This is a genomic window from Arthrobacter bambusae (assembly GCF_030812595.1).
In the GTDB taxonomy this organism is placed as follows: Bacteria; Actinomycetota; Actinomycetes; order Actinomycetales; family Micrococcaceae; genus Arthrobacter; species Arthrobacter bambusae_B.
In genome coordinates, this window is record NZ_JAUSSZ010000008.1 from 55,111 (window position 1) to 170,453 (window position 115,343).

Annotated in this window: 100 protein-coding genes, 1 tRNA gene and 1 pseudogene (2 of these 102 only partly in view); 44 read left to right on the plus strand and 58 right to left on the minus strand. The window is 63.6% G+C overall.

Annotated elements, in window-relative coordinates; genetic code table 11:
* Positions 1–101, plus strand: partial view of a hypothetical protein gene (locus tag J2S96_RS12095; RefSeq protein ID WP_306863558.1) — the 3' end only. The gene continues 115 nt to the left of window position 1, outside the view; only the last 101 of its 216 coding nucleotides appear in the window; the start codon falls outside the window, past its left edge; the stop codon is at positions 99–101.
* A 16-nt stretch (positions 102–117) separates the two neighbouring features.
* On the opposite strand, the gene J2S96_RS12100 is transcribed toward J2S96_RS12095, so the two are convergent.
* Positions 118–282: a hypothetical protein gene (locus J2S96_RS12100; protein ID WP_306863561.1), complete on the minus strand. Its 165-nt coding sequence runs from the start codon at positions 280–282 to the stop codon at positions 118–120.
* A gap of 34 nt (positions 283–316) precedes the next feature.
* Positions 317–790, minus strand: a complete 474-nt coding sequence (locus J2S96_RS12105; RefSeq protein ID WP_306863564.1) for a carbohydrate ABC transporter permease — start codon at positions 788–790, stop codon at positions 317–319.
* A gap of 67 nt (positions 791–857) precedes the next feature.
* On the opposite strand from J2S96_RS12105, the gene J2S96_RS12110 reads away from it, so the two are divergent.
* A complete protein-coding gene (locus J2S96_RS12110) occupies positions 858–1,346 on the plus strand; it encodes a substrate-binding domain-containing protein (RefSeq protein ID WP_306863567.1) in 489 nt (162 codons plus the stop codon).
* A 91-nt stretch (positions 1,347–1,437) separates the two neighbouring features.
* On the opposite strand, the gene J2S96_RS12115 is transcribed toward J2S96_RS12110, so the two are convergent.
* The 9 genes from J2S96_RS12115 to J2S96_RS12155 all read right to left on the minus strand — a co-directional run bounded on the left by J2S96_RS12115 (position 1,438) and on the right by J2S96_RS12155 (position 9,709).
* Complete coding sequence (locus J2S96_RS12115) at positions 1,438–1,767, minus strand: hypothetical protein (protein ID WP_306863570.1); 330 nt, start codon at positions 1,765–1,767, stop codon at positions 1,438–1,440.
* A 530-nt stretch (positions 1,768–2,297) separates the two neighbouring features.
* Entirely contained in the window at positions 2,298–2,906 is a 609-nt protein-coding gene (locus J2S96_RS12120; protein WP_306863573.1) for a hypothetical protein, read from the minus strand.
* 662 nt (positions 2,907–3,568) lie between these two features.
* On the minus strand, positions 3,569–4,204 hold the full coding sequence (locus tag J2S96_RS12125; protein ID WP_306863576.1) for a gluconokinase: 636 nt from the start codon (positions 4,202–4,204) through the stop codon (positions 3,569–3,571).
* Positions 4,201–5,277, minus strand: coding sequence for an L-idonate 5-dehydrogenase (locus J2S96_RS12130; RefSeq protein WP_306863579.1), 1,077 nt, complete (start codon positions 5,275–5,277; stop codon positions 4,201–4,203). Before J2S96_RS12130 ends, J2S96_RS12125 begins: the two co-directional genes overlap by 4 nt.
* Before the next feature lie 88 nt (positions 5,278–5,365).
* Positions 5,366–6,307, minus strand: a complete 942-nt coding sequence (locus J2S96_RS12135) for a 2-hydroxyacid dehydrogenase (protein WP_306863581.1) — start codon at positions 6,305–6,307, stop codon at positions 5,366–5,368.
* A 64-nt stretch (positions 6,308–6,371) separates the two neighbouring features.
* Positions 6,372–7,133, minus strand: coding sequence for an SDR family oxidoreductase (locus tag J2S96_RS12140; protein ID WP_306863582.1), 762 nt, complete (start codon positions 7,131–7,133; stop codon positions 6,372–6,374).
* 46 nt (positions 7,134–7,179) lie between these two features.
* Positions 7,180–8,193, minus strand: coding sequence for a biotin-dependent carboxyltransferase family protein (locus J2S96_RS12145; protein WP_306863584.1), 1,014 nt, complete (start codon positions 8,191–8,193; stop codon positions 7,180–7,182).
* On the minus strand, positions 8,190–8,921 hold the full coding sequence (locus J2S96_RS12150; RefSeq protein ID WP_306863587.1) for a 5-oxoprolinase subunit B family protein: 732 nt from the start codon (positions 8,919–8,921) through the stop codon (positions 8,190–8,192). The genes J2S96_RS12145 and J2S96_RS12150 overlap by 4 nt, the downstream gene beginning before the upstream one ends.
* Positions 8,922–8,923: 2 nt before the next feature.
* Entirely contained in the window at positions 8,924–9,709 is a 786-nt protein-coding gene (locus tag J2S96_RS12155; protein ID WP_306863589.1) for a LamB/YcsF family protein, read from the minus strand.
* Between the two features lie 388 nt (positions 9,710–10,097).
* On the opposite strand from J2S96_RS12155, the gene nac reads away from it, so the two are divergent.
* Both nac and J2S96_RS12165 read left to right on the plus strand, forming a co-directional pair.
* A complete protein-coding gene (gene nac, locus J2S96_RS12160) occupies positions 10,098–11,048 on the plus strand; it encodes a nitrogen assimilation transcriptional regulator NAC (RefSeq protein ID WP_306863591.1) in 951 nt (316 codons plus the stop codon).
* A 122-nt stretch (positions 11,049–11,170) separates the two neighbouring features.
* Positions 11,171–11,413 carry a hypothetical protein gene (locus tag J2S96_RS12165; protein ID WP_306863593.1) on the plus strand — a complete coding sequence of 81 codons (243 nt, stop codon included), beginning with the start codon at positions 11,171–11,173 and terminating at the stop codon, positions 11,411–11,413.
* Positions 11,414–11,554: 141 nt separating this feature from the next.
* On the opposite strand, the gene J2S96_RS12170 is transcribed toward J2S96_RS12165, so the two are convergent.
* Both J2S96_RS12170 and J2S96_RS12175 read right to left on the minus strand, forming a co-directional pair.
* Positions 11,555–12,250, minus strand: a complete 696-nt coding sequence (locus J2S96_RS12170) for a 4-carboxy-4-hydroxy-2-oxoadipate aldolase/oxaloacetate decarboxylase (protein ID WP_306863596.1) — start codon at positions 12,248–12,250, stop codon at positions 11,555–11,557.
* 45 nt (positions 12,251–12,295) lie between these two features.
* Positions 12,296–13,504 carry an aspartate transaminase gene (locus J2S96_RS12175; protein ID WP_306863599.1) on the minus strand — a complete coding sequence of 403 codons (1,209 nt, stop codon included), beginning with the start codon at positions 13,502–13,504 and terminating at the stop codon, positions 12,296–12,298.
* A gap of 135 nt (positions 13,505–13,639) precedes the next feature.
* Here J2S96_RS12175 and J2S96_RS12180 point away from each other — a divergent pair, with 135 nt between their 5' ends.
* The 4 genes from J2S96_RS12180 to J2S96_RS20215 all read left to right on the plus strand — a co-directional run bounded on the left by J2S96_RS12180 (position 13,640) and on the right by J2S96_RS20215 (position 19,119).
* Positions 13,640–14,401, plus strand: a complete 762-nt coding sequence (locus tag J2S96_RS12180) for a hypothetical protein (protein WP_306863603.1) — start codon at positions 13,640–13,642, stop codon at positions 14,399–14,401.
* A gap of 146 nt (positions 14,402–14,547) precedes the next feature.
* The gene (locus J2S96_RS12185) at positions 14,548–16,728 is read left to right on the plus strand and encodes an amylo-alpha-1,6-glucosidase (protein ID WP_306863606.1); all 2,181 of its coding nucleotides are present in this window, start codon (positions 14,548–14,550) and stop codon (positions 16,726–16,728) included.
* Between the two features lie 215 nt (positions 16,729–16,943).
* Positions 16,944–18,323, plus strand: coding sequence for an MFS transporter (locus J2S96_RS12190; RefSeq protein WP_306863608.1), 1,380 nt, complete (start codon positions 16,944–16,946; stop codon positions 18,321–18,323).
* 640 nt (positions 18,324–18,963) lie between these two features.
* On the plus strand, positions 18,964–19,119 hold the full coding sequence (locus J2S96_RS20215) for a GNAT family N-acetyltransferase (protein ID WP_370873101.1): 156 nt from the start codon (positions 18,964–18,966) through the stop codon (positions 19,117–19,119).
* On the opposite strand, the gene J2S96_RS12195 is transcribed toward J2S96_RS20215, so the two are convergent.
* Positions 19,109–19,393, minus strand: coding sequence for a sigma factor-like helix-turn-helix DNA-binding protein (locus J2S96_RS12195; protein ID WP_306863610.1), 285 nt, complete (start codon positions 19,391–19,393; stop codon positions 19,109–19,111). The genes J2S96_RS20215 and J2S96_RS12195 overlap by 11 nt on opposite strands.
* 133 nt (positions 19,394–19,526) lie before the next feature.
* Here J2S96_RS12195 and J2S96_RS12200 point away from each other — a divergent pair, with 133 nt between their 5' ends.
* The 4 genes from J2S96_RS12200 to J2S96_RS12215 all read left to right on the plus strand — a co-directional run bounded on the left by J2S96_RS12200 (position 19,527) and on the right by J2S96_RS12215 (position 28,907).
* A complete protein-coding gene (locus J2S96_RS12200) occupies positions 19,527–20,561 on the plus strand; it encodes a LacI family DNA-binding transcriptional regulator (protein ID WP_306863611.1) in 1,035 nt (344 codons plus the stop codon).
* Positions 20,562–21,089: 528 nt separating this feature from the next.
* Positions 21,090–26,384 (plus strand): beta strand repeat-containing protein, encoded by a 5,295-nt coding sequence (locus J2S96_RS12205; protein ID WP_306863614.1) that lies wholly within the window; start codon positions 21,090–21,092, stop codon positions 26,382–26,384.
* Positions 26,385–26,471: 87 nt separating this feature from the next.
* The gene (locus J2S96_RS12210; protein ID WP_306863617.1) at positions 26,472–26,918 is read left to right on the plus strand and encodes a hypothetical protein; all 447 of its coding nucleotides are present in this window, start codon (positions 26,472–26,474) and stop codon (positions 26,916–26,918) included.
* Between the two features lie 750 nt (positions 26,919–27,668).
* Complete coding sequence (locus J2S96_RS12215; protein WP_306863620.1) at positions 27,669–28,907, plus strand: hypothetical protein; 1,239 nt, start codon at positions 27,669–27,671, stop codon at positions 28,905–28,907.
* 661 nt (positions 28,908–29,568) lie between these two features.
* Here J2S96_RS12215 and J2S96_RS12220 read toward each other — a convergent pair.
* From J2S96_RS12220 to J2S96_RS12245, 6 genes are all read right to left on the minus strand, one after another.
* Complete coding sequence (locus tag J2S96_RS12220; protein WP_306863622.1) at positions 29,569–29,790, minus strand: hypothetical protein; 222 nt, start codon at positions 29,788–29,790, stop codon at positions 29,569–29,571.
* Positions 29,787–30,419, minus strand: coding sequence for an RNA polymerase sigma factor (locus J2S96_RS12225; protein WP_306863624.1), 633 nt, complete (start codon positions 30,417–30,419; stop codon positions 29,787–29,789). The genes J2S96_RS12220 and J2S96_RS12225 overlap by 4 nt, the downstream gene beginning before the upstream one ends.
* Positions 30,420–31,026: 607 nt before the next feature.
* On the minus strand, positions 31,027–31,227 hold the full coding sequence (locus J2S96_RS12230; RefSeq protein ID WP_306863626.1) for a YegP family protein: 201 nt from the start codon (positions 31,225–31,227) through the stop codon (positions 31,027–31,029).
* A gap of 350 nt (positions 31,228–31,577) precedes the next feature.
* A complete protein-coding gene (locus tag J2S96_RS12235; protein WP_306863629.1) occupies positions 31,578–31,973 on the minus strand; it encodes a DNA-directed RNA polymerase subunit alpha C-terminal domain-containing protein in 396 nt (131 codons plus the stop codon).
* A 561-nt stretch (positions 31,974–32,534) separates the two neighbouring features.
* Entirely contained in the window at positions 32,535–32,720 is a 186-nt protein-coding gene (locus tag J2S96_RS12240; protein WP_306863633.1) for a hypothetical protein, read from the minus strand.
* A 39-nt stretch (positions 32,721–32,759) separates the two neighbouring features.
* Positions 32,760–34,289 (minus strand): collagen-binding domain-containing protein, encoded by a 1,530-nt coding sequence (locus J2S96_RS12245; protein ID WP_306863635.1) that lies wholly within the window; start codon positions 34,287–34,289, stop codon positions 32,760–32,762.
* Between the two features lie 754 nt (positions 34,290–35,043).
* Between J2S96_RS12245 and J2S96_RS12250 the strand changes: the two genes are divergently transcribed.
* From J2S96_RS12250 to J2S96_RS12300, 11 genes and pseudogenes are all read left to right on the plus strand, one after another.
* Positions 35,044–35,274: a hypothetical protein gene (locus tag J2S96_RS12250; RefSeq protein WP_306863639.1), complete on the plus strand. Its 231-nt coding sequence runs from the start codon at positions 35,044–35,046 to the stop codon at positions 35,272–35,274.
* A 635-nt stretch (positions 35,275–35,909) separates the two neighbouring features.
* Entirely contained in the window at positions 35,910–37,265 is a 1,356-nt protein-coding gene (locus J2S96_RS12255) for an RNA polymerase sigma factor (RefSeq protein ID WP_306863956.1), read from the plus strand.
* A gap of 149 nt (positions 37,266–37,414) precedes the next feature.
* Positions 37,415–37,669, plus strand: coding sequence for a hypothetical protein (locus tag J2S96_RS12260; RefSeq protein WP_306863641.1), 255 nt, complete (start codon positions 37,415–37,417; stop codon positions 37,667–37,669).
* 197 nt (positions 37,670–37,866) lie between these two features.
* On the plus strand, positions 37,867–38,976 hold the full coding sequence (locus tag J2S96_RS12265) for a sigma factor (RefSeq protein WP_306863644.1): 1,110 nt from the start codon (positions 37,867–37,869) through the stop codon (positions 38,974–38,976).
* 248 nt (positions 38,977–39,224) lie between these two features.
* Positions 39,225–39,624 (plus strand): annotated as a pseudogene (locus J2S96_RS12270) (IS21 family transposase); the annotation flags it as partial.
* Positions 39,625–39,910: 286 nt separating this feature from the next.
* Positions 39,911–40,297: an Ig-like domain-containing protein gene (locus J2S96_RS12275; protein WP_306863647.1), complete on the plus strand. Its 387-nt coding sequence runs from the start codon at positions 39,911–39,913 to the stop codon at positions 40,295–40,297.
* A gap of 174 nt (positions 40,298–40,471) precedes the next feature.
* Positions 40,472–46,969 (plus strand): DUF7507 domain-containing protein, encoded by a 6,498-nt coding sequence (locus tag J2S96_RS12280; protein ID WP_306863652.1) that lies wholly within the window; start codon positions 40,472–40,474, stop codon positions 46,967–46,969.
* Entirely contained in the window at positions 46,966–47,637 is a 672-nt protein-coding gene (locus J2S96_RS12285) for a class F sortase (protein WP_306863654.1), read from the plus strand. Before J2S96_RS12280 ends, J2S96_RS12285 begins: the two co-directional genes overlap by 4 nt.
* A 26-nt stretch (positions 47,638–47,663) precedes the next feature.
* A complete protein-coding gene (locus tag J2S96_RS12290) occupies positions 47,664–48,173 on the plus strand; it encodes a hypothetical protein (protein WP_306863657.1) in 510 nt (169 codons plus the stop codon).
* A 195-nt stretch (positions 48,174–48,368) separates the two neighbouring features.
* Positions 48,369–48,593, plus strand: a complete 225-nt coding sequence (locus J2S96_RS12295) for a hypothetical protein (protein ID WP_306863659.1) — start codon at positions 48,369–48,371, stop codon at positions 48,591–48,593.
* A gap of 222 nt (positions 48,594–48,815) precedes the next feature.
* On the plus strand, positions 48,816–49,076 hold the full coding sequence (locus J2S96_RS12300; RefSeq protein WP_306863662.1) for a hypothetical protein: 261 nt from the start codon (positions 48,816–48,818) through the stop codon (positions 49,074–49,076).
* A gap of 804 nt (positions 49,077–49,880) precedes the next feature.
* Here the strand turns inward: J2S96_RS12300 and J2S96_RS12305 are convergent.
* The 5 genes from J2S96_RS12305 to galU form a co-directional block, all read right to left on the minus strand.
* Positions 49,881–49,953 (minus strand) — tRNA-Ala (locus J2S96_RS12305).
* A gap of 29 nt (positions 49,954–49,982) precedes the next feature.
* A complete protein-coding gene (locus J2S96_RS12310) occupies positions 49,983–50,783 on the minus strand; it encodes an SDR family oxidoreductase (RefSeq protein WP_306863665.1) in 801 nt (266 codons plus the stop codon).
* A 6-nt stretch (positions 50,784–50,789) separates the two neighbouring features.
* A complete protein-coding gene (locus J2S96_RS12315; RefSeq protein WP_306863668.1) occupies positions 50,790–51,527 on the minus strand; it encodes a hypothetical protein in 738 nt (245 codons plus the stop codon).
* A gap of 308 nt (positions 51,528–51,835) precedes the next feature.
* Positions 51,836–52,456 carry a GNAT family N-acetyltransferase gene (locus tag J2S96_RS12320; RefSeq protein WP_306863671.1) on the minus strand — a complete coding sequence of 207 codons (621 nt, stop codon included), beginning with the start codon at positions 52,454–52,456 and terminating at the stop codon, positions 51,836–51,838.
* Between the two features lie 6 nt (positions 52,457–52,462).
* Complete coding sequence (gene galU / locus J2S96_RS12325; RefSeq protein ID WP_306863674.1) at positions 52,463–53,368, minus strand: UTP--glucose-1-phosphate uridylyltransferase GalU; 906 nt, start codon at positions 53,366–53,368, stop codon at positions 52,463–52,465.
* 117 nt (positions 53,369–53,485) lie between these two features.
* On the opposite strand from galU, the gene J2S96_RS12330 reads away from it, so the two are divergent.
* From J2S96_RS12330 to cpaB (J2S96_RS12340), 3 genes are all read left to right on the plus strand, one after another.
* Positions 53,486–54,091, plus strand: a complete 606-nt coding sequence (locus J2S96_RS12330) for a 5-formyltetrahydrofolate cyclo-ligase (RefSeq protein ID WP_306863677.1) — start codon at positions 53,486–53,488, stop codon at positions 54,089–54,091.
* 154 nt (positions 54,092–54,245) lie between these two features.
* A complete protein-coding gene (locus J2S96_RS12335) occupies positions 54,246–54,509 on the plus strand; it encodes an FmdB family zinc ribbon protein (protein WP_306863680.1) in 264 nt (87 codons plus the stop codon).
* Positions 54,510–54,642: 133 nt separating this feature from the next.
* Positions 54,643–55,458: a Flp pilus assembly protein CpaB gene (gene cpaB, locus J2S96_RS12340; protein WP_306863683.1), complete on the plus strand. Its 816-nt coding sequence runs from the start codon at positions 54,643–54,645 to the stop codon at positions 55,456–55,458.
* A 39-nt stretch (positions 55,459–55,497) separates the two neighbouring features.
* Here cpaB (J2S96_RS12340) and J2S96_RS20220 read toward each other — a convergent pair whose 3' ends face one another.
* The 13 genes from J2S96_RS20220 to J2S96_RS12400 all read right to left on the minus strand — a co-directional run bounded on the left by J2S96_RS20220 (position 55,498) and on the right by J2S96_RS12400 (position 73,328).
* Positions 55,498–55,746, minus strand: a complete 249-nt coding sequence (locus J2S96_RS20220) for a hypothetical protein (RefSeq protein ID WP_370873103.1) — start codon at positions 55,744–55,746, stop codon at positions 55,498–55,500.
* Between the two features lie 9 nt (positions 55,747–55,755).
* Positions 55,756–59,652, minus strand: a complete 3,897-nt coding sequence (locus J2S96_RS12345) for an AAA family ATPase (protein WP_370873095.1) — start codon at positions 59,650–59,652, stop codon at positions 55,756–55,758.
* A gap of 128 nt (positions 59,653–59,780) precedes the next feature.
* Entirely contained in the window at positions 59,781–61,385 is a 1,605-nt protein-coding gene (gene guaA, locus J2S96_RS12350; protein WP_306863686.1) for a glutamine-hydrolyzing GMP synthase, read from the minus strand.
* A 121-nt stretch (positions 61,386–61,506) separates the two neighbouring features.
* On the minus strand, positions 61,507–62,034 hold the full coding sequence (locus J2S96_RS12355; protein WP_306863689.1) for a DUF3817 domain-containing protein: 528 nt from the start codon (positions 62,032–62,034) through the stop codon (positions 61,507–61,509).
* The gene (locus J2S96_RS12360) at positions 62,031–62,876 is read right to left on the minus strand and encodes an SURF1 family protein (protein ID WP_306863691.1); all 846 of its coding nucleotides are present in this window, start codon (positions 62,874–62,876) and stop codon (positions 62,031–62,033) included. Before J2S96_RS12360 ends, J2S96_RS12355 begins: the two co-directional genes overlap by 4 nt.
* Before the next feature lie 76 nt (positions 62,877–62,952).
* Positions 62,953–63,441 (minus strand): PTS sugar transporter subunit IIA, encoded by a 489-nt coding sequence (locus tag J2S96_RS12365; protein ID WP_306863694.1) that lies wholly within the window; start codon positions 63,439–63,441, stop codon positions 62,953–62,955.
* 39 nt (positions 63,442–63,480) lie between these two features.
* A complete protein-coding gene (locus J2S96_RS12370; RefSeq protein ID WP_306863697.1) occupies positions 63,481–65,241 on the minus strand; it encodes a glycerol-3-phosphate dehydrogenase/oxidase in 1,761 nt (586 codons plus the stop codon).
* A 103-nt stretch (positions 65,242–65,344) separates the two neighbouring features.
* Entirely contained in the window at positions 65,345–66,481 is a 1,137-nt protein-coding gene (locus J2S96_RS12375; RefSeq protein ID WP_306863700.1) for a GuaB3 family IMP dehydrogenase-related protein, read from the minus strand.
* Between the two features lie 166 nt (positions 66,482–66,647).
* Positions 66,648–68,159: an IMP dehydrogenase gene (gene guaB, locus J2S96_RS12380; RefSeq protein ID WP_306863703.1), complete on the minus strand. Its 1,512-nt coding sequence runs from the start codon at positions 68,157–68,159 to the stop codon at positions 66,648–66,650.
* A 197-nt stretch (positions 68,160–68,356) separates the two neighbouring features.
* Positions 68,357–70,417, minus strand: coding sequence for an acyltransferase family protein (locus J2S96_RS12385; protein WP_306863706.1), 2,061 nt, complete (start codon positions 70,415–70,417; stop codon positions 68,357–68,359).
* Positions 70,418–70,701: 284 nt separating this feature from the next.
* Entirely contained in the window at positions 70,702–72,312 is a 1,611-nt protein-coding gene (groL, locus tag J2S96_RS12390) for a chaperonin GroEL (protein ID WP_306863710.1), read from the minus strand.
* Between the two features lie 86 nt (positions 72,313–72,398).
* Positions 72,399–72,695 carry a co-chaperone GroES gene (gene groES / locus J2S96_RS12395; RefSeq protein WP_133202308.1) on the minus strand — a complete coding sequence of 99 codons (297 nt, stop codon included), beginning with the start codon at positions 72,693–72,695 and terminating at the stop codon, positions 72,399–72,401.
* A gap of 222 nt (positions 72,696–72,917) precedes the next feature.
* Positions 72,918–73,328 (minus strand): hypothetical protein, encoded by a 411-nt coding sequence (locus J2S96_RS12400; RefSeq protein ID WP_306863714.1) that lies wholly within the window; start codon positions 73,326–73,328, stop codon positions 72,918–72,920.
* Positions 73,329–73,404: 76 nt separating this feature from the next.
* Here J2S96_RS12400 and J2S96_RS12405 point away from each other — a divergent pair, with 76 nt between their 5' ends.
* Positions 73,405–74,643 carry a class I SAM-dependent methyltransferase gene (locus tag J2S96_RS12405; protein ID WP_306863717.1) on the plus strand — a complete coding sequence of 413 codons (1,239 nt, stop codon included), beginning with the start codon at positions 73,405–73,407 and terminating at the stop codon, positions 74,641–74,643.
* Positions 74,644–74,668: 25 nt separating this feature from the next.
* On the opposite strand, the gene J2S96_RS12410 is transcribed toward J2S96_RS12405, so the two are convergent.
* Both J2S96_RS12410 and ykgO read right to left on the minus strand, forming a co-directional pair.
* A complete protein-coding gene (locus tag J2S96_RS12410) occupies positions 74,669–75,487 on the minus strand; it encodes a shikimate 5-dehydrogenase (protein ID WP_306863719.1) in 819 nt (272 codons plus the stop codon).
* Positions 75,488–75,537: 50 nt separating this feature from the next.
* Positions 75,538–75,660 (minus strand): type B 50S ribosomal protein L36, encoded by a 123-nt coding sequence (gene ykgO, locus J2S96_RS12415; RefSeq protein ID WP_306863722.1) that lies wholly within the window; start codon positions 75,658–75,660, stop codon positions 75,538–75,540.
* A gap of 281 nt (positions 75,661–75,941) precedes the next feature.
* Between ykgO and J2S96_RS12420 the strand changes: the two genes are divergently transcribed.
* A complete protein-coding gene (locus J2S96_RS12420) occupies positions 75,942–77,093 on the plus strand; it encodes a glutamate--cysteine ligase (protein ID WP_306863725.1) in 1,152 nt (383 codons plus the stop codon).
* A gap of 40 nt (positions 77,094–77,133) precedes the next feature.
* Here the strand turns inward: J2S96_RS12420 and tsaD are convergent, their stop codons facing one another.
* From tsaD to J2S96_RS12455, 7 genes are all read right to left on the minus strand, one after another.
* A complete protein-coding gene (gene tsaD, locus J2S96_RS12425; RefSeq protein WP_306863727.1) occupies positions 77,134–78,261 on the minus strand; it encodes a tRNA (adenosine(37)-N6)-threonylcarbamoyltransferase complex transferase subunit TsaD in 1,128 nt (375 codons plus the stop codon).
* Positions 78,258–78,698: a ribosomal protein S18-alanine N-acetyltransferase gene (gene rimI, locus J2S96_RS12430; RefSeq protein ID WP_306863959.1), complete on the minus strand. Its 441-nt coding sequence runs from the start codon at positions 78,696–78,698 to the stop codon at positions 78,258–78,260. Before rimI ends, tsaD begins: the two co-directional genes overlap by 4 nt.
* A 44-nt stretch (positions 78,699–78,742) precedes the next feature.
* On the minus strand, positions 78,743–79,414 hold the full coding sequence (gene tsaB, locus J2S96_RS12435; protein ID WP_306863729.1) for a tRNA (adenosine(37)-N6)-threonylcarbamoyltransferase complex dimerization subunit type 1 TsaB: 672 nt from the start codon (positions 79,412–79,414) through the stop codon (positions 78,743–78,745).
* Positions 79,414–80,019 carry a tRNA (adenosine(37)-N6)-threonylcarbamoyltransferase complex ATPase subunit type 1 TsaE gene (gene tsaE / locus J2S96_RS12440; protein WP_370873096.1) on the minus strand — a complete coding sequence of 202 codons (606 nt, stop codon included), beginning with the start codon at positions 80,017–80,019 and terminating at the stop codon, positions 79,414–79,416. The genes tsaB and tsaE overlap by 1 nt, the downstream gene beginning before the upstream one ends.
* Positions 80,016–81,221, minus strand: coding sequence for an alanine racemase (alr, locus tag J2S96_RS12445; RefSeq protein WP_370873097.1), 1,206 nt, complete (start codon positions 81,219–81,221; stop codon positions 80,016–80,018). The genes tsaE and alr overlap by 4 nt, the downstream gene beginning before the upstream one ends.
* A 93-nt stretch (positions 81,222–81,314) precedes the next feature.
* The gene (locus tag J2S96_RS12450) at positions 81,315–82,421 is read right to left on the minus strand and encodes a PfkB family carbohydrate kinase (RefSeq protein WP_306863733.1); all 1,107 of its coding nucleotides are present in this window, start codon (positions 82,419–82,421) and stop codon (positions 81,315–81,317) included.
* Positions 82,422–82,541: 120 nt separating this feature from the next.
* On the minus strand, positions 82,542–83,072 hold the full coding sequence (locus tag J2S96_RS12455; RefSeq protein ID WP_370873098.1) for a GNAT family N-acetyltransferase: 531 nt from the start codon (positions 83,070–83,072) through the stop codon (positions 82,542–82,544).
* A gap of 148 nt (positions 83,073–83,220) precedes the next feature.
* On the opposite strand from J2S96_RS12455, the gene mshA reads away from it, so the two are divergent.
* The 3 genes from mshA to J2S96_RS12470 all read left to right on the plus strand — a co-directional run bounded on the left by mshA (position 83,221) and on the right by J2S96_RS12470 (position 87,832).
* Complete coding sequence (mshA, locus tag J2S96_RS12460) at positions 83,221–84,465, plus strand: D-inositol-3-phosphate glycosyltransferase (RefSeq protein ID WP_306863736.1); 1,245 nt, start codon at positions 83,221–83,223, stop codon at positions 84,463–84,465.
* A 512-nt stretch (positions 84,466–84,977) separates the two neighbouring features.
* Positions 84,978–86,672 carry a formate--tetrahydrofolate ligase gene (locus J2S96_RS12465; RefSeq protein ID WP_306863738.1) on the plus strand — a complete coding sequence of 565 codons (1,695 nt, stop codon included), beginning with the start codon at positions 84,978–84,980 and terminating at the stop codon, positions 86,670–86,672.
* Between the two features lie 200 nt (positions 86,673–86,872).
* Positions 86,873–87,832, plus strand: a complete 960-nt coding sequence (locus tag J2S96_RS12470) for an endonuclease domain-containing protein (RefSeq protein ID WP_306863740.1) — start codon at positions 86,873–86,875, stop codon at positions 87,830–87,832.
* 198 nt (positions 87,833–88,030) lie between these two features.
* Here the strand turns inward: J2S96_RS12470 and J2S96_RS12475 are convergent, their stop codons facing one another.
* The 8 genes from J2S96_RS12475 to glmS all read right to left on the minus strand — a co-directional run bounded on the left by J2S96_RS12475 (position 88,031) and on the right by glmS (position 100,744).
* On the minus strand, positions 88,031–89,116 hold the full coding sequence (locus tag J2S96_RS12475) for an inositol-3-phosphate synthase (protein ID WP_306863742.1): 1,086 nt from the start codon (positions 89,114–89,116) through the stop codon (positions 88,031–88,033).
* A gap of 165 nt (positions 89,117–89,281) precedes the next feature.
* Positions 89,282–90,319 carry an L-glyceraldehyde 3-phosphate reductase gene (mgrA, locus tag J2S96_RS12480; protein WP_306863744.1) on the minus strand — a complete coding sequence of 346 codons (1,038 nt, stop codon included), beginning with the start codon at positions 90,317–90,319 and terminating at the stop codon, positions 89,282–89,284.
* Between the two features lie 63 nt (positions 90,320–90,382).
* A complete protein-coding gene (treZ, locus tag J2S96_RS12485) occupies positions 90,383–92,140 on the minus strand; it encodes a malto-oligosyltrehalose trehalohydrolase (RefSeq protein WP_306863746.1) in 1,758 nt (585 codons plus the stop codon).
* 58 nt (positions 92,141–92,198) lie between these two features.
* Positions 92,199–94,511, minus strand: coding sequence for a malto-oligosyltrehalose synthase (gene treY / locus J2S96_RS12490; RefSeq protein ID WP_306863749.1), 2,313 nt, complete (start codon positions 94,509–94,511; stop codon positions 92,199–92,201).
* Positions 94,508–96,868, minus strand: coding sequence for a glycogen debranching protein GlgX (glgX, locus tag J2S96_RS12495; protein ID WP_306863751.1), 2,361 nt, complete (start codon positions 96,866–96,868; stop codon positions 94,508–94,510). The genes treY and glgX overlap by 4 nt, the downstream gene beginning before the upstream one ends.
* Before the next feature lie 74 nt (positions 96,869–96,942).
* Positions 96,943–98,487 (minus strand): NAD(P)H-hydrate epimerase, encoded by a 1,545-nt coding sequence (locus J2S96_RS12500; RefSeq protein WP_306863753.1) that lies wholly within the window; start codon positions 98,485–98,487, stop codon positions 96,943–96,945.
* Between the two features lie 12 nt (positions 98,488–98,499).
* Positions 98,500–98,847 carry a holo-ACP synthase gene (locus J2S96_RS12505; protein WP_306863755.1) on the minus strand — a complete coding sequence of 116 codons (348 nt, stop codon included), beginning with the start codon at positions 98,845–98,847 and terminating at the stop codon, positions 98,500–98,502.
* A 4-nt stretch (positions 98,848–98,851) separates the two neighbouring features.
* Positions 98,852–100,744, minus strand: a complete 1,893-nt coding sequence (glmS, locus tag J2S96_RS12510; protein WP_306863757.1) for a glutamine--fructose-6-phosphate transaminase (isomerizing) — start codon at positions 100,742–100,744, stop codon at positions 98,852–98,854.
* Between the two features lie 133 nt (positions 100,745–100,877).
* Here glmS and coaA point away from each other — a divergent pair, with 133 nt between their 5' ends.
* Both coaA and J2S96_RS12520 read left to right on the plus strand, forming a co-directional pair.
* Positions 100,878–101,888 (plus strand): type I pantothenate kinase, encoded by a 1,011-nt coding sequence (gene coaA / locus J2S96_RS12515; RefSeq protein WP_306863759.1) that lies wholly within the window; start codon positions 100,878–100,880, stop codon positions 101,886–101,888.
* A 5-nt stretch (positions 101,889–101,893) separates the two neighbouring features.
* Positions 101,894–102,748, plus strand: a complete 855-nt coding sequence (locus tag J2S96_RS12520) for a M15 family metallopeptidase (RefSeq protein WP_306863762.1) — start codon at positions 101,894–101,896, stop codon at positions 102,746–102,748.
* Between the two features lie 102 nt (positions 102,749–102,850).
* Here the strand turns inward: J2S96_RS12520 and glmM are convergent, their stop codons facing one another.
* Complete coding sequence (gene glmM / locus J2S96_RS12525) at positions 102,851–104,215, minus strand: phosphoglucosamine mutase (RefSeq protein ID WP_306863765.1); 1,365 nt, start codon at positions 104,213–104,215, stop codon at positions 102,851–102,853.
* 181 nt (positions 104,216–104,396) lie between these two features.
* On the opposite strand from glmM, the gene J2S96_RS12530 reads away from it, so the two are divergent.
* The gene (locus J2S96_RS12530) at positions 104,397–105,605 is read left to right on the plus strand and encodes a glycosyltransferase (protein WP_306863768.1); all 1,209 of its coding nucleotides are present in this window, start codon (positions 104,397–104,399) and stop codon (positions 105,603–105,605) included.
* Complete coding sequence (locus tag J2S96_RS12535; protein WP_306863770.1) at positions 105,602–107,530, plus strand: glycosyltransferase family 39 protein; 1,929 nt, start codon at positions 105,602–105,604, stop codon at positions 107,528–107,530. Before J2S96_RS12530 ends, J2S96_RS12535 begins: the two co-directional genes overlap by 4 nt.
* Before the next feature lie 121 nt (positions 107,531–107,651).
* Here the strand turns inward: J2S96_RS12535 and rpsI are convergent, their stop codons facing one another.
* Together rpsI and rplM are read right to left on the minus strand one after the other, a co-directional pair.
* Positions 107,652–108,161 carry a 30S ribosomal protein S9 gene (rpsI, locus tag J2S96_RS12540; protein WP_306863772.1) on the minus strand — a complete coding sequence of 170 codons (510 nt, stop codon included), beginning with the start codon at positions 108,159–108,161 and terminating at the stop codon, positions 107,652–107,654.
* A 36-nt stretch (positions 108,162–108,197) separates the two neighbouring features.
* Positions 108,198–108,641 (minus strand): 50S ribosomal protein L13, encoded by a 444-nt coding sequence (rplM, locus tag J2S96_RS12545; RefSeq protein ID WP_306863775.1) that lies wholly within the window; start codon positions 108,639–108,641, stop codon positions 108,198–108,200.
* A 284-nt stretch (positions 108,642–108,925) separates the two neighbouring features.
* On the opposite strand from rplM, the gene J2S96_RS12550 reads away from it, so the two are divergent.
* The 9 genes from J2S96_RS12550 to J2S96_RS12590 all read left to right on the plus strand — a co-directional run.
* Complete coding sequence (locus J2S96_RS12550) at positions 108,926–109,579, plus strand: prepilin peptidase (RefSeq protein WP_306863778.1); 654 nt, start codon at positions 108,926–108,928, stop codon at positions 109,577–109,579.
* 270 nt (positions 109,580–109,849) lie between these two features.
* Positions 109,850–110,044: a Flp family type IVb pilin gene (locus J2S96_RS12555; RefSeq protein ID WP_306863782.1), complete on the plus strand. Its 195-nt coding sequence runs from the start codon at positions 109,850–109,852 to the stop codon at positions 110,042–110,044.
* A gap of 88 nt (positions 110,045–110,132) precedes the next feature.
* Complete coding sequence (locus J2S96_RS12560; protein ID WP_306863785.1) at positions 110,133–110,294, plus strand: Flp family type IVb pilin; 162 nt, start codon at positions 110,133–110,135, stop codon at positions 110,292–110,294.
* Positions 110,295–110,305: 11 nt separating this feature from the next.
* Positions 110,306–110,719 (plus strand): TadE/TadG family type IV pilus assembly protein, encoded by a 414-nt coding sequence (locus J2S96_RS12565; RefSeq protein WP_306863788.1) that lies wholly within the window; start codon positions 110,306–110,308, stop codon positions 110,717–110,719.
* Between the two features lie 26 nt (positions 110,720–110,745).
* Entirely contained in the window at positions 110,746–111,726 is a 981-nt protein-coding gene (locus tag J2S96_RS12570; RefSeq protein ID WP_306863792.1) for a Tad domain-containing protein, read from the plus strand.
* A gap of 51 nt (positions 111,727–111,777) precedes the next feature.
* The gene (cpaB, locus tag J2S96_RS12575; protein WP_306863794.1) at positions 111,778–112,533 is read left to right on the plus strand and encodes a Flp pilus assembly protein CpaB; all 756 of its coding nucleotides are present in this window, start codon (positions 111,778–111,780) and stop codon (positions 112,531–112,533) included.
* Positions 112,530–113,726: an AAA family ATPase gene (locus tag J2S96_RS12580; RefSeq protein WP_306863798.1), complete on the plus strand. Its 1,197-nt coding sequence runs from the start codon at positions 112,530–112,532 to the stop codon at positions 113,724–113,726. The genes cpaB (J2S96_RS12575) and J2S96_RS12580 overlap by 4 nt, the downstream gene beginning before the upstream one ends.
* Positions 113,723–115,165, plus strand: coding sequence for a CpaF family protein (locus J2S96_RS12585; protein ID WP_306863801.1), 1,443 nt, complete (start codon positions 113,723–113,725; stop codon positions 115,163–115,165). Before J2S96_RS12580 ends, J2S96_RS12585 begins: the two co-directional genes overlap by 4 nt.
* On the plus strand, positions 115,162–115,343 hold the start of the coding sequence (locus J2S96_RS12590) for a type II secretion system F family protein (RefSeq protein ID WP_306863804.1). The gene runs 766 nt beyond the window's last position; 182 of the gene's 948 nt are visible here — the first part of the coding sequence; the start codon lies at positions 115,162–115,164; its stop codon lies off the right edge, out of view. Before J2S96_RS12585 ends, J2S96_RS12590 begins: the two co-directional genes overlap by 4 nt.

Below are 115,343 nucleotides of genomic sequence, written 5' to 3' on the forward strand. Positions count from 1 at the left end.
CGCCCAAAATGGCGCGGGCGCTGAACCCAGTCCTGAACCTCGACCTGGCGGAAGACGCACGCCGCCTCATCGCGGCGGAAATCCGCGAAGCCCTCCGCTGAGAGGGGGTTATGCGCTTCAGGAGCGCTTGGGCGGTTCGGCATCAATATATGAACCTGCCACCTGCACACGTTGATTTGCACACGTGCAGGAGGTTTCGATTTCCAGCCGGACTGTTACCGTCTGCTGATTCTCCGGCACATGGATAATGAGGTTCTTTTCGAGCACCGTTGGGCTGTTCATTTTGGTCCTTTAAAGTTAGTTTCATTCTGTTCGGTTACTTGATGCCCGTGTTGGCAATGCCGGTGACGATTTGCCGTTGGAAGAACAGGAAGAGAATGATCACGGGCAGAACCGTCACCACGCTCATGGCGATGATGAGGTTGAAAGGAACGGTTTCCTCGGCTGTGAACCGGGCGAGGGCAACCGGCAGGGTGTAGACAGACTCGCTTTGGGCGACCACCAGGGGCCACAGGAAATCGTTCCAGCGCCACATGATGGACAGGATGGCGACGACGGCAAGCGCCGGCCGGCACATCGGAAGCACGATCCGGACAAAGACGCGGAACTCCCCTGCCCCGTCCACCCGTGCTGCTTCTATGAGTTCGTCGGGAATCGAGAGCATGTACTGCCGCAGTATGAATACTCCGGTTGGCGTGGCTGCTGCGGGGATGATGAGGCCCCAGAGTCTATTGACCAGGCCCAGGGACGCCACAACCTGGTACACAGGGTGGGCCTGCCCATCAGCCACAAGGTCAGGTCAATGTGGTGGATGGCATGGTTGAGCGTGCACCCGCCGCCCTCGGATTCCCACGTTTTTGCGGTTCCTCCATATCACCGGAGCGTTGGACTACCGTTCGACCAGGGCGCGCCGGGATGCTTACCTCGTGACCATCGAAAAACTCGGGCTCCAATCCCTGGGTGTCATCGAAGGAGATTGGACAGGAGAGTCAGGGCTCAACGCAATTCGCAATCTTCCCGAGGGTGCCGCTCCCCTGGCAGTCATAGCGTCCAACGATTTGGTCGCCACCGGGGTCGTTCGTGGCGCGCTGGAGCGGGGATGGACTGTACCTGGCGATCTTTACGTCACAGGGTGGGACGACTTGGATTCCAGCGCACTCCAAGTGCCGTCAATTACTACTGTCTCCTTGGACTACCAGAGGCTTGGTTCCCGATCAGTTCAGCGACTAGTTGCCGCCCTGCGGGGTGAGCCCGCACCCGCTCCCGAAGGAGGACTGCAACGCATCATCTGGCGTGAGTCCACTGGCGACTTCCTTAGTGCTAAGACGCCTCAAGGGAAAGACTGACGATTGTCCCAGCCCCGCGGCGAGGCTTCGACGTCTGGAACCGGGACCGAGAAGGAGACGGGTCACCTGGCAGTTGGGTCAGCCCGGATCCTTAGCCAGCCACCTCGGGGAGCTGGGAAGGGTCTGTACACATGGGTGCACTGGGTGCGGGCCGGTCCAGGAAGTGGAGTGAGTCCATGAAGGCTTTTTGTCCGGCATCAAGGAAGGCGTCAGGGGATGAGCCTGATATGGCGACGGCTTGGATGATGGTTGAGCCGTGCATGACGGTAAGGATTTGAACGTTGAGTCTTCGGCCATCGGCGTCGGTGTAGGTGAACTTCCCACGGATCGCAGGAAACGACTCCAACGTTGTCGGATCACTGCTTTGAACGACCGGTGCGGCGGAGTTGGATCTTCCGTAATTGTTCACGGTTGAATCCATGAAGCCTTGCAGTATCTCAGCTGTGTGAGCAGGGTTCATGCACGGCAACGGGAGCGCTAAAACGGATTGTCCGTGGTACTGGGCATTGAATACGTCCGCGGTTGCTGTCGTATCGGATGTTAGGGGAATTGCGACCTTGGTGTGCGTGGGTGGGCTGAGCAATTTCACTGCGAAGCCGTGGGTCGGGTCGGTGTAGTCGGTCAGCCGCAAGATTTGCGTTGGCTGTGCGGTCGTGGTTGGCGAGGGGGCCTGCGGCGTCGCAAAGGCCACTGCCTGATGTTGGCCCTCCGTCAGCATCTGGGGAATCGTTGCCCAAGCCCCGACACCGCAAAGTACGACCAGGGCGGCGACGCCGATGAGGATGTTTCTTCTGCCTGGCTTGTGTGGTTTGGACAGGGATAGGCCGGCGCCGGAGATACTCTCCTCCGATTGGGCAGGAGTGTGAGCGTCCGTTTCTCGATTCATATCGTCCTTGCTTGAAGGTTGGCAGTGGGGGTCAAGGGGAAAGGCGGTGGCATCCTGCGCAGGACCTATGCGCCGACCCCTGTAGTCGGGGCGGAGGCGGCTGCTTTGCCTGCGCCATCGATGACGGTATTGATATAGCCGCTCAACTCTTTGACTTCGGCGGCCGTCGGCTGCACGGCGGGGATTTTCTTACTTCCTGTAACAAAAAGGGTTCCGTCCATGGCCACCATGCTCAGCGTGTGATGTGCTCCTGTTTGGTCGGTGATGGTCTGAACGTTGGCTGTTGACTTCTGTCCGTGCAGGTCTGCAAGGACGGGTGAAAGCTCGTACTGGGCAGTCTGGCCGTCGAGGGTCAGGGTTGATGGTGAGCAGTGGGTCCGGGCCTTTTCGAGACTGTAGATGCCCTGCCAGAACAGCCCGGAATTATCAGAGGATGCGGTAATTGTTGACTGGCTCGCGGGCGGGCCGATGAGGGCCGCGGCTGTCTGTATCCGGTCATCGGAGAGGCTTCCGTCGTGCAGCAGGCTCAGGCATTCAGCGGGGTCGGTTCTCAGCCAGGCTGAACCCAGTGATTGGATGCCTTGGATCTTTTTCAGCTGGGCGTCGTCCATTACCACGGCAGCGGGGCCGTCGACGGCGCGGACGCTTCCGACCATTGCGCGCAGCTGAGCCATTGAATACATCTGAGCCGGGGCAGCACTCGACGGGGGGCCGGGGCTGATCCTCCAGACATCTGTCGGTGCCGCAGTGGCCGCACTTGGTATCGAACCGCTCACGCAACCGGATATCGGCAGGATCATCACGCCGGCAAGCAGTGAAAAGAGAATGCGCGGAAACCTCAATGCAACCGACCCCCAAAATAGATCACCGAGGTGAACGCGAGCCGACGTTGCACGGCATTTGCGGTACCTTCAAGACCCCATGCCTTCAAGCATGACGCTTGGACAAGATTAGCTTCTCATCTCCATCCCCGAACGCAATTGTGGGCGACATGTCTCGACCATGTCCGCTCAGACCCCGTATCGGGGCCCCGAATGGCACAAGACATCGGGCTGTCAGCGTCATGGAACCAATGACTCGCGTCACGATTCCGTTTGAAACCACACATTCCAGTATGTAGAGGTATCTGGATGCGGTGGCGCATGTCCTTTCTGTCCGAAGTCATCGTGTCAAGGGTGGTTGCGGGGCCCGTTTTCCCGGTATCGCCGGCGGAGCTTACAGGCGTTTTCTGAACACCTCGCGCAGTGGAATCATGTGTGGCCTGGCCGGGACGGTCCCGACATCGAGCCCACTTTATACCTCAAGGAACTGGCTGGCAGGAGCAAGTTCCATGGCTTCAGCAAAGCGGTTGTGCGCCGCAGCGCCCCTCACCGGAGGCGGGAAAACAACGATCACCCAATACATCTCCAGCGGCTTTGACTACGTTTACTCCTGCATCTGACGCGTCTCGTGCGGCAGCGTGCTTCAGCTTCAGTTCGAGCGATTCCACCAGAAGGTCCAGCGGCTGCGTGATGTCGCCCAGCACGTGGGTCTCGTCCGCTTTCAGGTCCTCAAGTGCGGCGAACTGGGAGTCCAGCAGTGTGCGCGGCATGAACTCGTGGGACCGGGCATCCATCCGGGCGCCGATTGTTGCCGCAGTTCCAGCCAAGTGGACGAAGACAATGTCCGGTGCATAACTGCGCAGGAGGTCCCGGTACCGCCGCTTCAGCGCGGAGCAGGCAACAATCGGTGGGACTCCCACGCCGCCGTCGTCCTTTCCTGCAAGCAGCTCCCCCAGCCGGGCAAGCCACGGCTCCCGGTCACTGTCCGTCAGTGGAACCCCGGCGGTCATCTTTTGCTTGTTGGCTGCTGGATGGAAATCATCCCCGTCAAAGAACGGCATGAGGAGCCGCTGCCCCAGGAGGGCGCCGACGGTGGACTTGCCGCAGCCCGAGACTCCCATCACCACCAGCGGAGGCAGGTGCGCCCTCACTGGACATGCCCCGCGTCGCGGAAGGAGAGGAGCACCTTGCCGGAGCTGGTGGAGTCCTTGGCCACCTCGAAGGCGCGGAGGGCTTCGGCCAGCGGGAATTCGTGCGTGATGACGGGCTCGATGTGAAGGGAGCCGTCAGCGAGGGCCGCGATCACGTCGTCGATCTCGTCGTTGAAGCGGAACGAGCCCAGCAGTTGCAGTTCGCGGGTGATCGCAAGCGCGATGGGCACCGGCTGCATGCCGGTGGGCAGCAGCCCAACCATCACCACGGTGCCGCCGCGCACCGCGCCGCGGATGGCCGAGGCCAGCCCGTGGTGGTTGCCGGAGGATTCGATCACGACGTCGGCCTCCACGGCGGCGATGGCTTCGGCGTCCGCGGCGTTGATCACGTCATCCGCGCCGACGTCCGTGGCGATTTCCAACGGCTTGGGATGGAGGTCGACGGCGGTGATGCGGGCGGCGCCGGCGCGTTTGAGGACGGCGACGGCGAGGGCGCCGATGGGGCCGGAGCCGATGACCAGCGCGGTCTTCCCGCGGACGTCCCCGGCCCTGGACACGGCATGCCACGCGACGGACGCGGGTTCTATCAGTGCCGCGGTGCGCAGGTAGATGCTGTCCGGGAGCGGGCGGAGCATCCGGACGGGCAGCGTGACATAGCGACTGAAGGCACCGTTCGTGTGCGGGTAGCGGGCGGCGCTGCCCAGATAGGTGCAGCCAGGAGACAAGTTGGGCCGGTCCTCCGGATAGCGCCCGGCGCCGGGGCCCGGGGTGGCGGGGTGGACGGTGACGGCAGTTCCGGCCTCCGGTCCGGACCCGTTGGCCGCGGCGAGGACCACCGTGCCGGAGATCTCATGGCCCAGGACCAGCGGGGTCTTCAGGATGGACTCCCCCGCTGCGCCGTGCAGCCAGTAGTGCAGATCCGAGCCGCAGATGCCGCCGTAGCGGACCTCGATCACTGCTTCGTCGGCTGCGGGCGAGGGCAACGGGACCTCGTCGATCCGCAGGTCGCCGGCGGCGTGGGCCACCAGCGCAGGACCCGTGGCGGGCAATGCGATATCAAGGGGCGTTGCCATCAGACCACCACCGCCGTTCCGCCATCGATGAAGATGGTTTGTCCGTTCACGAAGTTGGAAACGCGGCCCGTGAGGTCGAACAACGCGCTCATGCGAAAGGACCCTCCTGGACGAGGTTGGCCGGGATGTGGCCGGCGGCCAGCGCCTCGAGCTGCTGTTTCAGGAGCTTGAGGATCCGGGGCTCGAAGGCCGAGGCGTTGCCGCCCACGTGTGGGGTGATCAGCGCGTTCTCCGCGGACCACAGCGGGTGCCCGGCGGGCAGCGGTTCGGGATCGACGACGTCGATGGCGCATTGCAGTCGCCCGGACACCACTTCCCGGGTCAGGGCATCGGTGTCCACCACGGCTCCGCGGCCCACGTTCACCACCAGGGCACCGTCGGGCATGGCGGCAAGGACGTCCCGGCCCACCAGGTGGTGGGTGTCATCATTCAGGGGCAGGACGGAGACCAGGATGTCGTGGCCAGCCGCGAGGGCCACCAGTTCGTCCGGGCCGTGGACCTGCCCGGCCGCGTCGGTGCGGGCCGTGCTTCCCACCCGTGTGATGGTGACTTCGAACGGTTCCAGGCGGCGGCCGAGTTCCTTGCCGATCCCGCCGATGCCCAGCAGCAGGACCTTGCGGTCGGCCAGCGACTGGCGACGCTGCGGCTTCCAGCTTTCAACCTGCTGGTCCTTGACGGCCTGGTCGATGCCGCGCAGCTTGGCGAGGATGAGGCCAACGGCCAGTTCCGCGGTGGCAGCCGCATGGACTCCCGAGGCGTTTGCTACTGCGGCGCGCGGACCGGCAGCCTCGCGGACGCCGTCGTACCCTGTTGACTGCGTCTGAACGAACTTGAGGTCCGGGACCTTGCCCAGAGAACCCAGCACTGTCCCGGCGTCCAGGTACGGGAGGATGACACCGTCGATGCCGCCCATATCCTCCCCCGGCTCCTCCTTCATGTCCCAGACCACCCCGCGCAGGCTGCCGGGAAGCGGCGACAGGTCAGCGAGGAGCTGGGGATCGGGGAAACTGACGGTTCGTACTAACTGCATCTGGAGGGCCTATCGATTGAACGGTGGGAAGGTAGTTCGCCGGGCTTGGGTTTAGCGGTGAGCTTTAGTCAGAGTCCCCCCGGCGGTCGAAGGTCAGGCCGCCGGGGACCTGGAACGTGGGCATGAGTTCCAGCATGCCCACGTTGACGTGCCGCGGGGTTTCGATGGCGTAGTCCAGGGCGTTAACGATGTCATCGGTGGTCAGCGACTCGTAGCCTTCGTAGTACGTTTGCCAGGCTTCTTCCATGGCTTCCGGGCTGCCGCCCATATTCCGGCCGAAAATCTCGGTTTCCACCCGGCCGGGGCAGATTTCGGTGACGCGGATGCGCTTGCCCACGGTGTCGTTGCGCAGTTGGCGGGAGATCTGGTGCACCGCCGCCTTGGTGGCGTGATAGACAGTGTGGCCGTAGAAGTTGTAGGTGCCTGCGATGGAGCTGATGTTGACCACGTGGCCAAGGTCCCGCTCCACCATGCCGGGCAGGACCAGCCGGGTCAGCTGCAGCAACCCGCGGAGGTTCACGTCCACCAGTTCGTCGATGTCTTGCTCGGAGGAGTCCAGGATGTTTCCGGGACGGGACACCCCGGCACAGTTCACCAGGACGTCCACCTTGAGGTCGCGGACGACGGCGGCCAGGGCGGTGGTGTCAGTCAGGTCCACCACGTGCGGGACTGCTCCCGTACGGTCCGCCAGTTCAGCGAGACGTTCCTCGTTGCGGGCCACCGCGTGGACGATCAGGCCGCGCTTGGCCAGCCGTTCGGCGATGGCGGCGCCCATGCCGGTGGATGCGCCGGTGACGAGGGCGGTGGTGTAGTCGGAAAAAGGCATTGGTACTCCAAAAAGTGGGAATGGTGGGCTAAAACATTCATGGTGTTCAGGCTCCGGACGCTGGGCTGAGTTCGTACCAGCGCTGGCCGGCACCGATCCCGAGGAGACCGAAGACTGTGTTGATGGTGTTCCGTAATCTGTCGAGTTCCAGGCAGGCTGTGCGGTGCATGGCTGTTGCTTCAGCCACCGTTGTTTTTCTAAAGGTGACGGTGTGTCCGGGCCTGGCTTGTGCCAAGAGGTCAAGGGAACGGCTGGTGACCACTGCCAGGACCGGATAGCCCGCCGTAACGCCGCGTCCCCGGTGCAGTACCAGCAGCTCATCCCGGGACGGGACCTCGATGGCCCCGACCGGAACGCCGCGGGAGAGCACTTCTGACGTGAGCTGACGCTCGGGAAGGGCACCACCGAGGCGCAGTCCGATGTGGTTGCTGCGCGGGCTCACGGTGTACTGCGTGGTGAACAGCAGCTCGGCCGTGTCCCCGAATTCCGTTACGTCCGGCCCGTCGGTGACATCGATGACCGGGTTAGTGGTGAAGACAGGTTTGGTGATGCCCAGCCGGAACAGCGGCAAGCCAAAGTGTGGCTGGGTGATGGGCGCGGTGGTCTTCCGTGTTTCCAGGCGGAAGCCCTCCACGAGCTTCAACCCGAAGCCCACAACCGTGTCCGGGGCGCAGCTGCCCAGCAGGCTGGGGACCGTGAAGGATCCGTGGACGGCGATGTAGGCCCGCAGTCCGGTCCGGATGCCGCGGACGGCCACGACTTCGCCGGCCCGTACGGACACCGGTTCCCATTGCGGGCATTCGCGGCCGCCCACCATGAGGTCCAGGGGTGCACCGGTGACGGCGATCAGCAGGTCGGTGGTGGCCCGCATCCGGAAGTCCAGCGCAGTGAGTTCGAACAGGGGATCGTTGTCTTCGTTGCCGGCAAGGATGTTGGCCGCCCTGGCTGAATACTGGTCCAGGGCGCCGTTGACGGGAAGTCCGAATGCAGGGCCCTTCGTCCGGCCGAGGTCGGTGACCACGGAATGGCCCGGCTGCAGGATGACCAAAGAACCGGTCATGGCCGTGCCTCCAGGAACTGTCCTGCGAAGTTTCCGAAGTCATCGGCCGGAATCCGGTAGAAGCGCAGTTCATCGCCGGGGACGTAGGGCACCAGGGGTTCGCGGGTGGCGTCAAGGACCGTCAGCGGCGTCTGGCCGATGACGCACCAGCCACCTGGTGCCACTGCGGGCGCGATCACGGCCTGGCGTCCGGCCACGGATACGGCACCGGCGGGAACTGACAGCCGCGGGTCCTTGAGCCTGGGGACAGGGACGGGGAAGTCCGGTCCGTCCATCATCGGAGAACCTGCCGGCGCACCCAGGCAACGGATGACGTAAGTCTTTGCCGTGTGCCGGGCGATGACGTCCTCAACGTCCAGGCCCTGGTGTTCCGCCACGCGGCCGAGGTCTGGCCCGTAGTCGCCGCCGTACACCACGGGGACTTCGAAGCGGCGCGGCTCCCGCGGGGCCGTGCCAACGTAGTCCAGTTGGCGCATTCCGAGGAGGACGAACGCCCTGACCTGGCGCGCGGAGGTGAGGTAGGGGTCGAATTCGACCAGGACGGAGTCGTAGGTGGGAACGGCGCCATGGATGCCTTCGACGCCGGCGGCCGCCAGCCAGCCAGCGAGGGAGTGGACCGTGGCCCAGTTGGTTTCTGCGTCACCGGACCGTGCCACCACGCGCAGGGCAGCGTCGCCCGACTCGTAGATGTCCAGCGTTGTCTGGCTGGTCGTCGTTGTGGTTGCCATGGTCAGGAAACCTTTTGCTTTGCCGCGAGGACCTGTGCCAGCGGGGCGATGGTGACACCGGCGGCGATCAGTTCACGGCGGATCAGGCGGGCAAGTTCGACGGCGCCCGGGTTGTCGCCGTGGAGCAGTACCGTGTCTGCCTGGATAGCGATGTCCCTGCCGGAGGCAGTGTCTATGAGTCCTTCGCAGACCATCCGTACCGTGCGCTGGACGATGACGGAGGGGTCGTGGATCACGGCACCGGGCTGGCTGCGCGGCACCAGTGTGCCGTCATCCTGGTAGGCGCGGTCCGCGATGCCAACGATGGCCACCCGCAGGCCGCGCTCCGCCGCCGCGGTGGCGAGTTCACCGTCCTGGGCCAAGATGATCAGCTTCGGGTCCACCCTGGCCGCGGCATCCGCCACAGCTCCGGCATAGTCCGCCCGGGTGGCCACCAGGTTGCCCAGGCGGCCGTGCGGTGCCAGGTGGGAGACGGAACCGCCATGGTAGGCGGCAAACGCTGACAGGGCTCCCAGCTGGTAGATGACGTCGGTGCGGACTTCGTCAGCTGTGAGGTCCATGGCCCGGCGGCCGAAGCCTCGGAGATCCGGGAAGCTCGGATGGGCGCCGATGCCGACTCCCGTCCTGACACATTCAGCCACGGTGGCGTCCATGATGTCAGGGTCCCCTGCGTGGAAGCCGCAGGCGATATTGGCGCTGGACACGATTTCCAGCAGGGCATTGTCGTCACCAATCGAGTAGGCGCCAAAACCTTCACCAAGATCCGCTACGAGATCGACTGTGGGCATTACGGGCCTTCCTCTGCTGGTACTGCCGGTATAAATCAGTGTGGCACCGGGATGTTGGCCACACAAAGACGAATGCGGTATCACGCTATAGGGAACAGTTATGACCTTCGCCAGCGCTATTCGCGGTCCAAAGAATGTATGCGGCCCTTGTTTCAAGACTATAAAAATGATGCTTCCAATAAACTGTTGCCCTGCTTATGCATAAAAGATATGCCGCCATCAAAATCGGCGATGGCTCGACGGGGATAGAATGTTCTGGTCATTGGAAAGTCATCTGCAATTAACCTATGCCCGAGACTCGGATCACACAAAGACGTAATGCCTGTCCCGCCATAGCGCCAACGTATGACCCCGCATGCTTTGCCGTCCCCGCTGAAAGAGGAGCGCTATGGACACCCGGAAGCTGGCGTACTTCGTCAAGATCGTCGACTCAGGAAGCATCACCAAGGCCGCCGCCGCCCTCCACGTGGCCCAGCCGGCGCTGAGCCAGCAGGTGTCCGCGCTCGAAACCGAGTTGAAGCAACGACTCCTGATCCGGAGCAAGCAGGGCGTGGAGCCCACGGCGGCCGGCCATACCCTGTACCGGCATGCGCAGACCATCCTGCGGCTCGTGGAGCAGGCCAGGATCGACGTGGCAGCTTCAGGAGCGGCGCCTTCCGGCCGCGTCTCCATAGCAATCGCCCCCTACAGCATGGCATCAAGCCTCACACCGCGGATCATCAGCGAGGTAGGCCAGCGTTACCCCGATATCGTGCTGCACCTGACCGAGATCTACGGCGGCGTCCTCAGCGAGGCCATCAAAAACGGGCGGCTCGACATGGCACTCATCTATGAACCGGGGCCCATCCGTGGGGTGCAGTTCACCACCCTCATCCTCGAGGACCTGTACCTGATCGTGAACTCCCGGCGGGAACTTCCGGTAGCGGCGGAGGCCGGCATCATCACCCTGGACGAAGTGGCTAACATCGGACTCTTCCTGCCGGAACAGATCCACACCCTTCGGCAAGTGGTTCAGGCGGGCATCGAAAACAAGGGCCTGAAGCTGAAGCTGGTAGGCGAAGTGGAATCGGTCCCCTCCCTCACCAGGCTGCTGCGTACGGACCTCGGGGCGACCATCCTCCCAAAGTCGGCCGCGGACGCCCTGTTCCACGAGGAGGACTTCCGGGTCCTGCGGATCGTCGAGCCGGCACTGCAGTGCAAAATCGCGCTGTGCACCCCCGACCACGAGCCCCTATCCGAAGCCGCGTCCGCCGTCCTGCTGGTGCTCAAGGAAATGTTGCAGGAAATACTTCGGACTAAATATTCCCCGCTCCCCGCCACACCGCCCGCGGAATCATAAGCAGGCCTTATCAGGTCACGCCGCTTTAGTCTTATTCAGGGAATCGCGTAAGTTCTAGGATAAAAACCATAAAGATTTCGCCAAACGCGATAGCACGGCAACAAATCCCCTGGAGCCCAGCCATGAAGAAAATCACCAGCCCGCGGTACCGGAATGCAGCCGAAAGAAGAATCCCGCTGAAAGCCAGCACCGGCTCGCACTGCCCCGCCAACGGTTTTTGGCGTCCCGAGGACGGGCCCGCCACCGAGCCCGTCTTCGTGTTCGAGGGAAGCATAATGCCCTCGGGCAAGCGCGGCTCCACCATGTGGTACCTGGACGACACCCAGGTGGGACCGCCCGTCCACGTGCTGCCCGGCATGAACTGATCGGCTCATCGACTTAAGACCGGCAAGAGGCAAGGCCCGGAGTTCCGCAAGGAACCCCGGGCCTCTTCGCTTAAGCGTCGAATGGCTTGAGCCTGGAATGCTGGGCACTTGTCGGTGCCGGCAATCGTTGGGAATGGGTGGCTACAGGGCTGGCTCCAGTTCGGCATCCTCCACCAGCAGGCCTTTGGCCTTCAAGACGTCGGTCAGCTTGCACAATTCGATGGTGGTGCCGCCTTCCTTGTAGCGGCGGATGAGGTCGTCCTCAGCGTCGACGCGTGCCTGCGACAGCTTAATGACTTCCTCGATCTCATCCTTGCGGACCACCACCACACCGTCGGCATCACCCAGCAGGACATCGCCCGGGTAGACAATCTCGTCGCCGAACACCAGGGGATGGTTGATGGGACCAATGGTTTCTTTGACCGTCCCCTTGATGCAGACGCTGCCGGAGAACACCGGCAACCCGAGTTCAATCAGGTCCTTGGTGTCGCGGACGCCGGAGTCGGTGACCATACCGGCCAGGCCTTTCGCCTTCATGGCGTTGCCCAGGACGTCGCCGAACGTCCCGGCTTCCTCGTACTCACCGGCCGCCACCAGGACAACGTCGCCCTTCTGGGCGTAATGGATGGCCACCTGAAGCATCAGATTGTCCCGGGGCGCACAGACCACGGTGACGGCGGGGCCGCAGAAGGACATGCTGCGGTCGATCGGCTTGATCTTCGAACTCAGTGCACCTTTGCGGCCCTGTGCTTCATGCACCGTGGCCGAGGAGAACTTGGAAAGCCGCTGAACGGCATCTTCGGAGGGCCGGTCGAATTTCGTTTTGACGTGGATCATGGGGTGCTCCTGTTATTGGAAAGCGTGGGCAAAGTAGTGGTTGGGTCAGGCCAGCGCCGTGACGGCCTTTTCGATGGCGGCGATGGATTCCTCGATCACCGGGAGCCCGGTGGCATAGGAAATCCGGAAGTAGGGGCTCATCCCGTACGCCGAACCCTGGATGACGGCAACAGACGCCGCTTCCAGCAGGTACAGCGTGAAGTCCTCGTCGTTGGTGATCTCCCTGCCATCGGGCGTCGTCTTGCCGATGACCCCGGCGCAGTTGACGTACGCGTAGAAGGCGCCTTCCGGCGTCGCGCACTGCAGGCCCTCGACCGCGTTCAGCCCGGAGACTGCCGCATCACGCCGTTCGCGGTACACCTCCACGCTTTCGCGCACGAAGTCCTGGTCTCCCGTGAGTGCCGCGGCGGCAGCTGCCTGGCTGACCGACGACGGACAGGAGGACATTTGGGATTGCAGCTTGTTGATGGCAGCCACCAGGGGCGCCGGTCCGCCGGCGTAACCCAGCCGCCATCCAGTCATCGCGTAGGCCTTGGAGACCCCGTTGGTGACCAGCACCCGGTTCTTAAGCTCAGGGGCAACGGCCACGAGACTGGTGATGGGCCCGTCGCCGAAGTGGATCTCGTCGTAGATCTCATCTGTGAGGACGTAGACGGCAGGGTGGTCCTTGAGGACGGCAGCCAGGTCTGCCAGTTCTTCGCGGGAGTACACCGCTCCTGTGGGGTTGGAGGGCGTGTTGAGGATGACCCACTTGGTGCGCTCCGTCAGTGCCCCGGCCAAGACCTCAGGGGTGAGTTTGAAACCGGTGTCCCCACCACAGGAAACGATGACGGGGGTGCCTTCGTTGGCGAGCACCATGTCCGGGTAGGAGACCCAGTACGGTGCGGGGATGACCACCTCGTCGCCTGCATCGAGGGTGGCCATGAATGCGGTGAAGATGACCTGCTTCCCACCCCCTCCGATGGTGATCTCGCCGGGCGCGTACTGCTGGCCGGTTTTGCGCTGCAGCGTCTCCAGGATGGCCTTTTGCAGTTCAGGCGTCCCGGTGACTGACGTGTACTTGGTTTCACCGCGGCCGATGGCTGCGATGGCAGCGTCCTTGATGTGCTGAGGCGTGTCGAAATCCGGCTCGCCGACCGTCAGGTCCAGGATCCGGCGGCCCTCGGCTTTGAGCTCCCGGACACGGGCCGCCGCGGCAACGCTGGGTGAGGATTTGATACGGGTTACGCGCGAAGCGGGCACGAATTCAGGCATGGTCTCTTCCAGGCTTCCGGTACGGGTGAGGTTGGTTCATTCGAGCCTAGGGAAGGAGCCACCCTCTTGGATAAGACCTAAAGTGCGTGGGCAGATAAGCAGCCCTTATGACGGAGCATCCAGAACTTTCACCTATTGCTCCACGCACTTTCGGTATTGCCTTCCGGGCGTACCGGCGGCGTAACCTGCAAGGTGGATAACGGGCCCAATGAAGGCACCCCGCTGCGCGACGTCTTCCAGGCCGGCGGGGCAGACCGTGGGAGAGGTACCCCTGCCGCCCGGAAGCGCTGGCACGGAAACATCAACGGAGACGGAAACACCAACGAAAGACAAGGAGCAGTGGTGCGCGGTAGAGAGATTCGCGAACGGATACCTCCGCGTACGGCCGGCACCCGGACGGGCGGGCACGGCGCGGCGGCGTCCCGGTACCGGGGCGTCCCGACGCCGGACACCGCAACAGCCCGCGCCCAACAAGCCCTGGCCACGCTGGCCCAGCTGCGGACGACCATCGCACTTCGGTCCAGCAGGGTGCGTGCCCTCACCACCGAGCTGGGTGACTGCATAGCCCAGGCACTGCGCGACGGCGTGAACGTTGCCGCCCTCGCAGAGGCCGCCGGCCAGCCTGCCGGCAGTATCCGGTCTGCCGCCGTGGCACGCGGTGAGCTGTATCCGTCGGGCCAAACCCGCAACGGGCATGTTCACATCATCAAAGAGTTGGCCACGGAGCTGGCGGCAGCCGAAGGCGCCCGGAGCGCCGCAAAAGAAGAACGCACGCAGGTACTGGCCCTGGCCAGGAAATCCCGACTCCTTGATGACTACCAACTTGCCGGGGCAAGCGGCCTGAAGTCCGACGAGATCCGCAAGATGACCAGAGGCGTCGGATTGCGTGTGGCCTAGCTAGGACTAGTGGGCTGTGTGTCTTTAGCTTCGTGTCTGCGCTCTGGCGGCGGCCGGCAAGCAAGCGTAGCGTCTTTTTCGAAGAGGCCGCTGCAAGCACGGTGTCTGCTTTTCGGCGCTTCGGTAAGTCGCGGAGGAGGCCAGAAATGGCGGGGTGGAATGCGGATACCGCTGCCGGTCCGATAGGGGCTGGCTCCGTGACGTTGGTCGAGGGCTCATCCTTCTGCATTTCGGCATCCAACGGGGATATTCAGGCCGACCGTCCGCACGGCCTCTTCGTGGCCGACGTCAGGATCCTTTCAATCTTGCGACTGACAGTGGATGGACAGGCGCTTGAACCACTCACCGCGGAGATAAAGGAGCCGTACCGTGCCACGTTTGTAGCTCGGATTCCCCGGTCCGACGGCTACGCGGACAGCCCACTTATCGTGGAACGGCTGCGGGAGGTCGGGGCCGGCCTCCAAGAACAGCTCACCGTCCACAACTACTCCCAGGAACCGGCCGAGTGCCTCATCGTCCTGGAAATAGGTGCCGACTATGCGGACCTCTTCGAGGTGAAGGAGGCACGCATCCGGCGACAGTGGGAGGAAAGACGAGAAGCCGACGACGGCATGCTCACCATTCGGGGCAGTTGGCAGGACGTCCGAAAAGGCACCGTTATCCACCTACCTGGCGCCGACATTTCCGGTAACACCATCCAATATCGGGTGTCGGTACCCGCTCATGGGCAATGGCGCACAGTCCTGACCGTTCTGCCCACCGGCGATGGAGTCCAGGCACCGGCCTTCGCCCATTCCGAGGGGGCTAGCCTGTCTCCCCGAGACCGCCGCCACCGGGAGTGGGTGGCGAAGATCCCCGTGCTGCAGGTGGCCAACCGCTCGGTGGAACGGACCCTGCGCCGCAGTTATGACGACTTGGGCGCTCTTCGAATCGAGGACCCCGACCATCCGGAGCGCGTTGTCGTAGCCGCCGGGGCACCCTGGTTCATGACCCTGTTCGGAAGGGACTCCTTGTGGGCCTCGGTGATGGCCATGCCGGTGGACCCATCCCTGGCGTTGGGCACGCTCCAGACCCTCGCCGACCGCCAGGGCACGGTGGTGGACCCCATGACGGAAGAGGAACCCGGCAAGATCCTCCACGAGGTCCGGCTTGATGTCTCCAGCGGCCTGTCTCTGGGCGGCAAGTCGAACTACTACGGCAGTGTGGACGCCACTCCCCTGTTTCTGATGGTGCTTGGGGCCGTGAGCCGTTGGGGGTTCGCTGCGGACACCATCAAGGCCCTCTTGCCCCACGCCGACCGCGCGCTGGACTGGATCGTGAACTACGGCGACAAGGACGGCGACGGCTTCGTTGAGTATCAGCGGCTCAATGACCAGGGACTGATCAACCAAGGATGGAAAGACTCCTGGGACGGCATCAACTTTGCCGACGGCAGTCTGGCCGAGCCTCCAATCGCGCTCTGCGAAGTCCAGGCCTACGTATACGTCGCCTACCTATCACGGGCATGGCTGGCCTACGACGCCGGTGACATGGCCTTGGGCGACAGCCTCACCGATCGCGCGGCGCGGCTAAAGAAGCAGTTCAACGAGCAGTTCTGGATCCCCGAGCGCGGGTACTACGCCATCGCCCTCGACGGCAGGAAACGGCAGGTAGATGCCTGCGCCTCCAACATGGGGCACTGCCTGCTCCAAGGCCTGATAGACGAGGACAAAGCCCCGCAGGTCGCCGCGCATCTGATGTCCCCGGAAATGTTCAGCGGCTGGGGCGTACGCACCTTGGCCAGCAACATGGGAGCCTACAACCCGGCCAGCTACCACAACGGGTCCGTCTGGCCCCACGACAACGCCATCATCGTCGCCGGGCTCCTCCGGTACGGTTTCGTCGCAGAAGCGCAGCGAATCGCCACCGGGATGATGGACGCGGCAGAGTTCTCCGACGGCCGCCTCCCGGAATTGTTCTGCGGCTTCAGCCGTGACCATCTGGCCACTCCGGTCCCGTACCCGACGGCATGCTCGCCGCAAGCGTGGGCAGCCACGGCACCCATCCAGATCGTGTCCAGCCTGATGCGTTATGACCCTGTCGTGTCAGCCGGTGGAGTCTGGCTGGATCCCGTCCTTCCCGAGTCCTTCGGGGACTTGCACATCTCCAACGCCCCGCTTGGCAACGGCCGCATCACCATCGACATTGCCGACTCCGTCCCGTCCGTCGAGGGACTGCCCACGGGAATGGCGCTTCACCGGGGACACCGACCGTGGATGTCCGAACTGGTTGAGGAAGCGGTTCGGCGTCGTGGAAATAGTCGCCCCGCATCAAACCCTCACCGTTAAAGGTCCATAACGAATCGCTATGTAGGTACATAAAAGCGGACTTTGTGTGACGCACACCGCAAACGTTAACTTGATGTTTGGGGCCGGTCCGCAAAGCCGTAAACGACTTGCGAGAGAGCTCACAGCAGGACCAACCGGATATTCCACTTGAGATCTATTTCCGAGAGCCCAGGTGTAGCGGCAACCGGTGTTCACCCATCACCAATGGAGACGAAATGACAGAAACCACACTTCCCAGGAAGACCCCGGTCAGGGCCGCCGTCGCGGCCTGGATCGGCACGACGTTGGAGTACTACGACTTCGCGGTGTACGGCACCTCGTCGGCGTTGGTCCTGAACGTCCTCTTCTTCTCCCCCGAGCTGCCCCAGGGCATCAGCGTGCTGCTCGCCATGATCACCTTCGCGGTCGGCTACGCGGTACGCCCCCTCGGCTCCCTCATCCTGGGGCCGCTGGGCGATCGCCGGGGGCGCAAGTTCGTCATGATGATCACACTGTTCGGCATCGGCGGCTGTACGTTCCTCATCGGCTGCCTGCCGACGTACGCCCAAATCGGTCCTCTTGCTCCGATCCTGCTCGTGCTGATCCGCGTCATCCAAGGACTGTGCCTTTCCGGCGAGCAACCCAGCGCCATCACCATGAGCCTGGAGCACGCTTCCGAGGGCCGTCGCGGTTTCCTCGCAAGCTTCACCACGTTGGGCTCCTCCTCAGGAACGCTGCTCACCCTGCTGGTCTTCATCCCGATCGCCGCTATGCCCTCGTCGCAGTTGCTGTCCTGGGGTTGGCGGCTTCCGTTCTGGGCCTCCGCCGTCGTCGTCGTTGCTGCATACCTGATCCGCCGCCACATCCAGGAGCCACCCGAGTTCGTAAAGCTCGAGGCCGCCAAGGTGAACGTTGCCCCCCTCAGGCATCTTCTGCGCTTCCACTGGCGCGCGGTGCTCCGGATCGTATTCTGCGCGCTCATCGCCGGTACGAGCTACATGATGCAAACCTTCTCGGTAGCATTCGGGACCGCCGGATACAAGCTGGATAAGCCGACCATGCTCCTGACGACCACCGTCTCGGCAGTGATCGCCCTCGGAATCACGCCCCTGGCAGGATTCCTTGTGGACAAGATCGGCCGCAAAACGATGTTCCTCATCGCCACGGGCGGCGTAGGCATCACAATGGTGCCCTACCTGTGGTCAATCACGACCGGCAACTGGCCGCTGATCTTCCTGTTTGGCATCATCAACTACTCCCTCTTCTACTCAATGGTTAACGCGTCCTGGCCCTCGTTCTTCGCAGAGATGTTCCCCGGCCGGCTGCGCGTCTCCGGACTCGCCCTCGGCACCCAGATCGGCTTCGCCATCTCGGGCGTGATCGGCCCCGTTCTCTCGACAGCACTCGCTGGCCCCGATCTGAAAGATTGGGTTGGGCCGTCAATGGTCGCGCTCGGGTTCATGGTCCTGGCAGGAATCTCAGCCCTCACCGCCAAAGAGACCAAAACGTACACCCTCAAGGAGCTCGACGAGGTGCAGCAGGGCGAGCGGGAGACTGCCGTCCTCACTGCCGCGACCGTGTCCCCAAGCACAGCTAGCCAAGGCCTCGCTGGTTAGCCTGGAATGCAGAAGTGACGGGTGATCGCATCTGAGCTGATCGACAACTAGCTACGGGAAGACCTCTTAGTTTGGTGGGTACCACCGAACTAAGAGGTCTTGCCGTGCCGCCGGTAATGCCCGCGTGGCACAGGTTCCTCCACGTCCAGGGGGAGGTGCGCAAGCCAGACGTACACCCCAACCTGACGTCAAAACCGTCTGACAAGGGAAAACACGGAATGTGGACGGGGCTCCCACTGGTCTCCGCGCCCCGATCCAGGCACCATATGGGACATAGCCGCCCACGGCTACAAGCGGACCCCATCAAGTCCAGATCCTTTCGACTATTACAGGGCTTCCGCAGTCCGATTTCCTTCCCCTCCGACCGCCATGATGGGATCTGAGAACGTCATGAGCCACTGTCCGTGTCACCGCGCCTTCTTTGTGAGTCGAATCCCAACCAGGCCCACGTCGACTTCGCCAAACGCCACTCAAGCACCCATACGACTGAGCTGCGGGGTCACCCGTCGGACGCATCCGCCCGTTTTTCGGGATTGCGGTAGGACGAACCCTGCACCGGCGGACTGCGCGTTCACCCCGGCATCGGCTTCATCCTCGCTGAAATCGGCGGATCGCCGATCGGCTGCTGCGCCATCCACCACTGCCCGACGGAGCCGCCGAACTCAAACGCATGGCCGTCGCACCACAGGCACGCGGCCGCGGGATCGCCGCCACCCTGCTTGAGCACGCCGAAAAACCGCCACGGCTCTCGGGCGTCTCCGGTGCGCGTTGCGCAAGTTTGGTGATCAGCTCATGAATGCCCCGGTGACGGGTTCGGAGATGGCGGCGTGTGCTTCGCGCAGGCTCGTCCGGGCACGGACGAGGAGGGCCGAGACGGATTGGGGTGGCAGGCCTGTCAGTGCGCCGATCCTGGAAGGGGATTCACCCATCACCTCGGCATGCCAAAGGACGGTGCGCCAGAGCTCCGGAAGAACCTCCATCGCAGAGGCGAGGTTTTCGTGCTGGTCTGCGATCTCCCCTTCGGGGTTACGGAGGGCACCGTCGACAAGTCCTTGGTCCAGGGCCTCCACTGCATCCTCCCCAGATCCACGACCGACGATGTGGCTGCAGGTTTTCCAGCCCGGCCCCCATTTCGGAAGCGCTTCCGAAATTCTGATCGGAAGCGCTTCCGATGTCAAGGGGATACAGCTGTATGCTCGCTGAGTGACTATTCATGCGGCGGCGAGCCTCGCCGATGTTGCTCGGCGCGCGGGGGTCTCCCTCTCAACTGCCTCCCGGGCCCTGAACAACGCTTACGGGGTGTCCGTGGGTACCAGGGCACGCGTCCTCGAATCCGCCCACGCCCTCGATTTCGTTGTTTCTCCGGACGCGCGGCGGCTGGCCACGGGGACCACTGGCCGGGTAGCCTTGGTCGTTCCGCACCTCGATCGCTGGTTTTTCGGCCAGATCACTTCCGGAATCGAGCGCGTTCTCTCCCAGGCCAACCTTGATGTGCTTCTTTACCACGTTGACGATGAGCAGCACCGACGCGAGTTCCTAACCAAGCTCCCGGCGCGACGGAAGGTGGACGCCGTTGTTATCGTGGCGTTCCCCGTGACCGAGGAGGACCAGACCAGGCTCGAGAAGATCGGCGCTAAGATCGTCGCAGCCGGATCCCGTTCGAATGCCTACCCCAGTGTGGGGATCGACGACTACGCTGCCGGACGGTTGGCCATGGACCATCTGCTCTCCCTCGGACACACCAGGATTGCCATGATCGCCCTGCGCAACCCGGACCAGCCGGACTGGTCCACAGACCGCGACCGCGCCCAGGCCTACCGGGACGCACTCAACGAACATGGCCTTCCAATGGACCCGGATCTCGTCCGGGAAGTCGAACTGGTACCCGCCGACGCAGCCGAGGCCATCGGGGACATCCTCGACACTGCAGCCGAACCGCCCACCGCTGTGTACACTCATGCCGACGAACTTGCCTTCGGCGTGCTGCGCATCCTGCGCAACCGCGGGCACCGCGTACCAGAGGACATCTCCGTCATCGGGATCGACGACCACCCCATGGCCGAACTCCTCGACCTGACCACCATCGCTCAGGACGTGAGGGCACAGGGAGCCACTGCAGGCAGGCTCGTCCTCCAGGCACTCGGACTTGAACCCGCCGACCCGGGCATAGCAACCACGTATCCGATTAGCCTCATCCTGCGTTCAAGCACCGGCAGAGCCAGAACCACCGCCTTATAGGAACAAGGGAACGCTCGATTCCCTGAGGCGGGAACCGCACCCCAACCGGCATCCCGATCGGGCCCGCGGGTCGGGACGCAGAAAGGCGGTACCCGGCTGAACGCACTTTCCGCCAGGTACCGCCTCTTTGGGGGAGCTTCGCGGGTGTATCACGTCCGCTTACGCTATGCGGGGCGCCCGTCCTTTGGCCTGGGGGTGGCCGCCGGACGCTGGCCTGGAGAACCAAGCTTGCCTGCACACACATCCAACCGGCCGTCGGCCGTTTCGTGACGCGAGGGCTTAGAGCGTAAATGTCCGCGCCGGCGCTTAGCTGTGCCGGATCAACTCCCCGGCCGGTCCCGGCCCTGCCCAGATTTCCGCGTCACGATTCCGGTTACGGGCCGTTTATTGCATGTACTGACCGAATTTTCACCGCCCGGCGTGCATCCTTGCCGGTGTGCTGGTTCGGCATGTGGCCGCAGGCTCCTTACAGAGCTACCGCAGCTGACCGGTCCGAAAAATGCGTGGGAGCAGACGAGGGGAACTAGCATGGGCACCGAATCCAACGAGTTGCGTGGGCGGCGGGGACACCGCCGCACTGGTATCAAGAGCCTTTTGCGACGTTTCATCGCACCGGCCAGAGGGCTACGGGTTCTCGCGGGAGTTCTTGCAACGGCCCTTGTCGCCTCGATCCTTGGTCTGGGGGCGGCGATCCCAGCGAAAGCCGCTTCGGTTGCGGTGCATGAGATCGCCGCGAACTGGGTGGGGAATCCGACGACGGCGCCGTTCGGGTCAGCTGTGATGTCGGAATGGCACATCAGCACCAACGACGCCACGAATCCGCAGGCCAACAATCCGGTCAATAATGTGCGGGTTACCCTCACTGCGACCAATGGCGTTTTTGCCAGCATCCCTGCCGCCTGCAAGACGAGCGGCGTCACCCCGGTCTCCTCGATCTCCGCCAACGGTTCGACCCTGGTCTGCAACATCGGGACCGTGAAGGAGGGTACGGCTTCGGTGATTCAGGCGCCCGTGCGCGCCACCGGTCCGGTCGGCTCGAAGGTGTCCGTGTCGGGAACCGCCACCTCGGACTCGGCCACCGCCCCGACGGCGCCCGCGACGACCCCCGGGCTGCCGATCACCGGCGGCCACGGTATGGATCTGGTGATTAGTGCCGCCAGCGACCAGCAGATCACCATGGCCAGTCGCTCCGGCGGCAACCGTCAGACCATCGCCGTCGACTACGGCATCGCTATGACAGCTGGCAGTATCCCCGGCCCGTCGACGTATACCTTCAGCGTTGACATCGCTGTCTCACCTGCCAACCAGCTGCCCGGTTTGCAGTGGGAGGGCTGCACCCCGGTCGACAACTCGGGGACGGCGCTCGGGATCCCCTACTCCGCCTCGACCTTCGCCGACCGCACAAACGCGCCGACATGCACGATCAGCGGCAGCGGCACTCATTACACGATCACCGTGAGCGGTCTGGACTACTCGATGCAGCACGTGCCGGCCAAAGACAGCCTCGGCAACGCGATCCCGTCCACGACGGAATTCATCGCCTCCGGCAAGCTCAGCTTCAGCTATACCGCGCCGGTCACGCAGAATACCGGAGTGACCTTCACGGGGACCCCGACCCCGTTCACGTTCGTTGACGGGGTCACGCAGCCGGAAACCAATGCCAGCAACGACGTCTCGAGCACGACCCTCATTGTTCCGGGGATTTTCTCGGACAGTTGGCAGGGCGGCCCGACGGTCGGCCGTTCACCGTGGGATGCGAACCTATTCGCTGCTCCGGGCTCGGCCCAGAACAAGACCCTCCCTTGGCCCGCCGCGGGAACGTCGACCAATCCGGGCCCATACTCGATCAACGACCAGCCGCTAGCCAGCCTGGCCGACAGCGTTGCCTGGTCTTGGTCCGGCTACACCGGCCCGGGCGGCGCGGATCTGGCCGGATCGTGCAGCATGGTTCAGAACCCTACCGCGTTCACCGCGAGGTACGTGGACGTTCTCGCGGCCGATGGCGGAGCCAACTATTCCAAGATGACAACGGCGCACGTCTGGTACCGCACGGACGCCCTCAACACCAAGACGGAGACCTGCGGCGAGCCTGTCGGCGTCGCCGGCAGCCCTTGGATCGCTGCACCCTTTCCCGCTGGCTGCGCCAGCCTAACGGCGCTGGTTTCCCCGGCATATTCCGATGATCAGTGCCTCATTACCCTCCCCGCTGGTGTGACGGCGGTGAAGATGACGTGGAACCCGGCCGTGGACAAGCAGGTGCATCACTTTCTACGAGTGTGGGGCTATGTGCCCCCAACGGCGCCGATCGGTGCGGAGTCGTGGACCGTCGGCGCCTTCAACATGCCCTCCGACCCCGCGCTCGTGTTCGGGCCGACCTGGCCGAAGCTGAACAACTACATCAACGTCAGCACCAGCCCCGCTGTCACGGCCGTCATCCCGGGCAGCGTCTATGGACCGAACACCAACGGCTTCCGCGACGCGATGCGTATTCAGGGCCCGACCGGCGTGATCACGAAGTCGACGCCGAGCACGACGGCGCAGCCGGGCGCGCCAGTGACCTACAACCTGACGGCCGAGGCAGATCTTGCCGTGCAGAGCCCGCCGAACCAGACCTTCACCGTCACGGACACCCTCCCGGCCGGCATGAGCTACGTGGCCGGATCCGGCACGCCCACGCCAGTCATCTCGACGAACAGTTCCGGCCTGCAGATACTCAGCTACACCTTCACGAACGTGACCGCGAACACCCCTCAGCCGATCACATACCAGGCCCAGATCCCCGCGAACAGTTCGGTCGCGCCCGGCACGGTGCTGACAAACACTGCACAGGTCGACGTACCCGGCGATAACCGCCCGGTCTCTGCCCGGCAGGCGACGGCGAATGTGACGGTTCCGAACAACGGCGCAACCAACCTGGGCAAGTCGGTCGAGGCGAACACGCTCTCCTTCTACGGGGACTCCTCGGCCTGGGACCTGGTCGTCAATTCCCAGGACCCGGTGAACAACCCGTACACGGACACGATCGATATCCTGCCGAGCAAGGCCGATGGCCGCGGCACCACGATCGACGGCGCCTACACGGTCACGGGCGTAACGGCCGTTGCCGGAGCCACCGTGTACTACAGCACCGCCGCCGCGGGATCGTTGAATAACGATCCGCGGGATCCTTCCAATGGCGGTACCCCGGGAAGCATCACCGGGAACACCGCCGGGTGGACAACGGTGAAGCCGGCGAATCCGACCGCCGTGCGGATCATCGGCCCGGCCCTGGCGCCGGGAGCCAGCCAGAACATCCGCATCGCGTTCACCACGCCCGCAGGCACGAGTTGCACGGCACCGGCCGCCACGGACAACAAGCCAGGACAGATCCTGGTGAACTCCGCAAACAGCATCGCCGGGCACACCGCGTTGCCGATGCTCTCGTCCGCGACGACGACCATCGGTAACTGTTACGCCCTGGATCTGAAGAAGTATGTCCTTGTGAAGGGCGGCAATCCGAACCCGTCCGACCCGGCAACCAACCCGTCGTGGCTGGACGCCAACACAGTGGCGCAGTATCCGCAATACGCTGCGGGAGATACGGTCCCGTTTGAAGTGATTGCCACGAACAAGGGCACCGGGACACTGAGCAACATCACAGTGTCGGACCCGAAGGCTCCGGCCTGTGGGGGGACCATCGCCAGCCTCGCGCCGGCAGCAACCCAGGTCTTCAACTGCCAGCTCACCGCCGGCGTCGGAACCACGGTGAACACCGCCTCAGCCTCGGTGACGCCGCCAACCGGTCCGGCACTGACCACCAGCGACCCGGCCGGTTTCGTCGTACCCGCCCCCTACACCGTGACCAAAACCTCCGATGCCGGAGCGATGGTCACCACCGGTACCGTGGTCCACTACACGGTGACAGTGACCGAACCGGCCACCAGCGCCGCCCCGTCCCTGAACCCCTCGATCAGCGATGACCTCTCCAGCGTGCTGGACGACGCCACCTACAACAACGACGCTGCGGCGTCCGCGGGCGGAACGCCCACCGTTACAGGAAACACGCTTACATGGTCCGCGGCGAGCATCATGCCCGGGCAAACCATCACCATCAATTACTCGATGACAGTCAACACCCCCGATACCGGTGACAAGGTACTGAAGAACACCGTCGTCACCCCGCCAGGGGCCAGCAACTGCCCGACAGGCAGCACCGACTCCGCGTGCACCGTCACTGTCCCGGTCCAGGTTCCCGGAATCGCGCTGGTCAAGAGTGTGGCGGAGACGGCGTTGAGTGTGGGCGAGACCCTGCATTACAGCCTCGTCGTGACGAATACCGGTAACGTGACACTGGCCAATGTTTCGGCCGCCGAGACCGCGTTCACCGGCTCGGGCACGGCACCGGCCCTCACCTGCCCCGCGGGTGCGGCGTCGCTGGCTCCGGGGGCGCAGGTCACCTGCGCGGCGACTTACGTCGTGACCCAGGCGGACGTGGACGCGGGCAAGATCAACAACACCGCCACCGCGACCGGCACCCCGCCGGCAGGGCCGGCTGTCACCTCGCCTCCTTCGAGTGCGGCTGTGCCGGCAACACAGACCCCGGGACAGTCGTTTACGAAGACCGCTGATGCTTCGGCGGTGGGTTCCCCGGCGAAGGCCGGGGACGTGATCACCTATCATTTCTCGTCCACGAACACCGGCAACGTGACCCTGACCAATGTGGGGATCACGGATAACCTGGCGGGACTCTCGGCCCTGGTCTACACCTGGCCCGGGACCGCAGGGACCCTGCTGCCAGGCCAGAGCGTCACCGCCACCGCCACCTACCACCTCACCCAGGCCGACATTGATGCCGGGCACGTGGCCAACACCGCGCTGGCCTCCGGTACCGACCCGGGCGGGAAGAGCACCAACACCCCGCCCTCCAACACCGACACCCCGCTGCCCCCGGCCCCGGGACAGTCGTTTACGAAGACCGCTGATGCTTCGGCGGTGGGTTCCCCGGCGAAGGTCGGGGACGTGATCACCTATCATTTCTCGTCCACGAACACCGGTAACGTGACCCTGACCAATGTAGGGATCACCGATAACCTGGCGGGACTCTCGGCCCTGGTCTACACCTGGCCCGGGACCGCAGGGACCCTGCTGCCAGGCCAGAGCGTCACCGCCACCGCCACCTACCACCTCACCCAGGCCGATATTGATGCCGGGCACGTGGCCAACACCGCGCTGGCCTCCGGCACCGACCCGGGCGGGAAGACCACCAACACCCCGCCCTCCAACACCGACACCCCGTTGCCCCCGGCCCCGGGACAGTCGTTTACGAAGACCGCTGATGCTTCGGCGGTGGGTTCCCCGGCGAAGGCCGGGAACGTGATCACCTATCATTTCTCGTCCACGAACACCGGTAACGTGACCCTGACCAATGTGGGGATCACGGATAACCTGGCGGGACTCTCGGCCCTGGTCTACACCTGGCCCGGGACCGCAGGGACCCTGCTGCCGGGCCAGAGCGTCACCGCCACCGCCACCTACCAGGTCACCCAGGCCGATATTGATGCCGGGCACGTGGCCAACACCGCGCTGGCCTCCGGCACCGACCCGGGCGGGAAGAGCACCAACACCCCGCCCTCCAACACCGACACCCCGTTCATGAAGGTGCCGCCTGGTCCGGTTACCGAACCTCCGGCTACCGCGCCGCTGGCTGCGGATCCATCGCCATCGGGTCCGGTGGACCTGGCATACACGGGAGCCTGGCTGTTGGGTCTGCCGCTGGGACTGGTGCTCCTGCTAGGCGGAACGTTCTTCCTGGTCGCAAGCAAGAGGAGGCGTTCGCGCCACTAACGGTTTGGCCCGCAGGTTTAGATGCACTTGCGGGCCAGGCCGCCCCCCTTTCCCGTCTCGCACAAACGAAAGCGCTGTACTCTTCCGATGAAACCATTGATTATCAAAATGGCCCCGATGGTCCTGCTTACCCTGGCCGTGGCCGGCTGTGGCGGCGGTGACGGAAACCCCTCCGGTCCTGGCACATCAACGGCCGGAGCCGTAACTACCCAGGACCCCGGGTCAGGGAATAAAGTCGCGTCGAACCCCGGAACAGGAATCATCAACAGCACCAACATGAAGTCCTGTAACACTAAGGAAGGCAAAGTCTCGGCAACCGGCACAGTCACGCTCCCTGCGGACGCAAAGGGAGTAGTCAAGGTATCGGTGAGCTGGGTCGACCCCAAAACGTCCTCAGTGCTGGCCCAAGCATCCCAAACCATCACGGACTTCACGGCTGGAAAACCTGCTGACTGGTCAGTTGCCACGGACCTGGGCAAAGCCCCCGGCGAGGTCCACTGTGTCCTGGGATCCACAATCCTGCCAGCCGGCTAACAGCCAGGCCAGCGAAACCCATCCGAGCACCTTGAACGTCAGTACGGGACCCCCAATTGAGGCCGCCTGCGCCCCTTTTCCGTCCAAAGGGTTCAGCGGCCGGTGCCACCTCCACATGGGACCGGCCGCTGAAACGAGCCCCCTCGCCGGAAGGGACCGTCCTCTTGCCACAGAGGAGGGTGAGCGGCGCGGCGCTCCCTGGGGCAGGTAGTAGTTCAGACTCGATCTTGCCACGCGATGAAAGGTCGGCCCTAGGGTGTTGCGGTAGAAGACCACCAATGTCGCGATTTGACGCCTCCAGGTTCCACCGTGGCTTTGGCTGACGTCTTTCGGGTGGAAGGTCGCGTCACGATTACCGATTCGGGCGGTTTTAATCACTGGTTCCTGTAGAGGATTCGCGTTGGTTCCACAGTGCGGGATCGGCGGAGTCATGGCGATGAAGGGCGGGGTCTGCGAGGTCCCGCCCTTCACGTGCGTTCGCGGGCTCCCCGTACGTAGGGGAGATGGATGACATTGTGCGGGTGGATCCAGAAGAGTGCAAACAACAAAGGCTCCTCATTAAGGTTCCCTTCTGCGCCGAAGACTGCGCACCACCGACATGGTCCCGGGAAACCGCACCGCCAGGGACGCCACGACCGCTCCGGCGAACGCGTGGCCTCGGGTCCTGAAGGAGCTTTTAAGTAGGACGTCCAGATTTTCGTTAGATCTCTAATTGATGGAAGAAGAGGTGGCTTTTTGAGATTCAATAACTTGAGATTCGCGACAGTAGCGATCCTTGGTGCCGGGCTGTTGCTCTCGGGCACGGCGGCGGCCAACGCGGCAGGGAACCCTGTCTCTGGTGTGGTGGATGTTCCGTCCGTAGTGACGATTGCTCCGGGTCAGTCCGGCGTGGTGCCCTGGACGGTGAAAAACACGTCCGGCAATGGTTATGGCAGTGGCGGTGCCGGTGACACGGTAGTGTTCACCGCACCCGGGAACGCCACGTTCCCGGCACAGGCGAGCGTGCCCGCACAGTATTCCGCCGATAACGGCTCGACCTGGGGGCTATCAAACATCGTGGTGAGTGGATGTGCGGTATCCAACGCCGGCCACACCTTGACCTGCGCGGCGACCTATAACTCCCTTGGCTGGAGCCCGGGCATCCTGGAACGGTTTAATCCCACGGTGACAGTCGACCCGGCCGCACCTGCCGGTGTGACCCTCGGTGCGGGCAACGGCGTGTTCCACTACAGCCCAGCCGGATTCGCAGCCACGGACATCACCGCCTCCTTGAACATCAACACCCCCGCACGTGTCTCTGGTGTGGTGGATGTTCCGTCCGCAGTGACGATTGCTCCGGGTCAGTCCGGCGTGGTGCCCTGGACGGTGAAAAACACGTCCGGCAATGGTTATGGCAGTGGCGGTGCCGGTGACACGGTAGTGTTCACCGCACCCGGGAACGCCACGTTCCCGGCACAGGCGAGCGTGCCCGCACAGTATTCCGCCGATAACGGCTCGACCTGGGGGCTATCAAACATCGTGGTGAGTGGATGTGCGGTATCCAACGCCGGCCACACCTTGACCTGCGCGGCGACCTATAACTCCCTTGGCTGGAGCCCGGGCATCCTGGAACGGTTTAATCCCACGGTGACAGTCGACCCGGCCGCACCTGCCGGTGTGACCCTCGGTGCGGGCAACGGCGTGTTCCACTACAGCCCAGCCGGATTCGCAGCCACGGACATCACCGCCTCCTTGAACATCAACACCCCCGCGACCGCCAACACCGGGACACCCGCGAGCCCTGCTCCGGCGAACCCGGCCCCGTCAGCTGGTTCAGCCTCGCCGGTTTCGGCGAGTGTAAATCCGCATGCGGGCGATATGGAATCGTTGGCTTACACCGGTGCCGGTGGTGTCGGGCCGGTGGCCATCTGGGCCGGCATAGCATTGCTCGCGGGTATCGCGATCGCGTTCATGGCCGCCCGGCGAGGCAAGAGACACGGATCTGAGTGAGCGATCGTTTTCGGTCGTAGGTAATTACATATTGAAGGGACCGGGTGTTTGTGGCATTGGTTGAAGTCACAGCACCCGGTCCTTGCTCTTATGAGGTGTGTGGTTGCTCCCACCCGCCGACTCTTACTAGCCTCGACCCTGCATTGCTTGCCGTTGCCTAGTGGATCTACGCACCGGCCGTCATTTTCGGGTTCCTGGGCGGCGCACGCTTCCGCAAAGAAGGCCTGGAGCAGGAAAATGGCCACGGCAGCCCTCGCCGGCCTCTCTGCACGACCCTCCTGACAGGGGCATTGGGAGGCCTAGCTGTGCTGGACCAGCCGCCGCCAGGCAGGACGCCGGGAGCCGGGAGCCGGTGCGGTTCTCCCCCGCCTGGGCGTGCCCGGCACGGTTGAATCATCAGTGACAGGCACCGCTGCCTCTTCCCATTCCCCGGGGTCAGCGAGGTCACCGAGCAGCTGCCGCCGTGCACGTCATCGGCGTACTCGGGTTGAGGTTGGTGGGTCCTGCGCTCCTTGGTGATGCCTGCCACTGTTGCCTGGGCAGCGAAGGCCAGCACGCACAGGATCCCGACGACAAATGCCCAGCCAATGAACACGGTAAGGGTGCCGGCATAGACCAGAAGGTGGATGTCGATCATTGCGGTGCCTACCCAGGAGTGATTTCAGGGGTGCCGGTGGTGTTGGTTGATAACGATCTCCCTCACGGAGGCCAGAACTTCGCCGGTCAGGGTCAGAGCGTGGACCGGGTCGAAAAACGCCTTGGCCAGGTTGCGCCGGTATTCGGTGTACTTCTCGGTTAGGTCCTGCATTGCCCCGGCGTCGACGATCGCGACCTCGGGACCGGGGCCTGTTGTTTGGCCGGCGTCGGTGGTGTCCTCGATCATTGTTGTGTTCCCCGTTCCTGGGTCAGTGGTTCGTGTTCAGGTGGACCGGGCTGTCCGTCCCGGGTTTGTTGTTCGTAGGCTGCACGGAGCCCTGCACGGGCCCGGATCAGTAGTGCAGAGACAGCGTTCGCGCCGATGCCCATCAACGGGGCAATATCCCGCGGCGGCTCTCCCAGCACTTCGGCATGCCAGAGCACAACACGCCACCGCTCGGGCAACGACCGCATCGCGACCACAATCTGCTCGTGTTCGAACAACGACAGCGCGGTTTCAAGTCCAGGGTCCTCGAACGATCCTGGGTCCAGATCATCGTCGGTCACGGGCTGCTCGCGCTTTTGCTTCATCCAGAAGGTCGCCGTTACCGAGCGGATGGACGTGTTCAAGTAGGCGCCGAACACGTCGGTGGGACCGCGCCCGTTCCGGATCGCGACCACTGCCTTGGCGAAGGCCTCATGAAACACATCCTCAGCCTCCTGGGAACCCGACATCAGACTGCTGATGAACCTCAGCCCCGACTCCCGGTACCGCTCGTACAGCACCGCCATCGACCCCGGCTCCCCCGCCCGGACGGCGTCGATCAGCCCCGATTCCGGACCCACCCGGCCCGCCGGCCGCGCCGGTGTTGGCACAGCAAACGGTGCGCCATCGTGGACCGTGTTCGATGGACCCCCGGAGGAAAAGGCCTGCCCCTCCCCCGATGGAATGTATTCAACTATGTGCATTGCTTGTTCGCCCGTCTGCTATCCCTGAGACCAAAAGGAAACCGGGAGTGCCCCACCACTTCCCCTGCCCTGTTCACCCGACGCAGCCGGTTTTTATGACGCGAAAACCAAAATTTTGGTCCATTCTTGGTATGTCGTTAGTCACAGCAACCCGAAACTGCCCAGACCACGCCGAGCTCAAAGCTCATAGGCAGGCGCCATGAGCAAGAGCGTGTCGGCGTCTATGCGTCCTTACATCACCTCGCGGTGGCGAAACCGCTGGAGGACGTCCCTTGCAGATGCCTTAACTTGAGGCATGCTTTTCGAACACAAATGCGACGCTTGGCTGTTCACGCTCGTTGCTTCCGCCGCGAAACTTCTCGTCGGTGCCCGGGTCTATCACGGCGGGTCCCGAGCGCGGGCGCTCCGGTAGGGTCGGCAATCCACCGGCCGGAAGCCGGAACCCGCCAAGATCGGGTCCTCTGGCTCAGGCCAACCGGTGGATTCAGGCTAAGGCGCTGCTGACACAAGCCTCCTACCGGTTGGCCGTGAGAGTTCCGGTGAGGTCGACGATGCGCGCGGTGCCCGCGGAGTCGCGGGCGGACCATATCCCCGCAATGGCGTCGTCTTCGTTCTCAAATGCGATCGAGCTGAGGAGCGTGGCGCCTTCGCCGGTGACAAGGCGGAACCTGAAGTTGTCATTCGCGTCTGTGTAGACCTCGAATCGTGCAGTCATCCTCAAACCTCTTTCTGGCTGTGGCCTCGCGCCAGCACAAAAATGCGTGGCCGAGAAGTTTTTGCGTAAGGGTTTAACGGTCTTGCCTGCAAACCGTGATGTTGCCCGGATTGCGCTTTGCACAGTGTGCCTATTCTGGGCTTTGGTCACCACGCGTTTCAGACAGGTTTCCTGGGAGCCCCGCGTCCTGATTCCGCGGCGCAACCGCAGGTCCATCGACGTCCCGGTCACGATGACATGAGCCAGACGGGCGCCGCGGCGTTTCCTGAACTGCATCTTCCTGTATTGCACTAAGCAGTACGCGACGCCGCCCAGGAGCAGCGAGACGACGATCATGAAGGTAAGAGCCTCTATGGTTCACCACCGACGATGTGACCGCCTATGCAGGGGGAGGTTTCATTGTGCATCGCGGCCTCGTCTTCCGGGACGGGTTTCATCCAGGTGTTGTGGTTGATCGCGCTGCGGTATGCGGGTTTTGTGCAGCTGTAGGTGCGTTTCGCTGCCAGGCCCAATCCAAGCCGGTGGAGCTTTTCCTCGATGTCCATGAAGCCGCTCTCACCTAGCCCGCGGATTTCCATCGCTAGTTCCCTGGGGGAACGTGTGATCCGCTGGGCCACGGTGTTAACACCCTGACGTTGAAGGGCGTTGGCCGTCCTGTTTGTCAGACCCAACTGGCCGATCGGGCGGGAACTGCGCAGCTCAATGCTTCGAAGCTCCGCGTTGTCGGGCTGTGTGGAAATGGCCAAAGAAGCATCCTTTCTCAACCGTCTGGGCCGGGACAGTCCCCGGCCTCACCGGGAATCAATGAATCCACCCCGCCAGGGGGTGATGGTGTTTCGAGAAGTGGGGGTGATTCCGCCAGGGCGGGCTTTATCTGTTCGGGTGTTTTGGGCGGTGCCCGTCCAGGTCTCAATCTTCCCGGGCACCGCCCATCCAGCACCCCCGGGTCTCACCCCCGGTGCCGGTGTGCAGGGCTTCGCCCGGCAGCCAGGGGGGGCTTCCGGGGGAGGCACTGTCAGGTATCCTGCACGGTTCGTTCAACCGACCGGCGATCTTTTCGTGACGCGGACTACCGTCCCTGCTTCCGGGCAGCGAGAGACGGAGTGAAGGATTCCAAGGGGTATTCCTGACAGCACTGGCCGCAGGGCGACTGATCGCGACTCACACGAACACGACCCGTAGAGGGTGATGACCCAGCGTCCGGGCAGATGAACAACGCGAGTGTGCCGGCGTCGACCAAGAGGCGGAAATCAATCATTGATTTAGGAGGGGCCTCAACGCGGCGGTCGACTGTGTGGGCTACGGAGTCAAGGAGGTCGAAATGCCGGCGTGATGGCGAGTTCTGCCGGGCCATCCTGTCCCCTGTTCTCCACGAGTTCAGCGATCAACTGGCGCATTCGTCCTGCGAGCCGTCCGGGAGCGTCGGATTCTTCAAAAGCGATACGCAGCAGCAGGCCAACAGCGGCCCGGCCTGTGTCGTCGTCAGGAATCACACGGAAACTCGATTGTGACGGGGGATCCTGGTCCGTTCACTACCCGTGGTGGTGTGTCTTTTTGTGGTGCCGGGCCAGTAGCATCGCGCAGCCAAGCGCGAGGATTGCCGCACCGGCGGCTGCCACGGGAACGACTCCTGCTCCCGTGTAGGCGAGCTGCTCGGACCGACCCTCGGCGTGCGGGGTCGCCGTCGTGATTCCGGGGGTCGGCTGCGCTGACGTGGTCGGGAGGACCACGGCGGGCTGTGAGGGTGTGGCCGTAGGGGCTGTGGGGCCCGCGGTGGTCCCGTGGGCGGAAGGGGTCGGGGTGGGGGTCGCGACGGCGGCCGTCGGTGTGGCGGATGGCGTCACCGTGGCCGTGGATGAGGGTGTCGTTGCTGACGTGTGCAGTATCAGTTGGGGGGTGAAGGCGTAGTGATGCAGTTCGCCTTGGTTGTTGAACACTGCCGTGGCGGCGACGATTTGGCCTTCGATCTGGCCTTTGTTTTGTTCCCCGGTCCCGGGGATTGTGGCTGGTTCCGTGAGGTGGCTGTTCGGGGCCAGGATGCTTCCCGGGGAAATCCCGTTAGTTGCGAGCTGGACCGCGGATCCCGGTGTTTGGTCGATGTTCCAGAGCATGAACGGGGCGAAAGCGTTGTCCGAGGGTCCGTTCGGGTACATTCCTGCTGCTTCGGTCGGGAGGCGCACGAGACTTCCGTCGGCCACGCGGAGGTTGATGATCAGTGGTGTGTCCGCCGAGGGGACGGCGCCGCTGAAGTGCATTACCCAGGGGCCTTGCGGCAATTGTCCGGCGTCGAGGCTGAGGACGTTGACTGCACCGGGGGTGAGGGTGAGTGTGAGTCCGTCGTTGGTCGGGGAGGTCGTGACCGGGGTTGCCCCTGCGGGGCCGCCGGCGGCAATGGTGTCATTCCACTCGTGCAGGGAAGCCTCTCCGGCTGCTGTTACCAGGACGCGGTAGGCGCCGGGGTTCGTGGCCTGCTGGATCGTTTCGGTGAAGGCGCTCTGTTCCGCGACGGGCGACTGGCAGCCGGCTTGTGCAGTGGTTTGGACGCACACTCCGGCGCCCCGGGGCATGACCGCCGCGTTCGAGGTGTCCCCGAACACCATGCGCCCCTCGGTCGCAGGTCCGGTGCTGCCGCCAGAGCTGACCCGCAGGAAGCCGCCGGCGCCCAGGTCGTAGTGTCCAGCGGCCACCACCCGGACCGGGATCCCGTCCAGGACCGGCAGGGTGTAGTTGCCGTTGGATACGGCCTTGTGGATCACGTTGTAGGGGTTCGGGGAGGTCACGGCGATATTGCCCCCTGCCGCCAGGGATCCCTCAAGCTCGTGGTTGGCAAGGCTCGCGTCCCCGAATGTCACGACAGTGAACCCGTCAGCGCCCGCCAGCGGGTCCACACTCAGGGAAGCTGGTGTCACAGACACGACCTGAACGGTGGGGGACGCGGCCGCGCAGACCGCGGGCGTTCCGAGAACGGCGGCTGCCGCCAGCAAGGCCAGAGCGCGGCCCTGCGCTGCTGGGCGCTTTCGCGGACTTTTTGCCGGTTGACCGGATATGGGCACAGAAGACATGAAAGGAATCCTTCGGAATTGGGCGCGAGCTTTGAACTGCGAAAAATCGGGAGTTCACTCACGGTGACAAGAGGGAGTGAACCATCACTCCCTTGCCCCTTTCACCGGCGACGGTTACGTTTCATGACACGAAAGCAGATTCTTAGTGGAATCTTGAGCAAACGCTAACAATCCCGCCCACTACCCCCTGAGCCGCACCACGTTGCAGGGCTTCTTGACTGGGTTGAGGGGATGCGCCTGTTGGCGTCAACTATTTCAGGCCCGGGCAGGAGGGCTCTTTCCGGCCCCACCAGACATCGGAAGACGGGTTGCATCGCAATGGCTTGGCCTCGGGTATTGGCGTGCATCTTGGGAGCACGGTCATCATGCCTGACGCGCGCCGGCGGGAGATGCAAAAACGGACAGCACCCCGAATGGGAGGCTGCAGATGATGGATACCGCAAGGTGGACATCGATCAGCGCAGTGGTTCCTCATCGCTGGCTTCCGATGTGTCTGTGGCGAGGACGGTGTCCCGGACGGATGCCAGGAGATCACCGGTCGTTGTCATGGCGCGGACCGGGTCGAAAAACTCCCGGTCGATGGTTTGCCTGTATTTGGTGTAGCGCCGGCCTGCGTCCCTGCCATTGTCCTGATAATCAAGCGGTGGCAGGTGGCTCGTCAGAGGTGCGCCGGTTGAAAGTTTCAGGCTGCCTCCCGGTGCGGCATTGAACCGCGCGCGCCGTCATGATCGGCTTGACTCAGGGTTTTGTCTATATGAAGACAGCTTCGCTCAAGCCCAGGGAGACGCTCCGGACAGTCCGCGGAACCGTTAGTGTCGGGGCCGTTGAACTCCGCGAGCTTCAGGCCCGCTGGAGTACGTTCGTTTGCATGTCGGACCGGGACAATGAACGGTTCGACCCGGTTGCCTCGCTGAGGTACACGGGGGCAGTCATCGACGCCGTGGGAATCGTGGTGGCAACGGTTGAGCGATCGTCCGGGCAATAGGAGAGGAAAGCAGGCGAGCGGCCGTCCGCTTGGTCTGATTCCTTTGCCTTGGCCGTGAACCGGAGTGACGTGCTGAGCATGGGAATGTTGTCTATTACGGTTCACGACATCACCTGGGCGCAGGTAGACCGCTGAGGCCCGCGGCTCCGCGTTGTCACGAGAACGCTTTGCCGACAGCCTGCTGACCGTCGAGACGTTGGCGGGACCGCGTCTTTTGGCCGGCCGACGACGAGCCGACCTTGGATGAGTTCCGCGACGTTTGCTGGCTGGCCAACACCACCAAAGGAATCCAAGACGCGGGCCTTCGAGCATATGGGTCCGCCCAAGTCTCTCCTTTCCCTGAGGGCTCAAGCTTCCGGTATCTGGAGAATCCGGGCACCGAAACGAATCGGTCCCCTACCGTTGGCGTGTGTGTCGCCCGCTCCTTGCTGTGCCGGGCCGACCCGGCCGGCCAGCTCTGAGCACTTCGTGGCGTCATGATCCTGCGGTCTTGCGGTTGAAGAGTCCGGGATGCTTTCTGCCGGGCAGCTTCCAGGCGGCTTCTCACTAGCAGCTCTATTCCAAGGCAGTGACATAAGGGGGTAGCCGCCATCAGCCTTCATAACGCAGGGGAGCTTTCGGATGAGGCCCTGATCATCTTCAGCCGTGCCGGAGACCGCGACGCCGTCGAGGTCCTGTACCGCAGACACCACGACGCCGCCGTACGGTTCGCCCGTCGCCTGACGGGCAACGCAGCGGACGCCGATGATGTGGCACATGAAGCCTTCACGAAAGTGATCGCGGCGATCGGCAGTGGCAACGGGCCGGATGCCGTATTCCGCCCGTACCTGTTCCGCGCCGTCCGAACTGTTGCGGCCAACCATTGGGAGCAGCAGGCAAAGGAAATCCCCTGTGAGGAAACACCCGACACTGCACTGCAGGACCCTGGCCTGGAAGCCGTCCTGAGCCAGGACAGCATCACACCCGCCTACAGGGCCTTCGAATCCCTGCCCCCGCGGTGGCGTACCGTGCTTTGGCACGCCGACGTCGAGAACGAACCACCGCGCCGCATCGCACCCTTGCTTGGCATCGAACCGAACGCCGTCTCGGCGCTGCTGATGAGAGCCAGACGAGGACTCCGGGAGGCTTTCCTGAACCAATATGCCGCAGGAGAACTCCCTCAGACCGGCTGCCAGCCGACACTGCCCTATCTGGCGGGTACCGTCCTGGGTACAGCCTCGGCCAGGGACCGCAGCGCCGCGAAGCAACACGCCGGAGACTGCGAGGACTGCAGGAAGGTCATAGCAGAGCTGACAGACATCAGGAAGACCATGCGGGCCCTTATAGCCCCTGTCCTGCTCCTATCACCATTGCTTCCCTCTGTTTCAACGGGGGTCCTCCTCCGTTGGCTCCCCAGGCCCCGGCCGAGCACGGGATTCATCGCCGCGGGGTCAGTCATCGCCTCGATCACGCTCACCGCGGGCCTGACCTTGTTCATCCAGACCACCAGCGCACCAACTCAGCCCGTACTCTCAACGCAAGAGCCCGCGAGAACCTCGCCGCAGGCAGCCGTCAACACGTCCAGCAGTGCGTCGAGCACGCCAGGCAGCAGCCCCGGTCTGCCAACCATTGATTCTTCAACCGCCGGAACCACAACCGCGACGGACTCTGGCCGGACGGAATCGCTGGCGGTTCCGTCCCTTCCCCAGCGCCCGGCAAGCCCTCTAGGCACCCCATCACAGGGTCCTCGCAGAAACCTGCCAACGGCGTCAGCCTCACATCCGGCGGGGTTCCGTCCATCACCAAGCGCAACCATCGTGCCGTCACAAATTCCGTCACCCGCCAGGACCGCACCTTCACCCACGCCTAACCCGGCACCGGCCACGGCTACTCCGACGCCAACACCGACCAGCAGTTCCGGTACAACCCCCTCCCCTACGGCAACGCCGGGAACGCCCGTGCCTCCACCCACGATCTGCGTGCCCTTCTTGATCTGGTGCCTGCCGGTTTGAGGACTCGACGTGAAGACAGAACCGGACGGACAGAGGAACATGGGGTGAGGGACCCGGAGCCACGCAGGACCCACAAAGTCCGGATGTTACACACCAGAGCGACCCAAACCGATATGATCGGCAGGCATCAGCGGCAACAAGGGGAAGGCATGTCAGAGAACACTCAGGATCGTCCCACCGTGTCGGTCGGCTGGGACGAAATCGCCGAACTTTCCCGCGCTTGGGCCGACTACACCTCGACAAAAGGGAACGGGGCAGGGCCGGTCGATCCGATCCTGTCCCTGAGAAAGACCGGCGCCATTCTCCGCTCGGTCAACAGGGTTCTGGCCTCGGTCGATTACGAAGCGGGCAAGGGCGAACCCACCCAGGCTCCTCTCGGCGACCCCTCATGCCCGGGCTCGTAACACGGCGACATCGAATGAACTTAATGACCAAAACGCACAGATGCGCACCCTGGAGTGCTGTCGTAGGAACATCCTGACCGATCGGCTCGGGACCCCGCGCGCCCCGGAGCAACGATGTCCACAAGCAATCTCACCGATTCAAGCCGCCCGACCGCGGTCAGGATGATCGGCCGGGCGCCGGAATTCCGTGACATGGCATGATCAAATACCCGTCGACACCGGAAGAAGAAGCCCGGCTTGTCCAGGATTGCCGGAACGGCCGCCCCGGGGCAGTCATCATTCTTTACCAGACCCACTGGGAACCGGCCGTGAGGTACGCTGCCCGGCTCAGTCATTCCCTGCAGGACGCCGAAGACATCGCAGCAACAGCGTTTCTGAAGTCACTGACGGCCATGCGCCGCGGCAAAGGCCCTAACGGTCCGGTCCGGCCCTACATTCTTAAAGCCGTACGCACGACCGCAGCCGATCACTATTCCATGGCCGAACACCCTTCCTCCAGGATCGATGAAGTGGCCGCCCACGGGAAAGGCTCCCATGACTTCCGCACCCCGGACCACGATTTCGTCGCGGAGGCCTTCGCTGTACTGCCCCTGCGCTGGCAGCGAGTCCTTTGGTACGTTGAAATCGAAGGCCTGAAACCACGCGAAGCAGCACCGTTACTGGGAGTAGAACCCAACGCCCTGTCCGCGGTTCTTAAACGTGCACGCAAAGGCCTCCGCGCCGCATACCTAGCCGTCTACATCCGGGAAACACCCAACACGGGCTGCGAAATCATGCTCCGGCTCCTCTCGCTCTCAGCCCAAGGAGAAGCCGGCCCCAGCGAACGAGCATCCGTCGACCGGCATGCCCGTTCCTGCCAGGATTGCCACGCCGCCCTCAAACGGCTCGGCAGCGTCCACTCAGGCATGCGCAGCTTCCTGCACCCCGGACTGATCATGACCCTCATCTGCCCCGTGACAGCCATGCGGATCCTAGACGTCGTGCCCTTCCCCGGCCAACACCAGCTACAACAGCTCAACGAGACAATGACTGAGCACTGGAATCATTCAGGGACGCTCTTCCACGGGATACGGGCCATCGCCGCGGCCGCCGCAGTGGCCGCGGCAATGGTAATCACGCCGGCCGCACCGGTTCAAAGCCCGGATCCGGCACGTCAGGCTGCAACCGTCACCGGCCGAGGTCCCTACGGAACCGCAAATGGAGACCCGCCGGGGGAGGCAACTTCACCCCAAGGCCCAGCGGACAGGGCGAGATCGGACGCCCCCGTTCCCGTCCACCCAGAGCCCGGACCAACCAGCAAGCACTAAAACATCGCCGGGAGCAAGCGCGCCGGCCCTCCACCGCCGCGTGTCCTTGCACGCGGCCAGCCACTGACGCCTGAAGGGCAGCCGGGTCCTTTCACAGTCCTTTGAATATGTCAGCCTGATCGGAGCCCACTAGGCCGGCCCGAACGGTACCCACCAGCCGGACATGCCGGAACTAATGACGCTTGAATGGTACCCACCTGTGAGCGTTGATCCCATCCATTGTTGGGATCGACGACGGGAGGGCCGGGATGGGGTCAACGGTGGAGTTGTTCGCGCAGATTCGAAGGGATGCCCGAGTCGAGGGCGTCTCAATCCGGGAACTTGCCCGCAGACATCATGTGGCGCGACAGACCGTGCGAAAGGCATTGAGTTCCCCGGTCCCGCCGGAGCGGAAGACTCCGGAGCGGTCCTCCCCCGGCTCGATGCTTTCAAACCGGCGATCGATGCGATGTTGGTCGAGGACACGACGGCGCCGCGGAAGCAGCGCCATACTGCCCGCAGGATCCTGGCCAGGCTCATTGAAGAGCGGGCGCTGAGGCCGAGGTGGACTTCGGCGAAGTCTGCGTCGTGCTGAATGGGGTGAAGACGAAGTGCCGCATGTTCGTCTTCCGCCTGTCCCACGACGGCAAGGCTATCCACCGAATTTACCCGCCAGCGGCCTGCCCCGCGGTCATCCGGACCGGCGTAAACAGTCAGTGTGGCCCCGGGTCGCCCGGCGATGTCCACGCATAATTCGGTGCGTTGAGCGAGGGCGGCTTCCCACTGCGCGAAAGCAGCCGGAGTCATCGTATGCACTCCCGGATCTGCCGCTTTCGAACCGCGTACTTCTTTATGTGTTGACTGGAAGCACGTGGGCTGCGGCGCCAACGGAGTCTATCGTGGCAGTTGATAATGCACTCATGGTGCTCCTTGGAAGGTGATTCGCGGATGCGGTGTGTCGCCTAAGCGGGAAGGGTGCTGTCTTTCAGGTCCGGTACCGACAGCTAAACTCCACACCCACCAGAGCATCAACCCGAACCAGACGGCGACGTTGAAGCCGACCACGACCCCCGGCACCGGCCCGATCACGGGTGTCTCCTTCGACAAGGGGGATACGACGAAGACGGTTCCCGGTGAGGGGACCTGGTCGATCACGCTGACCCACGGGCAGCCTGTTGCCACATTTACACCGGAGAAGGACTACCACGGTGCGGTCACACCGAAGCCGTACACGGTGACGGACAGCAATGGGTTGACGGCGATGGCGAAACCCTCCGGCAATTACTCCGGCCACTCACTCGCGGGCCGTCACGATTTGCCGCGGGGCTGGTTTGTAATGTAAGCGGGCCCTCCACCAGCACCGGAGGGCCCGCACCCCATGTCCTGCAAGAGCGAGCATTGACCACCCCCCCCCCCCCTTCCGGTTCGTTGAAGCCGCGTCACGATCTGTCCCCTTCCCGGTTAAGGGCGCGGCGGAAATTCGGTGTGCCCTTTCGGGCTTGTCGCGTTCTCCGCTGTGAAGACTGGTGTCAGCGATCCTGCGGGGGTCGCTGTGGGGGCCGGAGGATTCCCGCAGAAGGACTGGGTGCTGGCCGTGAAGGATTTCTGGGATTCGATGTTCGGGCCGCGGCCTGCGCCGCTGTACGGGCGTCATATGGCCACAGGCGGCCGGGGTGGCCGGCGGACGGCGGTTCTGTCGCGCACGATGGGTCCGCAGGCGCTGTGGGCCGCGGTTCTTGTGGTCGTCGTGTTCGGGGTGGCGGTGCTCTCCGGCTGGACGCCCGCGTTTGCTGCGACACCGAACGCGACGGCGACCCCTGCGATCTCGATCACGAAGACCGCGGACGGTCAGCCGCCCTTCGACGCCGCCGCAGGACCGGGTAACGACACTGGTGCGAACAACAACGTGGTGCGGTCCAACCAGCTGATCACCTACCAGGTGGCAATGTCGCTGAACGACCCGACCTCGCCTTCGCAGACAACGTTCCAGGACACGACGGCGACGTTCGCGCCCCTACCGTTGGGGTTCGTGTGGGATTCAATCCCGATCGAATGCACCGGGCCTAATACCTCCCTGACCGGGGACGGGGTGACGACGCCGTCGGTGCTCGTGTGCGACTTCGGTGACAAGTCGACCGGCACGACGTGGACGACGAACCCCGCGATCCGGGCACTGCGTACCGCTGTGTCCGGGACGACAGTGGCCCCAACCGCGGTTCTGTCCGCGACGGGCATGGTCAAGACCGCCGTCGGCACTGCCTCGGGGGCGTCGGTGTCGATCTCCGCTGCCCCCAAGGCGGGGGTGACGAAAGGCTATCCCAATGGGCTTGGAGCGACGGTGGTCAACGGCCAGGCGGCGACAGGGTTCTATTGGCCGTTCGGGATCCACATCGATGATGGCTCGGACATCATCAACGGCAACTCGTTCTCCTTCACTGACGACCTCTCGTCCCTGCCGGCAGGGGCGAAGTTCGCCGGTTGTGCGGGGAATAACTTCGACAATCTCCCGGCCAGCTTCGCCTACAACCCCGGGGGAGGTCCCTTGGCCGGTGTGCCGGGCAACGGCGGGGCCACCTGGACCTGCACCGTGGATCCGAGCAACCCGCTCCTGGTGCATGTGACCGTCACCGGGGTCAACACCAACCCGGCGCCGTCTTCGTGTCCCACGTTGGCCGGGGACACCTCACCGATCCCGCCGGGCATGTGCTACGTGAGCACCTGGGGCATCGTCGTCGGTATCCCCAACACGAGCCTGAACGGCTCCACGGGCGTCTCGGCCACGAACCGGGTCTCACAGCTGTCCGCGACCGACGCGGCAGGGAACGCCAACTATGGAGGCAATCCGGACCCGGGAACGGGGATGGACAACAACCAGGTCGCCTCCAACACCTTCCTCATCGGCAAGCAGCACGGCTGGACGTCAGTCCTGAAAGGCCCGTCCCCGGGGGCCCCAGGCTTCAACCTTTACAAGACCGACGAGTTCTACAGGGGACAGCCGGTCGGCAGCAACTTCAACACCGGCGACGGATACGTCACCCAGAGCAGCCTGTACCAGTCGTTTGTGGCCGTGAGCCTGGGCGGCGTGAAGGACCTGCCCGCCGGGTTCATCATGTGCATGACCATCGACAACGCCCACGACACGATCGCCACGACATCACAGCTCCCGTCCTATGCGACTGTTTTCGGCGCCCCCAATGTCACCGCGGCCGGCATCTGGACGATCCAGTACGGCACAGGCGGGAACACCGGGCTCAACTCCGGGGACGGGACCGGCTGGGCCAACCCTGCAGCGCAGCAGCAAGGCTCCTGCAACACCTCCGACTCCCCGTCCTGGTACTCGTCCCCCTCCCAGGTCCCGGGCGGTGCCGGCGCGGTGACCAAGGTCAGGTTCGTGCTGAACCAGACGCTGACCATCGCCGACCAGGTCACCGCCCGCGGCACCGGGGCGTCCGACGTTTTGGGCGAGATCGGACTTAAGGTCCGGGCCAGCGTTCCCGGCGGCACCGTTATCCCTAACTATCAGTGGGCGACCGGAGACCCGGACGCTGTCACCGCCGCGAACCCCTCGGGCACCGTGGTCTCGACGTATAACGTTGCCGACGCTACGGGCGTTCGCGGCGACCGTGTGACCGTCACCGGGGTCAGGGTCCTCGTAGGGAAGTCCTCTAACAAGGCCCAGTACCTTGCCGGCCAGACCACTACCTTCACCCTCACCCCGTCCAGCAGCGCCCTGCAGGCTTCCCCCGCGCCGCTGGCACAGAACATTGTCCTGACGGATACCCTCCCGTCCGGGCTGTCATATGTGGGCGGATCCGCGGTCGGGTCGACGAACTTCTCTTCAGCCTGCTCGACGACGGCCTGCGCGCCGTCATCTGTGACGGTCAACGCCAATGGGACGACCACGCTAATCTGGCAGCTTGGCACCGTGGCGGCCGGGACAGGATTGCCGAAGATCTCCTACAAGGCGCTGATCAGTGCCACCACTACGGCAGGGACCAATTACACCAACACCGTCGTGGTCGCGGCCGACAACGACAGTTCCCCGGCCCGATACCGCACCGCAAATGCGACCATCAACATCAACGGCGGGGCTTCCTTCGCGGTCGCGAAGTCCTCACCGACTCCACTGACCCAGCCCGGGGACCCCAAGGTGTTCAACCTGGACTTCCAGAACCTTTCCCCGGTGGATTACGCGAGTACCGACTTCGTGGACTGGCTGCCGTTCAACGGCGACCAGCGCGCTCCTGCCTCCAGCTACGGCGTCGGGACCGTATCCCTCTCCGGGACGCCTACAGTGACGGCGGGGACCCAGACCGTCACGTTCCTGTACTCGAACTACGCCACCAACCAGCTGAACATGGCCACCGACACCGACCCGACCACGATGAACGCCGCGATTCAGTGGTGCACCCAGGCCCAGTTCGGGACCCCCGGCTGCCCCGCGAACTTTGCAGCCGTGACGGGCATCCGGCTGCAGGGCGGGACCATCACCGCCCACTCCGCCACCACGATCCAGTACACGCTCTCCGCCACCGGGGACTCCAACGGGGACCTGTACTCGAACCAGGCCACCGGCCGGGTAGCCGGCCTGGGCCTGCCCGTCTCCTCCAACACCGCAACCGTCAAGACCGTGCTCGGCTCGATCTCCGGCACCGTGTGGGATGACAGCACCAATAAGAACGGGCTGATCGACAACGGTGAACCGGACCTGTCCGGCACCACTGTGCAGCTGCTGGACTCCAGCGGCACGGTGATCGGCACGACGACGACGAACAGTTCCGGGGCGTACTCGTTTCCGAACCTACGCGCCGGGATCTACTCCGTGCATGTGGTCCAGCCTGCCGGGTTCACAACGACCCAGCCGAACCAGGGCACCAACCCGGCCGTCAACTCCCACATCCACTACGGGACCAACACCACGGCCCCGATCACCCTCACGATCGGCCAGAACGACACCACCGAGAACGCCGGCTTCGTCAAGGACCAGCCCGCCATCGCGATTGAGAAGGACCTCAACGGGACCCACGCTAACGACCCGAACAACCCGCTCCTCGTCCCGACGGGGTCGACGCTGAACGTGTCGTTCAAGGTCACCAACACCGGCAACCTGGCTCTGTCCCCGGTCAGCGTCACCGATGACACCGTCACCAATTTCTCCTGCCCGGCCACCTCACTGGCCGCAGGGGCGTCGATGACCTGCACCGGCACCACCCCCGCACCGGGAACCCCGGGCGGGACCCACAAGAACACCGCCACCGCCACCGGGGCCCCGCTGGGCCTGGACGGGACCCCGCTGGTGGATGCGAACGGGAACAAGGTCCCGAACGTGTCGGCCACCGACTCCGGCTACGCGTTCACCCCGGACCCGCACCTGGACCTCGTGAAGACCGCGACCCCGACCACCGTGAACAACGCCGGCTCCACCGTGGCGTACTCGTTCCTGGTCACCAACACCGGCAACGTCCCCCTCACGGGTGTCTCGGTGGCGGAGACCGCCTTCACCGGCACCGGCACCGCGCCCGTCATCGCCTGCCCGGCCACGGCCGCATCCGTGGCACCGGGCGCGTCGGTGACGTGCACGGCGACGTATGCGGTGACGCAAGCTGATGTGGATGCGGGCACGGTCACGAACACCGCGGTCGCCAACGGCACCCCGCCGTTGAACATGGCCCCGGTGTCCTCGAACCCGTCGTCGGCGGTCGTGACGGTGCAGCAGGCTCCGGCGATCACCCTGGTGAAGTCCGCGTCCCCGTCGGACGCGGCGCACTTCACGGTGGGCCAGCAGATCACCTATTCGTTCGCGGTGACCAACAGCGGCAACGTGACCCTGGACAATGTCGGGATCACCGAGACCGCGTTCACCGGCCACGGCACGATGTCCGCGACCACGTGCCCTGTGACGACACTGGCGCCCGGGGCGCAGACGACCTGCACCGCCACCTACACGATCACCCAGGCTGACATTGACCAAGGGAGCATCACGAACACCGCGACCGCGGCCGGCACACCACCGGGCAGCACCACCCCGGTCGTGTCCAGCCCGTCGACCGTGGCGGTCCCGGGCCAGCAGAACCCGGCCCTGTCGCTGGTCAAGTCGGCGACCCCGGCCACGGTGAACACGGCCGGTGACACGGTGTCGTATTCGTTCCTGGTGTCCAACACCGGCAACGTCACCCTCACCAACGTGACGGTGTCGGAGGCGGCGTTCTCCGGCACCGGCGGCACCCCCGCAGTAACATGCCCGGTGACCACCTTGGCGCCGGGGCAGTTCACGAGCTGCACCGCGAGCTACGCGGCGACCCAGGCTGATATTGATGCGGGCACGGTCACGAACACCGCGACCGCGGCCGCCACGGCCCCGGACGACGCCGCCGTGGCGTCAGACCCGTCCTCGGCGACCGTGACCGCCCAGCAGACCGCGTCCATCGCTTTGGTGAAGACCGCGACACCGGCTCAGGTGAACAACGCCGGTGACACCGTCACCTACTCATTCGCGGTCACCAACACCGGAAACACCACCCTGACCAACGTTGCCGTGACCGAGACCGCGTTCTCCGGAACCGGCACCGCACCCGTCATTGCCTGCCCGAACGGGGCCGCGTCCCTGGCCCCGGGCGCGACGGTGACCTGCACTGCCACCTACCAGGCGACGCAAGCCGACGTCGATACGGGGGTCGTGACGAACACCGCGACCGCCCAAGGCACCCCGCCCGGCTCGACTGCACCGGTGGTCTCCGCGCCGTCCTCCGCGACCGTGACCATCCCGGCCGCGCCCGCGGTCAGCCTGGTCAAGTCGGCGACCCCGAGCACCGTGCACAACGCGGGGGACGCTGTGTCGTACTCCTTCCTGGTGACCAACACCGGCAATACCACCCTGGCCAATGTGTCGGTGGCTGAGACGGCGTTCTCCGGTACCGGGACCGCGCCTGTAGTGGTCTGCCCGGCAGGAGCATCGTCATTGGCTCCAGGCGCGTCGGTGCCCTGCACGGCGTCGTACCTGGTGACCCAGGCCGATGTGGACGCCGGGACCGTGACCAACACCGCCACCGCGCAGGGCGCTGCGCTGAACACGGCCACCCCGGTCGTCTCGGCGCCGTCGTCGGCTACCGTGGTCATCCCGCCTGTCCCCGGGATTTCGGTGGTGAAGTCCGTGTCTCCGTCGGACGCGGCGCACTTCACCGTCGGCCAGCAACTCACCTACACGTTCGTAGCGGCCAACACCGGCAACACCACCCTCACGAACGTGACGGTGACGGACACCGGGTTCACCGGGCACGGGGTGCTCTCAGTCCTGAGCTGCCCGGCCGATACCGGGGCAGGGATCACTTTGGCCCCGGGCGAGCAACTCACCTGCACGGCGACGTACACGATCATCCAGGCGGACGTGGACGCCGGATCCATCGCGAACGACGCGACCGCGCACGGAACCCCGCCCGGGTCCGCCACCCCGGTGGACTCGCCGAAGTCGCACGTGCAGATCCCCGCTGACCAGGCCCCGGCCCTGTCCCTGAAGAAGACCGCGGACCGGGCCTCGGTGGCCAAGGCTGGTGAGACGGTGACGTACTCGTTCCTCGTGACCAACACGGGCAATGTCACCGTCACCGGGATCGGGATCCGTGAGGACTCCTTCAACGGCACCGGGAAGATCGCCACGGCGGTATGCCCTGACGGGGCAGCCGCCCTGGCACCGGGCGCCTCGGTGACCTGCACCGCCAGCTACCCGGTCACGCAGGCTGATCTGGACTCCGGGGTGCCGCTGGTCAACACCGCCGCCGCCACCGGCAAGACAACCACCGGCGCCGGTGTGGTCTCGAACAAGTCCATCGCGACCGTCATCACCCCCGGCGCCCCGGTCGCGGACCCGCCCGGAGCGACAGTCGAAACCGGCGGATACCTCATCCAGACCCCCTCCACGCAGCCTTGGTGGGCTTTGGCTGCCGGGGCCTTCGCGGCAGGCCTGATCCTGGCCGTGGGTGCGCTGGCCACCGCGCGTCGCAGGAAGGACCAGCGATGAGGCACTACACCACCGGCAACGCCGGCCGGCGGCGGCTTGTCGCCGGGATCGCCGCCGCAGCCGGTTTGGCTCTGGCCGTCGGTATCGCCGGTGCCGTTCTCGCCGGAACCGGCAGCAGCGGCGGCGGGGGTGTGCCGGACATGCGCGGGAACCTGGTCGCGCCGCTGCCTGGGGCGACACCGGCGGCCGCGAAGCTGGCGGCGATGCATGTTGTGGCCCAGGACGACGGGCAAAATTTCAGAGTGCCCGCTGTGGGGCTCGACGTGCCCCTCGGTGCGCTCGATGACGTGGACGGGGTCATCACCCCGCCCGGGTTCACCTCCGCGTACACGGTGCGCAACAAAGGGGTCACACCGGGCCATGCCGCCCAAGGGACAGTGTTCGTCGTCATGCACTCCCTCATGGGCGGCGGCATGGGGCCGGGAAACTACCTCATCGACGAAGAGCACGCCTCCTCGCGTGTCCCGGTCGGCGCGGTGATCGAGGTCGCGGGCCTGGAATACAAAGTCACCGGGTCCTCCGCGATCGACCGCGGCCAGCTCGCGAACCGGGCCGAGGTCTGGCAGAACACCCCCAACCGCCTGGTCGTCATCACCTGCCTGCTGACACCGGGCGATAACGCGCCGATCGACAACATGGTCATCTACGCCACCCGCACCACCACCTGAACAATCCAGACCAAGGAAGACCCCTCGTGCTCACCCGCAAAACGCTTTTCGCCCGTAAGACCCCCTTTACCAGTCACGCCTTCTTTACCCGTCGGAACGTCCTGATCGCCGCAGCGGCAGGCATAGCCCTGATCGCCGTGCTCGTCTCCGCCCTCGCCGGGCTATCCTCGGGCCCGGCCCCTCAGGCAGCGCCAAGCCCCGCCGGTTCCCCGGGCCTGCCCTCGGGTGTCACCCAAGCCGGGGCCGTGCCGACGTCCGTACCCAACGACCCCGCGGCCAGGCAGAACGTGCACATCACGGACTGTTCCCAGGCCGATGGCGGGTGGAAAGCCACAGGCACGGCCGCCAATCCGGGCAAGACGCCGGTGGATTACACGATCACAGTGTTCTTCACGACCGACCACGCCACGGTCCTCAACACCGCCGACACCACCGTCAAGGTCGAGCCCGGCAAGACCGCGGACTGGACCATCAGCAAAAAGTTCACCCCCACGCCCACAACCCTCTGCGCCCTCAGAGGCGTCGGAACAACATAACCCACCGGCCAGAGACTACCTGCGCCAAGGCGGCACAGACCCACTGACTCTCTTCACGGAAGGCCGGAATCACCACACCTTGGCCCCGCAGCGGGCTCCCGGAACCAAGGCCCCCGCCGTGGTCCCGGGAGCCATTCCACACCCGTACCGACACCCGACCCCGACCAGGGTGTCAGAACACGAAGGACACCATCCTTGTTCCAGATCCCCCGCCTCCGGCTCCGCCGCCAGCCCCGGCCCCGCAAGACCTGGCACTACCTGAGCCTTGACTGCAGGGACGGCGTCCACGGCGGCTGCCCCGCCTGCCACTGCGGCTGCCACATCCCCACCACCATGGTCCCGGCCGCGCTACAGGACCCCCTGACGCCTTCGATAGACCAGCCCGCCAGTACGCATGTCAGTGCCGGCGCGGTCTCGTAACGGCAATCACTGCTTCCGGCTGGTGGGTCTTCGGATCGTGTTCTCGAGTTCTGAAGCTGGACAGCAGTGCACCGTCACGATCCCGGCAGGGGCAGGTATCACCCGGTGTGGCCCCCGGGGCCCGGGTACTCCCCGGACAAGGCTCAAGGGACCATACCCGCCGTTTCCGGACCCCGGATGCGTGACTACCGAAGAGTTCATCGCGATACGAAAGGCAGGCTCATGGAAACCATGGAAGGCTGGAGCATCATGAACGCCGAGCCAGAGGCCGGAGCCCGGCTCGAAATCAGGGTCGACGAAAGGGCCGACATGGACCAAAGCCTCAACACGGCGGTGGACCGAATCATCCCGATCGCCCGGCGGGACCGCAGACACGGCATCCTGGTGACCCGACTCGGGGAAGGGCACTTCACCATCGAACTCAGCGACACCGTCCCCTACGGGTACACGGAAGAACTCGATAACCGAAACACATCCTCCTGACGGCTTGCCCGTACCCATTCCCCAACCGGGCGATCCCGACGTGCGGGGCCGATCATTGGCGCCAACGCAGCTACGACTTCGCGGTCGAGCACGTTCCAGAAACCAGCGAGGAGGCCCCCGGATTTGAACGGATCGAGAATGAGGCTGACCGGGAGCTAGCGGCAAAAGCCCCGCACCTGGACCGCTGGCAGGCAGAAGGCCCCACGACGAGAGGCATCGCATCATGCTTCCTCGACTGGACGCCAAGCCCACGAAATGGCTCACTTTTCGACCATCGCTGACACTGGCGCCGAAGATGAGCGCCTCCACCGGGACGCGCTCATCCGTGCCATGGAACATGGATGAGAAGGAATAATTGGAGGGCAGTTTCAAGGGTGCGAATCCGTAGCCCTGAATACCGATACGGGCAAAAGAGGCGTTGTCCGTGGATGCCGAGGAATTGTAAGGGACAACCCTGCAGCCGCGGTCCTCGGCCGCGAGGGCAGCCTGCATCCGGCCGTCAATGGCAGCGACCGGATCAGCCTGATCAGCTTCTGTCAAGTCGATGACGTCAATGGCCACGTCGGGACCGGCGAGGTAGGCCAGTTCCTGAAGGAACTCCTCCTGGCAGCCAGGAACCAAACAACGGTCTCACCATGTAGGGCTCGTGCGGACCTCTTCGGCGGCCCGCACAGCCTTCAACAACTGCCATCCTCTGCCATGGTTTTTCAGCGAAAACGTGTGGTTTCCGTGTCGTTGGGCCCATTTTTGGCAACAAGAAGGCCCTCCTTCCCTACGTTTCCACGGGTCAGAGGGCCTTTTTCGTGGAGCTAAGGGGATTTGAACCCCTGACCTCTTCGATGCGAACGAAGCGCTCTACCAACTGAGCTATAGCCCCTGGTCAACTGTGTGTTGCCAGACCCTAGGCTACAAACTTTCTTCGCGCTTCGCCAACCAGGCCTCGAACGTCTCGGTTCCAATGCGCTGCTCCGGAATCAGGTTCAGCCCGCTCCGAAGGAATTTTCCCATCGCTCCGGGCAGCGGCAGTTCGATAATTCGTCCGCGTCGCCCCCGGGAGTTGCGCCAGATCTCGGCGAGTTCGCGCATCGTCCGGATCTCCGGCCCTCCGATTGTCCGTACCCGGTACCGCTCCGGGGATGACTCCCCCAGCGCTTCGGCGAGCAACTCGGACGCCACGTCTGCGGGCGAAATCGTTTGAAAGCGCGCGCCCTTGAAGACCGGGATGAGGCGAAATTTCGCTCCGGCCTGGAAAACCGTTGTTATGAGGCTATGGAACTGGGTGGCCCGCACAACCACCGTCTCAAGACCCGACTGTTCATACACCTTTTCTTTCCGGGCTTTGGAGACATAAAAGGCCGAGTTGCTCTTGTCGCAGTTGATGATCGAGAGGAGGACTGCCTTGCGGACGCCCGCTCCGGCGGCCGCGGTGAGCAGGCGCGCACCGCCGTCGGCGAAATTCTTGCGGGCCTTCCCGAACTGGCCTTCCAGGCAATCGATCACGACGTCGGCCCCCCGCAGGGCTTCTGCCAAGCCCGCGCCCGTGGTGACGTCCGCCTGAAAGTAGCGGGCGCCGTCGCGATGGGTCTGTGAAGTGCGCGACGGCGGACGGCGGCTCAGCGCCGTCACGTCAAGACCGGCGTCGAGGGCCAAACGGACGACTTCGCGGCCCACCTGTCCCGTGCCACCTGCCACGCAGACGGTAGTCATGGGGATTTAGGCCCGGCGGCGCTGCAAAACGTCGTCGAGGTTGCTGAGGGCGCTCTGGGGCTTGCCGGGCTGCGCCTGGACCGACGCCTGGACGGCAGCGCCGGCAGACGGCGCACTGGCCGGCTTCAGCGTCGGCTTGCCGAGGGGCTTGGGAGCCTCAGGCAGGTCAAGGGGTTCCGGTGCCGGTCGAGGCGCCTTGGCGGCGTCGACATAGATCGGTTTGGGAACGTCCACCGGCTGCCATTCAGTTTCCTTGGATTCCGCCGTAAACCGGACGGTGTTGTCGCCAGCGGCGACGGCAACATTGAGGGCGGCCTGACGAAGCTCGACGGCGGTCAGGCGCTTCGCTTCACTGGCGTGGGCTTCCGCGTCGAAAATCTTGGTCGTCGGGCGGTCCGCTGCCGGAGGACTTACTCGGGGACTCTCGACCGTGGGCGCCATGGCGTTGCGGAACGCCCGGTTCATCTTCGCCCTGCGGTCCCTGATGGCCAATCGGCGAAGCAGAAAGACGGTCGCGGCCACGCCGGCTATGGAGGCCAGTGGCAGCCAGGCCGAAACAAGGCCAAGAATGCGCAGCACACCGGAAACGGCTCCCGTGAGCAGGAGCAGAAGTCCGGCGAGGGCAAGCGCGCAGCGCCCGTATCTGACTTTGAAGACCACCGCATCCGTTGCAGCATCACGCCGGTGGCCGGCGCCGGCCGATACCTCGGGCAATGCGGTTGCGGTGCTCTGCATGGTTTCCATTGCTTTCTCCTGCCGAGGGGTGATTGACAGAACCACCCCGGCTTGCAGTTCGTGAGCGTCTTCATCGATAACATCCACTGGGATGCCGCCGGCCATCTGGACGTGCTGGCGACGATTCCGCAGTATGTATGGCGCAACCCAAACGATCCATAGCGCGACAGCAATGACCAATATCACCGAGCTGCTAAGAGGGAAGTCCACAATCAAAACCGTAGAAGCAAATACGCGGAGGCCACCGCATTGCCAACGGTGTGTCGTCGGAGAGTCGGCAAATCAATGGATTTACCACCCCCATTCATCCAAACGGCCTAGTTGGCTCCGCGCCTGAGCCAAGCCGCCAGCAGGCCTCCGGGGACCTCCTCCGAGGTCAACGCGAAGCTTCGATGGTCAGCCCATTCTCCGTTGATGTGAAGGAAACGCTCGCGGCGGCCTTCATCGCGGAATCCCAGCTTCTCAACAACCCGTAGGCTCGGCCCGTTCTCGGGCCTGATGTTGATCTCCATCCGGTGCAACCCAAGGGTTTTGAAGCAATGATCGGTCGCCATGGCAACGGCAGTGGGAGCGATTCCGCGACCGGCACGAGCCTGGTCGACCCAGTAGCCGAGCGTGGCCGTCATCGCCGATCCCCACATAATCGAAGAGACCGTCAGCTGCCCTACGATCCTGGGCTCGCGAAGCCCAGGGACACGCTCCGTGATCACGAACGGAAGGGCACTCGCCTGCCGGGCCTGGGCATTCAGGGAAGCCACCATCTGCCGGTAGTTCGGAAGGCGGCCTCCTGGAGCCGGGTTGGAGGCTTCCCAAGGCGCCAGCCAATCACTGTTGCGCGAGCGGACCTCGGTCCATTCCTTCTTGTCCCGGTAATGGATGGGACGCAACAAGAGGTCGCCGCATTCGAGCGTCACCGGCCAAATGGCCGACCCCCACACAAGGGCCTACTTGTTGAGGCCGGCGGCAAAGCCCGGCAGCCACTCCCGCAGGCGGGGCCCGAGGTCTTCGCTGTCGCACGCAAGTTGGACGCAGGCTTTGAGGTAGCTGAGTTTGTCTCCTGTGTCATAGCGGCGGCCGCGGAAGACCACACCGTACACGCCGCTGCCTTCACCCTCACCGGCAGCCAGAACTTGAAGCGCATCCGTCAGCTGGATCTCTCCCCCACGGCCCGGTTCGGTTTTCTCGAGAACATCGAAAACCGAGGGATGGAGCACGTAGCGTCCAATCACGGCCAAGTTGGACGGAGCCTCATCGACGGAGGGCTTTTCCACAAGCTGCTTGATCCGCACATAGCCGTCTTCCCCGATGTCCTCGATATCCGCGCAGCCATAGGCGCTGATCTGGGAGGGCTCGACTTCGATAAGGGCTACAACGGATCCACCGGTTTTGTGCTGGACCTCGATCATCTCGCTGAGCAGTGCGTCCCGGGCGTCGATGAGGTCATCACCGAGAAGAACTGCGAAAGGTTCGTACCCGACATGCTGCTTTGCACGCAACACCGCGTGTCCCAGCCCCTTGGGGTCGCCTTGGCGCACGTAGTGAATGTCGCCGAGGTTGCTGGTCGCCTGCACCGAGTCCAGCTTGGTGGTGTCTCCCTTGGCCTCCAGGGTCGCTTCCAAGGTCGGTACCCGGTCGAAGTGGTCCTCCAACGCACGCTTGTTGCGGCCCGTGATCATGAGGACGTCATTGAGTCCCACGTTCACGGCTTCCTCGACAACATATTGGATGGCCGGCTTGTCAACAACCGGGAGCATCTCTTTGGGCATGGCTTTCGTGGCAGGCAGAAACCTGGTGCCGAGTCCGGCAACAGGGATAACGGCCTTGCGGACGGCGCAGTTTTTGGAGGTCACCGGACTAATCTAGCGGAAGGAACTGGACAATGGGCAAAAAGGAACGTGCCGGACAGAAGCGAAGGGGCCGTTCCTTCCGTGTCCCTGAGCCGCACAGCAGCGGGAACTGGAGCAAAAGTGACTTTGAAGGAAGATATCCGCCGGGACAACCGCAAGCGCAGGCTCTCCTTGACCGATCAGGAGCGCGCTGACGCTGGAACGGGGATTGCCCGCCATGGCCTCACATGGGCGTATGCCGTTGCCCACGGGGAAGCCGCGACCTTTGCTGCCTATATCGGAGTGGCCGCGGAACCGCCCACCATGCCGTTGCTTGCGGCGCTCCATGCCGCCGGACACAGGGTCCTCCTTCCAGTCTGTGAACCGGAACGACGTCTGAGCTGGGTCTATTGGACACCGGCGACGGCTTTCATCCGCTCAAAGTACGCTCCGATCGACGAGCCCCTGGGACAACGATTCGGCAGTGACGTCGTCAAGGATGCCACCGGAATTTTCCTTCCGGCAACCGCCGTCGACGAAAGCGGTAACCGCATCGGCCAAGGGGGCGGGTACTACGACCGGCTCCTCGGGAAGCTCGACGCCGACGGGCAGCTTCCGCCGACTGTAGCCGTCGTATATGACCATGAAATACTGCCCGCGGGGACGATCCCTGCAGAACCGTTCGACAAGCCTGTGGCGGAGGCGCTTACCCCACACCGGATCGTCCGGCTGGTTCGGGCCGAATAACAGGGCTGCCGCCCTGTCTACTCCGCCACATTCTGTGGTAGCGGCCCCGGCGTCGGGTGATAGAATTGGCACTCAGGCCCTGGGACTGCTAATGGACGGAACACTCCTCCTTGGCAGCACAGGACCTGCAGTTCGTCACGGAGGAGGATCAACAGTGCCCACTTATGCCTATGCCTGCAAAGACTGCGGACATGCCTTTGACATCGTTCAGGCTTTCACGGACAGCTCCCTGTCCGACTGCCCCGAATGCCAAGGATCGTTGCGCAAGAAGTTCAACAGCGTGGGCGTCGTCTTCAAGGGATCTGGCTTCTACCGCACCGACTCCCGGGACTCCAAGGGAAGCACAGTTTCAGCCGCTCCCGCACCGGCTGCGTCCCCGGCCCCAGCGTCGGTTTCGGCGGCTGCTGCCGCTAGCTGATAGCGGTTTCCAGCCGCCCTCGGCTTTTCACGTAGCCGGGTTTTCCAGATAGCCGGTTTTCCACGTAGCCGGGTTTTCCACATAGCCCAACGACGCCCTGCCACGGGCGCGAGTGCCCGGTTAGCGTGGCAGCATGCCAGCAAGACCGAACGCATCCCAAGGCCCCGGGTCATTCGGGCCTTCGCCGATTCCCCGCAACAGGCTGCTCGCCCCGGTATCCGCGGCCCGCCCCCGCCGTCTTCAGGCCCTCCCCTCCAAGGCTGGCGGGGGCCTAAATGCGCCAACGGGACAATCCAAACACCGCCGTTTCGGTGGCTGGCTGAACCGCAACCGCCGCCTTGTGATTGCGCTGCTGCTCAGCGTGACCGTCGGCGTCGCAGTCCATCAGCTGACTCCGGCTTCAGAGCGGCGAGCCACCGTCCTGGCGGCTGCGCGGGATCTTCCGGCCGGCTCCAGTTTGACGGATTCCGACCTCAAACCTGTCGAAGTCCTCCCTGATGGAGTTCCAGCCGGGGCTCTCACTTCACGCGCCGGATACGGCGGGAAACAACTTGCATCGCCCCTGCAGAAGGGGCAGATCCCCACAGACGCCCAGATCCTGGGACCCGGCCTGCTTACCGGCACCGCGCCCGCGACGGCGGCGGTTCCACTGCGCATGGCCGATCCGGCTTCGATTCAGCTGATCTCGCCGGGCCAGTTGGTCAACGTCGTGCTCACGGCGGCAGACGGACTCGAAGGGCCCGGCAGGAAATCCGAACTCCTGGCAGCTGCGGTCCCGGTCTTGTGGACGTCCACGCAGGGAGGCAAGGCCAGCCAATGGTTGGGCGCAAACGAGGCGGACGGCCTTGTGGTGGTCGCCGCCAATCCGCAACAAACCGAAAGCCTGGCCGGAGCGTCCACACGCGGGAAACTGTTCTTTGTCCTGGTCAATCCCCCTGGCAACCGGTAAGCCGAGACCCACCGGATGCTGACGACCATGGTTGAACGTTCAGCCCCAGTGCGGCGGCCGTTGCTCCTTCAGCCAGGCATCGTGGTCGTAGCCGGATTCATCGCCCCAGCGGCGAGGATCATCTTCGGAGGCTCTCTTGGGAAGAATGCCTTCTCCTGCCGGCTTCCGTTCCGCTCCGGGCTCCATCTCTTCTGTTTTCTCCTGCTCGTCCAATCCGGTATCGGCGTCCACCGCGTCGGCACTGTTCTCCGAGGGTTGATTGGATTGGGTGCTTTTGCTTTCGGCCATTGCGCTTCCTTAGGGGATGGCCGGTCCGGAGCCAGTACTTTGTCTACCATCAGGGCTGGCCGCCGGCGGCTCGGCCTGTGCGCCCAGTTCCAATTGTTCAACATCAATATCCAGGAATCCATCCTGGACGGCACCATACGAGGGCGCCACCGGCTTCTCCAGTCCCAGATAGGACCCGATACGGTCTGCGCAGGAGGAGGGATCCGTGAACACCTCAATGGTCCACAGGGACATGTAACGCCAGCCGAGGCGTTCCAGGAGCTGGGGCCGGAGCCGGCTGCGCTCCCTGACACTCATGCGGCGGTATCGTTCCGTGCCATCCGATTCGATGGCCACCGGTGTGGGCATTTCGGTGTCATCACGGCCTATGGTGTGCACGGGATCGGCCGCCGCGGCAATGTCCAAGGCTCCGTCATAGTGGTGCCACACACGGGCTCCGCGAGCACGGAGCCGCTCGCCCAGATCCGCCACCAACGGATCCTCACCGAGGGCTTGCTCGCTGGCTGCTGCCCTGGTGGCTGGTGTCCCCAGGTCCGAGTTCCCCGACAGTTCACGCTCAAGGAGTTCGTGGAATTCAACGGCGCCGTGGGCCAACCGGTCCAGGTCGAGGTCCTCTGGACGGAAACAGCTCAACACGTGCAACGATCTCCGGGCGCGGGTCATCGCCAAGGCAAATTTGTTTCGCCCGCCCTCGACGGACAGGGGCCCGAAACTGTGCAGCGCCCGGCCGTGCGGAGTGCGCCCGAAGCCCAGGGAGAAGATGATGTGGTCGCGGACCAGTCCTTGCGCGCGCTCCAGGTCCACAACGCGGAAGGACTCCGCACCTGCGTTGAAGAAACCCGACAACAGCGGATAGTTAGGGAGCTGGAGCCTGATGGCTTCGCCGATCCGTGCGGCATGGCGCAGGCTTGCGGTGACCACCGCGAGCGAGGTCCGCGGCCTCAAGCTGGCGTGTTGAAACACCAAATCAACCACGCGGTTCACTTCGGCAGCGACGGATTCAACGCCTTCGTGATCGGCCCCAGGCAGGCCGGTGCCATCCGGGATGTACTCAACCACTACCGAGCGGTCCAGCCCTGTCACAGATTGGCCGTCCGGCAGTCGACGCAGGCCGCCGTCGTAGTAGTTCTTGCTCAGCTGCAGCAACAGATCTTCATCAACCGACCGGTACACCCAGTTCAACTGCCACGTAGGCAAGACCCGGGACAAAGCAGTGAACGCACTGTCCACCGTGTCGTGGCTCGCGGCACCGGCCATCGGAGGCTCCACTGCAACGCTGAACGTGCGGGCATTGGCGATCTTCGCATCGCCAAAGGCAACCACTTGGTGGGCCCGGGCGATGGCCGGCAGCACAGCCTGCAAGGACGTGCTCTCGGCATCAAGAATCACCACCGCATCGAATTTCTGCTCGGCAGGCAGGAGGCTGGTCAGGAGGTACGGGCTGATGGACCATACGGGGACCAGACGGGCAACGAGCGCAGGAGCCTGGGCGCTCAGCGCCGAAAGTGTAACCCGGCCATCCTTGATCAGGTTCCGCAGGAGCTCTGCCTGCCGGGGATGTTCAGCGATTCCGGCCCGCCACATTTCGGCGAGTCGCCACCGCAGCCGGGCGGCTCCGCTGGCGATGTGCGCGTGGTCCGCGAGGCGGTACTCCGCTTCGAGTCGGCGCAGGGAATCGCCGTCGGACATCGCGAGGTAGTCGTCGCCGCTGATCATTGCTTCCAGGGCGGACTGCCACCAAGCAAGATCCAACTCCGCCGCAACCGATTCGGCAGGCACTTCGCGTTCCGCCAAGTCCGCAAGAAGCTCGGCGAGTCCGTGCTCGCGCATGTTCTCGATCAGAAGCGTGCGCTCCGGAAGAGTTTCCAACGTTCCGGTGTCTGCCACAAGGCGCTCAAGCCGATCAAGGAGATCTTCGTAGCGCGCCGCGTGGAGGTTCCCGCCGCCTGCCGTGTGTTTGAGGCAATCCCCCAGGCCTCGGAGGTCCCGGTCCAGTTCGCGGTAGCTGGCGCCCAAATCCGCGAGGCCGGACGGCACTGCCGGATGGCGCTGGGTGGTTGCGTACTGGGCCCACAGTGCACGCTGCTCCTGGACGAGCGCCAGCGAGCTGTGCAGATCCGCAATGTGGACACCGGGCCGGACATATTCCTTTGCCACCCGACGCAAGCGGGAGCGCTGCATCGAGGGCATCTCGACGCCCCGCTCACGGCGCCAGGCGGAGGTAGCGGTAGCGGAAATCAGATCGTGGACCGGCCGGTCAAAAATATCCGGGGTGAATTTGTCCAGGCTTTCCCGTACCGCCATCAAGAGCTCAAGCTGTGCGCCCCACTCGGCGAAGTTCGCGCCGAGCCGGATTTCGGAGTGCTCCGCAACCTGGTTCATCCGTTCCCGCAGCTGGGGAAGTCGTTCCGCGGCACTACTGGCCAGTTGCTGGGCTTCCTCGGTCTCCTTGCGGGTGACCAAGCGTGCCCCATACCAGGGGCTCGACGTCGATGCTCGGCTGAAGCTGCCAAGCTCGGCAGCGCGTCGCAGCCTTTCAGCCAGCTCGGCCCGATCCTTGATATTGTCCAGCACGCTGCGCTTCAGACGGACCGTGGTGGCGGGGGCGGGCTGGATGGAGGTCAGTTCCGCGAGCGACTGCATGGCCTGATAGGGCGAGCATCCCCAGCGCTCGCGTACGTTGTGCAAAGACGCGACATGGTCCATGAGGGCATGGCGGTGCTCAGTCAGGGTTTTGTGGAGATTCGCGAGCTGCGGCTCGAGCGACTTTTCGTTGCGGATGATCGCGCTGACCAATTGGCCTTTGAGCTGCTGCGGCGTGGCACCGTTGCCCGGCCTGAAGACCATTGATTCAAGGCCCAACGCTTCAAAATGGCTCGCCAAACCGTTCAGGCTCGCTCGCCGGTCGCCCACGACGAGCACCGATTTGCCTTCGTTGACGAGGGCACCAATGGCATTGATGGCCGTTTGGGTCTGGCCGCTGCCTGGCGGGGTGCTCACTACCAGGGAGTCGCCTGCCCGCACGGCATCCACGACGTACTGCTGATCCGGGTCGGCGTCCAGAAGGAGCGTTTCTTCTGAGGGGTCGCGCTCGTCGAGGTCCGGGAACCGTCCGGACTTAATGGGCTCGGGTTCCACATCCCCGCCGTTGGCAACTTCACACAGGGCAGAAACGACGCTGCTGTTCTCATTGATCCACGGATCCTCCAGATTTCCGGACAGATCCGCCAACGTCGTGATGAGGAGGTTCGGGGTTACTTCGGCACCGTGGATCGGTTGCACCAGTGTGGCGAGGCGGTCAAGGACCGGCAACGGGTCAAGGCGCGCGGTGTTGTACGCCATTCGGCTCACGGCGTTGACGTCAAAGACGATTCCATGGACCGTCTTCAAATGCCGGACCAAGGCCGGGTTGATGCTCGCTTGCTCGGTGAGTTGGAGCTCGTAGTCGTCTTCGCCCGGCCGTGCCGTGAGTGAGATGGCAGCCAACATGACGGGGGCGGAGACTCGTTGGGGTTTTCCTCCGACCGCCGACGTCCACACGACCGTGCCGCAGGACAGGTAACCGGCGTCGATCCCCCGGTCGTTTCCCAGCTCGAAAATCTTCGAACGAAGGTTCCGGGCAGCACGCGCGGCAACTAGATACTGCTGGCGATCCCGGATCAGGGTGGAAAGCCGCGTTCGACGCCCGGCGAGGAGCTGCGCCAGGCCTGACGGATGGCCGTTGCTGAGGTCTATCGAGCCTTCCGGTGTCTTGACGAAGCGCAGCATCGTGTCCGCCCCAGTCACGGGTTTGAGCCCTGACAGCCATTTCCGGAGCTCCACTGAGCTCTCTTCGTGGCTTTGACCTACTGACACCGCTGCCTTCTTTTCTGTTCTAGCTCGAGACGACTTGGACCAAATCGGCATACTTTCGAGGGTAGCGGGAATAGACCGGCAGTCCGCACCGAAACACTGGTGGAAAGGCAAATTAGCCCTGATTTCCGGGGAAATGCAAAGTGACCGGCCCCTGGGGCAGGGGCCGGTCACTCAGAATGCTATTCCCACTCGATGGTTCCCGGCGGCTTGCTGGTGACATCAAGAACTACGCGGTTGACCCCGTCAACCTCGTTGGTGATCCTGTTGGAGATCCTGGCGAGGAGGTCGTATGGGAGCCTCGACCAGTCGGCAGTCATGGCGTCTTCGGAGGAAACAGGACGCAGCACGATCGGGTGTCCGTAGGTGCGGCCGTCGCCCTGCACGCCAACGCTGCGGACATCAGCCAGCAGTACGACAGGCATCTGCCACACCTCGTTGTCGAGTCCTGCCGCAGTGAGTTCGGCCCGCGCAATGGCGTCTGCCTTACGAAGAAGGTCGAGCCGTTCCTTGTTCACTTCGCCGACAATGCGGATACCCAGGCCCGGTCCGGGGAACGGCTGGCGTCCGACGATTTCCTGCGGCAAGCCCAGTTGTGCGCCCACGGCACGAACCTCGTCCTTGAACAGGGCGCGGAGCGGTTCAACAAGTTCGAACTGCAGGTCCTCGGGCAGGCCGCCCACGTTGTGGTGGCTCTTGATGTTCGCGGCACCTTCGCCGCCGCCGGATTCGACGACGTCCGGGTAGAGGGTGCCCTGGACGAGGAACTTGATGCTCTCGCCTTCGGACGCTGCCTCGGCGATGATGGCCCGCTCTGCTTCCTCGAACGCACGGATGAACTCGCGGCCGATGATCTTACGCTTGGTCTCCGGGTCGCTGACCCCGGCAAGCGCGGAGAGGAACCGCTCCTGCTCGTTTGCGACGTAGAGTTTGACGCCGGTTGCGGCAACGAAGTCGCGCTCGACCTGTTCGGCCTCGCCTTCGCGCAACAGGCCATGGTCCACGAACACGCAGGTCAGCTGATCGCCTACGGCGCGCTGCACGAGGGCCGCGGCCACGGCAGAGTCGACGCCGCCGGAGAGGCCGCAGATGACCTTGGAATCGCCGACTTGCCGGCGGATGCGCTCCACTTGCTCTTCGAGGATGTTACCGGTGGTCCAGTTCGGCTTCAGGCCGGCTCCGTTGAACAGGAAGTTCTCCAGGACCTGCTGGCCATGGACGGAGTGCTTTACTTCCGGGTGCCACTGCACGCCGTAAAGGTGCTTCTCTTCGTTCGCGAAAGCAGCCACAGGTGCGCCGGCGGTGGTCGCCAGGACCTCGAAGCCCTCGGGAGCCTCATGAACCGAGTCTCCGTGGCTCATCCAGGTGTTCTGCGAGCCCGGAAGACCTGAAAGGATGGAGCGGGCTTCGCCGACGGTGGTGGCCTCGGTAGCGCCGTATTCGCGCAAGCCGGTCTGTGCGACCTTGCCGCCGAGCGCGTTGGCCATGGCCTGGAAGCCGTAGCAAATTCCGAAGACCGGCACGCCGGCCTCGAAAAGGTCCGCGCCGACCCTCGGGGCCCCCGCGGCGTAAACGCTTGAAGGTCCGCCGGAAAGGATGATCGCTGCCGGGTTCTTGGCCAGAAGCTGCTCGGTGGTGAAAGTGTGCGGAACAATTTCCGAGTACACATTCGCTTCACGGACGCGGCGGGCAATCAGCTGCGCGTACTGGGCACCGTAGTCAACAACCAGCACCGGCTTCTGGGAAGTCTGAGCTTCAGAACTGAAGGGTGCGGTGGGAGTAGTCACCGTAACAGACTACTTTGCCTCGATGCCCCGGTGCACCTTGAAGCCGGGCGTGAAGCTCCGGAATCAGCCCAAAAACAGTCCGACGTTAGGGATCTCACAATGCCGGCCGGGGGCATGCCCCTCAGTAGCGCTTGGACGCCTGCGGGTTCGCGGCCAGTTCCATCTCTACCTCCGAGTGGAACTTCTTCTCCACAATGAAGGACATGAGGGGGACGACGCCGCCCAGGGCGAGCAGGATGAGTTTCGTGAACGGCCAGCGCATGAGCGACCACAAACGGAAGTCCGAGATCAGGTACAGCACGTACATCCAGCCGTGGACGATCAGCACCGCGATCGAGACGTTGAAGCCGCCGAGAACCCCCTCGGCGTCGGCGAATCCAAAACCGAAGGGCTGGCCGGTGACTGCGTTGGTCCCGCCGGCGAAGAGATATACGCCGAACACATAGCGCGCAACGAGCTCGGCGCACAGGAGCAGCAGCATGGTACCGGTGAGGTAGGCCATGACTTTGTAGAACTTCAGGGCCGAGCGGATCTGGGCCGAGGTTCCGCCGAATCGCCGCTTTTTGGCCGAACCTTTCTTGGCCGCGGCTGGCTTCGCAGCGGGATCTCCGGATTGTTCGGGCTGGATGGCCGGTTTGGGCTCAATCATGGCTTTACCTGTTCTGGCTTGGTAATTGCTGGCAAATCGTCTGACGGGGATTCGTCGTCGGGCTCTTCTTCTTCGTCGTCTTCGAGGGAGCGCCGGTAGTCATCGGCCACCATGCGCCACCAGACGTAGAGGGCGAATCCTGCAAAGACTACCCATTCCACCGAGTAGAAAAGGTTGAGCCAGTTGATCTGTTGGTTAGCCGGCTGGGCCGGGATATCCAGGGGCTTCATCTGGGCTGGAAGTGCGATGGCCTTGCCAGCCGATACTTCCGATGTCGCGGCGACGAAACCAGGATAGCTTGAGACTTCCCACGTGTTGATGAGTTCCGCCACCGAAACCGCAGACGCGCGTCCCGCCCCGGCGTCCACGTTCGGCACTGGCGCTTCGGACGGCAGGAGCCGTCCGGTGAGTTCAATAGTGCCCGACGGCGGCGGGCCGGCCTGTGCGGGATCGGCGACCCAGCCGCGGGCCACGGGAATCCAGGTCTTCGCGGACGCGCCCACGCCGTGCAGGGCAGGCGCGCCGTCGACCGCAAAAGCGGTAACTACCCAATATCCTTTTTGCCCGGCCAGAAGCCTGCCCTCCACAAGGACCTGCTTGGCGGGGTCATAGCTACCCTTGGCGCTGACCATTTGGTCCGATGCTGTACCCGGGAAGAAAGTTCCGGGTTGCAGTGTCCCGGTGAGCGGCTTGACATGCTCCACCGCGGGGTCGTCAACGGGGACCTCGCTCTGCGTGGATCTGCCGAACTGCCACTGGCTGAGCAGCACAAACACCCCGGAAAGCAGGAGCGCGAAGACAAGTCCTGCGATCCAGCGGGGCTTCAGGGCGGTTTTTAACACCCCTTAACCGTACTTCGTCAAGCTGTAGAACAGCTAAACGAATAGTTCTGCCCCAAGAGTGGGCCTGCCCCAATCTTTAGTGGTCGAAGAACACCAGGCTGGAATTGATCAGTTCTGCGATGACCTCCGGATCGTGGGCCCGACGGAGGGATTCCCTGAACGATTCCTTGGACAGCGACCGCGCCAAGGTCGCGAGGACTTCCAAGTGGTCTGAGAATGAACTGGCGGGCGTAGCGATGAGCAGGACCAGCGTGGCCGGCCCGTCGCTGGCGCCGAAGTCCAACGAGTGACCGAACTTCGTGACCCCAACAGCGATAGAGACCCGTGAGACAAACTCGCTGCGCGCATGCGGGAGGCCGATGCCGCCCGGCAGCCCGGTGGCCAGTTGGTGTTCGCGCGAGTTGACCACTTTGAGGAAGCCCTCAAGGTCGGTGATACGCCCGGCAGCATAGAGTCGATCGGCCAGCTGGCCCGCGGCATCGGTTTTGTCGACCGCTTCCATCTCCAGGATGACGGTCTCCGGCGTCGTCAGTTCGGCATCATAGGGGTCCAGTGGTTCCGCCAAGTCGTCTTCCCTCCAGTGTGCCCAACCAGCCCAGGCCGCTCAGCGGAGGGGAACGATGTCATCGACGCCCATGCGCGCAGCATCGGCAGATTCGTCGTCGGGCTGCTGTTGGCTGAGCCGTTCAGCTTCCACCCGGGCGAGGTAGTGCTTGATTTCGCTTTCCCGCTGCGCGTCGCTCCAGCCGAGAATTTCTCCCATCAGCTTAGCGACAACGGGGACCGCGGAAACACCTCTGTCCCACGACTCGATCGAGATGCGGGTGCGTCGTGTCAGGACATCATGGACATGCCGGGCACCCTCATGAGTGGCGGCATAGACGACCTCTGCCGCCAAATAATCGTCTGCACCCGGCAGCGGCTCTGCCATGGACGGGTTGTCTTTGATGATGGCCAGCACCTCCGGGGCCATGGAGCCATAGCGGTTGAGTAAGTGTTCCACCCTGGCGACGTGGACCCCGGCCTCGTCCGCGGTTCTTGCCCGCCGGTTCCATGCAGCTTTGAATCCCTCGGCGCCCAGGAGCGGAATGGTGTCGGTGCAGCTCCCGGGTACGCGCTCGTCCATGGCCCGGGTTGCTTCGTCCACAGCGTCCTTGGCCATGACCCGGTACGTGGTGAACTTGCCGCCCGCAACTACCACTAAGCCCGGAACGGGGTGCGCCACCACGTGTTCGCGTGAAAGCTTGGCCGTGGAGTCGCTCTCCCCCGCCAGTAGCGGGCGGAGGCCTGCGTATACGCCCTCAACATCCTCACGGGTCAGGGGCCGCTTCAAGACACGGTTGACGTGTTCAAGAAGATAGTCGATGTCCTTGGTGGACGCAGCGGGGTGCGCTTTGTCCAGCTTCCAGTCGGTGTCCGTTGTGCCGATGATCCAGTGCCGCCCCCAGGGGATGACGAACAGCACGGATTTTTCGGTCCTCAGGATCAATCCCACCGTGGACTGGAAGCGGTCGCGCGGGACCACGAGGTGGATGCCTTTGGAAGCACGGACCTTAAGCTGGCCGCGATCCGTCACCATGGCCTGGGTCTCGTCCGTCCAGACTCCCGTGGCATTGACCACTTGCTTGGCGCGGACTTCGATGATGCTGCCGTCTTCCTGGTTTTCCACCTTCGCACCCACCACGCGTTCACCCTCGCGAACGAACGACACGACGCGCATCCTGTTCACGGCATGCGCTCCGTAATGGGCCGCGGTACGGACCACATTGACGACCAGCCTGGCGTCGTCAACCTGTGCGTCGTAGTACCGGATGGAGCCGACGAAGGCATCGCTCTTGAGGCTGGGGGCGGCTCGAAGTGTTCCGCGCCGGAAGAGGTGTTTGTGCATGGGCACACCGCGACTGTGGCCGGAGGTGAGGCCAAGCGTGTCGTAGAGGAAGATGCCCGCACCAACGTAGGGCCGCTCCCAAAAACGCCGGGTCAGCGGGTACAGGAACGGTACCGGGCGCACAAGGTGCGGCGCGATCTGTTGGATCAGCAGCCCGCGTTCCTGGAGGGCTTCCTGGACCAGTCGGAAGTCAAGCATTTCCAAGTAACGCAAGCCGCCGTGGATCAGCTTTGAGGACCTCGACGAGGTGCCGGAAGCCCAGTCCCGGGCTTCGACAATGCCCACGGACAAACCGCGGGTCACCGCATCCAAAGCCGCACCGGCTCCGACCACGCCTCCCCCGACGATCAGGATGTCGAGTTCCTTGCCGGGCTCTGTGGTGCTTTTGAGCACGTCGATGGATCTGGCCCGTGCCTGCGGACTCAATGCCCCAGGCGACACTCCATCCTTCTGCGAACCATCTGCAACACTGCTCATCGGACGCCTCCCATCGCACAAAGCCCGTAGTCCCCCACACTACTTCTTGTCCGCGGGCTTGGGCAGGGTTTTACCCCCACTGCTCAAGTGGCCCGAACGGGAGCTACTGGCCCGAGTAAGGCGAGACGACGACGTCGACCCGTTGGAACTCCTTCAGGTCCGAATAGCCGGTGGTGGCCATGGAGCGGCGAAGGGCGCCTATCAGGTTGGACGTGCCGATGGTGTGGTGGCCCGGCCCGAAGAGTACTTCTTCGAGGGGACCGACGGTGCCGACGTTGACCCTGTCGCCGCGGGGCAGCTCAAGGTGGTGGGCTTCCTGTCCCCAGTGCCAGCCCTTGCCCGGGGCCTCTTCCGCGCGGGCCAAAGCGCTGCCGAGCATGACGGCGTCGGCGCCCATGGCGATGGCCTTGACGATGTCACCCGAAGTACCCATGCCGCCGTCGGCGATCACGTGCACGTACCGTCCACCGGACTCATCCATATAGTCGCGGCGGGCGGCAGCGACGTCGGAAATGGCGGAGGCCATGGGCGAGTGGATGCCGAGTGCGCGGCGCGTGGTGGTCGTCGCGCCGCCGCCGAAGCCCACCAGCACGCCGGCAGCGCCGGTACGCATGAGGTGCAAGGCCGGGGTGTAGCCGGCGGCTCCGCCGACGATCACCGGGACGTCGAGTTCGTAGATGAACTGCTTGAGGTTCAGAGGCTCGTGGTTCTTCGAGACGTGTTCGGCAGAGACCGTGGTTCCACGGATGACGAAAATGTCGACGCCGGCAGCGACCACGGTCTTGTAGTGCTCCTGCGTGCGCTGCGGCGTCAGCGAGCCCGCCACCGTCACGCCTGAAGCGCGGATTTCCGCGAGCCTCGAGGTGATCAGTTCAGGCTGGATTGGAGCCTTGTAAAGCTCCTGCATGCGCCGCGTGACCGCCGGGCTGGCCGTTTCATCCTTAAGGGCGGAGATCTCGTCCAGCACGGGCTGCGGGTCCTCGTAGCGCGTCCACAAGCCCTCAAGGTCCAGCACGCCCAGTCCGCCCAGCCGGCCAAGTGCAATGGCCGTTTCGGGCGACATCGCGGAGTCCATGGGTGCGGCGATCACAGGCATCTCGAACTTGTAGGCATCAATCTGCCATGAAACGGAGACGTCCTTGGGGTCGCGCGTACGGCGGTTGGGGACGATCGCGATGTCATCCAGGGAGTAGGCTCGACGCCCACGCTTGCCACGGCCAATCTCAATCTCATAAGTCACTGCTCTAGGTTATCCCAGTGCGGCGGGATGTACCGGCAGGGTGACGCACGGCCTTGGACGGGCTTTGCCTCAGGAACAAGCGGGCCCGCCACTTCCCGGAAGGGAGGTGGCGGGCCCGCTTGAAACTGCCTATACCGTTTGAAACTTCCTATAACAGGGATGACGCCTAGCGGGAACCGTAGTTCGGAGCCTCGACGGTCATCTGGATGTCGTGCGGGTGGGACTCCTTCAGTCCTGCCGCAGTGATTCGTACAAACTTGCCGCGTGCTTTGAGCTCGGGGATGGTCGGAGCACCCGTGTAGAACATGGTCTGGCGCAGGCCGCCAACCAGCTGGTATGCCACCGAGGAGAGCGGGCCGCGATAAGCGACGCGGCCTTCGATGCCTTCCGGGATGAGCTTGTCATCGCCGGAAACGTCGGCCTGGAAGTACCGGTCCTTCGAGTAGGAGGTGTTCTTGCCACGGGACTGCATGGCGCCCAGGGAACCCATGCCCCGGTAGCTCTTGAACTGCTTGCCGTTGACGAAGATCAGTTCGCCTGGCGACTCATCGCAGCCAGCCAACAAGGAGCCGAGCATGACGGTGTCGGCACCCGCCACGAGGGCCTTGCCGATATCGCCCGAGTACTGCAGGCCGCCGTCGGCGATCAGCGGAACACCGGCAGGGATGGCGGCCTTCGAGGACTCGTAGATGGCCGTGATCTGGGGAACGCCCACGCCGGCGACGACGCGGGTGGTGCAAATGGAGCCAGGTCCCACGCCCACCTTGATGCCATCGGCACCGGCGTCGATCAACGCCTGGGCGCCTTCGCGGGTGGCGGCCTGGCCGCCGATGATGTCAACGTGTGCGGCAACGGGATCGGACTTCAGGCGCGTGATCATGTCCAGGACACCCTGGGAGTGGCCGTTGGCGGTGTCCACGAACAATGCGTCGACACCGGCGTCGATCAGCGTCATGGCCCGTTCCCAGCCATCGCCGAAGAACCCGATGGCGGCGCCGACGCGGAGGCGGCCTTCGTCGTCCTTTGTCGCGAGCGGGTACTGCTCAGCCTTGGTGAAGTCCTTGGTGGTGATAAGGCCTTTGAGGCGTCCTTGCTCGTCAACGAGCGGCAGCTTCTCGATCTTGTTGGTGGCAAGCTTGTGCGAGGCCTCTTCGCGGCTGATCCCGACATGGCCCGTGATGAGCGGCATCTTGGTCATGACGTCGCTGACCAGGCGCAGGGGGAAATCGGACTCCGGCACGAAACGGGTGTCGCGGTTGGTGACAATGCCCAGCAGCCGGCCATCGGAGTCGATCACGGGCAGCCCGGAGACACGGTAACGCGAACACAGTTCGTCCAGTTCCTGAAGGGTGGCTTCCGGATGGATGGTCAGGGGGTTGGTGATCATCCCGGACTCGGAGCGCTTGACGCGGTCGACGTGGTCGGCTTGGTCCTCGATGGACAGGTTGCGGTGGATGACGCCAAGACCGCCTTGGCGGGCCATGGCGATGGCCATGCGGGACTCGGTGACCGTGTCCATGGCGGCGGACAGCAGCGGAGTCTGGACCGAAATTCGCTTGGAGATCCGGGAGGAAGTGTCGGCGTCGGACGGAATGACGTTGGTGTGGCCCGGCAGGAGCAGGACGTCGTCGTAGGTCAGGCCTACAAAGCCAAAGGGATCGTGTTCGGGCTGGGTCATGAGTGCGCCTCTTACCTTGGTTCTTGGGGGTTGCTCTGGTAGGGGTTGCAGCTGATGACCAGCCCGTCATTACGGGACTGGCCTGTGCAGAAAGGTTCTGAATAAATAGTAGAACCTCACCGCCGATCCCCATATTCCGCGCAGCCAATGTGAGCAAGGGCACCCCGGAGGTTCCGACGCCGGGCGGGTCCGGCGGCCTAGCTCCAGCCCGTGGCGGCCATCCACCTTTGCTGGAACATCGGGGCCATGCTCTCCACGTACGTCTTGGAGAGGTGGTTGTTGTCGATGTAGACGAAGGTGTTGCCCACAACCCCGGGGCATTCGCCGCCGTTGCAGATGAGGTCGGTCATATCCAGGATGGACAGTCCCTGATACTTGCCTTTGAGTGCTTCAAGGGGGTCAACAGGTGCCAATTGCTGCGCTTGGCCGGGATTGCAGTCGGGACTGTGCTGGCCTTTGACCACGACGCAATCGGCCATGTTGAAGTCGAACCTCGGGTTGTCGCGAACGGCGACGACGTCGATGCCCTTGTCGGTGAGCCACTTCACGGTGTCTTCGAAACCGACGCTCAGCTTTTCATCGGGCGAAGAGGGTGATGCTGCGGTACCCACGAGGAATACGGCCGTAGGCTTCTTCGCATCGATTTGCTGCATGACGGCCTGGTTGAACGTCTTGCATTGATCTCCAAGGCCCGTACTGTCCACGCTAAACGGACATCCGCCGAGCAACAGGTGGTAAAGGCTCCACTGTTGCTGGTCAGCCATCGGCGCCACCGCAGCCATCCATTGCTCCGCGTGGGAGTCGCCGAGCACCAGAATACTGCGGCTCGCGTCCGCGGGCTGGTTGTTCTGGCCGCAAGCGCCTTGGAGGAGCTTCGATGCGGGTTTCAAGTCGCCTGTGCACCGGCTGGGCAGGTTCATCCAGTCCTGGGCAAGCTTTTCCGCCGTCGGGAGGAGGGCCGCGGTAGGGCTGGCTTCATTGACGTAGCCCGGGACCAAGGCAGCCGCCCCCGGGTTGTCCTTTTCTGCCTGGTCCAGGGCGATCTTGGCGCTGACGGTCTGCTGCACGTTGAAGGCAAGCAAGGGCACTGCAGCGACACAGATGCACAGCGCAATTGCGACGACGGCGCGGCGGCGGTTCACCTCAGGCCACTTCCATTCCCTGAGGGGCTTTTCGACAAACTTGGTGGTCAGGAACGCCAGGCCCAGCGCCGTCGCGATAATGACCGACCCGGAGAGCCATCCGGCGTGGTCTTTTCCACTCCACACGAGGGCGAGGACCAACAACGGCCAATGCCACAAATACAAGGCATAGGAGTTGTCGCCCAGGCGGACAAGGGGTTTCGAGCTCAGTATCCGATCCACACCGAAGCGGCTGCCGGTCTGGCCCGCCACGATGATGAAGGCCGCTGCCAACGTAGGCCACAGGGCCACGAAACCAGGGAACGCCGTCTGGACTTGGAGCACGATCCCACAGCTCAGCATCGCAACGACGCCAACCCAGCCCATCACTACCCGGACGGACTTGGAAAGCTTCAGCCCCGGCAGGATGAGTGCAACCAGTGTTCCAAGCGCGAATTCCCAGAGTCTGGCGAAGGTATCAAAGTAGGCGGTGGTTTGGTTGGCCGCGGTGGCAATGATCGAGTACGTGAGCGAGACCAGGAAGATCAGGCCAAACACATACATCAGCGCTGCCCGGTAGCGCAGGGCGTATTTTCTGCAAACCAGCGCAACGACGGCGAAGATCACCGGCCAAAGGATAAAGACCTGGCCTTGGATAGAGAGCGACCAGAAGTGCTGGAGCGGACTCGCCTGGCTGTGGTCGGTGGCGTAGTAGTTGACCGCGTCGTGCTGCAGGAGCCAATTCTGGAAGTAGAAGAGTGAAGCCCACACTTGGTCGACCAGAGCCGCCCAACGGGTTTTCGGTACCACTACGAAAATGGCCGCCAAAGTGCCCAACAGGACGACGACGGCGGCAGGGAGAAGCCGACGGAACAGATGGAGCCAGTGCCTCGGCAGATCCATGGCCCGGCGCTGCTCAAAACGGTTTGTGAACTGCAGCGTCATCAAAAAGGCGGAGACGAGGAGGAAGACATCGACTCCGCCGGAAACGCGGCCAAACCACACGTGGTAGCTGACCACCATGAGCACCGCCAGGGAGCGCAGGCCTTGAATTTCGGGACGAAAATTCGATTTTTTCCCGGTGCCACTGGAACGACGTTGCGCCTCGGTAGTAGCCGCCGTTTGCGCAGTTAACACAACAATGCCCCTCAATGACCTTGATCGAACCCTAAATCTTACTGATTCGTAATAATCAGTGCCAATCGAAAATCCATCCGAGAGGCATCCATCACTCAATTTGGCCATGCGCGGCTGGACGTTCACAGGGCGAATGCCGAGTGCCAACTGTGGACCCGTCCGTGACGGCCCGTCCGTGCGGGCAGGTCACGGCCGGACAGGTCACGGCCGGGCAGGACGTGGACGGGAGCCAAACGCAGAAGGCCCGGCCCCCACAGGGGACCGGGCCTCGGCAACAACCAGGACTAGTGGCTGTGGCCTGCGTGCTCGTCTTCCTCGGCCGGCTTCTCGACAACCAGGGTCTCGGTGGTGAGAACCAGGGCTGCGATGGACGCGGCGTTCTGGAGTGCGGAGCGGGTGACCTTGACGGGGTCGATCACGCCAGCGGAGATCAGGTCCTCGTACACGCCGGACTTCGCGTTGAAGCCGTGGTTGTCTTCCAGCTCGGCAACCTTGGCGACGACGACGTAGCCGTCGAAGCCGGCGTTTTGGGCGATCCAGCGCAGCGGCTGGGTCAGGGCGCGGCGGACGATGCCAACAGCGGCAACTGCGTCACCTTCAAGTGCCTTGACTGCTGCGTCCTCGTCCAGTGCCTTAAGGGCGTGGATGAGGGCCGATCCACCGCCCGAGACGATGCCTTCTTCAAGGGCTGCACGGGTGGAGGACACTGCATCCTCGATGCGGTGCTTCTTTTCCTTGAGCTCGACCTCGGTGGCTGCGCCGACCTTGATGACGCCGATGCCGCCGGCCAGCTTTGCAAGCCTTTCCTGCAGCTTTTCCCGGTCCCAGTCGGAGTCGGTGCGGGTCAGCTCGGCACGGATCTGGGCGACGCGTGCTGCGACATCCTCCTGCGAGCCAGCACCGTCAACAATGGTGGTGTTGTCCTTGGTGACGGTGATCCGGCGGGCGCTGCCGAGGACCTCGAGGCCAACCTGGTCCAGGGACAGGCCGAGCTCCGGGGAGACAACCTGTGCGCCGGTCAGGGTGGCAATGTCCTGCAGCATGGCCTTGCGGCGGTCGCCGAAGCCCGGAGCCTTGACGGCAACAACGTTCAGGGTGCCACGGATACGGTTCACGATCAGCGTGGACAGGGCTTCGCCGTCGATGTCCTCAGCAATGATGAAGAGCGGCTTGGCGGCCTGCAGGGCCTTCTCGAGGAGCGGCAGGAATTCCTGCAGCGAGGAGATCTTGCCCTGGTTGATCAGGATGAGCGCGTCTTCCAGAACAGCTTCCTGGCGTTCCGCGTCAGTGACGAAGTACGGGGACAGGTAGCCCTTGTCGAACTGCATGCCCTCGGTGAGGACCAGTTCGGTCTGCGTGGTGGAGGACTCTTCGATGGTGATGACACCATCCTTGCCGACCTTGCCGAAAGCCTCGGCGAGAAGCTCGCCAACCTCATCGCTCTGTGCGGAGATCGCGGCGACGCTGGCGACCTGGGTGCCTTCTACTTCGCGGGCGTTCTCCAGGAGGCGGGCAGCCACGGCCTGGATGGAAACCTCGATACCGCGCTTGATTTCGCCCGGGGCGGCTCCGGCGGCAACGTTGCGCAGGCCTTCCTTGACGAGGGCCTGTGCCAGCACGGTGGCCGTGGTGGTGCCGTCGCCGGCAACGTCATTGGTCTTGGTGGCGACTTCCTTGGCCAGCTGCGCACCAAGGTTCTCATACGGGTCGTCGAGTTCGACTTCACGGGCGATCGTCACGCCGTCGTTTGTGATCGTGGGAGCTCCCCACTTCTTGTCCAGAACGACGTTGCGGCCACGCGGGCCAAGGGTGACCTTGACGGTGTTGGCGAGCTTGTCAATGCCTGCTTCGAGGGAGCGACGGGCAGCGTCGTTAAACGCAAGCTGCTTTGCCATGGTTGTGTCCTTTCAAGACGGAAAACCCGCACCGCCGATACAACCGGAAGAAGTCCGACTCGATCTGCGATGCGGGATCCAGGGAATTACTTTACGACGATCGCCAGAACGTCGCGGGCGGACAGAACGAGGTATTCGCTGCCACCGGTCTTGACTTCAGTTCCGCCGTACTTGGAGTAGATAACGACGTCGCCAACGGTTACGTCGACGGGAACCCGGTTGCCGTTGTCATCGAAGCGGCCGGGGCCGACTGCAACAACTTCGCCTTCCTGCGGCTTTTCCTGTGCAGTATCCGGGATGACCAGGCCGGAAGCCGTGGTCTGCTCTGCTTCGAGCGGGCGGACAACAATGCGATCCTCGAGAGGCTTAATGGAGACCGACACTCGGATCTCTCCTTTACGTGAGGTAGTACATGGACTATCAAACCAGGGGTGCCGTGGCGGGCTTACCGTCGTCGCGGTGCCGGTAAGTGCCTGGCGGCATGATTAGCACCCGCCTAGGGAGAGTGCTAATCAAGACTCTATGTAAGCATTAGCACTCGGTCAAGGCGAGTGCCAGAATTCCGTCAATAGTGAATGGCGAGGGGCCGGTCCGGACCGATCAACTCACTGGCCGGCGAGGTCGTCGAAGTCCACGTCCTCGCCGTCGTCGTACCCTTTCTCCGGCGCGGTTCCGCGGTTCAGGTACAGCACCACGCCGCTGGCGAGCGCGACGGTGCCGAACACAAGCAGTCCGACGATCGCTCCGATGCGCGCCCCCGAGTAGGTGTCCCGGATATCCCGGGCCTCGTCCGTGGCGTCCTGGACGCTCTTTCCGGTCATGGAGTAGGTGGCGGCGTTGAAGGAGTCGAGGAAGAAAATAATGATCAAAAGCGCGATGCAGACAACGGCGATCAAAGCACCGACGATGAGCGCCGGGCGGGCGTACTTGGAGAGATTTCCGGCGAAGGGGCGTCTATCGGGGACGGAGGGAGAACCATTGGCGTCGTCAGGCTGGCGTACTGGGTTGTCTTCCATGGCATCAACCCTATCCGCCCGAGAGGTCCGGTTTCCCCCTCCGACTTCCATGTCGGCGCGCACTAGGCTGGTTCCCATGGCTGACACACCCCAGGACCACATTGCCCCCTTGCTGACAACGGAGGGGTGGGAACTTCTGGCATCCTTGGGGCCCTACAGCGAGGACGAAGCGTTCGCCCTCAATGCGCGCTTGCGAAAAGAAGGCCACTCCCCCGCGCTCGTGGCCGCCGTCCTCACCCAATCCAGGCTCCGCACCCGCGCCGAGGCCAAGTTCGGCGAATTCGCCCGGCAAATGCTCTTCACCCAGGCCGGCCTGGAACAGGCCACCCGGCTCAATGTCGCAGCCAGGCACGCCGAGCGCTTCGCAAAGGCGGGCACTCGCCACGTAGCGGACCTCGGCTGCGGGCTTGGAGCAGACTCCATGGCGATGGCCTCCATGGACATCAAGGTCACGGCCGTGGAACTGGATGAGACCACCGCCGCGTGCGCCACCATCAACCTCATGCCTTTCCCGCATGCAGCGGTGGTGCACTCGGACGCTACGTCCGTGCCCCTCGACGGGGTCGACGGCGTGTGGCTCGATCCGGCGCGCCGTACGACATCGTCATCGGGGACCAAACGGATCTGGGACCCGGAGGCGTTCTCGCCTCCGTTGTCCTTCGTTGAATCACTGGCGGCCACCGGCAAGTCGGTCGGGGTCAAGATGGGCCCGGGGATGCCCCACGAATCGGTTCCGGCCACCTGCGAGGCACAGTGGGTTTCCGTGGGTGGGGACGTCACGGAGGTCACCCTGTGGTTCAACGACGTCGCCCGTCCCGGCGTCCGCCGCGCTGCCCTGGTGCTCGGACCGCAGGGCGCAGCCGAGATAACCAGCGGCGAAGATTTCGACGGCGGCCCGGTGCCCGACGTCGGGCCCGTGGAGGGATACCTGTACGAGCCGGACGGCGCGGTGATCCGTGCGGGCCTGGTGGCCGACGTCGCACTCCGGCTCGGCGGCCACTTGGTGGACCCGCACATCGCCTATATTTGCGCCCCGGAGCCGGTGGAGACCCCGTTCGCCCGCGCCTACAAAGTCCTGGAAGTCATGCCGTTGAACGTCAAGGCACTCAAGGCCTGGGTGAAGGCCAACGGCGTCGGCGTCCTGGACATCAAGAAACGCGGCACCTCCGTCACCCCCGAAGAACTGCGGAAACAACTGCTGCCCCCCGGAAAAGGCCCGGCAAAAGCCCGCGGCAACAAAACAGCCACCCTGGTCCTCACCAGGATCGGCGAGGAAAAGGTGGCTGTTGTCGTGGAGCCGGTCGCCGCTTCCTGAGTTGGCGCCTGCTGGACTGTGGCGCCTATTGGGTGCGCGTGAATTCTTCTGCGGCGGCGACTTGCTCCGGCGTCGGCGTGATGCCTGTGTAGAGCACGAACTGTTCGAGCGCCTGGATGGTGGCTACCTCGGCGCCGCTGATCACGGTCTTTCCTGCCGCCCGGCCGGCCTTGATGAGCGGCGTTTCAGCGGGGAGGGCGACGACGTCGAACACGACCTGCGCGGCCGCAACCGCCGCTTCGGGGAAGGACAGCGAGCCGGACTCCGGGCCGCCGGCCATGCCGATCGGCGTGACGTTGACCAGCACGTCCGCCGTCGAGTCCTCCACGTCGGCCTGCCAGGCGAAGCCATAGAGCTCCGCGAGGGACCGTCCAAGCTTCTCGTTCCGGGCAACCACCGTGACCCGCGAGAATCCGGCATCGCGGAAGGCCGCCGCAGTGGCTTTGGCCATGCCGCCGGAGCCACGGAGCAGCACGGACGACGCCGGGTCGATTGCGTTGCGCTCGATCAGCTGGGCGATCGCCGTGTAGTCCGTGTTGTATGCCGTCAGTACGCCGGCGTCGTTGACGATCGTGTTGACCGAGTCGATCGCAGCTGCGGATGCATCCATCCGGTCCACGAGGGCGATGACTTCTTCCTTGTAGGGCATCGAGACGGCGCAGCCACGGATGCCCAGGCCGCGCACCCCGGCGATCGCGTTCGGCAGGTCAGTGGGCGCGAAGGCCTTGTAGATCCAGTTCAGGCCGAGTGCCTCGTAGAGGAAGTTATGGAAACGCGTTCCGTTATTGCTAGGCCGGGCAGAGAGAGAAATACAGAGCGTCATGTCTTTGTTGAGGATCGGCATAACGGGGCTTCCTTCGCGTTGCGGGTTCTCTGCCCAGCCTAGACGGGGAGCTAGCCTTGACGCGCCTTGAAGCGCGGATTCAGCTTATTGATGACAAAAGTGCGGCCGCGCCGACGCACAACCTGGGCACCGGGGAGCTTCTTGAGGGCGCGCAGCGAATTCCTGACTTTCATGGGGTTCTCCTTTTGGTGGTGTTTCTTGAGGCTCACGGAGTGGCAGTGCGTTCGTCCGAGTTTGGATGTGGCTGTTTCACGGCATTAGCTGTCCAATGAGCTGACAACAGAAAGATGCATTCCAACAGTCTAAATTAGAATCATTCTCATTAGCAAGACTGCTCGCAATGGAATGCCTCCATGCGATACCGTACCGGCCCTGCATTAGACTTGAGCCAACCGCTGACGGCCCCACGGCGGGCAACACTCAGGGCGTTTTCGCAAATACCGAGGGGACCCACGTGCAGATTGATTTCGCTCCATCCAGGCAGTCGACCCTGGGGGTGGAATGGGAGCTCGCGCTCGTCAACGCACGCACCGGCGAATTGGTCTCGGTCGCAAACGAGGTCCTGCGGGGTGTTGCTTCACGGCATCCGGACCTGAACGAAAACGACGAGCATCCGCACATCAAGCGGGAATTGCTCCTGAACACCGTGGAACTTGTCACGGGCGTCTGCAACACAGTCAAGGAAGCCAAGGAAGACCTGGCCCGCTCGTTGCAGGCCGTCAGGGAAGTCACCGATCCGATGGGTGTGGAGCTTTTCTGCGCAGGCAGCCACCCTTTCAGCCCCCCGCAGCTTCAGCCCGTCTCGGACAAAGAACGCTATGCCAAGCTGATTGACCGCACCCAATGGTGGGGACGGCAAATGGTCATCTACGGTGTCCACGTCCACATCGGCCTGGACCGGAGGGACAAGGCGCTTCCCATCCTCGATGGGCTGGTCAACTACTTCCCCCATTTCCAGGCGTTGTCGGCTTCGAGCCCGTTCTGGGGCGGCGAAGACACCGGTTACGCCTCACAACGTGCCCTGATGTTCCAGCAGCTGCCCACGGCAGGCCTGCCTTTCCAGTTCCCCAGCTGGGCCGAATACGAGTCCTACGTCCAGGACATGTTCACTACGGGAGTGATCGATACCCTGTCTGAGATTCGCTGGGATATCCGTCCCGTGCCGAACTTGGGCACCATCGAGATGCGCATTTGCGACGGCCTCGCCACCCTTGAGGAAGTCGGCGCCGTTGCGGCCCTGACCCAATGCCTCGTGGACGAGTTCTCCACGATCCTGGACAACGGGGGCACCATTCCCACCATGCCGCCGTGGCATATCCAGGAAAACAAGTGGCGCGCCGCACGTTACGGCATGGAAGCGATCATCATCCTCGATGCCGAAGGCAATGAGCAGCTTGTTACCGACCACCTGAAGGAAACGCTGGTGCGCTTGGCGCCTGTTGCTGAGAAGCTGGGCTGCTCGGAGGAACTGGCCGACGTCGAAAAGATCATCGCCCGCGGAGCAGGCTACCAGCGCCAGCGCCGCGTCGCTGCCCAGCACGACGGCGATCTTCACGCGGTCGTCCAGGATCTCGTACAGCAAATGCGGTCCGTGCCGAGCGCCTAACCGCTGTTCAACCCCGCTCCAACCCCACAGGGTTCCTCGCCTACACCGAAACCGTGGTCACCGGCAGGGAAGAATCCGGAGCGAACGCGACGCCGCTGGGACCGATTCCCGCCATGATGAGCTGCGAACCCAAGGCGGCGACCATGGCTCCGTTGTCGGTGCACAAGGCCAACGGCGGCACGTGGAGGGTGATCCCGGCCGCCTCGCAGCGCTGCCCTGTCAGCTCACGGAGCCGGGAGTTGGCGGCCACCCCACCGCCCAACAGGAGGTCTGTGATGCCGTTCTCCTTGCAGGCCAACACTGCTTTGGACGTGATGACGTCCACGACTGCTTCTTGGAACGCGGCCGCGACATCGGCAACCGGAACGTCCTCACCGCGCGCTTCGAACTGTTCGACACAGCGCGCGACGGCGGTCTTGAGCCCGCTGAAGGACCAATCGTAGCGATGCGGTCCAGGCTCCTCCGCGGTTCCCATGTACTTGGGTTGTGTCAGGCCGCGCGGGAAACGGATGGCTTTGGCGTCGCCCTGCTTGGCGAGTTTGTCGATGGCCGGCCCGCCCGGGTAGCCAAGGCCCAGGAGCCTGGCCACTTTGTCGTAGGCCTCGCCGGCGGCGTCGTCGATCGTGGAGCCAAGCATCTCGACGTCGTCGGTGATGCTGCGGATGCGCAGGATTTCCGTGTGTCCGCCCGAAACAAGCAGCGCGCCGAGATTTTCCGGCAGTCGGCCGCCGGGACCGGGTCCGCCAGTGCCGCTGCCGGCGTCGCCGTCGAGGAGCCCGACGCCGACATGCGCCACCAAGTGGTTGATCGCGTAAAGCGGTTTGCCCGTGGCAACGGCAAGCGCCTTGGCCGCGCAAACGCCCACCATGAGTGCCCCGGCCAAGCCAGGACCGGAGGTCACGGCGATGGCGTCAATATCGTCCAGTGTCACCCCTGCCTCGTGCAAAGCTTCCCCCAGCGTGGGAACAAAAGCATCCAGGTGCGCGCGAGATGCGATCTCGGGAATCACGCCCCCGAAGCGGACGTGCTCGTCCATCGAGGAAGACACCGTATTGGTCAGCAGGGTGGTGCCCCGGACAATCCCGACGCCGGTCTCATCGCAGGAGGACTCGATCCCCAGCACAAGCGGCTCAACGGCTGGCTCATTCACATGGCTCGGGTGGTTCATGCCGGAATTCCTTCAGTCAATGTCAGCCTCATGATGAGGGCATCCGTGCCGTCGCGATAGTACCGGCGGCGGACGTGGATCTGCTCGAAGCCGAACCGCACGTACAGTGCCTGCGCCCGCGGGTTGTCGGCACGGACCTCCAGGAGTACTTCCACCGCGCCACGGCGCCGGGCCTCTTCGAGCAGTTCCGCCAGGATGGCCGAGCCGATTCCCCTGCCTTCGAATTCGGGCACGACGGCGATCGTCTGGACGTCGGCGATCGGCTCGATGCACATGAGCCCGGCGTAGGCCACGATCTGACCGTCGGCTTCGGCCACCACGTAGCGGCGGGTATCAATCTGGGCAAGCTCGTCGAAGAACATCTGCATCGGCCACGCGTCCACCGGGAAGAGCCGGCGTTCGAGGATTTCGATGGCGGTGACGTCGTCAGCGGTCATGTCACGCAAGGTCACGCCGTCAGGCTTGAACTGGTACGAGGGGTTCACAAAGCACGCTTCCTAGGGCCGGGCAATTGAGCGTCGGATTCCCGCAAATACAAAGGTGTGGAGTCCGGCAGCTCTTCGCCGGCAGTAAGCAGGGCCATGGCGAACTGGCCCAGCGAGGCCGCGTCGGGCTGGGTGCTGCTGAATTCCCGGTTCGCTTTGACCACGTCCGCGTAGATGCCGCCGCCGGCACCGAACACGGGGAGGTCGGGCAACTCCGAGGCGGACCCGACGTGCGGACCGTCCACGAGTTGCGGTAGCTGGCCATCTCTGAGCGTGTAGCGCGCCCAGTAGACCTCCTTGCGGCGGGCATCCGTGGCCACCAGGAACTCGGCCTGCGCCTCCGTTGACTCGGCCACTTCCAAAGCGATCGCATCCAGGCTCATGAGACCGAAAAGAGGTTTGTTCCACGCGAATGCCAGAGTGCGGGCGGTCGCAATGCCTGAGCGAAGCCCCGTGAACGGCCCGGGGCCGACGCCGGTGACAATGAGGTCGATGTCCGCCCCGCTCACACCGGCGTCGCCCAGGAGTTTCTCAATGCCGGGCGCCAGGACCTCAGCGTGGCTGCGGGTATCCTCCGTGGCGAAGGACTCCACCACGCCTTCCATGGCATCGTCCGAGATGAGTGCCGCGCTTGCCACGGCCGAAGTATCAATGGCCAGGATCAGCATCAGGCGTTCTCCTCCAGCATTCCGGGCACCGCGCTCCAGCGCGGGCCAAAGCCGCGGAAAACGATGGTGCGGGGTTCGTCGTCGTCCTCGGGGTCAAAATCCAGGACCGTGTCCTGGCCCGTGTCCGGGCCGGCCGCCGCCACCTCCGTGCCGCCCACCGTCCGGTGCATTTCGATATCGAGGCGGCTATCCGAAAGGTGTTCCACCCGCTCGCGCCCCCACTCGACCACCGTCACTGAGTTGTCCATGGTGTTTTCGAGGTCGATGTCGTCGATCTCCGCGGCGGACCCCAGCCGGTAAGCATCAACGTGGACCAGGTCGGGACCGCCGGGGCGCCGCCCTTCCGGCAGGTTCGGGTGGATGCGCACCAAAACGAACGTGGGTGAGATAACGCCCGCGCGTACGCCCAGTCCTTCGCCGAGTCCCTGCGTGAAGGTGGTTTTGCCGGCACCGAGTTCGCCTGTCAGGACCAGCAAGTCACCGGGTTCGAGAACCTGGGCCAGCGCCGAGCCCAAAGCATGCGTCTGCTCCGCCGTCGCGACTTTGACGGTACGTTCCCACGCGGCACCACTCAGCGGGGCCTTATTGATCGAAGTCCCGCTCATGGGGCGTCCGTTCCCGGCGCCTCATTGATGTAGATGCGCGGCACGCGCGGGCTGATGCGGGTGACAATCTCATAGTTGTTCGTTCCGGCGGCGGCAGCCCAGTCGTCCGCCGTCGGGCCGTCGTCCGTGCCGTCGCCGAACATGACAGCTTCGGTGCCCAGCCAAGCGGCCTCGTCCGTCACCGCACTCCCGAGGTCGATGACCATCTGGTCCATCGCGATCCGGCCGACAACGGGGTAGCTGACTCCGTTGACCCGCACCGGTCCGCCCGTGGCGACCCGCGGCACGCCGTCGGCATAGCCGAGCGGGATCAGGCCCAAGGAACTTTCGCTTGGAGTCCGGTAGTGGAGTCCGTAGGACACCCCCTGCCCTTCGGGCACCCGTTTGCAGTTGGATACCAGGGTGCGGACCGTCATGGCGGGGCGGAGGCCTAGTTCCGCTGAGCTTTGCCCTTCGAAAGGGGACAGTCCGTAAAGCCCGAGCCCCACGCGGACGAGGTTGAAATGGGCATCCGGGCGCGAAAGCGTGGCGGGCGTGTTGGCCAGATGCCGGACTTCGGTGTCCACTCCGGCGTCCTCGGCAATCGCGATTGCTTCCCGGAAGGCTGCCAACTGCTCATCCGTCTCCGGACGGTGGGGTTCGTCGGCCACGGCCAAGTGCGAGAAGACGCCCACCACGCGCAAGAGACCCTCGTCCTGGTACTCCATGGCCTGCCCCACCACCTTGTCCCATTGGGCGATGGTGGAGCCGTTGCGGCCAAGACCGGTGTCAACCTTGAGGTGGATGCGTGCCGGACGTTCCTGTTCGCGTGCCGCGGCGACCACCGCGTCCAGCTCCCAGCCGGAAATCCCGACGTCGACGCCGGCGGCAACCGCTGCCTGGAAGTTGCTTTCGGTGGTGTGCAACCAAGCCAGCATGGGCGCGTCAATTCCTGCGGCGCGCAGCGCCAAAGCCTCCGAAATATGGGCAACACCGAGCCATCGGGCGCCGGCGTCAAGGGCTGCCCGCGCCACCTGCACCGCGCCGTGTCCATAGGCGTCGGCCTTGACCACGGCCATGACGCTTGCGGGCGAGGCGATGGCCACGAACCGGCGCACGTTGTGCCGGATGGCATCGAGGTCAATGACGGCTGATCGTTCGAGGACCGTTGCCGAACTTGGCTTCTTCAAGGGCTCGAAACTGGCAGCTGCTTCGTAAGTCACCCTCACGATTCTAGTGCCGCGACGTCGTGCGGATTGACTGGAGCCTTGCGGGCGGCCCGGGGTCCACTGGTTGACGGGAGGAGTAAGCGCCGCTCAGGCGTCGGAGTTGTGGGCGATGGTGGCTGCTGCGCGACGCTGGGCCCCGGGCGGGACATCGCCCAGAATGCCCTCAAGGAAGGCGAACCGCCTGAGCCATTGGCTGGACTGCCGCTCCCGCCGGGCGTTGGCCCGCTGCCACCAATCGGCGATGTCTCCCCAACCCGGGGCAGCCAGCGAGCCACCCACTTCCTGCACCGCCAAGGAGGCGCAAAGATTGGCAAAGCGGAGCCGGTCTCCCAGTGGCCACCCCGCCAGGCTGCCGACCACAAACGCCGCACCGAAGCAATCGCCCGCTCCCGTGAGGTCGTACGCCGTCACGGGAAGGGACGGCACCCACTCCTCCTCACCGGTCTCGGAATCGACGGCCATGGCTCCCTGCGCTCCCAGCGTCACGACAGCCACCGGAACGCGGTCGGCGAGCGCATAGAGCGCAGACCACGGGTTGTCCTTGCCGGTGAAGGCCATCGCTTCCCGCTGGTTCGGCATGAAAGCGTGAAAATTGCTGAGCTGGTCCAGCCGCTGCGAGGACCATGCGCCTGTCGGATCCCATCCTGCGTCGCCGAAGAGCTTCACGCCGGCCTTCCTGGCCGCCAGCATCCACGGCTCGGGCTCTTCGCCCAGGTCCGCGACGGCCGCGAGCGCCTTGGGTGGCTCGCCAATCAGTTCCGATGCGCTCATGGGCGAGGGGTGGCCGTGAGTGACCATGGAACGATCGTGATCGAGGCACAAGGAAATGGTGACCGGGGAATGCCAGCCTTCGAACCGCCTGGACAGGGAAAGGTCCACATGCTCCTGGCTTTCCAGGATGCGCCAGTTGAAGTCCCCGTAACCATCATCTCCGAAGGCCGCCGCGAGGCTGGTCCGAAGCCCAAGCCGGGCAGCCGCGATCGCTTGGTTGGCTACGCCGCCGGGACAGCTCCCCATGCCTTGGCTCCAGACTTCAGTACCCGGTTCAGGGCTTCGGTCCAGTCCGGTAAAGATAATGTCCTGGAACACGGTGCCTGTCAGCAGGAGATCGCAGCCTGACTCCGCTTCCTCCCCCGGCGCATCCCGGCGGATAGCGGCGAGGGGGTCGAAGCGAGCCCTGGGCATTGGGTCCATGCACGGCAGACTACGCCGCGGCCACGCTTGTGCATAGCTTTCCCTGGACGCCGAGGGCATCCCGCGGGCCGTTCGCCGTTCGCGGCGCGCCGTTCGCGGCGGGCCGTTCGCCGGGACGGACTAGAGCTTCCGGTGCATGACGTGGAGCCCTACGTAGCCAAGGGCGGGATGGTGGAAGGCCTCGGGGATAGTCGCCAGGATGCGGAAGCCCATGGACTGCCACAAACCCACCGCTCGGATATTGCTTTCGACGACCGCGTTGAACTGCATGGCTTTGAACCCGGCATCCCGGGCGGCAACCAGGGAATAGGCGCAAAGTGCCCGAGCGATTCCCTGCCCGCCGTGATCGGCATGGACCATGTAGCCGGCGTTGGCCACGTGGCTTCCGCCGCCGCCCTGATTGGCGTGCAGCTCACCGGTACCCAGCACGTCGCGGTCGCGCACTGCCACGAAAGTTTGCCCCGGCGCTTCCTTGAGCCATTTGCTCCGTGCCGTTTCTTCGGTGGTGTCGCGGTCCCAGGTGAAGGTCTCCCCAGCCCTGATCACAGGTTCCAAGACGGCCCAGATCCCCGGCCAGTCGCTTGCCTGGGCGGGGCGGATCTCGTACCTCGCGGCTGACGGCGTTCCGGCTTCGCTGTTTGAGTGGCTCACGTCGGTCACGGTATCAGTCCCCCGCGCCCGCGGGGGTTGTCGGGCCGAATGCAATGGCCGCGAGGTCAGGAGTAGTGTTTTCGCTGGGAAGCAGAGGATTTTCCTCCTCTGCCAGGCTTGTCTATTGCGGTGGATACAGGAGGTAGCGGTGTCGTTGATCCGTCGCGTGGCCTTCCTCTCACTCCACACTTCTCCGATGGAGCAGCCGGGTTCGGGCGATGCGGGCGGCATGAATGTGTACGTCCGGGCGTTGGCCATGGCGTTGGCGGATCTTGGCGTAGAGGTGGAGATCTTCACGCGTTCAACCTCCGCCGACCAGCCCGCCGTCGAACACCCCGGTCCCGGAGTCTGCGTCCATAACGTCCTGGCGGGGCCGCCCCGGAAACTGCCCAAGGAGGAACTTCCCGATCTCCTTCACACCATGGTTGCCGAAATCGAGAGGATCCGGCAGCGGCAACCGCACGGGCGGTACGACGCCATCCATTCGCACTACTGGGTGTCCGGTGTAGCCGGCCTTGAGCTCTCAGCATTGTGGAACGTGCCGCTGATCCACACGATGCACACCATGGCGAAGGTCAAGAACTTGGTGCTCGAATCCGGCGAGCGGCCGGAACCACGACTGCGTGAAGACGGCGAACAGAGGATCGTGGACGGAGCCACGCGCCTCGTAGCCAACACTCCCGCTGAAGCCCAGGAGCTCGTGTCGCATTACAACGCCGATTTCGATCGCATCGACGTCGCTCCCCCCGGCGTCGACCTCACTGTGTTCACTCCCGCGTTCCGGGCCCGGGCCCGCGCCGAGCATGGAGTGCGGCCGGGCAGTTTCCATTTGCTCTTTGCCGGACGCATCCAGCGGCTCAAGGGTCCGCAGGTCTTCGTCGAGGCTGCCGGCATCCTCCGCAAAAGGCGGCCCGACATCGACCTCGAACTGACCATCCTGGGCGCCTTGAGCGGCGCCAAGGACTTCAATCTGCAGTCTTTCATCACAGCCGCGGGGCTCGACGACGTCGTAACCCACCGTGCGCCGGTCAAGGCGCCCAAGCTGGCTGGCTGGTTCCGTTCGGCCGACGTCGTGGTGATGCCCTCCTTCAGCGAATCGTTCGGGCTTGTTGCCTTGGAAGCGCAGGCCTGCGGCACCCCGGTGGTGGCTACCAAGGTCGGTGGCTTGTCCCGCGCAGTAGCCGACGGTCGTACGGGTATTTTGGTTGACGGCCACAATCCCTCCCGCTGGGCCGACGTCATCGAAGCCCTGTACGACGATCCCCGGACCCGCGAAGACATGGGCCGTGCCGCAGCAGTCCATGCGGAGGCTTTCGGCTGGCAAAGAACGGCAGCGATCGCGCTTGAAAGCTACCAGGCAGCCACCCGCGCGGTCCTCGTCCGTCCAAGCTAGACCCCCGGTCACCTATAGACCCCCTCCCGACAACGCCCGGTCACCTACGACGGCAAACCCCCAAACCCCCGGTCACCTACGGGCCCCTCCCGACAACCCCCGGTCACCTACGACGGCAAACCCCCAAACCCCCGGTCACCTATAGACCCCCTCCCGACGACGCCCGGTCACCTCTGGGCGCCCTCCCGACGACGCGCGGTCACCTATAGACCCCCTCCCGACGACGCCCGGTCACCACTGGGCCCCTCCCCACGACGCCCGGTCACCACTGGGCCCCTCCCCACGACGCCCGGTCACCACTGGGCCCCTCCCCACGACCCCCGGTCACCACTGGGCCCCTCCCCACGACCCCCGGTCACCACTGGGCCCCTCCCCACGACGCCCGGTCACCACTGGGCCCCTCCCCACGACCCCCGGTCACCTCTGACGGCAAACCCCCAAACCCCCGGTCACCTGCGGACATGACTGATAGATTGTCGCGAACAGTGTTCCGCACGGAGTTGAGGACGAGGATGTCTGAAAACAAAATCTTGAGCGACCTTGAAATTGCCCAGAACGCGGCGATGCGTCCCATCGAGGAGATCGCGGAACGTGCCGGGATCAACGTCGATGCGTTGGAACTGTACGGCCGGTTCAAGGCGAAGATCGACCCCGCCAAACTTCGACTCCCGGCTGGCAAGAGCACGGGCAAGATAGTCCTCGTCTCGGCTATGTCCCCGACCCCGGCGGGTGAGGGGAAATCGACAACCACGGTAGGCCTCGCCGATTCCCTGGCGCGGGCCGGTCATCGCGTGATGATCGCGCTGCGCGAACCCTCCCTTGGACCGATCCTCGGGATGAAGGGAGGAGCGACCGGCGGCGGCTACTCGCAAGTTCTTCCCATGGACCAGATCAACCTGCACTTCACGGGCGATTTCCACGCGATCACCTCGGCCAATAACGCACTCATGGCCCTCGTCGACAACCACATTTTCCAAGGCAACGAGCTCAATATCGATCCCCGCCGCATGACGTTCAAACGGGTCCTCGATATGAACGACCGTTCCCTGCGCGAGGTCATCATCGGTCTGGGCGGGCCGGCGCAAGGAGTGCCGCGACAGGACGGGTTCGACATCACCGTGGCCTCTGAAATCATGGCCGTCTTCTGCCTCGCGACGGACGTGGATGATCTCCGCGAGCGCCTTGGCCGGATCACTTTCGGATACAGCTATGACCGGCGGCCGGTCACCGTGGCCGATCTCGGTGTCCAGGGTGCACTGACGATGCTGCTGAAGGACGCCATCAAACCGAATCTCGTCCAGACCATCGCCGGAACCCCGGCCCTGGTGCACGGCGGACCGTTCGCCAATATCGCGCACGGCTGCAACTCGCTGATCGCCACACGAACGGCCCAACAGCTCGCCGACATTGTGGTCACGGAAGCGGGATTCGGCGCCGATCTCGGGGCCGAAAAGTACATGGACATCAAGTCGCGCATCGCAGACGTGGCGCCCTCCGCCGTCGTCGTTGTCGCGACCATCAGGGCCCTGAAGATGCAGGGCGGTGTCCCGAAGGAGCTTCTCAAGGAGCCGAACGTCGAGGCGCTCGCCGCCGGCGTCGAGAACTTGAAACGGCACGTGCACAATATCGAGAAGTTTGGCGTCACACCGGTTGTCGCGGTCAACAAATTTGCGACGGACACCACCGAAGAGCTCGAATGGCTGCTGGCTTGGTGCGCCCAAGAGGGAGTGCAGGCGGCGGTGGCGGATGTCTGGGGTAGAGGTGGAGGGGACGACGGCGGCGATGAGCTCGCCGCGAAGGTCGCCGCGGCGGTTGCGGCAGCAGCGCCGTCGGACTTCCATCATTTGTATCCCCTGAGCCTGCCTGTGGAGGACAAGATCCGCACGATCGTGCAGGAAATCTACGGCGCCGACGGGGTGGAGTTTTCCGTGCCCGCGCTCAGGCGCCTCGCGGACATCCGGAAAAACGGCTGGAACGAAATGCCTGTTTGCATGGCCAAGACGCAGTATTCATTCACCGACGACGCCTCTCAGTTGGGCGCCCCCAAAGGGTTCACGGTGCACGTACGCGAGCTGATTCCCAAGACCGGCGCGGGCTTCATTGTCGCACTGACAGGTGCCGTCATGACCATGCCCGGTTTGCCCAAGGAACCCGCCGCGATGCGGATGGACGTCGATGAGCACGGCAACCCGGTGGGCCTCTTCTGACGCTCGCTCACGTATGTGCCCCTATTCCCGGAACGCTCGGTCACATATGACGTCCCCGGGCGCAACGCCCACTCACATATGACGTCCCCGGGCGCAACGCCCACTCACATGTTTCTCACGCTGACGAGGCGTCCACCGAGCGAATTCGGTGCCTGTGGATAACTTCTGCACGCACCCGCCTGTTTGCGCAACAATGCGGTATGCGAAACCAAATTGACCTTCCCGCTGAACTGCTTTCAGCACCATTCACGCTCACCGAGGCAAAAGCCCGAGGCGTTCACCACGGCCATCTCCGGCGCGCCGACGTCGAAGGCGTGTCCCGTGGTCTCTATCGTCCGGCCGGCTGGGACTTCGAACTCGAGGCGGCGGCGCGGGCATTGTCCGCCGCGACACCAGGCGCCTGGATTTCCCACGTGACAGCCGCGCGACTCCGATGTTCCTGCCTTCCGCCGTGGCTTTCGGAATCAACAGAATTGCATCTCAGCAAGCCCCGATCATTGCCGGCGGTGCGCCGCAAAGGCATCATCGGACACAAGGTGATCGTGGCCGAGGATGAAGTCGAATCCGTTGATGGAATCCGTATCAGCACCCGATCCCGCACCTGGCTCGACATGGCGAAGCTGCTTCCCCTGAATGACCTCGTCTGCATGGGCGACGAGCTCATTCGGGTGCCCCGGTTGGCGCTGGAAGGTCGGGATGCCCCGTTCGCAACCCTTTCAGGGCTCCGCGCGATGGTGGAACGGCATCCAAATTTGCAAGGCATAGTGCGTGCCCGCGAGGCGCTCGAGCTGATGCGTGTGGGCTCGGATTCCGCGCCTGAGACCCTACTTCGCTTGGCTATGCTCGACGCAGGAATCCCGGAGCCGGAACTGCAACTGACGTTGCGACGGGACGATCCGTTCTCGCCGTCGGCGGACCTGGGCTTCCGCCAAAGGCGGATTGCCATACAGTACGACGGCGGTCATCACCTCACCGAGGCCCAGTCCCTCAGCGACCGGCGGCGGAATAGGGCCTTCGAAGCGGCGGGTTGGACCGTGCTTGTGTTCCGCAAGGAGGACTTGGCCGACGGCTTCGATGCGGCGACAAAGAAGATCAAAAAGGCGCTGCGATCGGCGTGGGTGGATCCCGCCGTCGCGTCCGGCTTCGCGCCCGCTGTCTAGTGACCGGGCATCCGGGCGAAACGCACCAAAGGTGACCGGGCGGCGGGGCAGGGCTCACCCGTACCCCTCTGCCAAGGACCCCGTAAACGACGGACGCCCGCCCACCTGAAGTGACCGGGCGTCCGTCAACAACGCACCAAAGGTGACCGGGCGTCCGTCGAAAACCCGTCATAGGTGACCGGGCGTCCGGAGGGAGGCTTAGCGCTCCACGTCGCCGCGGATGAAGGCCTCGACCTTCTCGCGGGCGATGTCGTCGTTGAACTGCTCCGGCGGGGACTTCATGAAGTAGCTGGAAGCGGAGAGCAGCGGGCCACCAATGCCACGGTCCAGGCCGATCTTGGCAGCGCGGATGGCGTCGATGATCACGCCGGCCGAGTTCGGGGAGTCCCAGACCTCGAGCTTGTACTCAAGGGAAACCGGGGCGTCGCCGAAGTTGCGGCCTTCGAGGCGGACGAAAGCCCACTTGCGGTCATCGAGCCAGGCAACGTAGTCGGACGGGCCGATGTGGACGTCGTCGGCGTGCAGTTTGGCTTCGACGTTGGAGGTCACGGCCTGGGTCTTGGAGATCTTCTTGGATTCGAGGCGGTCGCGCTCGAGCATGTTCTTGAAGTCCATGTTGCCGCCGACGTTCAGCTGGTACGTGCGGTCCAGGGTGACGCCGCGGTCTTCGAAGAGCTTGGCCATGACACGGTGGGTGATGGTGGCACCGATCTGGCTCTTGATGTCGTCACCGACGATCGGCACACCAGCTGCGGTGAACTTGTCGGCCCATTCCTTGGTGCCTGCGATGAAGACCGGCAGGGCGTTGACGAAGGCCACACCGGCGTCGATGGCGCACTGCGCGTAGAAGTGCGCGGCTTCTTCGGATCCAACCGGCAGGTAGCAGACCATGACGTCGGCCTTGGCTTCGCGCAGTGCGGCAACGATGTCCACTGCCTCTTCCGGTGCCTCGACGATGGTCTCCCGGTAGTACTTGCCCAGGCCGTCCAGGGTGTGGCCGCGCTGCACGGTCACGCCAGTGGACGGGACGTCGGCGATCTTGATGGTGTTGTTTTCGCTCGCACCGATGGCGTCCGCGAGGTCCAGCCCGACCTTCTTGCTATCGACATCGAAAGCAGCAACAAACTGGACGTCGCCCACGTGGTACTGGCCGAACTCAACGTGCATCAGACCGGGAATCGTGGCCTGGGGGTCGGCGTCGCGATAGTAATGGACACCTTGGACCAGCGAAGCGGCACAGTTACCTACGCCGACAATGGCGACACGAATCGGATGTGAAGACACGGAACTCCTTTGAGAACTAACCTCAGGTGCCTAGCGCGTCCGCACCTGAATGTGCGGGGGCGTCTTAAAGGCACAGCGCCATTCGGCGCTCTTTGCATTGTAACCAACTTGAACGGGGCCGGCTTTGTTCCCAGCCGGCCCCGCAAGTGTATTAAGTTTCAGAATCTACTTCTGCGCCCACAGATTGATGTCGGACTCGACGGCGAACTCGTCAATCGCGTTCAGTTCTTCTGACGTGAAGCTGAGGTTGTTGATGGCAGACACGGTGTCTTCCAGCTGCGCGACGCTCGACGCGCCCACCAACGCCGAGGTCACCGGCGAACCCTTGGGCTGCTCGCGCAGGATCCAGGCGATAGCCATCTGCGCCAGGGTCTGGCCGCGTCCTTCGGCAATGGCGTTCAAACCCCGGACCCGGTTCAGGTTCTCCTCGGTCAGCGCCGATTGGGACAAGAACCGTTCCTTGGCGGCGCGCGAGTCTGCCGGGACGCCGTTCAGGTACCGGTTGGTGAGCATCCCTTGGGCCAGCGGGGAGAAGGCAATGGATCCCGCGCCAACCTGGTCAAGCGTTTCGTAGAGGTTGGGCGAGCCGTTCTCGGTCCAGCGGTTGAGCATGGAGTAGCTGGGTTGGTGGATGAGCAGCGGCGTTCCCATCTCCTTGAGAATCCGTGCGGCCTCGAGGGTCTGTTCTGGAGTATAGGACGAGATTCCGGCATAAAGCGCCTTGCCGGAACGGACTGCGTGGTCCAGGGCACCCATGGTTTCTTCGAGCGGGGTTTCCGGATCGGGGCGGTGGCTGTAGAAGATGTCCACGTAGTCCAGTCCCATGCGCTGAAGCGACTGGTCCAGGCTGGAGAGAAGGTACTTGCGGGAGCCCCATTCTCCGTAAGGGCCGGGCCACATGAAGTATCCAGCCTTCGTTGAAATGACGAGTTCATCGCGGTACGGCTTGAAGTCGTCCTTCAGGTGGCGGCCGAAGTTCGTTTCAGCCGAACCATCCGGCGGACCGTAGTTGTTGGCGAGGTCGAAGTGGTTGATCCCCAGATCGAAGGCCCGGCGCAGGATGGCGCGCTGTTCCTCGAAACGCTTGTCGTCGCCGAAGTTGTGCCACAGACCGAGCGAGATCGCTGGAAGTTTGAGGCCGCTGCGTCCGACACGGCGGTAGGGCATGGTTTCATAGCGGTTTTCCGCAGCCGAATAAGTCATACTTACCATCCTGCCACCGCCTGTGCGGCACGAAGTGTGATGTCCGTCATGTGGTCACTGCCCTCACCTAAGGCGTACGACGGCGGCGCTCTCGCCCGGGAGCGTCAACATTCCGTCCCCGACGGCGGCCGAGGAGTCCGTGGCAAGCAAGACTTCGCCGTCCATGGCCTTCGTCAGCGTCTGGTCCCCAAAGTTGCACGCAACCCTCACGGCTCCCCTGCTAAGAACCAGCCATTTGTCCTCTTCGCTGAAGTCGACGTGAGTATCGGTGAATCCGCCGCCCGCGAGCTCCGGTGTCGAGCGCCTGAGCTTCGCCAGCGCCCGGTACAGCTCCAGCAATCGGGCGTGATCGCCGTCGTGCGCTTCCTCCCATTTGAGCTTGGAGCGTTCAAACGTCTCCGGGTCCTGGGGGTTGGGCACCAACGCCGGATCCCAGCCCATCCGTTCGAATTCCTTGAGCCGGCCCTCCGCTGTGGCCTCGGCGAGCCATTCCTCGGGATGCGATGTGAAAAACTGCCACGGCGTGGACGCGCCGAATTCTTCGCCCATGAAAAGCATCGGGGTGAACGGCGACGTCATGGTCAGTAAGGCGGCGAGGGCAAGCCTGCCGTATGACAGGCTCGAACTGAGGCGGTCGCCCGCGGCACGGTTGCCGATTTGATCGTGGTTTTGGTTGCAGACCACCAAGGCGGCAGGATGGGCCAGCCCGGGCCGGATGGGACGTCCATGATGCCTGCCGCGAAAGCTTGAATAGCTCCCGTCGTGGAAGAAACCGTGTTCAAGCACTTTTGCCAGTGCGCCCAAGGAATCGAAATCCGCGTAGTAGCCAGCTGTCTCGCCGGTGAGGTTCACGTGGACGGCGTGGTGGAAGTCGTCGCTCCACTGCCCCTCCAGGCCGTAGCCGTTGGTGTCCCGGCGATAGATCAGCCGCGGATTATTCAAGTCCGATTCGGCAATCAAGGTCTTGGGGATGCCTGTCTCAGCTTCGATGCCATCCGCAAGGCTGGCCAGGTCTTCCAGGATATGGACGGCCCGCTCATCGCGGAGGGCGTGCACCGCATCGAGGCGCAGTCCGTCCACGTGGAAGTCGCTCAACCACATGGCGGCGTTGTCCAGGATGTACTGACGGACTTCGTCGGAACCGGGTCCATCCAGATTCACTGAGTCGCCCCAGGTGTTGCCTTCTCCGGACTTGAGGTAGGGTCCGAATTTCGGAAGGTAGTTTCCGCTCGGACCCAGATGGTTGTAGACCACATCCTGGATCACTCCGAGTCCGGCAGCGTGTGCGGCATCCACAAATCGCTGATAGGCCTCCGGTCCCCCGTAGCCCTCGTGGACCGCGAACCACAGCACGCCGTCGTAACCCCAGTTGTGGGGGCCGTTGAAGGCGTTGACTGGCAGAAGCTCAACGAAGTCGACTCCCAGGTCTACGAGGTAGTCCAGCTTTTCCACGGCCGCGTCCAAAGTTCCCTCCGGCGTGAAAGTCCCGAGGTGGAGCTCATAGATGACAGCGCCGCCGAGCCCGCGTCCGGCCCAGTCCGAGTCGTTCCAGGCATAAGCCGAGGCGTCGAAGGTACGGGAAAGACCATGGACCCCATCCGGCTGGCGCTGCGACCTCGGATCGGGGAAGGGCCCTTCCCCGTTCACCAGATAGCCGTAGTCGGTGCCCGCCTGCCGTGGTACGTCGGCAGTCCACCAGCCTGTGGCGCCCCCATCCTGCGATCGCATTTCGTGGTGCTGACCTGCCGAGAGCAGAGTTACGGACTCTGCTCCCGGTGCCCATACGTCGAATCGTTTCCCCGCGTTGGTCTTCTCAGCCATCGCTCCCCCTCAATAGTCTCGTCCGGGCTTCGTTTGCCCGTCGTTGTCGGTGCTCTGGCTAGCTAATGGGTACGAGCAAGGCCACCGGATATCTCCCGAGAAGCCTTGCGACGTGAATCTCTCCCGGAGGGTAGCTGTTGCCTGTGAGCTCATCCTGGACCGCGCGCCCAAGACGAATGACGGTGTCCTGCCACCCGCCATTTCGCTCAAGCTTCCGCGGGAGCCTGGTGGCCAAAGTGATGGCCCCGTCGGCAGCGGCTCCCCGGTCGAAAGCGATCAGATGTTCGGCAGCGGAACCCTCGGCGTCAACGGGACTGTAGCCGCCGAAAAGCTCCGGCCGGTCCCTGCGCAGGCGCAGCGCACGGGACGTCAGCAGAAGCTTCGCCGACTCGTCCCGCGCTTCAGCCTGGACACCGGCGTCGAGGGCTGCGAGAGCCGCCCTCCGCCGTTCGAAGTCGACCGCGCGCCGGTTGTCGGGATCGGTGAGTGAACGGTCCCAAAACTCAGTGCCCTGGTAGACGTCCGGTACGCCCGGCATGGTCAGCTGAACAATCTTTGCCGACAGTGAGTTGGACGTCCCGTACGGGTCCACGAGCGCAACGAACTCTTCGAGCGCGGCGGCCACCTCCGGCACGTCGAAGACAGCGTCGACGGCGGAGGCAAGCTTCGCTTCGAACCTTTCGTTCGGCTCGGTCCAGCTGGTGGAGTTGCCGGCTTCGCGTGCCGCCTTGACGACGTACCCTTGGAGCCGCTCCCGGCTGGCCGGCCACGCACCCGCAATGGCTTGCCACACGAGCGCTGCAAGTGGCCCGTCGGGAATCGGAGCCAGCGCCTGCATGCGATCCACGAATGCTTCCCATTCGGGGACAGCTTCGGAGATGGCGGAGATCCTGGCCCGGGTGTCTTCGCTGCGCTTGGTGTCGTGTGTGGTCAGCGTGGTCATGGACAGCGGCAGCTGTGCCTGGCGACGAGCCATGCGCTCGTGGAATCCACCCGTGGACAACGCGAATTCCGTGGGATCGGCTCCCACCTCGGTCAGCGTGCCAAGGCGCGTGTAGCGGAAGAACGCGGTGTCTTCGACCCCCTTGGCCATGACCATGCCGGAGGTCTGCTGAAAGCGTCGGCCCAGTTCGCGGCCGGCGTCGAGCAGCAGTGGAAGCAGCGCTTTGAGGACCTGGTCCAACTCGGGCCTGTTCCGCGCAGCCCGTTCAACGGCCTCGACCAAGTTGTCCTTGCCATCGGGGAGATAGCTCCGGTAGACGTGGAACGAGGCGATGATTTCAGCCAGGGCGTCCGCCACCTCTTGGCGCGGCAACTCCGGAGAGTCCGGGACGAGCCGCGCGAGCCGCAGGATTTCCGAATGCAGGATGCCGTCCGTAATGCGCCTTTTGGTGTCATGGATCATGGCCTGGTAATCGGCGGGCGACCCGGCGCCCCGGAGCCTGGCGTCCAAGGCGTCAAGCTGCCCCTCGGCGTCGGGATCCACGAAAAGGCGGTCGACGTCGGCGAGGGCATCGTAGCCGGTGGTCCCCTCGCAGTCGAAGTTCTCCGGAAGCTCCTCGCCCGGTTCCAGGATCTTCTCGACGAGAAGATAGGAGCCAGCCGTGGTTTCCTTCAGGCGCTCCAGGTAGCCGGCGGGGTCCGCGAGCCCGTCCGGGTGATCGATCCTCAGTCCGTCTACCAGTCCGTCACGGAACCATCGAGCGATTTCCGAGTGCGCTTCCTCGAAGACCCAAGGGACTTCGACACGGATCCCGGCGAGCGTGTTGACGGCGAAGAACCGGCGGTAATTCAGTTCGTCGTCAGCCCGGCGCCAGCCGACCAGCTCATAATGCTGCCGCGCGTGGACGTCCTTCGCGTCGTCACCTTCGGCGTAGCTGCCTTCGGCCAGCGGAAAGCGGTGGTCGAAATAGCGCAATTCGCCATCGACCACTTCCAGCTTGTCAACGTCGTCGTCGCTGCCGAGGACCGGGAGCCGGAGCTTTCCACCGCCAAAGTCCCAGTCGACGTCGAACGCCTCGGCATAGCGGGAGGCTTTGCCCTCTTTGAGGAGCGACCACCACCAGGCATTTTGCGGAGGCGATGCAACTCCCATGTGATTCGGGACAATATCCACCAGGACGCCGAGGCCGGCTGCCCGCGCCGCTTTGGAGAGCGCTGCGAGCCCTTCGGCGCCGCCGCGCGAAGCATCAACGGTGGAAGGGTCCGTGACGTCGTAGCCGTGATCCGAGCCTTCCTCCGCCGTCAGGATCGGCGACAGGTAGACCCAATCGACCCCAAGGTCACGCAGGTAGTCCGTAAGGGCCGCGGCATCCTGGAGCGTGAACGAGGGGCGGATCTGAAGCCGGTACGTCGAGAGGGGCGTCCTCATGATTCTCCGTTCTTCGGGGCGCGCGGCTTCCTGGGCTTCTTCGGCGCGCCGCCGGACTTGGTTTTGGGGGCAGCCTTTGCATCCGAGGCATGGTGCTTTTTCGGTTCTGGTGCGTCTTCCGGTACAACTTTGTGCGGATGCGTGGTGGGTACCGGCGTGGCTGGCGCGGTCAAGGAAGCCGTTTCGGCTGTGGTTGTCTGCGACAGCGCGGCCAGGGACGCGGCCACCGAATGGTCCGGGTCCGTGTCCGGAATGCTGTGTGCCCTCAACACCACGAGCGATTTGGCCCCCACACCCAGGACTGTTTCGGCCTGCACGGGTTCCGTGTCGGCTCCGCCGCCGGCGGTGTCGATAATGATGTCCCAGGCCGGCGCGTATTCGTCCGAGGGCACCTTGAAACCGACTTCGTCATCGTGGGCATTGAAGTAGAGCAGGAAGTTGACGTCCGTGATGCGCCGGCCCTGGTTGTCCCGGCCGCGGATCCCGTCACCGTTGAGGAACACCCCCACGGAGCGGCCGAAGCCGCTGTCCCAGTCCGACGGCGTCATGGTGGTTCCGTCGACGTCAAGCCAGACGATGTCCGGAAGTCTCTCGCCTTCGCCCCTGAGGACGGGGCGGCCGTCGAAGAAGCGGCTGCGCCGGAACGTGGGATGCTTCGCGCGCAAAGCACTGACCGCCGCCGTGAACTCCACCAGCGGCTGGTCCACACTGTCCCAATTGATCCACGTCAGCTCGGAATCCTGGCAATAGCCGTTGTTGTTACCCCGCTGCGTCCGGCCAAGCTCATCCCCGTGCAACAGCATCGGAACACCCTGGGAAAGAAGCATCGAGGCGATGAAATTCCGCTGCTGCCGCGCCCGCAACGCCAGGACCTTCGGATCCTCCGTAGGCCCCTCGACACCGCAGTTCCACGAACGGTTGTGGGACTCGCCGTCGTTGTTGCCCTCGCCGTTGGCCTCATTGTGCTTCTCGTTATAGGACACCAGGTCCGCCAAGGTGAAGCCGTCATGGGCCGTGACAAAGTTGATCGACGCCACCGGACGACGCCCCGAATGCTCATACAGGTCCGCCGACCCCGTCAACCGCGACGCGAACTCACCCAGGGTCGACGGCTCCCCGCGCCAGAAATCACGGACCGTGTCCCGGTACTTGCCGTTCCACTCCGTCCACTGCGGCGGGAAATTGCCCACCTGGTAACCACCCGGACCAACATCCCACGGCTCCGCGATCAGCTTGACCTGCGAGACCACCGGATCCTGCTGGATAAGCTCGAAAAAGGTCGACAGTTTATCCACGTCATAGAACTCACGGGCCAGCGTGGACGCCAGGTCGAAGCGGAACCCGTCCACGTGCATCTCGGTCACCCAATAACGCAGGGAATCCATGAGCAACTGCAGCGAATGCGGGCTGCGCACGTTCAACGAGTTCCCGGTACCCGTGTAATCCATGTAGTGCTTCTCGTCGCCATCCACCAGACGGTAATACGCCGAGTTGTCGATCCCCTTGAAGGACAGCGTGGGACCCAGGTGGTTGCCCTCGGCCGTGTGGTTGTACACGACATCAAGAATGACCTCGATACCGGCCCGGTGCAGCGAACGCACCATGGCCTTGAAATCCTGGACCTGCTGGCCGGTGTCCCCCTTGGAGCTGTAGCTGTTGTGCGGGGCAAAGAACCCGATCGTGTTGTAGCCCCAGTAATTGTTCAGCCCCTTGTCCTGCAGGATCCCGTCGTTCGTGAACTGGTGCACCGGCATAAGCTCGATCGCCGTCACGCCTAGCTTCTGCAAGTGGGAGATGACAGCCGGGTGCGCAACCCCGGCATAGGTGCCCCGCTGCTCCTCCGGAACTTCGGGGTGGAGCTGGGTCAGGCCCTTCACATGCGCCTCGTAAATCACCGAGCGGTGGTAAGGGATACGCGGCAGGTGGTCCCCGTCCCAATCGAAGAACGGGTTGACGACCACACCCAACATCATGTGCGGCGCGGAATCCTTGTCGTTGCGGGAGTCCGGATCCCCCAGGTTGTAGGAGAACAGCGCCGGATCCCAATCGATCTGCCCATGGATGGCCTTCGCATACGGATCCAGGAGCAACTTGTTGGGATTGAAGCGCTGCCCGTTGGCAGGATCATAAGGGCCGTGGACCCGGTAGCCGTACTTCTGGCCAGGCTGAACGTGTGGCAGGTAGCAATGCCACACGTAGCCGTCCACTTCGTTGACGGTGTACGAAACTTCTTCCCCGTCGTCGTCGAAGAGACACAACTCCACCTTTTCCGCCTTCTCGCTGAACAGCGCGAAGTTGGTCCCGGTGCCATCGAAAGTGGCCCCCAACGGGTATGCGGATCCAGGCCAAACGTCCATGTGTTCTCCTTCATGCGTCGGATAACTTTCTGCCAGCCTAGCGAGACTAGGTGACATTCACGGAACTTCCTTGGTCATCCGGCGCGATGTTCCTTGAGAAATCGGAAGACATCGGGGACAGCGCGGGCGATATCGGAAGCGGCCAATGGCCCACCCGCCGAGGCTGCGCGGCCCGCCCTCCCGTGGATGCTTGCGCCGACGGCGGCTACCGCCGCCCAGCGCTCATCAGGGGCGAGTCCCAGCGCAGCGAAAGGTCCGTCGTCGTCCAGCCCGGATTCGGCGTACGTTGCAGCTAGCGCCCCGACGATCCCGCCAAGGACGTCCCCGCTGCCTGCCGTTGACATCCACGGGGATCCATCTGACTGGCTGAAGACCGCCCCGGAAGGGGAAGCGACCACCGTTGTGGCGCCCTTGAGCAGGACGACCGCGCCGGTGTGCCCGGCCGCGAGCCGGGCGAAGTGCACGGTCCGCGATTCTACGTCCTCACGCGTGACGCGCACTTCGCTTCGGCCGAGAAGAGCCGCAAGCTCCCCTGCGTGTGGGGTGAGAATCCAGTTCGGCGGGCAGCGTTCCGGCAGGAGCTCCAAGGCTCCGGCGTCGACGACGGCGGGCTGGCCTGCGTCGGCCGCAGCGGCCAATGTATCCCTGGCGCGTTGTAGTTGTTCAGTTCCGTCCAAGCCGGGACCGAGCAACCATGCCTGGACCCGGCCTGGCTCGGCTGGTTCCCAAATAGCTTCGGGGGTGCGTGCCAGGATCTGCCGCGCCACGACCTCCGGGCCGAGGTACCGCACCATGCCTGCTCCAGCCGCGGAAGCGGACCCGACACAGAGAGCCGCAGCCCCGGTGTAGCGCTCGGAACCGGCGACGATGCCCAGGACTCCCCTCGTGTACTTCTGGGCGCGGCGTCCCGGGTCCGGCAGGACGGAAGCCAGGTCAAGGGCGGAGAAACGGCGCAGGGCCGGTGCCGGAAGATGTTCCTCGATGCCGATGGGCACGAGGATCGCGCGGCCGGCACAACCCTCACCCGGATCGGCCATCAGTCCGGCTTTGAGTCCCCCGAATGCAACGGTCAGGCGAGCCGTCAATACGGGCCAGTGGACCTCGCCTGTGTCGGCGTCCACGCCGCTGGGAGTATCGCAGGCCACCACCAACGGGGGCTTTAGTTCCTCCAATGCAGCGATCAATTCCGCAGCCGGACCGCTGAGGCCGCCCCGGGCGCCCGTGCCCAGGATGGCATCAATGACCACTTCGTCGCCGGCGGCCAGCACGGCCAGTTCCTCGGCGTTGTCCTGGTCCAAGACGTGGACGCGTCCGCCCGCGGCGCCGAAGGCCGCGAGAGCCCCAGGATGGGCGGAACCGGCGGTGAGCACCGCCGTCGTGCGCATGCCGCGCTTCGCGAGCATTGCCGCGGCGTAGAGACCGTCACCGCCGTTGTTGCCTTTGCCTGCCAGCACTGTGACGCTCGAGCCGTAAAGGCGGCGGCCTTCCGAGCGGAGTTCACGGACGACGGCGTTCGCGAGTCCGTATGCTGCCCGCTGCATGAGAACAGCGCCTTCGCCGGCATCAAGAAGCGGTTGTTCCGCCGCCCTGATCTGTGTACCGGTGAAGGCGCTGATCATGGTTGTGCGCTGCTATGCTTCCGCGACGACCATGGCGGTTGCGATCCCGCCATCGTGGCTCATCGACAGGTGCCAGCGCTTCACGCCCATGGACTCGGCAACTGCCAGCACGGTGCCCTTCACCTTGATGGTGGGGCCGTTCTGGTCCAGGCCGATCCAGCAGTCCTGCCAGTTCATGCCCGCCGGAGCTCCCAAGACCTTTGCCACAGCTTCCTTCGCTGCGAAGCGCGCGGCCAAGGACCGTGTGTTGAGCTCGCGTTCCGCGGGAACAAACAGACGGTCCCGGAGGCCCGGGGTCCGCTCAAGTTGGCGCCCGAAGCGCTCAATGTCTACGACGTCTACGCCTATGCCAACAATCATGCGGCTATTCTACGGTCACGCTCTTGGCGAGGTTACGCGGCTGGTCCACGTCGTACCCCTTGGCCTTTGCCAACTCCGCCGCAAAAATCTGCAACGGAACGGTAGTGAGGAGCGGCATCAGAAGAGTAGGCGTCTGCGGGACGTAAAAAACGTGCTCGGCGTAAGCCCGCACCGCTTCGTCCCCCTCCTCGGCGATCACCAAGGTGCGCGCACCGCGGGCGCGGATTTCCTGGATGTTGCTGACAACCTTCGCGTGGAGGGAATCGCGGCCGCGCGGTGACGGAACCACCACGAAGACGGGCTGCCCTTCGTCGATCAGGGCAATCGGACCGTGCTTGAGTTCACCGGCCGCGAAACCCTCGGCGTGGATGTAGGCGATCTCCTTGAGCTTCAACGCGCCCTCAAGCGCCACGGGGAAGCCTACGTGGCGGCCCAGGAACAGCACGGACTTCTCGTCCTTCATGCTGCGGGCGAGTTCGCGCAGGGGACCCGCGTTGTCGAGGATTTCCTGGATGTGGGCCGGGATCTTGCCAAGGTCCGCGAGGACGTCCTTGATCTGGCCGGAGAAGATGTTTCCGCGCAGCTGGGCGAGGTAGAGGCCCAGCAGGTACGCGGCCGTGATCTGGGCCAGGAAAGCCTTAGTGGAGGCGACCGCGATCTCCGGACCGGCGTGGGTGTAGAGAACGGCGTCGGATTCGCGCGGGATGGTGGAGCCATTGGTGTTGCAGATGGAGATCGTCTTGGCGCCCTGTTCGCGGGCGTAGCGGACGGCCATCAGGGTGTCCATGGTCTCGCCGGACTGGCTGATGGACACTACCAGGGTGTTGGCGTCAACGATCGGGTCGCGGTAGCGGAATTCGTGCGCGAGCTCCACCTCGGTGGGAATACGGCACCAGTTCTCGATGGCGTACTTGGCGACCATCCCGGCGTAAGCGGCCGTGCCACAAGCCAGGACGATGATCTTGTTGACCTGTTTCAGCAGCTCGGGGTCGATCCGGAGCTCGCTCAAGGTCAGCTGGCCGTTGATGTCCGAGCGGCCGAGGAGGGTCTGGGTGACTGCGTCGGGCTGGTCGTGGATTTCCTTCTCCATGAAGGAGCTGAAGCCCCCCTTTTCCGCCGAAGCCGGGTCCCAGTCAACGTGGTATTCCTTGCCATGGGCCGGGGCGCCGAAGAAGTCCGTGATCTCCACCGTGTCGGCTGTGATGGTGACGATCTGGTCCTGGCCAAGTTCGACGGCGCGGCGCGTGTGATCGATGAATCCGGACACGTCGGAGCCAAGGAAGTTTTCGCCTTCCCCCAGCCCTACAACCAGGGGGGAGTTCCGACGGGCGGCCACGACGACGTCGGGCCGTTCGGCATGCACGGCGAGGAGCGTGAATGCGCCCTCAAGCCGCTGGCAGGCAAGCTGCATCGCTTTGGTGAGCTTGCCGTTGGAGGAGTCCCCGTTGAGCTGGTTGCGGAAAATGTCGCCCACGAGTGCTGCCGCAACCTCGGTGTCGGTCTCGGACTCGAAAGTGACACCCTTGGCGAGGAGCTCAAGCTTGAGTTCCGCGAAGTTTTCGATGATCCCGTTGTGGATCATGGCCAAGCGTCCGCCGTCCGCCAGATGCGGATGTGCGTTCTGGTCAGTCGGCCCGCCGTGGGTAGCCCAGCGCGTGTGGCCGATGCCTGTCAAGGAGTCCGGAAGCGGGTTTTCCTCGAGCTCATTGAGCAGGTTGCTCAGCTTTCCGGACTTCTTCCGGGCTGTGATGGTGCCATCAGCGACCACCGCAACTCCGGCCGAATCATAGCCCCGGTATTCAAGCCGCCGGAGTCCTTCAAGCACGACCCCAAGAGCCGAGTGCCCGGCATCTGCCCGGCGGGATGAATTGCCAACGTAGCCTACGATTCCACACATGCCTACAAGAGTAGCGGGTGCCCCGCGAAACGGACGTAGGATATCCGGCCCCAGTAGCGTGCCAGGCCGCGGAATATGCCGGTTCGCACACCTTCCCCGGAGAGCATGCTCACATTAATTTTTCCCGCTGTTCATGCAGTATTTCCGGATCAGCCGGCAGGGGTGCAGAATCTCTATAGTGACTTTGCAACGCAATGAAGCGAACGGCGACAGCTCCTCTCCGTTCGTGGAACTGGACAGGCAGACGTGGTCCCGGCTGGGTGCACAGATGGAGCAGCCCCTCAACGAAGAGGACATCATCCGGCTTCGCGGCCTTGGCGATCCCTTGGACATGAAGGAAATCCGCGAGGTCTACCTTCCGCTGTCCCGCTTGTTGCATCTCTACGTCCAGGCATCACAGCAGCTCCACGCAACCACAACCACCTTCCTTGGCGAGCAGACCCAGCGCACGCCCTTCGTGATCGGCGTAGCAGGCTCGGTGGCGGTCGGCAAATCCACTATTGCCCGCGTGCTGCGCGAAATGCTCCGGCGATGGCCCGGCACCCCGAACGTCGAACTCATCACCACCGACGGGTTCTTGTATCCCCTCGCCGAGCTGAAGCGCCGGCATTTGCTTGAACGCAAGGGCTTTCCGGAGTCCTACGACCGCCGGGCCTTACTTCGATTCGTGAGTGCGATCAAGGGCGGCGCCGAAGAGGTCCGCGCGCCTTGGTATTCGCACGTCACCTACGACATCGTCCCGGACAAGGAAGTGGTGGTCCGGCGGCCTGACGTCCTCATCGTCGAGGGCCTCAACGTGCTGGCACCTGCACGTCCCCGGCAGGACGGCAGGCAAGGCCTGGCCCTGAGCGACTTCTTTGATTTCTCCATCTACGTTGACGCCAAGACTTCATACATCGAAGACTGGTACGTGGACCGTTTCCGTAAGCTTCGAAACACGGCCTTCGCCCAGCCCGAATCCTACTTCCACCGTTACGCGACGCTCTCGGATGCCGAGGCGGAAGCCACTGCGCGGGGCATTTGGAAGCGCATCAACGAGCCCAACCTTGAGGAAAACGTGCTTCCCACCCGCGGGAGGGCCCAACTTGTCCTCACCAAGGATGCCGACCATTCCATCCGCCGAATGCTCCTCCGAAAGGTCTAGCAGGGATGTGCTACAACCGCGCCCCCAGCCGAAGGTCGTTCGCGACGCTACTCGCGGCAGGCGCGGGAATGACGGCCTTGGCGGCCTGCACCCCCGATAACCGGCTCGCCTCGCCCACGGCCGCACCGTCCGCCTCGGGTCTCCCGACGCCGACGCCGACAATGGCGACCACGACGGCGGTGCCGTCCGCAGCAAGCGACCCTCCGCCGTCGAGCGCGCCGCCGTCGAAAGCCCCGCCGTCAGGCGTTCTGTCCCAACAGTTTTCCCTGAGTGATCCCACGAGCCGGTGGGTTATCGTCAACAAGCACCGGCCACTGACCCCCTTGGAGTTTGTGCCTCCCGACTTGGTACAGCCTCGCGTGCAACTCGCGGTCAGCGGAGAGGCGTCCATGCTCAACAGCACCACCGCCGGGGCGGCCGAAAAGCTCTTTGCGGCAGCCGCCTCGGCTGGCGTCACGATGACTTTGGCCTCCGGTTACCGTTCCTTTCAGACCCAAACCGCCACGTACAACGGCTACGTGGACACGCGCGGCCAGGCATCGGCGGACACAGCCTCCGCCCGTCCCGGCTTCTCGGAACACCAGACCGGCTGGGCTTTCGATATCGGCGACGGCGGCGGGGCGTGCAGCTTCGAGCCCTGCTTCGCTGATCAGCCGGCCGCCGTTTGGGCCAAGGCCAACGCGTACAAGTACGGCTTTGTTGTGAGATACCCGTGGATGCTCAATGAAATTACCGGCTACTACTATGAGCCGTGGCATTTGCGATATATCGGGGTCGAGGCCGCCACGGACATGGCCAAGCGAGGCATCGGGACGCTCGAGGAGTACTTTGGCCTGGAAGCCGCACCGGGCTATCCCTAGCCGCTGACTACTATCAGCAGACGCTTGGACAACTGCGGCCCGCCTCCTTGCAGAGACGGGCCACACTTATAGGGTCTTTTGCGGCGTTCGGAGGCGTTCGGACTAGAGCGCCAGCTCGCGAGGAATGGCGAGACGCTCTTCGACGACGCCGGCGAGTTCCGTGCATATGCGGGTGGCGGTTTCCATGTCCGCCGCCTCCACCATCACCCGCACGAGCGCTTCGGTGCCCGAGGGACGCAGGAGCACCCGGCCAGTGTCGCCAAGTTCGAGTTCTGCTGCAGCCACCGCGGCAGCGACGCCTTCGTCCGTGGCCGCGCGCGATTTGTCCACGCCCTTGACGTTGATCATCAGCTGGGGCAGCTTGGTCATGGCACGGGCGAGGTCTTGGAGGGTTCGGCCGGTGCCGGCCACCTGGGCGGCGAGCTGCAGGCCTGTCAGGACGCCGTCGCCGGTGGTGGCGTAGTCGGAGAAAATCACATGGCCCGACTGTTCTCCACCAAGGCTGAAGCCGCCCTCGCGCATTGCCTCCAGAACGTACCGGTCCCCCACAGCCGTCTCACGGAGGGTGATTCCAGCGTCACGCAATGCGATCTTGAGTCCGAGGTTGCTCATCACGGTGGCGACCAGGACGTCGTCCTTCAGCTTTCCGGATTTCTTCAACGCGAGGGCCAGGATCGCCATGATCTGGTCACCGTCAACCTCGTTCCCCTCATGGTCCACGGCAAGGCAGCGGTCGGCGTCGCCGTCGTGGGCAATGCCGAAGTCAGCGCCGTGCTTGACGACCGCCTCCTTGAGTTGGCCAAGGTGGGTGGATCCGACGCCATCATTGATGTTCAGGCCGTCGGGTTCCGCGCCGATCACCACGACTTCGGCGCCAGCGCTGGCGAAGACCTGCGGGGAACAGCCACTGGCCGCGCCGTGGGCGCAGTCCAGCACGACCTTGAGGCCTTCGAGGCGGTGCGGCAGGGTGCCGAGCAGGTGGACGATGTAGCGGTCCTCAGCGTCAGAGAAGCGCTGGATGCGACCGACGTCTCCGGCCACGGGGCGTGAAGGCTCCTTGCCGAGCTGGGCCTCGATCGCGTCCTCTACCTCGTCCGGGAGCTTCTGGCCGCCGCGGGCAAAGAACTTGATGCCGTTGTCCGGTGCCGGGTTGTGAGAGGCCGAGATCATGACCCCGAAATCAGCATTGAGGTCGGCAATGAGGTAGGCCGCTGCAGGAGTGGGCAGCACACCGGCGTCGTACACGTCGATGCCGGAGCTCGAAAGCCCGGCTTCCACAGCTGCGGCGATAAACTCCCCGCTGGCACGCGGATCCCGGGCGACCACGGCACGGGGCCGCGCTCCGTCGGCCGCACGCTCGTGGCCAAGGACCACCGCGGCAGCTTGGGCCAACTGAAGAGCAAGCTCCGCGGTGAGCAATCCATTGGCGAGACCACGCACGCCATCTGTTCCAAATAATCTAGCCATCGCGTCCCAGTCTAGACGACGGCTCCAGGGGTCCAAGGGCACCAGCGCCACCGGGCCCCGCATACTCCAACAGTCGCGCCATCGCAAGAGTGGAACCACTTGACTTGCGCTTTTTGCTCCACTCTAGTAATGGCCCTTAACGAGTATCTACGATTACCGCATGACACCTAGCTCTGGGGGCTTGGCGCTCGAAATAATCGTCCCCGTTTTCAACGAGTCCGCCATACTCGAAAGAAGCATTAACCGGCTTGCCGACTATTTGTCGCGGGAATTGTTGTATAGCTGGAAAATCACAATTGCCGACAACGCGAGCACGGACGCGACCGGAGCAATTTCGCGCAAGCTTGCTGACGAAGTTCCAAATGTCAGTTATCGGCGCCTTGAGACTAAAGGGCGGGGCTTCGCGCTCCGCGACGCCTGGACATCGTCAGACGCCAAAGTCCTGGCTTACGTGGACGTAGACCTCTCAACCGATTTGGCCGCGCTGCCGCCGCTCATCGCTCCCCTGCTTTCCGGACACTCGGATGTCAGCATCGGCACCCGGCTTGGCCGGACTTCCAGGGTAGTCAGGGGTGCCAAACGGGAATTCATCTCCCGGAGCTATAACCTGCTTCTCAAGCGGACCATGCAGGTGCAGTTTTCCGATGCGCAATGTGGTTTCAAGGCAGTCAGGGCGGAAGTCGCGCATCGGTTGCTGCCGTATGTGAAGGACAACTGCTGGTTCTTTGATACTGAGCTGTTGATCTTGGCGGAGCGGGCAGGGCTGCGTATCCACGAGATTCCGGTCGACTGGATCGACGATCCAGATAGCAGCGTGGATATCCGCCAAACGGCCGTTGACGATATCAGGGGTCTTGTACGCGTCGCTGGTTCCATGATGAAGGGTAATATCCCGCTGCAAGCCATATATGCGGAGCTGGGTCGCGGACCTATCGCCGCGCCAACGCGTCCCAGTTTCTTCGGCCAAGTGGTGCGTTTCGGAATCGTCGGCGCGTTCTCCACACTCGCTTTCGCTTTGCTCTATCTGCTATTCCAGGGGCCGTTTGGGCCACAGCAGGGAAACTTTCTGGCCTTATTAATAACGGCCATCGCGAACACGGCTGCCAACCGTCGCTTCACCTTCAGAATCCATGGACCCGAACGGCAGTTCACGCAACAGTTTCAAGGCCTGGTAGTTTTCTTGGTCGCCTGGTGCATCACTTCTTCTTCCCTTCTTCTACTGCATGCCATCCACCCGGACGCATCGCCCAGTGCTGAGCTGTTTGTCCTGACTTGTGCAAATATCTTCGCCACTCTGGTGCGCTTCGCCTTGCTCCGCATCTGGGTCTTCCGGGTGCGGAGGTCAGAGGAACGGCGCACAGTGGCCACTATTAAGCAGCTGGCAATGTGAGCAACAAAACCAGCCGACTTCCCGGCCAAGCAGCCCCGGGCACCGTCATCGGAGGCCGTTCCCCAGCCATTCGGAAGTGGCTTCGTGGGAATCCCCTGGATCCGAGCTGGCAGCGGCCAGCCCTATTGGCCCTTCTTGCTCTGACGTCGCTCCTCTACGTGTGGGGACTCGATCGAAACGGCTGGGCAAACTCCTACTACTCGGCCGCCGCCATGGCCGGCTCGGAAGATTGGACGGCGTTCTTCTACGGTTCCTCGGACCCGGGCAATGCAATAACCGTTGACAAGCCACCGATGTCCTTATGGATCATGTCGCTTTCAGTGCGGATTTTCGGACTCAACCCATGGAGCATCCTCCTCCCGCAAGCCCTGATGGGTGTACTCAGCGTCTATCTGCTCTATCGGATGGTGCAGAAGCGGACCGACCCAGCAACTGGCCTGCTTGCAGGGCTTTTCTTCGCGGTTACCCCGGTGGCCACCGTCATGTTCCGTTACAACAACCCGGATGCGCTGCTGACCCTACTCATGATCGGGGCAGCCTACGCCACCCTTGAGGCGATTGACCAAGGGAAGCTGCGCTGGCTGCTCGCCGCCGGTGCTTGTGTGGGGGCCGGGTTCCTCACGAAACAGCTTCAAGTTGCGCTCATCCTCCCGGCGATTGCACTCGCATACCTTGTCTTCGCCCGGGTCTCCGTTCTTTCGAGGTTGCTCCACCTGGGTGCAGCGCTGCTCGCCGCGGCCGCGGCATCGGGCTGGTGGTTCATGATCGCCCAGCTGGGCGATCCTGCCCGGAGACCATTCATAGGCGGTTCCCGATCCAACAGCATTTGGGAATTGACGCTGGGATACAACGGGCTGGACCGGCTGACCGGTACGGATGCCAGCCACGAGTTATCTGGTCCTGGCGCGGATCTCTACCAGAAGCTTGATCCCGGGATCGGGCGCTTTCTCGAACCGCAGTTCTCAGCGCAGTTCGCATGGTTTCTCCCCCTGGGGGTTGCTGGAGTCGGCATCGCTATCCTGTTTCTCTTCCGACGCAACGCCAGGCCAGCGCAGCGTTGCTTCTTAGTGCTCTGCGCTGCGTGGTTTGTTTGTTCGGGCACGGTCCTCGCCATGATGACAGGCATCGTCCATCCCTACTATGCGATCACGACCGTACCGTCGCTCAGTTGCCTAGCCGCGTTTGCGGCAACATATCTGGTGCGCCGCTTGGCACGCAGATCAGTTCGGCTGCCCTCTGGTCTCGTGTTGGCTACCTGCCTGATCTTGTCGTATGTAACGGTATCCCGGTCCGTCTCGGAATTCCCTTGGCTGCCCCCGGTGTTGTTGAGCGCAGGGAGCCTGGCAGTCGCCATCGTGTTGCTTCCACCCGTCAAAAAGCAACGTCAGGCAATGCCCGTTCTACTCATCGGAGCCTCGATTCTGTTGGGTCCGGCGATCTGGTCGGTGAACACTGTGCTAAGTCCCCACGTCGGAGCAGGAGTTGTCGCCGGGCCCAGCACCTTGGGCATTCGATCGGACAATCCTGATCGAGCTCAGTTGCCGCCCGGGACTCCGGCGTCGTTCACCGCGGTCATGTTCGGTGACCTACCTCCTCAAGGAGTCCTGGGGCGGATCAAGGCGAGCCCTGCATCAGTGCGGTGGGCAGCAGCAGCCGTCGGCTCGGAGACTGCCGCCAACTACCAGTTGGAAAGCTCGAAGCCGGTTTTGGCAGTGGGTGGTTTCGACGGCACGGATCCCTTCCCGACGCTGGAACAATTCCAGACGATGGTCCATCAAGGGAGTGTCGGATCGTTTGTGATCCAGAACCTTCCGCCCTTGACGGTCGAGGGGCGCGGGGAATCCGCGCGCATTGTTCAATGGGTCGAAAACAACTTCCGGCCCGAAATAGTCGACGGAGCGACTGTCTACAGCCTCGCCCATTAGTTCATCGACTAGGCCCAAATACGACGATAGCCCGCCCCGCCAAACGGCGGAACGGGCTATCGTGCAAGCATTTTTAGCGCTTGTGGATCCGAGCGATAAAGAGCGCCGAGTAGGCGCATTTTTAGCGCTTGGAGTACTGCTGAGCCTTGCGGGCCTTCTTGAGACCAGCCTTCTTACGCTCGATGACGCGGGCGTCACGGCGCAGGAAGCCGGCCTTCTTCAGGGTGGCGCGGTTGTTCTCGGCGTCGATCTCGTTCAGCGAACGGGCAACGCCGAGGCGCAGCGCACCGGCCTGACCGGAAATTCCACCACCGTGGATGCGTGCGAAGACGTCGTACGCGCCTTCAAGATCAAGGATCTTGAAGGGCTCGTTGACGTCCTGCTGGTGCAGCTTGTTCGGGAAGTAGTTGGCCAGCTCGCGGCCGTTGATGATCCACTTGCCGGTGCCGGGCACAACGCGAACACGCGCAACGGCTTCTTTACGACGGCCAACTGCGGCGCCGGCGACTGTCAGTGCCGGGCGGTCCTTCTTGGGCGCTTCTGCTTCCGCAGGACCGCTCTCCGAGGTGTAGCTGGTCAGGTTTTCCTCAGCCTCGACGGCCTCGGTGGTCAGTTCTTCGTTCTGAGCCACGATTCTCCTTGATTAAAAGTTGGTTGGTGGCCAGGACTACTGGGCGACCTGGGTGATTTCGAAAGTCTTGGGCTGCTGGGCTGCGTGGGGGTGTTCTGCACCACGGTAGACCTTGAGCTTGCCCAGCTGCTGTGCAGCGAGGGAGTTCTTCGGGAGCATGCCCTTGATGGCCTTCTCCACGGCGCGGACCGGGTTGGATTCCAGCAGCTCCGCGTAGTTCACGGAGGTCAAGCCGCCCGGGTAGCCGGAGTGGCGGTATGCGCGCTTCTGCTCCAGCTTGGCGCCGGTCAGGGCAACCTTTTCAGCGTTGATGATAATGACGAAGTCGCCCATGTCCATGTGGGACGCATAGGTCGGCTTGTGCTTTCCGCGCAGCAGTGTTGCGGTCTGGCTGGCAAGACGACCAAGGACAACATCGGTGGCGTCAATGACGTGCCACTGGCGGTTGATATCGCCGGGCTTCGGGGTGTACGTACGCACGGTTTTGCCTCGTTCTTGTTCTGGCGTTCATGTTTTAGGCGGCACGCTTGAAGCGTGTGCCTACTAGGTATGCGCTACCGGAGCAGAGGTGAGGACTCTATGTACCAGTCATCCCGAGGTCCCGATATGCCCGTCGAGTTAACGATCCTGCAACTGGATCCCCAAGCGGGCATGTGTCATCGAGATAGGACACGCACAACGACTATCAACAATAGCGGCAAGCAGCGTCAGGGTCAAAATAGGGTTGGACAACTGAGACCCATTCCGAGCCGCTTGGAGATGCCATGACCGCAACTGCCGCCCAGCCCTTGCTCGTGGCCGCCATCGGGCTCTTGGGGCTGCTCACGAGCCCCCTTGCGGAGCTTCTTACAGCTCGCTCGCTGCCGCGGCTTGGCGGGCTCCCCTCCCCCATTGTGAGGATTACGACGGCGTCAGTCACCGCCGCGTTATTTGTCCTGCTGACGCTCCGGTTCGGTTTTTCCCCGCAGCTCCCTGCCTACCTGCTGTTAGGGGCGCTGGCAGTACAGCTGTCGCGTGTGGACCTGGCCCACCATTTGCTTCCCAACCCACTGGTGCTATTGCTGCTTGCTGCCGGCCTGGTGCTGTTAACTACGTCCGCCGCACTGACTCCTGAGTGGCCCGGACTCTTTCGAGCGGCGGCCGGCGGCGTCATTTTGTTCCTCGGCTACTTAATTCTTGGATTAATTTCTCCCGGCGGCCTCGGAATGGGCGACGTGAAGCTCTCAGCACCACTCGGAATGTACTTGGGCTACTTGGGCTGGACCCAGCTGTTCTATGGGGGCCTGCTGGGTTTCGTGGTGGGCGGGGTGATGACGGTGCTGATGTTGCGGCTGAAACGCGGAAACAAGCCCTCCGAGGTGGCACATGGGCCCGCCATGTTCGCAGCGGCAATTGGAGTGGTACTGCTTATAGCCTGAGCCCACGCCGAGCCTCCCGGTTCCGCTCAGTCACCGGCAGTCCCATGCGTACCAGTACTTGGATGGTACTTAGGCAGAAAAACCGAGTACCGCGGGGCGCCACTTCGAGTAGGCCGTGGTACGGGTACCGGAAAAGACGAGTACCACTACGCATTGTTTGTTAACCCTCCCAGGCGCAATTCTTGTCCTATCGAAATCCGAACCGCTAAACGGAATATGTAAGCGGCAGGATTCGTAGGCAAATTCACTTATCTGGGAAAGGTACTTCCAATGGAATCTCTTATGATCAACGTCATCGCTTTCGTCGCCGGCGTCAAGGACCGCCTCACATCCTCCGAGAAAGGCGCAACGGCGGTTGAATACGGCATGCTCGTCGCTTTGATCGCGGCAGTCATTGTCACGGTCGTTGGCCTCCTCGGCGGAAAGATCAACACTGCCTTCACAGCGATCAACTCAGCGCTCTGAATACACCCGATGATCTCCGACCCGGGCCGGTCACGCCGAGGAATTCCTCAAGGCGCGGCCGGCCCGGACCTTTATAGGGGGAAACACAATGAACAAGTTCTTCCAAAGGCTTCGGGTCTCTGAAATTGGGGCAACCGCAGTCGAATATGGCCTGCTCGTCGCACTAATAGCGGCAGTCATCATCGCAACCGTGGCGCTTCTTGGACCGGAAGTTCAGTCCGGATTCCAAACTGTCGTCGATAGTCTCTAAAGGCGTCGGAAATGCGTCCCGAAAAGAGATCAGGATCCGAGGCCGGCGCCGTCGCAGTCGAATTTGCCTTGATACTTCCGATTTTCCTAGTGCTGGTGCTCGGCATTTTCGAGTTCGGGCGCGGACTCAACATCCAGGTCTCCCTGACAGAAGCTTCTCGGGAAGCGGCCCGCTATGCCTCAATCCACCAAACGGATTCTGGATACAGCGTGACTGCCGCCCAAGACGCAGGAGTCGCCGCTGCGCCGTCCGTGGCTTTATCTCGGTCTAACATAAGCGTCCAATCTGTGGGCTCAAACCCTTGCAACGTCGTCGTCACAGTGGCTTACACCACACCGTGGATGACCGGGTTTCCCGGCTTGGTTCCCGGGATGCCATCACAACTCAGCCTGCAAGGCAAAGGGGTAATGCGATGTGGCGGCTAAAGCGAGACGATCCCGAGCGTGGAGTGGTGGCCCCGCTCACCGCTCTCCTCATGGTTGCGCTACTTGGCATGGCAGCGTTCGCCATCGACGTCGGCTCAATGTATTCGGAACATGCCCAACTTCAAAACGGCGCAGACGCCGCCGCGCTTGCCATCGCGCAAGCCTGCGCCAAGGATCCGAATTCCTCAGACTGCACTGGACCGGCATCCGCCGCAACCACGCTTGCAGGGAACAACGCCTTGGACGGCGTCACCAATGTGCCTGCTGCGACCGTCAATCTGGCGGCTTCGACGGTGGACATCACCACTCAGTCGCGCGATACCTCAGGGAACAATCACTTCTCCCTGGTGTTCGCACGCGTGCTCGGCATTCAAAGTACCAACATCGAGGCTTCGGCTCAGGCCACGTGGGGGCCACCGAGCAATGCGGGCGCCTTCCCACTTGCATTCTCAGACCAGTGCTGGGATTTGAGCGGATCCACTCCGTCGGGCGATCTTCAGAAGATTTCCTGGAAACCGGGAATCACGTGTACCAACGCTTCCGGCCACACGATTCCTGGCGGCTGGGGTTGGCTGACCCAAAGCTCTCCGTGCTACTCAACCACACAGGCCGGCAGCACCAGCATCGGGTCGGACCCCGGTAACAATTTTCCAGGCGCTTGCCAGTCTGTACTTCAGGGCTGGGTCGACACTCTCGACGGCGGCGGCGCGGTAAAAGTACTCTTTCCGGTCTTCGACACAGCGACCGGGAGTGGAAATACGGGGTCGTTCCACATTATTGGCTACGCGACGTTCAACATTGTGGGTTGGAAATTTGGCAGTAACGGCAGCCCCTACATTTATCACAACACAAACGCCGACCTTGGTAACCCAAATTTGGCCTGCGCAGGCGGCAACGATCGCTGCATTATCGGACAGTTCATCAAATACCAATCAATTGGCACCGCTGGTGGCGGCGGAGGAACCGGGGCAGACCTCGGAACCCTCAATGTCCACCTCACCAAATAACAAACCCAAACTGGGAGCTCAACTCCATAGTCAAACTAAGGGGAAATCAAATTGAAAACTCGCCTACTGGGAGGCATAGTCGCAATTGTCCTGGCAATCGCCGGCACGTTGCTGTTGGTCACATACGTACAAGGATCGGAAGCCCGGGCACAGAAAGACCTCCAGCCCGTGGACGTACTGGTCGTCGAAAGTAAGGTTCCGGCCGGCTCTGACCTGCAAACGGTCAAGGCCGCTGTCAAGCTCACTTCATTGCCCGCCGCTTCAGTGCCCAGCGGAGCGCTAAAGAGCCTAGATGGGCTCGACGGTAAAGTTTCAGGGGTCGACCTGCTACCCGGAGAGGCACTCCTAGGAGCGCGACTCGTTGACCCGGCAAGCCTGGCGGCCCCGGGCTCGGTGCCGGTTCCGGCCGGACTCCAGGAGATTTCACTTCACTTGGACGCGCAGCGCGTCGTCGGTGGACGACTCGCCGCCGGAGACACTGTTGGCGTCGTGATCCTGCTCGATGATTCTGCCGCCCAAGGCGCAGCAGGCGGCAGTGCCCAGATGGTCTTCCACAAGGTATTGGTCACCAGCGTCCAGCGGGCTGCTTCGCAGGCGAAGACCACCAGCCAGCCAGCGTCTGGCCAGGAGCAGGCGAATACTCAATTGCCGGAAGGCGCGTTCATCGTGACCTTGGCCCGAAGTGACGTCGATTCTACGAAGATCGCCTTCGGGGCAAAGTATGGAGATATTTGGCTAACCAAGGAACCTTCGACTGCAAGCGTTGGGCCGAATGTCGTAATCAAGCGAGCCGAGGTCCTGCAATGAGTCGCTTCTTGGTCATCACACCAAACGCTGAGTTTGAACACCGCGTCAGGCAAGCCACTGACGGCATGCATGGCGAGATCCAATCCATTACCGCTGATTTTCTTCCACCTAGTCCAGACGACGTGTTGCGCGTCCTGTCCGGCGAACTGTTGGAAGTGTTGATTCTGGGACCTGGTCTGGCGTTGGAAGACGCCTTTCGCCTGGCAAGCCTGTTCGATCTTCAATACCCGGAGATCAGTGTTGTCCTTGCCGCTGCCGATCAGACGCAAGTGGCATTGCCCGCAATGCGAGCCGGAATCCGCGATTTGCTTCCCCCGGACTCTGGGGTGGACACGATTCGTATCCTGCTAGAGCGAGCGAGCCTTGCAGCTGCCGGCCGCCGACGTGGATTGGGGGCAACTGTTGAGGGAGAACGACCGGGCGGGCGGATTATCGCCGTGATGTCGCCCAAGGGTGGAGTCGGGAAAACGACGATTTCCACCAATCTGTCCGTGGGTCTTGGCAAGCTCGCCGGCATGGGTGTGGTGGTGGCCGATCTTGATCTACAGTTCGGCGACGTCGCCTCCGGCCTTCTCCTCGAACCGCAAAAGACCATCGCGGACGCCGTAACCGGGGCGGCCGTTCAAGACAGCATGGTCTTGAAGTCTTACCTCTCCGTCCATCCGGCCGGCATTTACGCGCTATGCGCGCCTCACAATCCGACCCAGATCGAAAACATCTCTGCCGACCAGGTTGGACATCTCTTGGAACAACTTGCGAACGAATTCCAATACGTCGTGGTGGACACTGCCCCGGGACTTGGCGAGCACGTGCTGGCAACTCTCGAGCGTGCTACCGATGTTGTGTGGGTGTGCGGAATGGACATCCCCAGCATCAAGGGCTTGCGGACGGGGTTGGACGTACTCGACGAGATTGGCCTGCTACCTCGGCATCGCCACGTGGTATTGAACTTCGCTGACCGGCGGAGTGGACTCTCGTTGGCTGATGTGGAAGCGACGATCGGTTGTCCGGTCGACGTCACCTTGCCTCGTTCCAGAGCACTGCCGTTTTCCACAAACAAGGGCATTCCGCTTCTGCAGGACGGTTCCAGGGATGCCGCGGCGAAAGGCCTCCGAACCTTGGTTGACCGGTTCAAGCCGGGCTGGGAGGCCCGACCTCACAAACAACTGCACCGAAGGGCGGTAGTCCAATGAACCTCTCCAAGCGCCTCGACTCAGCACGGGGAATCGCGCCGGTCCCCACGGCAACAAGTCCGATGGGCGATCCTTGGTCCGCTCCGAGAAGCTCCGGGCCTGACCCGGCTACCTTCGAGGCTGATTCACTGCCCGGCTCAGCAGAGACCAGCCAAGCTCTCGGGGCGATCAAGGAACGCACCAGTGAAGCGCTCTACGAGCGGATGGGGGCACGGATCTCGGACACGAACATGGACGAAGCCGAACTTCATCAGTTCGTCAAGGATGAACTCCGCGCAGTTATCGATGAGGACGAAATTCCACTGAGTTCGGCAGAGCGTCAAAGGCTTGTCCAAGAGATCGCCGACGACGTCTTAGGACTGGGGCCGCTTCAGCCTTTCCTCGATGATCAGGACATAACTGAGATCATGGTCAACGGTGCCGAGCGGATCTACGTTGAGAGTGCCGGAAAGCTCTACCGGACGAGTGCCCGTTTCACGTCCGAAGAGCATCTTCGCAAAATCATCGAACGGATCGTGTCAAAGGTGGGCCGTCGAATCGACGAATCGTCGCCTTTGGTTGACGCACGCCTTGCCGATGGCTCACGCGTGAATGCGATCATCCCGCCCCTGGCTGTCAATGGGTCGTCGCTGACCATTCGTAAATTTGCCCGGGTACCGCTCACTGTCCAAAATCTCATTGCCCTGGGCACCCTGAACCCTGAGATGGCGGAGTTGCTGCATGCTTGTGTCCAAGCCCGCCTGAACATCATCGTCTCGGGCGGTACCGGTACAGGCAAGACGACTCTGCTCAATGTTCTCTCCGGGTTCCTTCCCGCCGACGAGCGCATCGTCACCATTGAGGATGCTGTGGAGCTCCAACTGCAGCAGGAGCATGTTGTCCGTCTGGAGAGCCGGCCGCGCAACATCGAAGGCAGAGGTGAAATCTCCATTCGTGACCTCGTGCGGAACTCCTTGCGCATGAGGCCCGACCGGATTGTTGTCGGGGAGGTTCGCGGTGGCGAATCCTTGGACATGCTCCAGGCCATGAACACGGGCCACGATGGTTCGATCTCCACTGTCCACGCAAACTCTCCGCGCGACGCCGTAGCACGATTGGAAACTCTCGTACTGATGGCCGGCATGGATCTGCCGTTGAGGGCCATCCGAGAGCAGATCGCGTCTGCCGTCAACCTGATCGTACACATTTCCCGCCTTCGCGATGGCACACGGCGCGTCACCCACGTTACCGAGGTGCAAGGCATGGAAGGCGACATAGTGACCTTGCAGGACGCTTTCACTTTTGATTACTCAGCAGGTATCGACGCAAATGGGCGGTTCCTCGGACGGCCAATACCCACAGGAGTGCGGCCACGTTTCGTTGACCATTTCGCCGACCTGGGAATACAGATTTCACCCGCCATATTTGGATCCTTGCAAATGGGGGGTGGACTGAGGTGAATCCCACGAGTCCAGTCTTTCTCGCGCTCGGCGTTGTCTTCGCGTTCTTGGCGTTGTGCGTCGTGGTCTTCGTAGTCCTTGGTTCGCGGAATTCAGGCATTGCCCTGTCCCGGCGCCGCCCTGGAGGGGCCGTCCAAACGTCCGCGCTTACCAAGGTGACTACATCGGCCGTCGCCTT

Bases quoted from the DNA above. Each gene is read 5' to 3' on its own strand.
- J2S96_RS12520 (WP_306863762.1), top strand. From the start codon at position 101,894: ATGTGCTACAACCGCGCCCCCAGCCGAAGGTCGTTCGCGACGCTACTC.
- J2S96_RS12315 (WP_306863668.1), bottom strand. From the start codon at position 51,527: ATGGAAACCATGCAGAGCACCGCAACCGCATTGCCCGAGGTATCGGCC.
- J2S96_RS12190 (WP_306863608.1), top strand. From the start codon at position 16,944: ATGACAGAAACCACACTTCCCAGGAAGACCCCGGTCAGGGCCGCCGTC.
- J2S96_RS12175 (WP_306863599.1), bottom strand. From the start codon at position 13,504: ATGCCTGAATTCGTGCCCGCTTCGCGCGTAACCCGTATCAAATCCTCA.
- J2S96_RS12470 (WP_306863740.1), top strand. From the start codon at position 86,873: ATGCGAAACCAAATTGACCTTCCCGCTGAACTGCTTTCAGCACCATTC.
- J2S96_RS12115 (WP_306863570.1), bottom strand. From the start codon at position 1,767: ATGGATTCAACCGTGAACAATTACGGAAGATCCAACTCCGCCGCACCG.
- J2S96_RS12140 (WP_306863582.1), bottom strand. From the start codon at position 7,133: ATGCCTTTTTCCGACTACACCACCGCCCTCGTCACCGGCGCATCCACC.
- J2S96_RS12150 (WP_306863587.1), bottom strand. From the start codon at position 8,921: ATGGCAACCACAACGACGACCAGCCAGACAACGCTGGACATCTACGAG.
- J2S96_RS12260 (WP_306863641.1), top strand. From the start codon at position 37,415: ATGTCAGAGAACACTCAGGATCGTCCCACCGTGTCGGTCGGCTGGGAC.
- J2S96_RS12505 (WP_306863755.1), bottom strand. From the start codon at position 98,847: ATGATTGTTGGCATAGGCGTAGACGTCGTAGACATTGAGCGCTTCGGG.
- rimI (WP_306863959.1), bottom strand. From the start codon at position 78,698: ATGACCGCTGACGACGTCACCGCCATCGAAATCCTCGAACGCCGGCTC.
- J2S96_RS12135 (WP_306863581.1), bottom strand. From the start codon at position 6,307: ATGCAGTTAGTACGAACCGTCAGTTTCCCCGATCCCCAGCTCCTCGCT.
- J2S96_RS12155 (WP_306863589.1), bottom strand. From the start codon at position 9,709: ATGCCCACAGTCGATCTCGTAGCGGATCTTGGTGAAGGTTTTGGCGCC.
- J2S96_RS12170 (WP_306863596.1), bottom strand. From the start codon at position 12,250: ATGATCCACGTCAAAACGAAATTCGACCGGCCCTCCGAAGATGCCGTT.
- J2S96_RS12205 (WP_306863614.1), top strand. From the start codon at position 21,090: ATGGGCACCGAATCCAACGAGTTGCGTGGGCGGCGGGGACACCGCCGC.
- J2S96_RS12120 (WP_306863573.1), bottom strand. From the start codon at position 2,906: ATGGCTCAGCTGCGCGCAATGGTCGGAAGCGTCCGCGCCGTCGACGGC.
- J2S96_RS12555 (WP_306863782.1), top strand. From the start codon at position 109,850: ATGGAATCTCTTATGATCAACGTCATCGCTTTCGTCGCCGGCGTCAAG.
- J2S96_RS12220 (WP_306863622.1), bottom strand. From the start codon at position 29,790: ATGATCGAGGACACCACCGACGCCGGCCAAACAACAGGCCCCGGTCCC.
- J2S96_RS12465 (WP_306863738.1), top strand. From the start codon at position 84,978: ATGTCTGAAAACAAAATCTTGAGCGACCTTGAAATTGCCCAGAACGCG.
- J2S96_RS12250 (WP_306863639.1), top strand. From the start codon at position 35,044: ATGAAGACAGCTTCGCTCAAGCCCAGGGAGACGCTCCGGACAGTCCGC.
- J2S96_RS12565 (WP_306863788.1), top strand. From the start codon at position 110,306: ATGCGTCCCGAAAAGAGATCAGGATCCGAGGCCGGCGCCGTCGCAGTC.
- J2S96_RS12185 (WP_306863606.1), top strand. From the start codon at position 14,548: ATGGCGGGGTGGAATGCGGATACCGCTGCCGGTCCGATAGGGGCTGGC.
- J2S96_RS12580 (WP_306863798.1), top strand. From the start codon at position 112,530: ATGAGTCGCTTCTTGGTCATCACACCAAACGCTGAGTTTGAACACCGC.
- J2S96_RS12245 (WP_306863635.1), bottom strand. From the start codon at position 34,289: ATGTCTTCTGTGCCCATATCCGGTCAACCGGCAAAAAGTCCGCGAAAG.
- treZ (WP_306863746.1), bottom strand. From the start codon at position 92,140: ATGGCTGAGAAGACCAACGCGGGGAAACGATTCGACGTATGGGCACCG.
- J2S96_RS12210 (WP_306863617.1), top strand. From the start codon at position 26,472: ATGAAACCATTGATTATCAAAATGGCCCCGATGGTCCTGCTTACCCTG.
- J2S96_RS12145 (WP_306863584.1), bottom strand. From the start codon at position 8,193: ATGACCGGTTCTTTGGTCATCCTGCAGCCGGGCCATTCCGTGGTCACC.
- J2S96_RS12550 (WP_306863778.1), top strand. From the start codon at position 108,926: ATGACCGCAACTGCCGCCCAGCCCTTGCTCGTGGCCGCCATCGGGCTC.
- glmM (WP_306863765.1), bottom strand. From the start codon at position 104,215: ATGGCTAGATTATTTGGAACAGATGGCGTGCGTGGTCTCGCCAATGGA.
- J2S96_RS12285 (WP_306863654.1), top strand. From the start codon at position 46,966: ATGAGGCACTACACCACCGGCAACGCCGGCCGGCGGCGGCTTGTCGCC.
- tsaB (WP_306863729.1), bottom strand. From the start codon at position 79,414: ATGCTGATCCTGGCCATTGATACTTCGGCCGTGGCAAGCGCGGCACTC.
- J2S96_RS12300 (WP_306863662.1), top strand. From the start codon at position 48,816: ATGGAAACCATGGAAGGCTGGAGCATCATGAACGCCGAGCCAGAGGCC.
- nac (WP_306863591.1), top strand. From the start codon at position 10,098: ATGGACACCCGGAAGCTGGCGTACTTCGTCAAGATCGTCGACTCAGGA.
- J2S96_RS12400 (WP_306863714.1), bottom strand. From the start codon at position 73,328: ATGGAAGACAACCCAGTACGCCAGCCTGACGACGCCAATGGTTCTCCC.
- mgrA (WP_306863744.1), bottom strand. From the start codon at position 90,319: ATGACTTATTCGGCTGCGGAAAACCGCTATGAAACCATGCCCTACCGC.
- J2S96_RS20220 (WP_370873103.1), bottom strand. From the start codon at position 55,746: ATGGCCGAAAGCAAAAGCACCCAATCCAATCAACCCTCGGAGAACAGT.
- coaA (WP_306863759.1), top strand. From the start codon at position 100,878: ATGCAGTATTTCCGGATCAGCCGGCAGGGGTGCAGAATCTCTATAGTG.
- J2S96_RS12345 (WP_370873095.1), bottom strand. From the start codon at position 59,652: ATGCCGATTTGGTCCAAGTCGTCTCGAGCTAGAACAGAAAAGAAGGCA.
- J2S96_RS12405 (WP_306863717.1), top strand. From the start codon at position 73,405: ATGGCTGACACACCCCAGGACCACATTGCCCCCTTGCTGACAACGGAG.
- glmS (WP_306863757.1), bottom strand. From the start codon at position 100,744: ATGTGTGGAATCGTAGGCTACGTTGGCAATTCATCCCGCCGGGCAGAT.
- tsaD (WP_306863727.1), bottom strand. From the start codon at position 78,261: ATGAACCACCCGAGCCATGTGAATGAGCCAGCCGTTGAGCCGCTTGTG.
- J2S96_RS12355 (WP_306863689.1), bottom strand. From the start codon at position 62,034: ATGATTGAGCCCAAACCGGCCATCCAGCCCGAACAATCCGGAGATCCC.
- J2S96_RS12560 (WP_306863785.1), top strand. From the start codon at position 110,133: ATGAACAAGTTCTTCCAAAGGCTTCGGGTCTCTGAAATTGGGGCAACC.
- tsaE (WP_370873096.1), bottom strand. From the start codon at position 80,019: ATGAGCGGGACTTCGATCAATAAGGCCCCGCTGAGTGGTGCCGCGTGG.
- J2S96_RS12370 (WP_306863697.1), bottom strand. From the start codon at position 65,241: ATGAGCAGTGTTGCAGATGGTTCGCAGAAGGATGGAGTGTCGCCTGGG.
- J2S96_RS12265 (WP_306863644.1), top strand. From the start codon at position 37,867: ATGATCAAATACCCGTCGACACCGGAAGAAGAAGCCCGGCTTGTCCAG.
- J2S96_RS12100 (WP_306863561.1), bottom strand. From the start codon at position 282: ATGAACAGCCCAACGGTGCTCGAAAAGAACCTCATTATCCATGTGCCG.
- J2S96_RS12165 (WP_306863593.1), top strand. From the start codon at position 11,171: ATGAAGAAAATCACCAGCCCGCGGTACCGGAATGCAGCCGAAAGAAGA.
- glgX (WP_306863751.1), bottom strand. From the start codon at position 96,868: ATGGACGTTTGGCCTGGATCCGCATACCCGTTGGGGGCCACTTTCGAT.
- treY (WP_306863749.1), bottom strand. From the start codon at position 94,511: ATGAGGACGCCCCTCTCGACGTACCGGCTTCAGATCCGCCCCTCGTTC.
- J2S96_RS12585 (WP_306863801.1), top strand. From the start codon at position 113,723: ATGAACCTCTCCAAGCGCCTCGACTCAGCACGGGGAATCGCGCCGGTC.
- groL (WP_306863710.1), bottom strand. From the start codon at position 72,312: ATGGCAAAGCAGCTTGCGTTTAACGACGCTGCCCGTCGCTCCCTCGAA.
- J2S96_RS12410 (WP_306863719.1), bottom strand. From the start codon at position 75,487: ATGCCGATCCTCAACAAAGACATGACGCTCTGTATTTCTCTCTCTGCC.
- J2S96_RS12450 (WP_306863733.1), bottom strand. From the start codon at position 82,421: ATGGACCCAATGCCCAGGGCTCGCTTCGACCCCCTCGCCGCTATCCGC.
- guaB (WP_306863703.1), bottom strand. From the start codon at position 68,159: ATGACCCAGCCCGAACACGATCCCTTTGGCTTTGTAGGCCTGACCTAC.
- cpaB (WP_306863683.1), top strand. From the start codon at position 54,643: ATGCCAGCAAGACCGAACGCATCCCAAGGCCCCGGGTCATTCGGGCCT.
- J2S96_RS12500 (WP_306863753.1), bottom strand. From the start codon at position 98,487: ATGATCAGCGCCTTCACCGGTACACAGATCAGGGCGGCGGAACAACCG.
- J2S96_RS12130 (WP_306863579.1), bottom strand. From the start codon at position 5,277: ATGGCAACGCCCCTTGATATCGCATTGCCCGCCACGGGTCCTGCGCTG.
- J2S96_RS12310 (WP_306863665.1), bottom strand. From the start codon at position 50,783: ATGACTACCGTCTGCGTGGCAGGTGGCACGGGACAGGTGGGCCGCGAA.
- J2S96_RS12230 (WP_306863626.1), bottom strand. From the start codon at position 31,227: ATGACTGCACGATTCGAGGTCTACACAGACGCGAATGACAACTTCAGG.
- ykgO (WP_306863722.1), bottom strand. From the start codon at position 75,660: ATGAAAGTCAGGAATTCGCTGCGCGCCCTCAAGAAGCTCCCCGGTGCC.